At 72.6% G+C, this 115343-nt stretch carries 99 protein-coding genes and 3 pseudogenes (2 of these 102 only partly in view); 71 read left to right on the forward strand and 31 right to left on the reverse strand.

What is annotated here, in order from left to right:
* Positions 1 to 108, forward strand: partial view of a hypothetical protein gene (locus A4R25_RS14575; protein WP_043325899.1) — the 3' portion only. Its footprint begins 234 nt before the window's first position; 108 of the gene's 342 nt are visible here — the last part of the coding sequence; its start codon lies off the left edge, out of view; it ends in the stop codon at positions 106 to 108.
* 33 nt (positions 109 to 141) lie between these two features.
* On the opposite strand, the gene A4R25_RS14580 is transcribed toward A4R25_RS14575, so the two are convergent.
* The 4 genes from A4R25_RS14580 to A4R25_RS14595 form a co-directional block, all read right to left on the reverse strand.
* Entirely contained in the window at positions 142 to 528 is a 387-nt protein-coding gene (locus A4R25_RS14580) for a hypothetical protein (protein WP_064447049.1), read from the reverse strand.
* A gap of 259 nt (positions 529 to 787) precedes the next feature.
* Positions 788 to 1966 (reverse strand): DNA-processing protein DprA, encoded by a 1179-nt coding sequence (locus tag A4R25_RS14585; protein WP_082931018.1) that lies wholly within the window; start codon positions 1964 to 1966, stop codon positions 788 to 790.
* Positions 1963 to 3483 carry a YifB family Mg chelatase-like AAA ATPase gene (locus A4R25_RS14590; RefSeq protein WP_064447050.1) on the reverse strand — a complete coding sequence of 507 codons (1521 nt, stop codon included), beginning with the start codon at positions 3481 to 3483 and terminating at the stop codon, positions 1963 to 1965. Before A4R25_RS14590 ends, A4R25_RS14585 begins: the two co-directional genes overlap by 4 nt.
* A gap of 1 nt (position 3484) precedes the next feature.
* Complete coding sequence (locus A4R25_RS14595; protein ID WP_064447257.1) at positions 3485 to 3844, reverse strand: YraN family protein; 360 nt, start codon at positions 3842 to 3844, stop codon at positions 3485 to 3487.
* Positions 3845 to 4335: 491 nt separating this feature from the next.
* Between A4R25_RS14595 and A4R25_RS14600 the strand changes: the two genes are divergently transcribed.
* From A4R25_RS14600 to A4R25_RS31115, 3 genes are all read left to right on the forward strand, one after another.
* Positions 4336 to 7863, forward strand: a complete 3528-nt coding sequence (locus tag A4R25_RS14600; protein ID WP_157539067.1) for a LamG domain-containing protein — start codon at positions 4336 to 4338, stop codon at positions 7861 to 7863.
* Positions 7864 to 7970: 107 nt separating this feature from the next.
* On the forward strand, positions 7971 to 14948 hold the full coding sequence (locus A4R25_RS14605; protein WP_064447052.1) for an RHS repeat-associated core domain-containing protein: 6978 nt from the start codon (positions 7971 to 7973) through the stop codon (positions 14946 to 14948).
* Entirely contained in the window at positions 14945 to 15376 is a 432-nt protein-coding gene (locus A4R25_RS31115) for an SMI1/KNR4 family protein (protein WP_146074843.1), read from the forward strand. Before A4R25_RS14605 ends, A4R25_RS31115 begins: the two co-directional genes overlap by 4 nt.
* A 429-nt stretch (positions 15377 to 15805) precedes the next feature.
* Here A4R25_RS31115 and A4R25_RS32030 read toward each other — a convergent pair.
* Positions 15806 to 16003: pseudogene (locus A4R25_RS32030) on the reverse strand (GntR family transcriptional regulator); the annotation flags it as partial.
* On the opposite strand from A4R25_RS32030, the pseudogene A4R25_RS14610 reads away from it, so the two are divergent.
* The 9 genes and pseudogenes from A4R25_RS14610 to A4R25_RS14650 form a co-directional block, all read left to right on the forward strand.
* Positions 16001 to 16192, forward strand: a pseudogene (locus A4R25_RS14610) (NUDIX hydrolase); the annotation flags it as partial. The pseudogenes A4R25_RS32030 and A4R25_RS14610 overlap by 3 nt on opposite strands.
* 1283 nt (positions 16193 to 17475) lie before the next feature.
* Positions 17476 to 18540: a hypothetical protein gene (locus A4R25_RS14615; protein ID WP_064447053.1), complete on the forward strand. Its 1065-nt coding sequence runs from the start codon at positions 17476 to 17478 to the stop codon at positions 18538 to 18540.
* A gap of 333 nt (positions 18541 to 18873) precedes the next feature.
* The gene (rpsB, locus tag A4R25_RS14620) at positions 18874 to 19725 is read left to right on the forward strand and encodes a 30S ribosomal protein S2 (protein WP_043325892.1); all 852 of its coding nucleotides are present in this window, start codon (positions 18874 to 18876) and stop codon (positions 19723 to 19725) included.
* A gap of 130 nt (positions 19726 to 19855) precedes the next feature.
* On the forward strand, positions 19856 to 20683 hold the full coding sequence (gene tsf / locus A4R25_RS14625) for a translation elongation factor Ts (RefSeq protein WP_064447054.1): 828 nt from the start codon (positions 19856 to 19858) through the stop codon (positions 20681 to 20683).
* 191 nt (positions 20684 to 20874) lie between these two features.
* Positions 20875 to 21609: a UMP kinase gene (gene pyrH, locus A4R25_RS14630; protein WP_174533616.1), complete on the forward strand. Its 735-nt coding sequence runs from the start codon at positions 20875 to 20877 to the stop codon at positions 21607 to 21609.
* An 87-nt stretch (positions 21610 to 21696) separates the two neighbouring features.
* Complete coding sequence (frr, locus tag A4R25_RS14635; protein ID WP_043325889.1) at positions 21697 to 22254, forward strand: ribosome recycling factor; 558 nt, start codon at positions 21697 to 21699, stop codon at positions 22252 to 22254.
* Between the two features lie 251 nt (positions 22255 to 22505).
* Positions 22506 to 23810: a phosphatidate cytidylyltransferase gene (locus A4R25_RS14640; protein ID WP_064447055.1), complete on the forward strand. Its 1305-nt coding sequence runs from the start codon at positions 22506 to 22508 to the stop codon at positions 23808 to 23810.
* Between the two features lie 104 nt (positions 23811 to 23914).
* The gene (gene rlmN, locus A4R25_RS14645; protein ID WP_064447056.1) at positions 23915 to 25060 is read left to right on the forward strand and encodes a 23S rRNA (adenine(2503)-C(2))-methyltransferase RlmN; all 1146 of its coding nucleotides are present in this window, start codon (positions 23915 to 23917) and stop codon (positions 25058 to 25060) included.
* 22 nt (positions 25061 to 25082) lie between these two features.
* Positions 25083 to 26300: a DivIVA domain-containing protein gene (locus A4R25_RS14650; RefSeq protein ID WP_064447057.1), complete on the forward strand. Its 1218-nt coding sequence runs from the start codon at positions 25083 to 25085 to the stop codon at positions 26298 to 26300.
* Between the two features lie 69 nt (positions 26301 to 26369).
* On the opposite strand, the gene A4R25_RS30640 is transcribed toward A4R25_RS14650, so the two are convergent.
* Positions 26370 to 26594, reverse strand: coding sequence for a hypothetical protein (locus A4R25_RS30640; protein ID WP_082931019.1), 225 nt, complete (start codon positions 26592 to 26594; stop codon positions 26370 to 26372).
* 247 nt (positions 26595 to 26841) lie between these two features.
* On the opposite strand from A4R25_RS30640, the gene A4R25_RS14655 reads away from it, so the two are divergent.
* The gene (locus tag A4R25_RS14655) at positions 26842 to 28410 is read left to right on the forward strand and encodes a Rieske 2Fe-2S domain-containing protein (protein WP_064447058.1); all 1569 of its coding nucleotides are present in this window, start codon (positions 26842 to 26844) and stop codon (positions 28408 to 28410) included.
* Positions 28411 to 28517: 107 nt separating this feature from the next.
* Positions 28518 to 29156 carry a TMEM175 family protein gene (locus tag A4R25_RS14660; RefSeq protein ID WP_051611534.1) on the forward strand — a complete coding sequence of 213 codons (639 nt, stop codon included), beginning with the start codon at positions 28518 to 28520 and terminating at the stop codon, positions 29154 to 29156.
* Between the two features lie 56 nt (positions 29157 to 29212).
* Here A4R25_RS14660 and A4R25_RS14665 read toward each other — a convergent pair whose 3' ends face one another.
* A complete protein-coding gene (locus A4R25_RS14665; RefSeq protein WP_064447059.1) occupies positions 29213 to 30823 on the reverse strand; it encodes an NAD(P)/FAD-dependent oxidoreductase in 1611 nt (536 codons plus the stop codon).
* 66 nt (positions 30824 to 30889) lie between these two features.
* Here A4R25_RS14665 and A4R25_RS14670 point away from each other — a divergent pair, with 66 nt between their 5' ends.
* Positions 30890 to 31309, forward strand: a complete 420-nt coding sequence (locus tag A4R25_RS14670; RefSeq protein WP_064447060.1) for a hypothetical protein — start codon at positions 30890 to 30892, stop codon at positions 31307 to 31309.
* 104 nt (positions 31310 to 31413) lie between these two features.
* Complete coding sequence (locus A4R25_RS14675; protein ID WP_064447061.1) at positions 31414 to 32583, forward strand: alkaline phosphatase PhoX; 1170 nt, start codon at positions 31414 to 31416, stop codon at positions 32581 to 32583.
* Between the two features lie 9 nt (positions 32584 to 32592).
* On the opposite strand, the gene A4R25_RS14680 is transcribed toward A4R25_RS14675, so the two are convergent.
* Complete coding sequence (locus A4R25_RS14680) at positions 32593 to 33435, reverse strand: YhjD/YihY/BrkB family envelope integrity protein (protein WP_043325870.1); 843 nt, start codon at positions 33433 to 33435, stop codon at positions 32593 to 32595.
* 51 nt (positions 33436 to 33486) lie between these two features.
* On the opposite strand from A4R25_RS14680, the gene A4R25_RS14685 reads away from it, so the two are divergent.
* The 5 genes from A4R25_RS14685 (at position 33487) to ispG (ending at position 39122) form a co-directional block, all read left to right on the forward strand.
* The gene (locus A4R25_RS14685) at positions 33487 to 34032 is read left to right on the forward strand and encodes a GNAT family N-acetyltransferase (RefSeq protein ID WP_043325869.1); all 546 of its coding nucleotides are present in this window, start codon (positions 33487 to 33489) and stop codon (positions 34030 to 34032) included.
* Between the two features lie 62 nt (positions 34033 to 34094).
* Positions 34095 to 35324 carry a PP2C family protein-serine/threonine phosphatase gene (locus tag A4R25_RS14690; protein ID WP_051611199.1) on the forward strand — a complete coding sequence of 410 codons (1230 nt, stop codon included), beginning with the start codon at positions 34095 to 34097 and terminating at the stop codon, positions 35322 to 35324.
* Between the two features lie 154 nt (positions 35325 to 35478).
* The gene (gene dxr / locus A4R25_RS14695) at positions 35479 to 36693 is read left to right on the forward strand and encodes a 1-deoxy-D-xylulose-5-phosphate reductoisomerase (RefSeq protein ID WP_064447062.1); all 1215 of its coding nucleotides are present in this window, start codon (positions 35479 to 35481) and stop codon (positions 36691 to 36693) included.
* Positions 36690 to 37937, forward strand: coding sequence for an RIP metalloprotease (locus A4R25_RS14700; protein ID WP_030504229.1), 1248 nt, complete (start codon positions 36690 to 36692; stop codon positions 37935 to 37937). The genes dxr and A4R25_RS14700 overlap by 4 nt, the downstream gene beginning before the upstream one ends.
* Before the next feature lie 9 nt (positions 37938 to 37946).
* A complete protein-coding gene (gene ispG, locus A4R25_RS14705; RefSeq protein ID WP_030504228.1) occupies positions 37947 to 39122 on the forward strand; it encodes a flavodoxin-dependent (E)-4-hydroxy-3-methylbut-2-enyl-diphosphate synthase in 1176 nt (391 codons plus the stop codon).
* 57 nt (positions 39123 to 39179) lie between these two features.
* Here ispG and A4R25_RS14710 read toward each other — a convergent pair whose 3' ends face one another.
* Positions 39180 to 39854 (reverse strand): helix-turn-helix domain-containing protein, encoded by a 675-nt coding sequence (locus A4R25_RS14710; protein ID WP_043325864.1) that lies wholly within the window; start codon positions 39852 to 39854, stop codon positions 39180 to 39182.
* A 129-nt stretch (positions 39855 to 39983) separates the two neighbouring features.
* Between A4R25_RS14710 and A4R25_RS14715 the strand changes: the two genes are divergently transcribed.
* Positions 39984 to 40802, forward strand: a complete 819-nt coding sequence (locus tag A4R25_RS14715) for a class I SAM-dependent methyltransferase (protein ID WP_064447063.1) — start codon at positions 39984 to 39986, stop codon at positions 40800 to 40802.
* Between the two features lie 48 nt (positions 40803 to 40850).
* Here the strand turns inward: A4R25_RS14715 and A4R25_RS14720 are convergent, their stop codons facing one another.
* Positions 40851 to 41438 (reverse strand): PadR family transcriptional regulator, encoded by a 588-nt coding sequence (locus A4R25_RS14720; protein ID WP_030504225.1) that lies wholly within the window; start codon positions 41436 to 41438, stop codon positions 40851 to 40853.
* Positions 41439 to 41559: 121 nt separating this feature from the next.
* Here A4R25_RS14720 and A4R25_RS14725 point away from each other — a divergent pair, with 121 nt between their 5' ends.
* The 6 genes from A4R25_RS14725 (at position 41560) to A4R25_RS14750 (ending at position 50839) form a co-directional block, all read left to right on the forward strand.
* Positions 41560 to 42786, forward strand: coding sequence for an MFS transporter (locus tag A4R25_RS14725; protein ID WP_064447064.1), 1227 nt, complete (start codon positions 41560 to 41562; stop codon positions 42784 to 42786).
* Between the two features lie 76 nt (positions 42787 to 42862).
* Positions 42863 to 43702, forward strand: coding sequence for a DUF4081 domain-containing GNAT family N-acetyltransferase (locus A4R25_RS14730; RefSeq protein WP_043325861.1), 840 nt, complete (start codon positions 42863 to 42865; stop codon positions 43700 to 43702).
* A gap of 93 nt (positions 43703 to 43795) precedes the next feature.
* A complete protein-coding gene (locus A4R25_RS14735) occupies positions 43796 to 44512 on the forward strand; it encodes an ATP-binding cassette domain-containing protein (protein ID WP_043325859.1) in 717 nt (238 codons plus the stop codon).
* A complete protein-coding gene (locus tag A4R25_RS14740; protein ID WP_064447065.1) occupies positions 44509 to 46659 on the forward strand; it encodes a YhgE/Pip family protein in 2151 nt (716 codons plus the stop codon). Before A4R25_RS14735 ends, A4R25_RS14740 begins: the two co-directional genes overlap by 4 nt.
* Before the next feature lie 10 nt (positions 46660 to 46669).
* On the forward strand, positions 46670 to 47263 hold the full coding sequence (locus A4R25_RS14745; RefSeq protein ID WP_030504220.1) for a TetR/AcrR family transcriptional regulator: 594 nt from the start codon (positions 46670 to 46672) through the stop codon (positions 47261 to 47263).
* A 90-nt stretch (positions 47264 to 47353) separates the two neighbouring features.
* Positions 47354 to 50839: an ABC transporter ATP-binding protein gene (locus tag A4R25_RS14750; RefSeq protein WP_064447066.1), complete on the forward strand. Its 3486-nt coding sequence runs from the start codon at positions 47354 to 47356 to the stop codon at positions 50837 to 50839.
* Positions 50840 to 50921: 82 nt separating this feature from the next.
* Here A4R25_RS14750 and A4R25_RS14755 read toward each other — a convergent pair whose 3' ends face one another.
* From A4R25_RS14755 to A4R25_RS14770, 4 genes are all read right to left on the reverse strand, one after another.
* The gene (locus A4R25_RS14755) at positions 50922 to 51989 is read right to left on the reverse strand and encodes an NADH:flavin oxidoreductase/NADH oxidase (protein ID WP_064447067.1); all 1068 of its coding nucleotides are present in this window, start codon (positions 51987 to 51989) and stop codon (positions 50922 to 50924) included.
* A 72-nt stretch (positions 51990 to 52061) separates the two neighbouring features.
* Positions 52062 to 53342, reverse strand: a complete 1281-nt coding sequence (locus tag A4R25_RS14760; protein ID WP_197494912.1) for a dicarboxylate/amino acid:cation symporter — start codon at positions 53340 to 53342, stop codon at positions 52062 to 52064.
* Positions 53343 to 53477: 135 nt separating this feature from the next.
* Positions 53478 to 54146 (reverse strand): DUF998 domain-containing protein, encoded by a 669-nt coding sequence (locus tag A4R25_RS14765; RefSeq protein WP_064447069.1) that lies wholly within the window; start codon positions 54144 to 54146, stop codon positions 53478 to 53480.
* Positions 54139 to 55104: a glutathione S-transferase family protein gene (locus A4R25_RS14770; RefSeq protein ID WP_043325853.1), complete on the reverse strand. Its 966-nt coding sequence runs from the start codon at positions 55102 to 55104 to the stop codon at positions 54139 to 54141. Before A4R25_RS14770 ends, A4R25_RS14765 begins: the two co-directional genes overlap by 8 nt.
* 88 nt (positions 55105 to 55192) lie before the next feature.
* On the opposite strand from A4R25_RS14770, the gene pcaF reads away from it, so the two are divergent.
* The 6 genes from pcaF (at position 55193) to A4R25_RS14800 (ending at position 62323) form a co-directional block, all read left to right on the forward strand.
* Positions 55193 to 56398: a 3-oxoadipyl-CoA thiolase gene (gene pcaF / locus A4R25_RS14775; RefSeq protein WP_064447070.1), complete on the forward strand. Its 1206-nt coding sequence runs from the start codon at positions 55193 to 55195 to the stop codon at positions 56396 to 56398.
* Between the two features lie 115 nt (positions 56399 to 56513).
* Positions 56514 to 57332 (forward strand): SAM-dependent methyltransferase, encoded by an 819-nt coding sequence (locus tag A4R25_RS14780; protein WP_064447258.1) that lies wholly within the window; start codon positions 56514 to 56516, stop codon positions 57330 to 57332.
* Positions 57333 to 57336: 4 nt separating this feature from the next.
* Positions 57337 to 59487: a bifunctional diguanylate cyclase/phosphodiesterase gene (locus tag A4R25_RS14785; protein ID WP_043325850.1), complete on the forward strand. Its 2151-nt coding sequence runs from the start codon at positions 57337 to 57339 to the stop codon at positions 59485 to 59487.
* Positions 59488 to 59577: 90 nt separating this feature from the next.
* A complete protein-coding gene (locus tag A4R25_RS14790) occupies positions 59578 to 60078 on the forward strand; it encodes a DUF456 domain-containing protein (RefSeq protein ID WP_043325848.1) in 501 nt (166 codons plus the stop codon).
* Between the two features lie 262 nt (positions 60079 to 60340).
* Entirely contained in the window at positions 60341 to 61915 is a 1575-nt protein-coding gene (locus tag A4R25_RS14795) for an amino acid permease (RefSeq protein ID WP_043325847.1), read from the forward strand.
* Between the two features lie 30 nt (positions 61916 to 61945).
* Complete coding sequence (locus A4R25_RS14800; RefSeq protein WP_064447071.1) at positions 61946 to 62323, forward strand: nuclear transport factor 2 family protein; 378 nt, start codon at positions 61946 to 61948, stop codon at positions 62321 to 62323.
* 13 nt (positions 62324 to 62336) lie between these two features.
* On the opposite strand, the gene A4R25_RS14805 is transcribed toward A4R25_RS14800, so the two are convergent.
* Positions 62337 to 62537, reverse strand: coding sequence for a DUF397 domain-containing protein (locus tag A4R25_RS14805; protein ID WP_043325844.1), 201 nt, complete (start codon positions 62535 to 62537; stop codon positions 62337 to 62339).
* On the reverse strand, positions 62524 to 63273 hold the full coding sequence (locus A4R25_RS14810) for a helix-turn-helix transcriptional regulator (protein WP_051611197.1): 750 nt from the start codon (positions 63271 to 63273) through the stop codon (positions 62524 to 62526). The genes A4R25_RS14805 and A4R25_RS14810 overlap by 14 nt, the downstream gene beginning before the upstream one ends.
* Positions 63274 to 63725: 452 nt before the next feature.
* Between A4R25_RS14810 and A4R25_RS14815 the strand changes: the two genes are divergently transcribed.
* Together A4R25_RS14815 and A4R25_RS14820 are read left to right on the forward strand one after the other, a co-directional pair.
* Positions 63726 to 64019 (forward strand): hypothetical protein, encoded by a 294-nt coding sequence (locus A4R25_RS14815; protein ID WP_223201207.1) that lies wholly within the window; start codon positions 63726 to 63728, stop codon positions 64017 to 64019.
* The gene (locus A4R25_RS14820; protein ID WP_064447072.1) at positions 64019 to 64267 is read left to right on the forward strand and encodes a hypothetical protein; all 249 of its coding nucleotides are present in this window, start codon (positions 64019 to 64021) and stop codon (positions 64265 to 64267) included. Before A4R25_RS14815 ends, A4R25_RS14820 begins: the two co-directional genes overlap by 1 nt.
* A gap of 31 nt (positions 64268 to 64298) precedes the next feature.
* On the opposite strand, the gene A4R25_RS14825 is transcribed toward A4R25_RS14820, so the two are convergent.
* Entirely contained in the window at positions 64299 to 65471 is a 1173-nt protein-coding gene (locus tag A4R25_RS14825) for a sorbosone dehydrogenase family protein (RefSeq protein WP_064447073.1), read from the reverse strand.
* 86 nt (positions 65472 to 65557) lie between these two features.
* Here A4R25_RS14825 and A4R25_RS14830 point away from each other — a divergent pair, with 86 nt between their 5' ends.
* The 6 genes from A4R25_RS14830 (at position 65558) to A4R25_RS14855 (ending at position 75079) form a co-directional block, all read left to right on the forward strand.
* Complete coding sequence (locus tag A4R25_RS14830) at positions 65558 to 66922, forward strand: glutamine synthetase family protein (RefSeq protein WP_064447074.1); 1365 nt, start codon at positions 65558 to 65560, stop codon at positions 66920 to 66922.
* Positions 66923 to 67077: 155 nt separating this feature from the next.
* The gene (locus A4R25_RS14835; protein WP_373888007.1) at positions 67078 to 68424 is read left to right on the forward strand and encodes an aldehyde dehydrogenase; all 1347 of its coding nucleotides are present in this window, start codon (positions 67078 to 67080) and stop codon (positions 68422 to 68424) included.
* Between the two features lie 5 nt (positions 68425 to 68429).
* Positions 68430 to 69197: a 3-oxoacyl-ACP reductase gene (locus A4R25_RS14840; RefSeq protein ID WP_043330553.1), complete on the forward strand. Its 768-nt coding sequence runs from the start codon at positions 68430 to 68432 to the stop codon at positions 69195 to 69197.
* Positions 69194 to 69904, forward strand: a complete 711-nt coding sequence (locus tag A4R25_RS14845; RefSeq protein WP_043325834.1) for a gamma-glutamyl-gamma-aminobutyrate hydrolase family protein — start codon at positions 69194 to 69196, stop codon at positions 69902 to 69904. The genes A4R25_RS14840 and A4R25_RS14845 overlap by 4 nt, the downstream gene beginning before the upstream one ends.
* A gap of 204 nt (positions 69905 to 70108) precedes the next feature.
* On the forward strand, positions 70109 to 73777 hold the full coding sequence (locus tag A4R25_RS14850; RefSeq protein ID WP_064447076.1) for a SpoIIE family protein phosphatase: 3669 nt from the start codon (positions 70109 to 70111) through the stop codon (positions 73775 to 73777).
* A gap of 147 nt (positions 73778 to 73924) precedes the next feature.
* The gene (locus A4R25_RS14855; protein ID WP_197494906.1) at positions 73925 to 75079 is read left to right on the forward strand and encodes an aromatic acid exporter family protein; all 1155 of its coding nucleotides are present in this window, start codon (positions 73925 to 73927) and stop codon (positions 75077 to 75079) included.
* Between the two features lie 22 nt (positions 75080 to 75101).
* Here A4R25_RS14855 and A4R25_RS14860 read toward each other — a convergent pair whose 3' ends face one another.
* Positions 75102 to 75416 (reverse strand): STAS domain-containing protein, encoded by a 315-nt coding sequence (locus A4R25_RS14860; protein WP_043325832.1) that lies wholly within the window; start codon positions 75414 to 75416, stop codon positions 75102 to 75104.
* 94 nt (positions 75417 to 75510) lie between these two features.
* Here A4R25_RS14860 and map point away from each other — a divergent pair, with 94 nt between their 5' ends.
* Positions 75511 to 76368: a type I methionyl aminopeptidase gene (map, locus tag A4R25_RS14865; protein WP_043325831.1), complete on the forward strand. Its 858-nt coding sequence runs from the start codon at positions 75511 to 75513 to the stop codon at positions 76366 to 76368.
* Positions 76365 to 77081, forward strand: coding sequence for a VIT1/CCC1 transporter family protein (locus A4R25_RS14870; RefSeq protein WP_030503432.1), 717 nt, complete (start codon positions 76365 to 76367; stop codon positions 77079 to 77081). The genes map and A4R25_RS14870 overlap by 4 nt, the downstream gene beginning before the upstream one ends.
* 13 nt (positions 77082 to 77094) lie before the next feature.
* On the opposite strand, the gene A4R25_RS14875 is transcribed toward A4R25_RS14870, so the two are convergent.
* From A4R25_RS14875 to A4R25_RS14910, 8 genes are all read right to left on the reverse strand, one after another.
* Positions 77095 to 77826, reverse strand: a complete 732-nt coding sequence (locus A4R25_RS14875) for a hypothetical protein (RefSeq protein ID WP_064447078.1) — start codon at positions 77824 to 77826, stop codon at positions 77095 to 77097.
* The gene (locus tag A4R25_RS14880; RefSeq protein ID WP_064447259.1) at positions 77811 to 78344 is read right to left on the reverse strand and encodes a GNAT family N-acetyltransferase; all 534 of its coding nucleotides are present in this window, start codon (positions 78342 to 78344) and stop codon (positions 77811 to 77813) included. The genes A4R25_RS14875 and A4R25_RS14880 overlap by 16 nt, the downstream gene beginning before the upstream one ends.
* A 114-nt stretch (positions 78345 to 78458) precedes the next feature.
* On the reverse strand, positions 78459 to 78926 hold the full coding sequence (locus tag A4R25_RS14885) for a nitroreductase family deazaflavin-dependent oxidoreductase (RefSeq protein ID WP_043325828.1): 468 nt from the start codon (positions 78924 to 78926) through the stop codon (positions 78459 to 78461).
* Positions 78927 to 79079: 153 nt separating this feature from the next.
* Positions 79080 to 81758, reverse strand: coding sequence for an FtsX-like permease family protein (locus A4R25_RS14890; protein ID WP_064447079.1), 2679 nt, complete (start codon positions 81756 to 81758; stop codon positions 79080 to 79082).
* Positions 81755 to 82486, reverse strand: a complete 732-nt coding sequence (locus A4R25_RS14895) for an ABC transporter ATP-binding protein (RefSeq protein WP_043325826.1) — start codon at positions 82484 to 82486, stop codon at positions 81755 to 81757. Before A4R25_RS14895 ends, A4R25_RS14890 begins: the two co-directional genes overlap by 4 nt.
* A gap of 19 nt (positions 82487 to 82505) precedes the next feature.
* The gene (locus tag A4R25_RS14900; RefSeq protein ID WP_030503427.1) at positions 82506 to 83087 is read right to left on the reverse strand and encodes a PadR family transcriptional regulator; all 582 of its coding nucleotides are present in this window, start codon (positions 83085 to 83087) and stop codon (positions 82506 to 82508) included.
* Between the two features lie 69 nt (positions 83088 to 83156).
* Positions 83157 to 83600 (reverse strand): ferritin-like domain-containing protein, encoded by a 444-nt coding sequence (locus A4R25_RS14905; RefSeq protein WP_043325825.1) that lies wholly within the window; start codon positions 83598 to 83600, stop codon positions 83157 to 83159.
* Complete coding sequence (locus A4R25_RS14910) at positions 83597 to 84046, reverse strand: hypothetical protein (RefSeq protein WP_187693834.1); 450 nt, start codon at positions 84044 to 84046, stop codon at positions 83597 to 83599. The genes A4R25_RS14905 and A4R25_RS14910 overlap by 4 nt, the downstream gene beginning before the upstream one ends.
* Before the next feature lie 263 nt (positions 84047 to 84309).
* Here A4R25_RS14910 and rimP point away from each other — a divergent pair, with 263 nt between their 5' ends.
* From rimP to A4R25_RS14965, 12 genes and pseudogenes are all read left to right on the forward strand, one after another.
* On the forward strand, positions 84310 to 84966 hold the full coding sequence (gene rimP / locus A4R25_RS14915; RefSeq protein ID WP_043325821.1) for a ribosome maturation factor RimP: 657 nt from the start codon (positions 84310 to 84312) through the stop codon (positions 84964 to 84966).
* Positions 84963 to 86006, forward strand: a complete 1044-nt coding sequence (gene nusA, locus A4R25_RS14920; protein WP_030503423.1) for a transcription termination factor NusA — start codon at positions 84963 to 84965, stop codon at positions 86004 to 86006. Before rimP ends, nusA begins: the two co-directional genes overlap by 4 nt.
* Positions 86007 to 86021: 15 nt before the next feature.
* Positions 86022 to 86358, forward strand: a pseudogene (locus A4R25_RS30650) (YlxR family protein).
* A 93-nt stretch (positions 86359 to 86451) separates the two neighbouring features.
* Positions 86452 to 89457, forward strand: coding sequence for a translation initiation factor IF-2 (gene infB, locus A4R25_RS14925; RefSeq protein ID WP_064447081.1), 3006 nt, complete (start codon positions 86452 to 86454; stop codon positions 89455 to 89457).
* An 81-nt stretch (positions 89458 to 89538) separates the two neighbouring features.
* Positions 89539 to 90582: a TRM11 family methyltransferase gene (locus A4R25_RS14930; RefSeq protein ID WP_064447082.1), complete on the forward strand. Its 1044-nt coding sequence runs from the start codon at positions 89539 to 89541 to the stop codon at positions 90580 to 90582.
* Positions 90583 to 90623: 41 nt separating this feature from the next.
* The gene (locus A4R25_RS14935) at positions 90624 to 90917 is read left to right on the forward strand and encodes a DUF503 domain-containing protein (protein ID WP_043325814.1); all 294 of its coding nucleotides are present in this window, start codon (positions 90624 to 90626) and stop codon (positions 90915 to 90917) included.
* 181 nt (positions 90918 to 91098) lie between these two features.
* Complete coding sequence (rbfA, locus tag A4R25_RS14940) at positions 91099 to 91581, forward strand: 30S ribosome-binding factor RbfA (protein WP_043330546.1); 483 nt, start codon at positions 91099 to 91101, stop codon at positions 91579 to 91581.
* Entirely contained in the window at positions 91578 to 92624 is a 1047-nt protein-coding gene (locus A4R25_RS14945) for a bifunctional oligoribonuclease/PAP phosphatase NrnA (protein WP_064447083.1), read from the forward strand. Before rbfA ends, A4R25_RS14945 begins: the two co-directional genes overlap by 4 nt.
* A gap of 136 nt (positions 92625 to 92760) precedes the next feature.
* On the forward strand, positions 92761 to 93168 hold the full coding sequence (locus tag A4R25_RS14950; protein ID WP_043325811.1) for a hypothetical protein: 408 nt from the start codon (positions 92761 to 92763) through the stop codon (positions 93166 to 93168).
* Positions 93168 to 93377: a DUF6186 family protein gene (locus A4R25_RS14955; protein ID WP_176722875.1), complete on the forward strand. Its 210-nt coding sequence runs from the start codon at positions 93168 to 93170 to the stop codon at positions 93375 to 93377. Before A4R25_RS14950 ends, A4R25_RS14955 begins: the two co-directional genes overlap by 1 nt.
* Positions 93378 to 93852: 475 nt before the next feature.
* Positions 93853 to 94362 (forward strand): adenylate kinase, encoded by a 510-nt coding sequence (locus A4R25_RS14960; protein WP_064447084.1) that lies wholly within the window; start codon positions 93853 to 93855, stop codon positions 94360 to 94362.
* Positions 94363 to 94409: 47 nt separating this feature from the next.
* Positions 94410 to 95732: an MATE family efflux transporter gene (locus A4R25_RS14965; protein WP_064447085.1), complete on the forward strand. Its 1323-nt coding sequence runs from the start codon at positions 94410 to 94412 to the stop codon at positions 95730 to 95732.
* 6 nt (positions 95733 to 95738) lie between these two features.
* Here the strand turns inward: A4R25_RS14965 and A4R25_RS14970 are convergent, their stop codons facing one another.
* From A4R25_RS14970 to A4R25_RS14980, 3 genes are all read right to left on the reverse strand, one after another.
* Positions 95739 to 96680 (reverse strand): hypothetical protein, encoded by a 942-nt coding sequence (locus A4R25_RS14970; protein WP_064447086.1) that lies wholly within the window; start codon positions 96678 to 96680, stop codon positions 95739 to 95741.
* Positions 96681 to 96764: 84 nt separating this feature from the next.
* On the reverse strand, positions 96765 to 97058 hold the full coding sequence (locus A4R25_RS14975; RefSeq protein ID WP_064447087.1) for a hypothetical protein: 294 nt from the start codon (positions 97056 to 97058) through the stop codon (positions 96765 to 96767).
* 41 nt (positions 97059 to 97099) lie between these two features.
* Positions 97100 to 98095, reverse strand: coding sequence for a hypothetical protein (locus A4R25_RS14980; RefSeq protein ID WP_043325802.1), 996 nt, complete (start codon positions 98093 to 98095; stop codon positions 97100 to 97102).
* A 108-nt stretch (positions 98096 to 98203) separates the two neighbouring features.
* Here A4R25_RS14980 and truB point away from each other — a divergent pair, with 108 nt between their 5' ends.
* The 7 genes from truB to A4R25_RS15015 all read left to right on the forward strand — a co-directional run bounded on the left by truB (position 98204) and on the right by A4R25_RS15015 (position 105986).
* The gene (truB, locus tag A4R25_RS14985) at positions 98204 to 99088 is read left to right on the forward strand and encodes a tRNA pseudouridine(55) synthase TruB (protein ID WP_043330544.1); all 885 of its coding nucleotides are present in this window, start codon (positions 98204 to 98206) and stop codon (positions 99086 to 99088) included.
* A 32-nt stretch (positions 99089 to 99120) separates the two neighbouring features.
* On the forward strand, positions 99121 to 100047 hold the full coding sequence (locus tag A4R25_RS14990; protein WP_030503409.1) for a bifunctional riboflavin kinase/FAD synthetase: 927 nt from the start codon (positions 99121 to 99123) through the stop codon (positions 100045 to 100047).
* Positions 100048 to 100228: 181 nt separating this feature from the next.
* A complete protein-coding gene (gene rpsO / locus A4R25_RS14995) occupies positions 100229 to 100498 on the forward strand; it encodes a 30S ribosomal protein S15 (RefSeq protein WP_013284678.1) in 270 nt (89 codons plus the stop codon).
* 220 nt (positions 100499 to 100718) lie between these two features.
* Entirely contained in the window at positions 100719 to 103076 is a 2358-nt protein-coding gene (locus A4R25_RS15000) for a polyribonucleotide nucleotidyltransferase (protein ID WP_043325800.1), read from the forward strand.
* A gap of 153 nt (positions 103077 to 103229) precedes the next feature.
* Positions 103230 to 104570 carry a pitrilysin family protein gene (locus tag A4R25_RS15005; RefSeq protein WP_197494907.1) on the forward strand — a complete coding sequence of 447 codons (1341 nt, stop codon included), beginning with the start codon at positions 103230 to 103232 and terminating at the stop codon, positions 104568 to 104570.
* Positions 104571 to 104678: 108 nt separating this feature from the next.
* Positions 104679 to 105440 (forward strand): 4-hydroxy-tetrahydrodipicolinate reductase, encoded by a 762-nt coding sequence (dapB, locus tag A4R25_RS15010; RefSeq protein ID WP_064447088.1) that lies wholly within the window; start codon positions 104679 to 104681, stop codon positions 105438 to 105440.
* 75 nt (positions 105441 to 105515) lie between these two features.
* On the forward strand, positions 105516 to 105986 hold the full coding sequence (locus A4R25_RS15015; RefSeq protein ID WP_064447089.1) for a GNAT family N-acetyltransferase: 471 nt from the start codon (positions 105516 to 105518) through the stop codon (positions 105984 to 105986).
* A 191-nt stretch (positions 105987 to 106177) separates the two neighbouring features.
* Here the strand turns inward: A4R25_RS15015 and A4R25_RS15020 are convergent, their stop codons facing one another.
* A complete protein-coding gene (locus A4R25_RS15020) occupies positions 106178 to 106771 on the reverse strand; it encodes a GNAT family N-acetyltransferase (RefSeq protein WP_064447090.1) in 594 nt (197 codons plus the stop codon).
* Positions 106772 to 106806: 35 nt separating this feature from the next.
* On the opposite strand from A4R25_RS15020, the gene A4R25_RS15025 reads away from it, so the two are divergent.
* Entirely contained in the window at positions 106807 to 108111 is a 1305-nt protein-coding gene (locus A4R25_RS15025) for a glycosyltransferase family 87 protein (RefSeq protein WP_064447261.1), read from the forward strand.
* On the opposite strand, the gene A4R25_RS15030 is transcribed toward A4R25_RS15025, so the two are convergent.
* The gene (locus A4R25_RS15030; protein WP_064447091.1) at positions 108016 to 108561 is read right to left on the reverse strand and encodes a GNAT family N-acetyltransferase; all 546 of its coding nucleotides are present in this window, start codon (positions 108559 to 108561) and stop codon (positions 108016 to 108018) included. The two genes, A4R25_RS15025 and A4R25_RS15030, sit on opposite strands and share 96 nt — an antisense overlap.
* A gap of 79 nt (positions 108562 to 108640) precedes the next feature.
* Between A4R25_RS15030 and A4R25_RS15035 the strand changes: the two genes are divergently transcribed.
* The 6 genes from A4R25_RS15035 to A4R25_RS15060 form a co-directional block, all read left to right on the forward strand.
* Complete coding sequence (locus A4R25_RS15035; RefSeq protein WP_043325793.1) at positions 108641 to 109870, forward strand: winged helix-turn-helix domain-containing protein; 1230 nt, start codon at positions 108641 to 108643, stop codon at positions 109868 to 109870.
* Entirely contained in the window at positions 109860 to 110453 is a 594-nt protein-coding gene (locus A4R25_RS15040) for a DUF2752 domain-containing protein (RefSeq protein ID WP_064447092.1), read from the forward strand. Before A4R25_RS15035 ends, A4R25_RS15040 begins: the two co-directional genes overlap by 11 nt.
* A gap of 134 nt (positions 110454 to 110587) precedes the next feature.
* Positions 110588 to 111325 (forward strand): FAD-dependent thymidylate synthase, encoded by a 738-nt coding sequence (thyX, locus tag A4R25_RS15045; RefSeq protein ID WP_064447262.1) that lies wholly within the window; start codon positions 110588 to 110590, stop codon positions 111323 to 111325.
* A gap of 52 nt (positions 111326 to 111377) precedes the next feature.
* Positions 111378 to 112304, forward strand: coding sequence for a 4-hydroxy-tetrahydrodipicolinate synthase (dapA, locus tag A4R25_RS15050; RefSeq protein WP_043325790.1), 927 nt, complete (start codon positions 111378 to 111380; stop codon positions 112302 to 112304).
* A gap of 51 nt (positions 112305 to 112355) precedes the next feature.
* Positions 112356 to 114044: a ribonuclease J gene (locus A4R25_RS15055; RefSeq protein ID WP_043325788.1), complete on the forward strand. Its 1689-nt coding sequence runs from the start codon at positions 112356 to 112358 to the stop codon at positions 114042 to 114044.
* 174 nt (positions 114045 to 114218) lie between these two features.
* On the forward strand, positions 114219 to 115343 hold the 5' portion of the coding sequence (locus tag A4R25_RS15060; protein ID WP_064447093.1) for a S1 family peptidase. 426 nt of this gene lie beyond the right edge of the window; only the first 1125 of its 1551 coding nucleotides appear in the window; its start codon is at positions 114219 to 114221; its stop codon lies off the right edge, out of view.

The raw sequence follows: 115343 nt of genomic DNA on the forward strand, positions 1-115343 counted from the left end.
GAGGTGGCCGGGGCGCCGGCGGAGGCCGACCACATCCGCCGGCTGGCCCGGCTGGCCCGCCGCTGCGCGGAGCGCCGAGACACCGAGATCCGGTTCGAGGGCGACTGACGATCGCGCGTCCCGTCGCCGTGCCGTGCCGGCTCAGGCTTCGGCCGGCTGCCGCGTGGCCCGGATCCGGCGCGTGCCCCACACGATCAGCAGGACTCCGGCCACGAACAGCGCCGGACCGGCGACGAAGCCGATGTCCCGGATCATCAGGTCGATGTCGTGCTGCTTCTCCGCCTCGGCCTTCTGCGCCTCGTAGGAGCCGTCGCCCGCGCCGAACATGCACCGGTCCCGGGGCGTCATCACATCCTCGCCGCACATCGTCGGGCCGTTCGGGTCGTAGTCGCCGATGTCGCGGTGGGACAGGATCGCGAAGAACACCACGAAGAGGCTGACCACGACCAGCATGCCGCCGAACGCACGACGCCCCGACCCGGGTGGGCCGGCCGCCGGGTTGCGGCGCGAGGTCTCCTGCGTGCTCATCGGCCGCCTCCGCGCGCCGGCGGGATGGCCGACGCCGGCCCGGCGAGCCGCACCTCGGCGCCGGACTCCGACCATTGTGGACATGTGCGACGGTTCGCTGCCCCAGTCATCCTTCTCCCCGTGACGGCGCCCGGCGTCCGGCCGGGGCGCGATCGTTCCCGCAACGGCTTCCGCCGCGCGCGAAATGGTGATCCTAGAAGACCGGGGCCGGTCCCACGGCCCCGTCGCCGGGCGGTTGCGAGGGGGTACGCGCCGCCTGTCACGTCGGGCCGGCCGCTGGCGGGGCGAGCGCGTAGCCGCCGTCGCGACGAACCACCATCGTCAGTTCCTCCAGCAGGGACAGCTTGCGCATCGCGGTACGCAGGTCCACGCCGGCCCGGGCGGCGACGCTCTCCAGGTCGAGCGCCCGGCGACGGGGCAACGCCTCCAGCACCTGGGTGGCCTCCTCGTCGAGCCGGTCCCGTGGGCGCTCGGGCGCTCGGGCCGGCGGGGCCAGGTCGTAGCCGATCCGTCCCACCTCCTCCAGCACGTGCGCGAGGCCGGTGACCAGCCGCGCGTCCGGCCGCTCGCGCAGCACCTCGTGCCCGCCGACCGACATCGCGGAGGTGACCGGCCCGGGAACCACCATCGCGTGGCGGCGGAGGCCGAGCGCCCGGTTGAGCGTCTGGGTGGCGCCGCTGCGCGCCGCCGCCTCCACCAGCACCGTGCCGCGTGTCGCCGCCGCTATCACCCGGTTGCGGATGAGGAACCGGGGCCGCAGCGGCTCCGCGCCCGGCATCCACTCGCTCACCAGCAGGCCGGTCTCGGCGATCCGGTCGAACAACGCGGCGTTGCCCATCGGGTACGGGCGGTCCACCCCGCACGCCAGCACGGCGACGGTGCGCCCGCCCGCTGTCAACGCGCCGCGATGGGCGGCGGAGTCGATGCCGAACGCCCCGCCCGACACCACAGTCCACTCCCGGTCGGCCAGGCCGTAGCCCAGCTCGGTGGCGATGTGTGAGCCGTAGGGGGTGGCCGCCCGGGCGCCGACCACCGCCACCGAGTGCGCCAGCGTCTCGCCGAGCGGCCACGCCCCGCGTACCCAGAAGCAGAGCGGCGGGTCGGTCTCCACATCGACCCGGCGGGTGGCGCCGGGCAGCGCGAGTCGCCGGAGGTCACGGACCTGGACCGGCCACTCGTCGTCGTCCGGGGTGACCAGCCGGGCGCCCAGCCGCTCGCCACGGGCCAGCGCCTCGGCCGCGACCGCCCGGGCGTCACCTGCAGCGGCCCGCGTCGCCACGGCCGAGCGCAGGGTCCGCTCCGGCGCGCCACCGGACAGCAGCAGGTCCAGCGCGGCGACCGGGCCGATCCGCTGCACCAGGGCGTACACGGATCGGGTGCCGGGCTCGGCGAGCCAGGTGAGCGCGACCCGCGCCAGCTTGGTCTCTTCGGTGCTCACGCGGCCTCTCCCGTCCGCAGTTGGATGGCCTCCGCGACGTCGTCGTGGCCGGGGCGGTCCCGCCCGTCCAGGTCCGCGATGGTCCAGGCGAGCCGCAGTACGCGGTCGTAGCCGCGCGCGGACAGCGAACCGGTGTCGAGCCGGTGCCGCAGGTCCGTCGTGACCCGGGCGGGTAGGTGCCACGGCGGACGGCGCAGGTACGGGCCGGGGACGTCGGCGTTGACCCGGTGCCCGGTGGCCGCCCAGCGGTCGGCGGCGGCTCGTCGTGCGGCGGCGACCCGGGCGGCGACGGTGGCCGAGGACTCGTGCGCGGCATCGGTACGCAACAGTTCCGCCGCGCGTACCGCCTGCAGCCGGACCTGCACGTCCACCCGGTCGAGCAGCGGCCCCGACAACCGGCCCAGGTAGCGCCGCCGGGCCAGCGGTGTGCACTCGCAGTCGACGTCGCCGGACGGCTTCGCGCACGGGCAGGGGTTGGCGGCCAGCACCAGTTGCGTGCGGGCCGGGTACTCGGTCGCGCCGCGCGTGCGTGCCACACGTACCCGGCCGCTCTCCAGCGGCTGCCGCAACGCCTCCAGCGCGCCCTTGCCGAACTCGGGCGCCTCATCGAGGAACAGAACCCCGCGGTGGGCCAGCGACACCGCGCCGGGACGGGCCAGCCCGGAGCCGCCACCGACGAGGGCGGGCACCGTGGCGGTGTGGTGGGGCGCCTGGAACGGAGGACGGCGCAGCAGCCCGCCGCCGGGCGGCAGCAGGCCGGCGATCGAGTGCAGCGCGGTCACCTCCAGGGCGGCCTCGTCGTCCAGCTCGGGCAGCACCGACGGCAGCCGTTCGGCGAGCATGGTCTTGCCGGCGCCGGGCGGGCCGAGCAGCGCAAGGTGGTGACCGCCGGCGGCGGCGATCTCCAGCGCGCGCCGCCCGAGCGGCTGGCCGGCCACGTCGGCGAGATCCGGTCCGGGTGGGGTCCCGGCCGGGGCCGGAGCTGGCGGGGCGAGCAGTGGCGCGCCGGTGCGGACGTGGGCGACGAGCCGGTGCAGCGTGTCGACGGCGTGCACCCGTACGCCAGGGATGACCGCCGCCTCGGCGGCGTTGCCGGCGGGTACGACGACCCGGGTGTGCCCGGCGCGAGCGGCGGCGGCGACCATGGGCAGCGTGCCGCGCACCGGGCGCACCGCGCCGTCGAGGCCGAGTTCGCCGAGCACGACAGTGGCGTCCAGGGCGACGGGCGGCAGCTCACCCGAGCCGGCGAGCACGGCGACCGCGATGGCCAGGTCGAACGCCGAGCCGTACTTGGGCAGGGTGGCGGGCAGCAGGTTGAGCGTGATCCGCCGGTTCGGCCACTTCTGGCCGGAGTTGACGATCGCGGCACGGACCCGGTCGCGCGCCTCGTGCAGCGCGGTGTCGGGCAGACCGGAGATGATCACGGCGGGCAGGCCGGGGGCGAGGTCGGCCTCGACCTCGACGAGGTGCCCGGCGACTCCGGCCAGGCCCACGCTCAGCACTTTCGCGTACCCCATGTCAGAACGCGCCGCGCAGGTGCTCGACCCGGGCGGGGCCGGTGAGCGGGAGCCGGACGGACAGCACGTCGAAGCGGACCTCGTCCGCGGTGGTGCCGGTCTCGGCGAGCCACCGGGCGGCCAGGCCGCGCAGCCGGCGGGCCTTGGCCGGGACGACGGCCTCGGCGGGGGAGCCGAACTGCTCGGTGCGGCGGGTCTTGACCTCGCAGATGGCGAGGACCGGGCCCTCCCAGGCGATGATGTCGATCTCGCCCTCGGGGCAGCGCCAGTTGCGGGCGACCGGGCGCAGGCCCGTCTCGATCAGGTGCCGCAGCGCGCACCGCTCGCCGTACGCGCCGACGGCTCGGTTCCGGTTCGTCATGCCGGCCAGGATGCGCCGGGGCGGCCCGGGGCGGCGGGACGGATGCGGCTGCCCTGTGGACAAGCTGACGGTTGTGGACGGAGCCACGATCACCGGATCGATGTGGTAAGGCTGCCGGCCGTACATGCGAGACGCCAGTGGCGGACGGTGACGGCGGTGACGACCTCGGGAGCATGTGGGCGGTTTGCGCTAACCAGTTGTGACGTCTCTTTACAGGGCGTGTAGCTGATCTTTACTGTCGCATCGCTGAGGAGCAATGAACGGGGGCTGTAATGAACTTGAGCTTGATCTATAGAACGACCGTCGCGCTGAGCCACTCTCGCCGACCAGTCGTCGATCAACTCGCCCGCTGACGAGCCGCTCGCGCTGACACATCCCGACGTCGGGCGCCGGAGCGACCGCCGTCCGCTACAGGTTCTTGATTTCCACGCCTTGAGTCCCGTGCCCCGCACGGCCCTCTGACGTGCCAAAACGCAATGAGGAGTGTCTAGGTGAGAGCACCTGGATCGGTTTTCGCGTGGCGTCGTCGCGGTTTCGCCGCCGCAGTCGTCACGCTGGCCCTGATCGCGGTCGGCAGCCCGACCCTGCTGCCGTCGCCAGCGGTGGCCGAACCGCCGGCGTCCCCGGACGCACCCGTGCTGGGCGAGGTCGACGCGCTGGCGCAGGCCAGGAAGCTCAAGATGCAGGTCGAGGTCACCAGCCTCAAGAGCGAGAACTCACGTGTGCTCGCCACGCCCCAGGGCAACCTGGTGCTGGAGTCATACGTGGAGCCGCAGTGGACGAAGACTCGCAACAACAACTCGTGGCAACGGATCGATACCCGGCTCGAACGGCGAGCCGACGGTTCGCTGGGGCCCGTGGCGACGCTGGCCGACGTGTCGTTCAGCCAGGGCGGAAGCGCACCGGCGATTCGGCTGCCGGTGGCCGACGGGCAGGTGTCGCTGTCCTGGCCGGGGGAGCTCCCGGCCCCCTCGCTCGACGGCGACACCGCCGTCTACGCCTCGGTGCTGCCGGACGTGGACCTGCGGCTGCGGGCTTTGCGCGACGGGTTCACCTGGGCGCTCGTGGTGAAGTCCGCGCAGGCCGCGGCGAACCTGATGTTGAACGAGTTGCGCTTCTCGCTGCGGACGACGGGGTCGCTGACCAAGCGGTCCAAGGCCGGCGGCGGATTCGAGGTGGTCGACCCGACCGGTAGCCCGATGCTGTCCGCGGGCGGTGCGCTGATGTGGGATTCGACCGGGGTGGCGCCGAAGGCGCGTGCGGGGACGAGCCGGGCGGCAGCCGACTTCGCCGCCTGGGACCGGCGCGAGTCGTTGCGGGTCGCGCCGGACCACGCGCGCAAGGCGGAGATTCCGACCCGGGTGCAGGGCGACGACCTGGTCATCGTGCCGGACCAGGCGCTGCTGCGGGGCAAGAACACGGTCTACCCAGTGGTCATCGATCCGTGGAGCACAATCGAGAAGACCCGTTGGGGTTACTCGAGCACCAACAACGCGACCCGCAACGACGGTGTGGCCCGCGTCGGCCGGGACCCCGAGGGGTCCGGCACCTACCGGTCGTACTTCTCGTTCAAGCTCACGTCGCTGTCCGGCAAGACCATCCGCAGCGCCAAGTTCCTGACGGAGATGACGCACTCGTGGGACTGCGGCAACACCCCAGTGAACCTCTGGCGGACGGCCGACATGGCGACCACGGGCAAGCAGACCTGGTCCGGGCCGAGCTTCTCCAAGTGGTTGGAGAAGCGGTCCGGGCACGCGCACAAGCCATCCACCGGTGAGGGCTGCCCCGACGACCCCCAGCCGGACCAGCCGATGGAGTTCGCCAGCCCGAACGTCACCGCCGACATCAGCGCCAACCGGGGCCAGGAGATCTACACGCTGGCGCTGTCGACCCGCGAGTCCGACGGCACATCGGAGTCGACGAGCAACTGGTGGAAGAAGTTCGACCCTGTGCAGACCAAGCTGACGGTGGAGTACAACACCAACCCCAACACCCCGACGGCTGCACAACTGTCGACCCACGCCGGCTACACCGCTCCGGGGCAGGCGTGTGTGACCGGTACGTCACGGCCGGCAGTGCGCTCGGACTTCCCGTGGCTGAAGGCGACGGTCAGTGACCCGGACGGCAGCGGTGGTGGCAGCCTCTCCGGCGTCTTCACCCTCCAGAAGCTGGTGGGTGGCACCTGGACGAACGTGTCCGGCTGGCCCAAGACCGATTCCGGGGTCGCGCCCGGAGCCAAGGCCGAGTTGCAGCTGTCCGCGAAGACGGTCAACGGCGAGATCTACCGGTGGCAGGTGCAGACCAAGGACACCCTCGGCGGTTCCTCCACGGCGTCCCCGTGGTGCGAGTTCTCCGTCGACTACTCCGCACCCGAGGCGACCCCCGGGGTTGTCGCCGCCGACGGCCTCTACCTGGAGTCGCCGCCCCGGGGCACGAACCAGGACCTGCGGGGATCGGTCGGTTACACCGGGCGCTTCACCTTCTCGGCCAACGGCGCCGCCGACGTATACGACTACGTCTACCAGATGAACGGTGGTCCGGAGATGGTCGTCCGTGCCAGCAGTCTCGGCGGCACCGCCACCACGGTGGCGACGCCCACGCTGCGGCATGAGAACGTGCTGACCGTCCGCAGCCGCGACCAGGCCGGGAACTCGTCCGCCCCCTACGACTACGCCTTCCTGGCAGGCGACCCATCCGGTCCGGTCGCGCACTGGGCGATGGATGAGGGAACCGGTCTGATCCTGAACAACAAGGTCGAGGGCGCTCCGGTGGCGACCATGAGCCCGTCCCCGGCCTGGGCGGACTCGCGTGTGCTGGGTACGAGCCGGCGAAGCGGCAAGGACTGGGCGGTCAAGTTCGACGGCGACGATCAGGCCGCGACCACAGGCCCGGTCATCGACACCACCCGCAGCTTCTCCTTCGCTGCCTGGGTCCGCGCCGATGTGGTCGGTGGGGTGGTCATGGCGCAGGTCGGCACGAACAAGAGCCCGTTCGAACTCCAGTACCATCCGGCGAAGCAGCGATGGTGCTGGGTCAGCTACGCATCGGACACGGTGAACGCTCTGGCGACCCCGTCACCCGCGTGCGGTACCGAGCCGGTGCAACCGGGCGTGTGGGTACACCTCGCCGGTGTCTACGATGCCGGCTCGACCAACCAGCTCTCGTTGTACGTGAACGGGGTCCGCAAGGGCGTGGGCATGGCCAACGCCTCCGTCTGGTCCGCGTCCGGGCCACTGACGATCGGTGCTGCGCGCAACGGGGCACCGACCGGTTGGATCAACGGCGCCATCAGCGAGGCCCGGGTCTGGGACCGGGTCATCGACCCGGAGACGGACCTGTCCGAGATCGTGGCGCCCGTCCGGGTCGGCCAGTGGGACATGGACAGTGACGACCAGGACGAGCCGAGGGAATCGGGCGACTCCTCCGACTACCGGACACCACTGACTCTCGGTCCGGCGCCGGCCGCGAACTGGACCACGGAGGGCTTCAACGGATCGACTGCCCTGCGCTTCGACGGAATCTCGGGTGCCGCACAGACCAGCGGTCCGGTGCTGCGCACCGACCAGTCGTACACCGTCTCGGCGTGGGTGCGGTTCGCAGGCGGCGCGGGCGCCCGCACGGTGATCGCCCAGGACGGTGTGAACATCTCCAGTTCGTTCCTGAGCTGTCGTACCGACGCGAACGGGTCGAAGTGGTCGATCATGCTCCGCTCCGGCGACTTGACCTCCGCGCCTGGGTTCTACGTGACCGGCAGCACCTGCCTCGTCAACCAGTGGACGCACCTCACGGCCGTGCAGGATGCCACGAGCCGGACGATGAGCCTCTACGTGGACGGCAATTTGTTCAGTCAGCTCACCCCCACCTTCAACCCGTGGCATGGAACAGGCGGGCTGGCGGTCGGCCGAGGCAGGTGGGGGGCGCCCACCGACTACTTCAACGGTGACATCGACCGTGTCCAGGTATGGCAGGGCGCGCTGAGCGCCGCAGAGGTCCAGGCGGCGTTCGCCGCAACCGACTGACCCGGGTCTCCGGTCCCGTCCGCAACGCAGGTGCGGCAACCTCTCGTTCTTGAAGGGCAGAAATGAGAATCAATCGATCCGGCCGGCCGCAACCAGGCGGTGGGGGGATGCGGGTCAGCGTCGCGGTGCGACGGGGCGCCCGTCGTACCCTCGTCGCGGGGTTGGCCACGGTCCTCGCCGCCACGCTCGGTGGCCAGTTGCCGGCCCGCGCGGAGCGGCCGGAGCAGGCCCTCCACCTAGACCCGCAGCGGTACTCCTCCGCCCCGCTGCACAAGGCCGCGTCCAGCAAGCGGATTCCCGACAAGGACGCCGCGGCGGCCAAGGTGCGGCGCCCCGCACCGGTCTGGCCAACGGCGGGCTCCGCCGAGGTGTCACTGGCGGCGACCGCCGGCGTAGCGGCAAAACCGAGCCGGGCCGGGTCGCTGCCGGTCACGGTCCGGCCGGCTACCGCGTCCTCGGCCAACCGAAGCGCGGTGGCCGCGCCCGCCAAGGTCCGGGTCGAGGTCCTGCCGAAGGCCCAGGCCGAAGCGGCCGGCATCAACGGCCTACTGGTACGCCTCGGACGCACTGACGGGGTGCGGGCGGCCGGCCCGGTCGAGGTGGGTATCGACTACGCCGCCTTCGCGACCGCGTACGGCGGTGACTGGGCGTCGAGACTGCGGCTGGCGCAGCTGCCCGACTGTGCCCTGAGCACCCCCGCCGCAGCGGACTGCCGCAGCACGCCGTTGAACTCGCGTAACGACGTGCGGACCCGGACGGTCACCACGACCGTGTCGGTGCCCGAGGCCCAGGCCGCCGCGGTCTTCGCCCTGACCGCCGGCCCGTCCGGTGGAGCCGGCGACTTCGCCGCTTCCAGCCTCGCCTCCACGTCGTCGTGGAGCCACAGCGGTGCCACCGGCAGCTTCCAGTGGTCGTACCCGATGCGTGTCCCGCCGGGCCCCGGCGGACCGGAACCGACCCTCGGCCTCGGCTACTCCTCGCAGTCCGTGGACGGTCGGCACGCGGCGACCAACAACCAGCCGAGCCTGTTCGGGGAGGGCTTCGAGTTCTCTCCCGGTTTCGTGGAGCGGCGCTACAAGGCGTGCGCCGACGACATGGGTGGCAACGCGAACAACACGGTCAAGACCGGTGACCTGTGCTGGGGCCCGGAGAACGCCGTCATGTCGCTCAACGGCAGCACCGTCGAACTGCTCAAGGGCAGCGACGGCACCTGGCACCCCCGCAGCGAGAACGGAACCAAGGTCGAGCTGCTCACCTCGTCGGCGTACGCCAACGGCGACAACGACAACGAATACTGGAAGGTCACCGGCACCGACGGCACCCAGTACTGGTTCGGACGCCACCGGCTTCCCGGCTGGGCCACCGGCCGCCCGACGACCAACTCCGTGCTCACCGTCCCGGTGTACGGCAACAACCCAGGTGAGCCCTGCAACGCCGGCACCTTCGCCGCCTCCGACTGCAACGGGAAGCCGCAGGCCTGGCGGTGGAACCTCGACTACGTCCAGGACATCCACGGCAACACCATGTCCTACTGGTGGGCCAAGGAGACCAACTACTACGCCAAGAATCTGACGGGCACGACGCCCGTCGTCTACGACCGGGCCGGCTACCTGACCCGCATCGATTACGGCAGCGACAACCGGGACGACAACGAGTACGCCGCCACGTCGCCGTACATCGAGAATGTGCCGGGACGTATCGAGTTCACGAACGTGGACCGGTGTCTGCAGAACTGCACCACGAAGAATGCGACGAACTGGCCGGACACTCCCTGGGACCAGAGTTGCACCGCCTCGACCAACCCGTGTACCAACGGCTCTCCCACGTTCTGGTCCGCAAAGCGCACCACGGAGATCACCACCAAGGCGTGGAAGGCGTCCGCCTCGGCCTACCAGAAGGCGGACTCGTGGACCTTCCGCCACGCGTTCCTCGACCCCGGTGACGGCACGAGGGCCGGTCTCTGGCTCGAAGGCATCACCCACAAGGGTCTCAACGGTGGCACGATCACGACGCCGGAGGTGACCTTCTCCGGCATCCAGATGCCGAACCGGGTGGACGCCGGCGGCAGCGACTGGGCCCTGGCGATGAACTGGCACCGGGTCAACCTGATCACCCTGGAGACCGGCGGGCAGATCTTCGTCACCTACAAGCAGCCGCAATGCGTCCGCGGCAGCGTGATGCCCTCGAAGGACGCGCTGGACAAGAACAAACTGCTCTGTTATCCGGTCGAGTGGGCACCCAACGGCAGGGACAAGGTCACCGACTTCTTCCACAAGTACGTCGTGGAGGAGGTCCAGCAGATCGACCCCACCGGAGGGTCGAGGCCGCTGCGCACCGCGTACGAGTACCTCAACACCAACAACGAGGCGTTGTGGCACCACGACGACGACACCGGCATCACTCCGAACGACCGCCGTACCTGGTCGCAGTGGCGTGGCTTCCCCCGCGTGGTGACCTACGTCGGTGAGGGCCCCGCGCGGACCAAGACCGAAACCCTCTACTACCGAGGGATGTACGGCGACAAGCTCGCCAACGGCAGCACCCGCACGACGCAGGTCCAGGGTCTGGAAGGCGGGGCGGTAAACGACTACGACCACTTCAGCGGCTCGCCCCGCGAGACGATCACCTGGCTGGACGGAAACGTCCTGTCCGCAACCGTATACACGATGTGGCGCTCCGAGGCGACGGCCACCCGGGCGGGAAGCCCGGTCGCCGAATCCCGGTACACCCGGGTACGCACGGTGAGTTCCCGCACCGCCACGGACTCGGGTTGGCGGCGCAGCACGTCGACCACCGACTTCGACGACTACGGCATGCCGACCACCCAGGAGGACAGCCCCGACGGCGGCGCCACCGGGGACAAGCGGTGCAGCAAGACCGAGTACATCCGCAACGCCACCCGGTGGTTGCTCACGCCGGTCAAGCGAATCCACGGCTGGGTCGGAGCGTGCTCCACCACGCCCACCGACACCAACCAGATCCTCGGTGATGTCCGGTTCAGCTACGACGGGCAGGCGTACGGCACGGCGCCGGACAAGGGGCTGCTCACCGCGACCGAGAAGATCGTGGCCTTCGCCGGCGGCAACCGCACCTACCAGCAGGTGGGGACAGCCAAGTACGACCTTCGAGGCCGCACGACCGAGGTCACCGACATCGCCGGGAAGAAGACGACGACCGCGTACGTCCCGGCCACCGGTGGGCCGGTCACCCAGCGGACGACCACCAACCCGTTGCAGTGGACCACAACTGTGGACCTCGACCCGGCCACCGGCCTCGCGCTCAAGAGCACCGACGTCAACAACTACGTCACCGAGTACACCTACGATGCCCTGGGCCGCGCCCTCCAGGTGTGGTTGCCCAACCGGCAGCGGGCGAACAACCCCACCACGCCGTCGACCAGCTATGCCTACACGCTGTCGAAGACGGCGCCGTCGTACGTGGTGACCACCGCGGTGAACGCTCTCGGTGGTAGCGACACCTCGTACATGATCTTCGACGCGCTGGGCCGCCAGCGGCAGACGCAGGAACCGGCCCATCGCAGCGGCCGGATCATGACCGAGACGTTCTACGACGCGGCCGGTCGCATCTACAAGTCCAACTCGGCCTACTACGACTCCGGCGCGATCGACACCTCGATCATCAGATCGCGGCTCGACCAGGACGTGCCGAGCCAGACCCAGGCGATCTACGACAACGCCGGCCGACAGACTCACTCCCTGCTTCTCGGCTCGGTCGCGAGCGTCCAGGTCGAGAAGGCTAGAACCTCGACCACGTATCACGGTGACCACGTCACCGTGGAGCCTCCGGTCGGGCAGGCCGCCACCACGGTATGGACCGACCCGTACGGCCGGACGGAGAAGCTCTGGCAGTACCACGGGCGGACCGCCACCGGGACCTACGACGAGACCAGGTACACCTACCACCCGGTGGGGCAGTTGGCCACCGTCAAGGACCCGTCCGGCAACACCTGGTCCTACGCCTACGACATCCAGGGCCGGTTGATCTCGTCGAGCGACCCGGACGCCGGCACGTCCACCAGGAAGTACAACACCCTCGGGGAGTTGGAGAGGACTACCGACTCCCGCCCCGACACGCCTGACCTCTGGTACGCCTACGACGAGGTCGGACGGCTACGCACCACCCACGAGGGCAGCCTGACGGGGCAGAAGCGCACGGAGTTGACCTACGACTCGCCGGTCAAGGGCATCGCCACGTCGTCGTCGCGGTGGATCGGGTCCGAGGAGTACCGCTCCGAGGTCGTGACTGTCGACAAGATGTACAACACGACGCAGACCAAGCTCACCCTCCCGGCGTCGCAGGCCGGCTTCTGCGGTATCGGCAAGGTCACCTGTAGCTTCACGTCCAAGGCGACCTTCCTGGGCGATGGCTCACCCAACACGCTCACCATTCCGGCCGCGGGTGGCCTCGACCAGGAGGTGCTGAACTACAAGTACGACACCACGTACGCGATGCTGGACCGGTTGGCGACCGACTACATCGACGCCACCTACTACGTGGTCGACGCCGGCTACAGCGACCTGCACGAACTGAACACCATCACCCGCGCCACCGCGCTGACGGGTGCGAAGTCGGTCCAGAGCAAGACTCTGTACGACGAGACCACGGGCCGGGTCAGCAGCAGTTCGGTGACACGCTCAGTCGCCCCCTCGTATGTGCTGAACACGTTCTACGACTACGACGCCAGCGGCAACATCACCAAGATCGATGACAACACGGGCGCCCGTCCCCGCGACACCCAGTGCTTCACCTACGACCACCAGCGCCGGCTCACCGAGGCGTGGACTCCGGCTTCCTTCGACTGCACGGCAAAACCGCAGACCGAGACGCAACTGGGCGGCCCGGCACCGTACTGGCAGCAGTGGTCGTTCGGCGCGCCGAACGACCCGGAGGGCCGCATCGGCAATCGCCGCACCCAGATCGAGCGCGGGACCCCGACGGGGACGGTGACGACGTCCTACTCCTACCCGACGGCGGGCACGCCGCAGTCGCACCGGCTCAACGGGTGGAGCAGGACCGACAACACCGGCACGACCACCGGCTCGTACACCTACGACGAGGCCGGCAACACGAAGAGCCGGCCCGGCAAGTCCGGGCAGCAGACCCTCACCTGGGACGTCGAGGGGCACCTGGCCTCGGTGACCGACAGCACCGGCACCAGCTCCTACATCTACGACGCGAGCGGTAACCGGCTCATCGCCACCGATCCCACCGGAAGCACCCTGTTCCTCGGGGATCAGGAGATCCGCAAGAACGGCACCACCGGGCAGGTGACAGCCACTCGCTACTACTCGTTCGGCGGGGAGGTGGTCGCGCAGCGCACCGTCACCGGCATCACCTGGCTGGCCAGTGACCACCAGGGGACCTCACAGGTCAGCGTCGCCAACGACACGAACCAGACCATCACCCAGCGCCGTCAGACGCCGTACGGGTCGCCCCGGGGAGCGGCGGTCACCTGGCCCAACCAGCAGGGGTTCCTCGGTGGTTATCAGGACCCGACCGGCCTGACCCATCTCGGAGCCCGCGAGTACGACCCGACCATCGGCCGGTTCATCTCGGTCGACCCGATCAACGACCCGGGCAACCCGCAGCAGTTGTCCGCGTACACCTACGCGTCGAACAACCCGGTCACGTTCAGCGACCCGAGCGGTCTGATCATCCCCGAGTACCTCAACCCGAAGGGCAACAACCTCGACATTTGCGGCAGCCTCGGGGGCTACGCGTGCCAGAACTTCGTTGAAGGTACGAGCGGCCAGGGCCAGGGCGACACCCGCAACGACGGCAGTGGGGGGCCGACGAAGAAGACCGGCCGACAGAAGACGCACGAGTCCCTTGAGGCGTGTGGACTTTTCCTCATCGGTCTGGGCGCGGGATGTGACGGCGTCAACGCGGTCATTTACGCCACCGAAGGAAACTGGCGGGAGGCCGCGCTGTCCGGCGTCTCGGTCGTGCCCGGACTCGACTGGGCCTGCAAGCTCGGCAGGTGGTGCAAGAAGGTCATCGACTGGGGAGCCGACAAGGCCGGCGCAGTCGTGGCGCGCATCAGGTGGGGCAAGCCCCCGTCGATCAACCCGGCGGCAGAGGCCAAAGAGATGGCCTTGCTGAAGAAGGAGATCCGGGAGACTCCGCGGCCACCGGCACCGAAGACGCCCGAACCTCCGAAAAAGGAGCCCGTCGCGCCGGCCAAGGGCAAGACCGGCGGAAACAACGGCGGAGGCGCACCCAGCTCCAAGGGCGGCTGCCCGACACACAGCTTCTCGCCGGACACCCCGGTCCTCATGGCCGACGGATCGACGCAGCCGATCGCCGAGGTGCGGGAGGGCGACCAGGTCCTCGCCCACGACCCCGAGCGCGGCGCCACCAGCGCGCAGACGGTGGAGAAGCTGCACATCAACCAGGACGACGCCCTGACCGACCTGGTCGTCCGCGACGGCAAGGGCGTTGTGTCGACGATCGACACGACGCAGCACCACCCGTTCTGGAGCGTCACCCGCAATCAGTGGGTCGGCGCGGGTGAGCTCAAGGCCGCCGAAGGGCTGCTCGCGGCGGACGGGTCGACGGTGAACGTCGTCAAGGTCCGCAACTTCAGCGGCAGTGAGGTGATGCGCGACCTGACGGTCTCCGTCGTCCACACGTACTATGTAATCGCCGGCGATGTGCCGGTACTCGTTCACAACTGCAATAACGTAATTTCGAACGCGGACGGATACGACAACACTGGTGCACTAGGTGCGCACGGGAATGGTGCGGCCTTTAGTGGAATCTATGAGCCAAGCACGGGCAACTTTAGGGCTCATCTGAGCGTTGATCCGGACATGCCGAATCCGCCGGTGAATTCGGTTCGACGGCTTGGTGGGCATGGGCGGATCAATTTCGAGCATTTTGGCGGTTCACGGGAGACTGTCGGCTTCACGATGTTCATTGAGGAAGGCGGCTTCTCCGTAAGCTGGATGTCACGAAGCGTAAATGGCCGAAACCACGGCAACCCGCTAGCGCCTGTAGGCACCAGGCAGTCGATTATGGACGCAATCTCGGCAGCAACAGGAAGAAACGTGTGGTCCCGATGACAGACGAAACCAAAGTGCTCGTAGGCGGTCTTCGTGTTCCCGAGCTCCTGCTGAAAGCGATCCGTGAAGATCGGTGGGTGGCTCCAAACGATCCAGCCTTGCTGGCCTCGATTTTTGGTGAGGCTCCGCAGCAGCCGACTTTCTACAAAGTCAACGGTATGGTGCGCGAGAACGAATCATGGCACTCGGAGATGGAACCCGAAACGCGCGAGTGGTATGTGGGATCGAAGAGCCTGGAAAGTCCACCAGGAGATATTGATCCCGCAAGGTCGCTACTGATCGGTGACATGGGGCCAGATCAACCCTTTGCTTTGGACTACCGCACCTCAGATTCGGACCCATCGGTGGTCTACCTTAGGAGCGACAATGGGTGGGTCGAAATTGCGCCGAACATTCGGGCGCTGCTTAGCTTGCTGGGAGTCGTATGAATGCATTTTACCCGACTGCGGCCTGTAGGTGGTTGTTTGCAGGGTGAGTCGAGGTCCGTGGTTGTGCGCCCGGGTTGCCGTCAGCGTTGCCGTCAGACACTTGGCGCACATCTGAATACATGGATGAACTTCGGCAGACGGCGCTTGATGGCTGGGTGAGTGGGTTGTTCGGTGGGGCCGCGCTTGCGCGGCGTGGCGTCGATCGCCGGGCGCACCGACCGGGTCAGCCACTATCGGCGATCGTCATGGTCTCTGCACGTGGGTTGGTCGACTGCCGAGGTCTGGACGATCTTGTTGTGTGGGCGCGTGCGCGCGGGGCCGGGACGGCTGTAGCGCGTGCGCGTGCGTCCGGCGTAGCCGGGCGCGCTTGATCCTGTAGAGCAGTTTTGAGCCAGTCGGACCTTGGTCGAGGGCCTTGGTTCGGCTGGCTTACTGCTTGGGTGCGCGGTTGCGGTTGCTGCGGGGGCGCTTGGTGGGTGGCGCGGCCTGCTCGTCGTTGCTGGGGCGTCCGAGGTGTTCGGGTTGCTGGGCGAAGTTGCCCCGGTCGGCCTGGTATTTGATCACTTAGTCGATGAGGTCGTTGTGGGTGTCGGCGTGGCGCAGCAGGTCGTGCAGCGCTGCGTTGGCGAGGTGCGGCAAGAGTTCACCGTGACCTACCTTGCCCGAGTCACCGGCGGCACGCTGACCGTCAGCGACGAGTCCACCGAGGTCGGCTTCATCCACCCCACCGACTTCGACCACATCCCCATCCACCACACCGTCCGCCTCCGCCTCCACCACCACGCCCAGCGCGGCGACACCCCCTACCTCGGATAACGCCGGCCATCGATGCCTCGGCCGCCGGCGAGCGCGGACGTCTCCCCAGGTTGCCGTCACCGTCGCCGTCAACACCGATAGATTTCGATGCGGCGAGTTGGTGCCACACGCGAAAGGCCAGGTGAAACGCCATGAAAACGTAGCTCGCACTGCGTGACGGGCTGAAAATCCCACACGTACTATGTGCTCGCCGGTGATACGCCGGTTCTTGTTCACAACTGTGGTGGTAAGGCAACCGTTCGTTGGGACGCCGATATGGAACACGCCACGATTCGGGTAGAGGGTGGCGGCAAGTCGTTGGAGACTGAGCAAGTAATCCCAGGATGGGATGGGGTAGGAAGCCCAAATGGTCTCCCGACGACGGGTGCGCGAGCGGAGCCGCTGGGTTCAAATGTTATCGAGCGAACCTTCGATGTTCCTGATGTGGGGGCGGCCATGCAGGCCCAGCAACGGTCAATTGGAGCGGACCTCGGCCCGTATGATGCATTCACAATAGTTGCGTAACCTACTGCGTGTCGATTTCGCGAGCTGGTGGCGTGGATATACCGGCAGGAGCGCGAGGAATGGTTGCGCTCGAGAGAACTCTAGGCTAGAGGCTGCGTTGCTGGTTCAAGAGGAGCATCACGATGCCGTTGTTGCGGAGATCCTCTTGAGCGAGAGGGTTGGTCTGGCACACATACGCCTTGTCGGGGACGTTATTTCGACCAGGGCTCAACTAAGCATGCTCCTGCAGGGCAGGGCTGGTCTTCCATTCGACCAGCGAGCAGAAATTGTCGAAGAGGTTCTTCATCTAGAGGATGCCTACCGGGATGCGTGGCAAAAGGTGTCCTCCGACTCTTATGTGCAAAATCGAGCAGAGCATCTCGCCGCTCTTGGCGATGCGTTGAGAGTTGCTGCGGAGGGAATGGCAAGCATCATTCGGCGAATTGGCGGGAGCCCGTAGTGTAGCTATTGAGGCGTTCGGGATAGGCGTTCCGAGGTGCTGCAGGCGGCTGTGGCAACCACCTCGCGGGAGAGGGTTTAAATCCAGAACGGGATGCCTGGCTGCGCGGGTTTTGGTAATGCCTTGGCGGAGTCCATGCGATCGGCGGCCTGCCGCTCGGTGGTGCACCTCCTCGGGGTGGGTTCGACGGTGGCGCGTGCCAGCAGGCGTCGAACCCACCCGGCAACCGTTAGGTGTCCAGCTCACGAGATGCGACGACCCGATGACGCGAGATAGTCCGTCCGAGCTGGGGCGATGTCCCACCAGACCCGAATGGCGCGGCTGGAGCCGGTCGCATACCGTGCCCGTCGTGGACGGACGACGGAGCTATCCCGAGGATGAGCAGGGGTCGCGATGGGGCGACCGCGGATACGAGTCGGACTGGCGCGCCGCGGGTGAGCCCCGCTACCGCGACGACGACTACCGCATGCCGGAGCAGCGGGCCGGTGAGAGCCGGTACGCCGAGCCGGGCCGGTACTCCGCCGCCGACCCGCTGGTGGACGACACGAGCAGTTGGCGGTCGCAGCGGCCGGACGACCCGGAGGTCTCCGGTGAGCTGCCCGGGTCACGTGCCGGGCGGCGGGCGGCCCGCGAGTCCGCGGACGATTCGCTCGCCGCGGTGTCCCGCAGCGGTGTGGACGCGCTCGGCACCGCCGCGCACGGCAACCCGCTGAGCGCGGCGCCGGCGAGCCCGCTCGGCACCCCGGCCTCCGACGGCGCGTCCCGTACCGGCGGCGACCCGTACGGCCTGGCCGCTCACAACGCCGATCCGCGCGGTGGCGGCAACGCCCTGGCCCTCGGCGGCGCTGCCGGCCAGGCCGGTCCGGGGCCGCTCGGCGGCTACCCGATCGTGGACACCGGCCGGTCGGCCGAGCCGCCGGTGACCGGTGGGACGGACCCGTCGGCCGCGGCGCGGCTCAACCCCGGCGAGGCGACTCCGCTGCGGATCGGTGAGCGCCCGGCCGGTCCGGCCGAGCCGGCGGCGACCCCGAATCCGCTGGAGATGCCGACCGGCCCGATGCCGGCACTCATGCCCCGGCCGGACGGTCCGCCGCCCGGTGACGGGGTCTACCGGACCCGGCGTCCGGCGCTGGCGGTGCTGCTGGCGGTGATGGTGCTGGTGCTGGAGGTGCCGGCGGTACGGGTGTTGCTGCACGGCCTGTTCGGCGACCCGGTGTCGACGTCGCACGTGGTGGTGGGCATGTTCCTGACCGTCGGGCTGCCGATCTTCGGCACCGGCCTGTACGGGCTGCGTACCGGGGGGCTGGCGCTGGCCGACGGCAGCCGGGGCTGGCTGCGCCCGCCGACGGCGTACCTGACGGTCGGGCTGGTCCTCTTCCTCGCCGCAGCCCTCGCGGCGGGCTGAGCGGGGAAACGCCCATCCACCCCGAAGTGGCGGTGTCACAGGCAGGTTGACACCGCCACTTCGCCGTACCGGAGTCGATCAAGGCCGCGTCAGAGTCGATCGAGCCGGCCTCCCGCACCCGCAGGCCGTGCGGCGGACAGGGCGCGTACACTGGTCGACTGGCGACCGCCTCGTGCGGTCGACCTCGCGTGCCCTCTCCACGGTCTCCTCCGTGGGGCGACGGCCTCCCTGGTCCCGGTTCTTCACCCGGGCCCACCCCGGCCGCCGACCGGGCGCCAGGCGTCCGGCCGCCGGCCGGACGGACAACCAGGGACAATGTAGGAGTAACCCACCATGGCCGTCGTGACCATGCGTCAGCTGCTGGAAAGCGGTGTGCACTTCGGGCACCAGACCCGGCGCTGGAACCCGAAGATGAAGCGCTTCATCTTCACCGAGCGCAACGGTATCTACATCATCGACCTGCGCCAGACGCTCGACTACATCGAGAAGGCGTACGAGTTCGTCCGCACCACCGTCGCCGGTGGCGGCAGTATCCTGTTCGTCGGCACCAAGAAGCAGGCCCAGGAGGCCATCGCCGAGCAGGCGACCCGGGTCGGCCAGCCGTACGTCAACCACCGCTGGCTCGGTGGCATGCTGACCAACTTCCAGACCGTGTACAAGCGGCTGCAGCGGATGAAGGAGCTGGAGGCCCTGGGTGACCTGAGCGGCACCGCCGCCGGTTACACCAAGAAGGAGACGCTCCAGCTCTCCCGCGAGAAGATCAAGCTCACCAAGACCCTCGGTGGTCTGCGGGACATGCAGAAGCTCCCGGCCGCGGTCTGGATCGTCGACACCAAGAAGGAGCACATCGCCGTCGACGAGGCCCGCAAGCTGGGCATCCCGGTGATCGCCGTGCTCGACACCAACTGCGACCCGGACGAGGTCGACTTCCCGATCCCGGGCAACGACGACGCCATCCGCTCGGCCGAGCTGCTGACCAAGGTCGTCGCCGCCGCCGTCGCCGACGGTCTGATCGCCCGCTCCGGCCGTAACCGGGGCGCGGACGAGAAGCCCGAGGCCGGCCAGGTCGCCGCCGACGAGCCGCTGGCCGAGTGGGAGCGTGAGCTGCTCGAGGAGCCGAAGAAGGCCGACGAGCAGCCCGCCGCCGCCGCTGCCGAGCAGCCGGCGACCGCCGCCGCCGAGTGATCTCGCCGTCGCGTCCCCACCGTCGGCGATTCCCGGCGGTGGGGCGCGACGGGTACGCCGGGCGGCAGCACCGGCCCGGAACCGGGTAACCAGCACCCCAGACCACCTCACTGACACCGAAGAGAGAGTCATGTCCAACTTCACCGCCGCGGACGTCAAGAAGCTCCGCGACCTCACCGGCGCCGGCATGATGGACTCCAAGAAGGCGCTGACGGAGGCCGAGGGCGACTTCGACAAGGCCGTCGAGATCCTGCGCGTCAAGGGCGCCAAGGACGTCGGCAAGCGGGCCGGCCGCACCGCCGCCAACGGGCTCGTCGCCCACTCCGGCCAGGCGCTGCTCGAGCTCAACTGCGAGACGGACTTCGTCGCCAAGAACGACGCCTTCATCGCGCTGGCCCAGCAGCTCGTCGAGCACGGCGTGGCCAGCGGCGCCACCAACGCCGAGGAGCTGCTCGCCAGCAGCATCGACGGCAAGAGCGTGGCCGACCTGATTCAGGAGCAGTCCGCCAAGATCGGCGAGAAGCTGGTGCTCAACCGCTTCGCCAAGCTCGACGGCACCACCGCGGTCTACCTGCACCGCAAGAGCCAGGACCTGCCCCCGGCGGTCGGCGTGCTCGTGGAGTTCACCGGCAAGAACGACGAGGCGGCGGACGCCGACGCGCGCGCCGTGGCCATGCAGATCGCCGCGATGCGGCCGAAGTACCTCACCCGCGACGAGGTGCCGGCCGAGACCGTCGAGTCGGAGCGGCGCATCGCCGAGCAGACCGCCCGCGAGGAGAACAAGCCCGAGGCGGCGCTGCCGAAGATCGTCGAGGGCCGGGTGAACGCCTTCTTCAAGGACTTCGTCCTGCTGGAGCAGGCGTCGGTCGCCGACAACAAGAAGACCGTCAAGCAGGTGCTGGCCGACGCCGGCATCGAGGTGACCCGCTTCCTGCGGTTCGAGGTCGGCCAGGCCTGAGCCGCCGCGCCGGGCCTTCCGGGCCCGGGCACAGGGGAGAACGTCGACGAGGAGGCCGCCGGTGTACGTGACAGGCACCGCGGCCTCCTCGTCACATAGGGTCGGCAAGGGCACGTACGCGACGCCCGCGCTATGCGCGGGGAGAAGGGGCGGGGCGGATGACGCAGGTTGTGAGTGACCGGAGCCTGGCGATGGAGGATCCGACCGCGCCTCCTCCCGGTCGGTCCCGCCGGGTGGTGCTGAAGCTCTCCGGTGAGGTCTTCGGCGGCGGCGCGATCGGTGTCGACCCCGACGTCGTGCAGGGCATCGCCCGGCAGATCGCCACCGTCGTACGCCGTGGTGTGCAGGTCTCCGTGGTGGTCGGCGGCGGCAACTTCTTCCGCGGCGCCGAGCTGCAGAAGCGGGGCATGGACCGGGCCCGCGCGGACTACATGGGCATGCTCGGCACGGTCATGAACTGCCTGGCCCTCCAGGACTTCCTGGAGAAGGAGGGCATCGAGACCCGGGTGCAGACCGCGATCACCATGGCCCAGGTCGCCGAGCCGTACATCCCGCTGCGGGCGATCCGGCACCTGGAGAAGGGCCGCGTGGTCATCTTCGGCGCGGGCGCCGGCATGCCGTACTTCTCCACCGACACGGTGGCCGCCCAGCGGGCGCTGGAGATCCGCGCGGACGTGGTGCTGATGAGCAAGAACGGCGTGGACGCGGTGTACACCGCCGACCCCCGGATCGACCCGACCGCGAGCAAGCTCGACTCGATCACTTTCTCCGAGGTGCTGCGCCGTAACCTGCGGGTGGCCGACGCCGCCGCGTTCAGCCTCTGCATGGAGAACGGCCTGCCGATGCTGGTCTTCGGCGCCCAGGGCGACGACACCATCGTCCGGGCCGTCGCCGGTGAGAAGATCGGCACCCTGATCACCGCCTGACCGGCCCGCCGGATCGACAAGCGGTCCCTCTGCCACGGCGGCACCCGCACTACCCACGACGAGCGACAGAAGGAGGCGAGGAGACCGGTGATCGACGACACCCTCCTCGAGGCGGAGGAGAAGATGGAGCGTGCCATCGAGCACGCCAAGGAGGAGTTCGGCGGGATCCGTACCGGTCGCGCCAACGCCGCCATGTTCTCCCGGATCGTCATCGACTACTACGGCAGCCCGACCCCGCTGCCGCAGATGGCCTCCATCGCGGTGCCCGAGCCCCGCATGGTGATCATCAAGCCGTACGACAACTCGCAGCTGGGCGCCATGGAGAAGGCGATCCGCGACTCGGACCTCGGGGCCAACCCGAACAACGAGGGCAACCAGCTCCGCATCGTCCTGCCGCAGATGACCGAGGAGCGGCGCCGGGAGATGATCAAGGTCGCCCGGCAGAAGGGCGAGGAGGCCAAGGTCGCCGTCCGCAACATCCGCCGCAAGGCCAAGGAGGAGCTGGACCGCCTGGTCAAGGACGGCGAGGTCGGCGAGGACGAGGGCCGGCGCGCGGAGAAGGAGCTGGACGACCTGACCCAGCGTTTCGTCGCTACCGTCGACGAGCTGGTCAAGCACAAGGAGAACGAGCTGCTCGAGGTCTGAGCGCGCGCGTACCCCGCACGGCACCGCCGCCGTCGCCCGCACGGGCGGCGGCCCGGTGCCGTCGTCGTGCCCGGCGGCGCAGACCCTCGGGGCTCCGGCGGGTGCAGTAGGCTCGGCACGATTCCCGGCCACCACGGGGTGAACGGCGGGGGTCGCCCGGCCGTCGGTCGGTCAACAGAAGTCTCACGCCGGTAGGGGATGGTTTTGGTCTTGCGTCATGTGGTGGCTCTCGTACCGGCTGCCGGTGCGTGATGTCCCACCCCGACCCCTACGGCAGCACCGAGCCGCGTGGCTGGGACCGTCCGGCCCCCGCTCTGCCCTGGCCGGACACCGATCTGGAGCCGGGCCCCTGGCGGCCCGCTCCGGCGGCGCCCACCCACCCGACCGAGCCGGGCGGCTACGCCCGCCCCGGCGCCGCCCCGGACACGTACGCCGCCCCGGACACGTACGCCGGGCCGTACCCGAACAGCGGTCGGCGCCACGACGGACCGGGCCGGTACGACGGACCGCCGGCCGGCGACCGCGGCCGGCCCGACGGGCCGGAGCGCCGCGGCCCGTGGGGTGAGCCGGCCCGCGACGACGAGTACCCGACCGCGCAGATCGCGCCGGTGCGCGACGAGCCCACCGACCAGATCCCGGCGGTACGCGACGAGCCCGAGCCCGAGCCGCCGCCCGGTCGCCGGGGTCGGGGGCGACGGCGGGCGAGCGCCGAGCGTCCGCCGACCACCACGCCGACGACGTCCCGGGCGGGGCGCAACCTGCCGGCCGCGATCGGCGTCGGGGTGGCCCTCGGCGCCGCGGTGGTGGTGCCGCTGTTCTTCTTCATGCCGGCGTTCCTGGCCGTGCTGGCGGCCGCGGTCGGGATCGGCATCTGGGAGATGGCCCGCGCGGTACGCCGCAGCGGCGCCCACCCGCCGCTGGCGCCGCTGGTCGCCGGTGGCGTGATCACGGTGGGCCTGGCCTGGTTCGCCGGCCCGGACGCGCTCTGCCTCGGCCTGCTGGTCACGGTGCTCGGCACGATGATCTGGCGGCTGGGCGACGGGCCGGGCAACTACCAGCGCGACCTCACCGCGGCCACCCTGATCGCGGTGTACGTGCCGTTCCTCGCCGGGTTCGCGGCCATGCTCGCGGCGGCGCCGGGTGACGGGCACCTGCGGGTGCTGGTGACGCTCGTCGCGGTGGTGCTCTCCGACACCGGCGGGTACGCGGCCGGCGTGTCGTTCGGCAAGCATCCGATGGCGCCCACGATCAGCCCGAAGAAGTCCTGGGAGGGCTTCGCCGGCTCGGTGACCGCCGCGGCGGCGGGCAGCGCGGTGCTGCTGTGGGTGTTGTTCGACGTGGCGCCCTGGTGGGGCGCGCTGTTCGGGATGGCGATCTCGGTCTCCGCGGTGCTCGGCGACCTCGCCGAGTCGATGATCAAGCGGGATCTCGGCGTCAAGGACATGAGCAACCTGCTGCCCGGGCACGGCGGTCTGATGGACCGGCTCGACTCGATCCTGTTCGCGGTGCCGGTGGCCTACCTTCTGCTCGCCGTGTTCGTCCCGGTGGTGAGCTGAGGTATGCGTCACGGCGGAGACCCGCGGCGGGCCGGGCGGCCGGGGGCGATTCGACACGTACGGACGGGTGCGTCCGGGCGGGAGCGTGTCAGACTGGACGCGCCATGACGAGTCTCCCGCTGATCTCCGTAGACCCCGACGCCCGCGGCCGCCGACCCTCGATGCCTCCGCACCACCTCGCCGACCTGGACCTGTCCGGCCGGCAGGCGCTCGTCACCGAGCTGGGCGAGCCGGCGTTCCGCGCCAAGCAGGTCTCCAACCACTACTTCGGCCGCCTGGTGCGCGACCCGGAGCGGATGACCGACCTGCCGGCGGCGACCCGGGAGCGGCTGGCGGGTGAGCTGCTGCCCACCCTGCTCACCCCGGTACGCGAGCTGGCCTGCGACGACGGCGCGACCCGTAAGGCGCTCTGGCGGCTGCACGACGGCTCGCTCGTGGAGAGCGTGCTGATGGGCTACCCGGACCGGGTGACCGTCTGCATCTCCAGCCAGGCCGGCTGCGGCATGGCCTGCCCGTTCTGCGCGACCGGCCAGGCCGGGCTGACCCGCAACCTGTCCACCGCCGAGATCGTCGACCAGGCGGTCTACCTGGCCGGGGTGGCCGCCTCCGGCGCGGTGTCCGGCTCGCCGCCGCGGCTGTCGCACGTGGTGTTCATGGGCATGGGCGAGCCGCTGGCCAACTACTCGCGGGTGGTGGCGGCGATCCGCCGGCTGGTCGCTCCGGCGCCGGAGGGCCTGGGCCTGTCGCAGCGGCACATCACCGTCTCCACGGTCGGGCTGGTCCCGGCGATCCGGCGACTGGCCAGCGAAGACCTCTCCGTGACCCTTGCGTTGTCGCTGCATGCCCCCGATGATGAGCTGCGCGACGAACTCGTCCCGGTCAACCAGCGCTGGAAGGTGTCCGAGGTGCTGGACGCGGCGTGGGACTACGCGGCCACGACGGGGCGTCGCGTGTCCATCGAATACGCGATGATCAAGGACGTGAACGACCAGCCGTGGAGAGCAGATCTGCTCGGGCGGCTGTTGGCCGGCAAGCTGGCCCACGTGAACCTGATCCCGCTCAACCCGACTCCGGGCAGCCGCTGGGACGCCAGCCCGAAGCCGGTCGAGCGGGAGTTCGTCCGGCGGTTGCGCGACGCCGGGGTGTCGACCACCGTGCGGGACACCCGGGGACGCGAGATCGACGGGGCGTGTGGCCAGCTCGCCGCCGCCGGGGACACGGACGGCGACTCACGCGCGGCAACGGCGTAGCGGTACGAGACCAGGAGACATAGTGGCGAGTCAGGGTCAGCGTTTCCGGCGTAAGGCGCTCCGCCGGGGATACAAGGTCGACGAGGTCGACGCCTTCCTGGACCGGGTCGAGGCGACACTCGCCGGTCAGCCGGTCGGCGCGCCCGTGGCCTCCCAGGAGGTCCACGACGTCGTCTTCCGGGTCCGCTTCAACGGCTACGACGAGTGGCAGGTGGACCTGCACCTCGACCGGGTCGAGCGGCAGCTCGCCGAGCTGGAGGAGCGCGGTGGCGCCCCCGCCGGGCGCGGTGGCGACCCCCGGATTCCCGACCGGCTCGGCCCGCCGATGCGCGACGACAGGGGCATGTCGCCGGTGCCGCAGCCGCCGATGCCGCCCCGGCAGATGCCGGCCCAGCCCGGCCCGCCCGCCGACCGCTACGGCAGCCGCTACGACGAGCCGACCGGCGCGTTCGCCGGCGGGTACGACGGTCCGCGCGGTGGCTACGACGGCCCGCGTGGCCCGGGCGGCCCCGGCCCGATGGGCCCGGGCGCGCCGATCGGGCACGGCGGCCCGCCGCCGCGTGGCCTGCCGCCCGGCCCCGGCGGCTACGGCCAGGACAGCGGCCCCGGCGGGTACGGCCAGGACACCGGTCCGGGCGGCTACGGCCAGGACAGCGGCGGGTACGGCCAGGACAGCGTCCCCGGCGGGTACGGCCAGGACAGCGGCCCCGGCGGGTACGGCCAGGAGGAGCGCTTCGACGGCTTCGAGGCCGGCCGGCGCGGGCGTGCCGACATGACCGCCGAGATCCGCATGCCCGAGCGTGAGCTGCGTGGTCGTGGCCCGGGTGGCCCGCCCGCGCTGCCGCAGCAGGGCTACGGCGCGCCGGAGCCCGGTTACGGGCCGCCGGACCAGGGTTACGGCCCCGGCCCTTCGATGACCGGCCCGCCGCTGGTGACCCCGCCGGTCGCCGGTCCGCCGATGGTGGGCCCGCCGATGGCCGGCCCGCCCGGCAGCGACCTCTACCGGGTCGACCAGATCCGGCGCAGCTTCCAGGTCCGCCGGTTCGGCAGCGGGTACGACCCGGACCAGGTCGACCGGTTCTTCGACACGCTGCTCGGCGGCATGCAGGGCCGCAACCCGATGCCGGTGAACCCGAAGGACCTCGACACGCTGCGTTTCGGGCTGGTGCCCGGCGGCTACTTCGAGGCCGAGGTCGACGCCGCGCTCAAGGACGTGCAGGACATCCTGCTCGGCCGCTGACCCGCACCCGACGACGAAGGGCCCACCCCGCGAGGGGTGGGCCCTTCCGCGTACCGTTTGCGCCGCTCGTCAGGACCGCAGGCCGTTGCGGCGCAGCACGGCGTCGCCGATGACGATGGCGACCAGCAGCCCGGCGATCCCGAACAGCCAGATGTGCTCCACCCGGCCCTCCTCGATCCCGCAGAGCGCCATCAGAACCAAGACCAGCGCCGACAGCAACGCGCCGATCCGTCCGGACTTGCGGTGCCCGGGCTTGTGCTGATCTGGCGCGGTTACCGGCTCGTCTCCTGCCACTGTCGGTCCTTCCCTCGCGATCGGATCTCCGATCAGTCTGGCACGCCCTCAACCGGCCCCGGCGCAGGGTCCGGCCTCCGGTGCGCTTGATGACCCGGGCGGGCGACAGCGTGGTTGTCGCATGACCCGGGCCGTAGGTCCCGTCCGGGTCGGGGCGGTTGGGCACTACCGGCGTCGCGGGACGGCGAGCACACTGCCTCCGGTAGCGTCTTGACGTACACCTGATGCCTTTTTGAGGGGGACTGCGGTGCGAGTGACCGGTACGGGCCATGCCAGCATGCGGATCGACACGGCCGCGGGCAGCATCCTGTGCGACCCGTGGGTCAATCCCGCCTACTTCGCCTCGTGGTTCCCCTTCCCGGACAATTCCCTGCTCGACTGGGAGACCCTCGGCCAGGTCGACTACCTGTACGTTTCGCACCTGCACCGGGACCACTTCGACGCCAAGCACCTGCGCGACTTCGTGTCCGAGGACGCCACCGTCCTGCTTCCCGAGTTCCCCACCTCGGAGATGGAGGACGAGTTCCGGGAGCTGGGCTTCACCAAGTTCCTCAAGGCCCCGAACGAGCAGGTCGTGGAGCTGCCCGGCGGCCTGAAGATCATGATCCAGGCGCTGACCAGCCCGACCGACGGCCCGATCGGCGACTCCTCGCTCTGGGTCGAGTACGACGGCGTCCGGCTGCTCAACCAGAACGACGCCCGCCCGACCGACCTGAGCGTCTTCGCCGAGCTGGGCCACGTGCACGCGCACATGCTGCAGTTCTCCGGCGCGATCTGGTACCCGATGGTCTACGAGCTGCCGCAGGCGGCGAAGACCGCGTTCGGCAAGCAGAAGCGGGACCGGCAGTTCGACCGCACGTGGCGCTACATCGACGACCTGAAGGCCGACCACGTCTTCCCGATCGCCGGCCCGCCGTGCTTCCTCGACGACGAGCTGTGGCAGTTCAACGACATCTTCGGCGACGAGGGCAACATCTTCCCCGACCAGTCGGTGTTCCTGTCCGAGTACGCCAAGGTCGGCGGCACCAACGGCATCGTGCTGCTGCCGGGCAGCGTCTCGGAGATCACCACCGAGGGCGCGACCACCACGCACCCGGTGCCGGTGGAGGAGTTCTTCGCGAACAAGGTCGCCCACCTGGAGGAGATGCGGGAGCGCAAGCGCGGCGTCATCGAGGCCGAGAAGGCGTCCTGGCGGCACCCCGAGGTCGACGTGCTCGGTGAGATGAAGCGCCGGATCGAGCCGCTGCTGGACGAGTCGATCTACCTGGCCAAGGGCGTCGGCGGGCCGGTCCGCTTCGACCTGGTCGGCTACGACGGCTCCGAGGTCGAATCCATCGTGGTGGACTTCCCGGGCAAGGAGGTCCGGCCGTACGCGGACGAGAAGGTCCGCTACCGCTTCCGTACCGAGCGGGCGCTCATCGAGCACCTGCTGCACATCGGCGAGGTCGACTGGGTCAACTCGCTGTTCCTGTCGTGCCGCTTCTCGGCGGCCCGCATCGGCCAGTACAACGAGTTCGTCTACGCCTTCTTCAAGTGCCTCTCCGAGGAGCGCCTCCAGTACGCCGAGGGCTGGTACGACGAGCACGAGCGGGCCGTCGACGCCGAGGACATCACGCTCGACGGCTGGGTGGTGCAGCGGCGCTGCCCGCACCTGAAGGCGGACCTGAGCCGGTTCGGCATCGTCGACGGCGACCAGCTGACCTGCCAGCTGCACGGCTGGAAGTTCGACCTGGCCAGCGGCCGCTGCCTGACCAGCGTCGGGCACAAGATCCGGGCGCACCGCGCGGACGCGGAGACCTCGACGCCGGCCGTCTGACGGTTTCGCCCCGCACGCCGCCCCCGGCACGCGACCATCGGTCGTGAGGGGGCGGCGTGACGGGTGCGGACAGGGAACCGGTGTACCGGTTCGGGCGCGGCAGCGAGATGGCGCGGGACGCCTCGCGGGTGGAGGCGTTCAGCGACGCGGTGATCGCCATCGTGCTCACGCTGATGGCCGTCGAGCTGCTGGCGTTCGACCCGGACCTGCCGCAGGACGACGGGCTGGCCGCGGTGCTCGTGCAGGAGTGGCGGGCCTACCTGGCGTACGTGATCACCTTCGCCATCGTCGGCCAGGTCTGGCTGACCCACCACAACATGTGGCGCTACGTCCGCCGGGTCGACCAGATGCTGCTGGTGCTGAACCTGCTGCTGCTGATGTTCGTGGCGGCGATCCCGTTCACCGCCGACCTGCTCGCGGACAACCTGCGCGGCACCGTGCGCGACCAGCGGCTGACCGCCGCGCTGTACGTGGGCGTGGTGCTCGGCGAGGCGCTCTTCTTCAACCTGAGCTGGTGGTGGGCGCGCCGCCGCGGGCTGCTGCACGCGGATCTGGACCCGAGGCTGGCGAGCGCGGTGGCCCGCCGGTTCCGGCTCGGCCCGCTGCTCTACCTCGTCGCGTTCGCCATCGTGTTCATCGACCCGCTGCTGAGCCTGCTGGCGTACCTGCTGCTGGTCGGCGTCTACCTGGTGCGCGGTCCGGGCGATCTCCCGCCCGCCGGCCAGGAGGCGCCCGACACGCCGTGAGCGGTTGTTAAGAAGGGGCCCTTCCTCTACCGGAGGCGTTAATAAGGGGCCCTTCCTTACATGTCGGCGAGGATGCGGCGGGCCGCGTTGTGGCCGGCCGCGCCGATCACGCTGCCCGCCGGGTGGCAGCCGGCGCTGCCCGCGTACACGCCGTCCACACCCGTCGCGTACGGCATCCGGTCGGTGAACGACACCGTGTTGTCGACGTGGTGGATGTGCCCGCCGGTGATGCCGAAGTGCGCCTCGATGCCGGGCGGCGGCAGCGGCACCGCGTCCGCGACCAGGTCACCGGCGCCCGGGGCGTACCGTTCGCAGATCGCGAGCAGCCGCTCCACGTAGCCGGGCAGCGCCGCGTCCCAGGTGGTGCCGGCCAGCTCGTAGGGGACCGACTGGACGAACAGCGCCGACGAGTGGTGCCCCGCCTCGTCGGACAGCGACGGGTCGACTGTGGTGTGCAGGTACCACTCGATCGTCGGCTCGTCCGGCAGCCGCCCGGCCCGCACGTCCGCCCACATGCCGCGCAGCGCCGCCATCGGCGACTCGCCGCCGTCGCCGATGAGCGAGGCCGAGCCGGGCAGCAGGTGGATGGTCGACCCGAACGGGCTCGGCGCGTCCTCCGGCAGGCAGGAGAAGCGGGGCAGCCCGGTCAGCGCCAGGTTGAGCTTGAGCGTGGTGCCGGGGCGGCGGACCGCCGCCATCCGCGTGCTCAGCTCCGCCGGGAGCGCGCCGTCGGGCAGCAGCTCCATCAGCCGGTACGGGTCACAGCCGCCGAGCACCACCGGGGCGTCCACCTCCCGCCCGTCGGCGAGTGTCACTCCGGCGGCGGCGCCCCCGGTCAGCCGGATGGCGGTGACCGGCGCGTCGGCCACGATCCGCGCGCCCGCGCGCACGGCGGCCTCGGCGAACGTGCGCGACACCGTGCCCATGCCGCCCCGGGTGATCATCCAGGTGCCGTCCGCGCCGGGCAGCCGGCACATGTTGTGCACCAGGAAGTTGTGCCCGGTGCCGGGATCGTCCGGGCCGGCGTTGAGCCCGGACAGGCCGTCGGTGACCGCGTACATGCTGACCAGCAGCTCGGAGCGGAAGTCGAAGCGGGCCAGGTGGTCGGCGACCGAGCCGCGTACCAGGTCGACGAAGACCTGCCGCAGCGCGGGCCGCACGTAGCGCTCGGCGGTCTCCTCGACCGGCAGCGGCTCGGCCAGCCACGCCGGGGCGAGATCCTCCCGCAGCTGGGCCAGCTCGGCGTGCAGCGCGTCGTCGGCTGCCACGTCGGCGGGGGAGAACATCTCCGCGAGCTGCCGCCGGCTCGCCGCCACGTCGCTGCCCGCCAGCAGGTACGGCGAGCCGAGCCCGCCCGGCGTGGGCAGGAAGTAGTGCGGGTCGCGGCGCAGTACCGGGATGGTCACGTCGAGCGTGGCCAGCAGCTCCGGGGGCATCAGCCCGAGCAGGTACGACCCGGTGGAGTGACGCAGCCCCGGCACCTTCGGGAACGGGTTCTCGGTGCGGGTCGCGCCGCCGATCACCCCGGACGCCTCCAGCACCAGCACGTCCAGGCCGGCGCGGGCCAGCAGGATCGCCGAGACCAGGCCGTTGTGCCCGGCGCCGACCACCACGACGTCGGCGCGGGACGGCAGCTCACTCGCGTCGCTCCCGGTGCGTTCGCTCATGCCGCGACCCTAGCGGCGGCCGGGCACGGGCGGGAGGGTTCGCAGCGGGGCGCTACCGTTCCCGGCATGTCTCCGGCTGTCCAGATCGCGCTCGCGGTGGCGCTCGTCGTGGTGGTGTTCCTGCTCCTGCTCGTGCTGCGGCGCGACCGCCCCCGGGACCTGGTCGCCCCGGATCGCCCGGCCGGCGGCGGGCAGGCCGAGGTGCTCCGCCTGATCCACGCGGGGCGCCGGGTCGAGGCGGTCAAGGTGCTGCGTGAGCAGACCGGCCTGTCGCTGCTGGAGGCGAAGCAGGCGGTGGACGCGCTGGCGGCCGGCGGGTCCTGGTCGCCCGGCCCTCCGGTGCCCGGAAAGGGCGTCGACGACGCGGTGCGGGCCGAGGCCGCGCGGCTGCTGCACCGGGGCGAGAAGATCCAGGCGATCAAGGTGGTACGCGAGCACACGCACATGTCGCTCGCCGACGCGAAGCGGTACGTCGAGGGCCTCTGACGCCGGACGGCCGCCACCGGGCGTTCACCTTATAGTGGCAGTTGTCGATGCATTTCCGTCCTACCGTCGACGGGACACCCACCGCCTCCGGGAGGTAACCCCCGATGGATCGTCGTACCGTCCTGCGTGCCACAGCCGTCGGCGGCGCCGCCGCTTTCGCCGGTGGTCTCTGGGCCGCCGCGGCCGCACCGGCCCAGCCCGCCCAGCCCGGCCCCGGCCCGTACGGCGACCTGCTGTCCGCCGACGTCAACGGTCTCCAGTTGCCGGCCGGCTTCACCAGCAGGGTGATCGCGCGTTCCGGGCAGCGGGTCGCCGGCACCTCGTACACCTGGCACCCGGCGCCGGACGGCGGCGCCTGCTTCCCGTCCGGCGACGGCTGGATCTACGTCTCCAACTCGGAGGTGCCGCTCGTCGGCGGCGCGTCGGCGGTACGGTTCGCCGCCGACGGCGCGATCGCCGCCGCGTACCGGATCCTCGGCGGCACGAACGTCAACTGCGCCGGTGGGCCGACCCCGTGGGGGACGTGGCTGTCCTGCGAGGAGGTGCCGCTGGGCCGGGTCTTCGAGACCTGGCCGGAGGGCGGCCGGGCCGGCGAGGAGCGGACCCGGATGGGCCGCTTCAAGCACGAGGCGGCGGCCTGCGACCCGCGGCGGCGGGTGGTCTACCTGACCGAGGACGAGTCGGACGGCTGCTTCTACCGGTTCGTGCCGGACACCTGGGGCGACCTGCGCACCGGCCGGGTGCAGGTGCTCTGCGCCCCGGACGGCCAGGTCACCGGCCCGGTGACCTGGCGGGACCTGCCGGACCGGGACGGGTTCCCGGTGCCCACCCGCCACCAGGTGGGCGCCGCGCAGACGTTCGACGGCGGCGAGGGCTGCTGGTACGCCGACGACACCTGCTGGTTCACCACCAAGGGCGACAACCGGGTGTGGGCGTACGACGCGGTGAACCAGCGGCTCGACCTCGCGTACGACGACTCGCTGGTGCCGGCCGGCGCCGCGCCGCTGACCGGCGTCGACAACATCACCGGCACCGCCGGCGGCGACCTCTACGTGGCCGAGGACGGCGGCAACATGGAGATCAACGTGATCACGCCCGCCGGTGTGGTGACCCCGTTCGTGCGGCTGCTCGGGCAGTCCGAGTCGGAGATCACCGGGCCGGCGTTCTCGCCGGACGGCAGCCGCCTCTACTTCTCGTCTCAACGCGGCACCAGCGGCGCCCGGGCCGGCACCGGCGGCATCACGTACGAGGTGCGCGGCCCGTTCCGGCGCTGACGCCGCCCGTCAGGCGCGGGCCGCCTCCCGGGCGGCCCGCCACCGGCTCGCCGCCAGCGTCGCGGAATAGCCGGACAGCACGATCACGTGGAACAGGTACAGCCACAGCAGCACCGCCACGCCGCCGCCGATCTCGTCGAACCCGCCGAACGGCACACCCAGGTCCAGCGGCAGCGAGCAGAACAGCACGAAACCGTGCAGGAAACCGGACAGGTTCGCCGCCGTGAACGAGCCCAGGACGACGGTGGCGAGCCAGTCCGGGGAGGCCGGGCCGACCACCCGGAACACCCAGATCAGCACCGGCGTGAGCACCAGCCACACCGCCAGGAACGACAGCACGACGCCGAGCGCGCCGATCCAGCCGCCCTGGCGTACCAGCCGGGTGGTCAGCGGCAGCCCCAGCAGGATCGACAGCAGCAGCGCCGGGGCCGGCGCCAGCAGCGGGAGCAGCAGCAGCCGGCCCCGCCAACCGACCAGCGCACCGGACTCGGCGCGCGGCTCGGCCACCGAGACGAACGCGCGGCGCAGCCCTTCGCCGTACAGCGAGGCCGGCAGCAGCGAGGCCAGCGCCAGCAGCGGAGTCAGCCCCAGCCCGGCCTCGACCAGCGCGGCCGCCGCCCGGTGCGCGCCGATCTCGGTGGGCAGCGTCTCGATCGCGTACCCGGTCAGCCGCCGCACCCGGTCCGCCCCGGCGAGCAGCCCGGTCAGCCAGATCGCCAGCAGCGCCACCGGCACCACGGCGATCGCGCCGTAGAACGTGATCGCGGCGGCGTGCAGGGAGAGATCCCGGCCGCGGACCGGCCGGAACGCCGCAGCCGTGATCCGCTTCGCCCGATCCCACCCGTCGCCCATCGCCCTCTCGTTCCCCGTACGGCCCCGCGCCACGCATTACGATCCGGCGGCATGACGATCGCCACGACCGACCGGCTGGTGCTCCGGGACTGGACCGAGTCCCCGGACGACCTGGCCCGGATCTACGACATCTACTCCCGGGACGAGGTGATGCGCTGGCTGGGCGGCGGCAAGGGCCGGATGACCGACCCGTCCGAGGCGCGCGAGCGGGTCCGGTCCTGGCACGAACGCTGGGCGCCGTACGGCGGCCGCTGGGGCCTGTGGGCGATCGAGCCGCGCGCCGGCGGGCCGGTGGCCGGGAGCATCCTGCTCAAGCCGCTGCCGGGACGCGACGGCGTCACCCTGACCGACGACATCGAGGTCGGCTGGCACCTGCACCCCGACGCCCAGGGCAACGGCTACGCCACCGAGGCGGCCCGCGCGGTGCTGGAGCGCGAGTTCGCCACCGGCACCCCGAGGGTGTACGCGGTGGTGATGGCCGGGAACGACCCGTCGATGGCGGTGGCCCGGCGCCTCGGCATGACGCACGTGGGCGTGCGCACCGACTGGTACGGCGGTGCCGAGGTTGAAACGTTCGTCCTGGAACGTCCGGCCTGAGCCGTGCCGTTGGCAGTTCGCCCTCGGCCTCCTACGGTGGTGGGGATACGGGGGAGGCACTGATGGTCGACGGTGGCGACGCAGCGCGTTGGCTGCACCTCCACGCCGCCCGGGGCGGCCCGGACGACCTGTCGCTCCTGGTGAACCGGGTCGCGCCCGCCATCGGGGCCACCGACATCGTGATCTACCTGGCCGACTACACGCAGTCCTCGCTCGTACCCCTGGTCGGCGCGGGCGCGCCTCGGGACGAACTCACGATCGAGACGACGCTGGCCGGCCGGGCGTTCACCTGCCTCCAGGTGCAGCGCGCTCCCGACCGCCCGGACCGGCTCTGGGTGCCCCTGCTGCTCGGCTGCGAACGGCTGGGGGCACTGGAGATCGTGTCGTCGCGCGCCGGCGACCCCGCGCTGGACCGGCCGGCCTGGGAGGTGGCGGTCGCCGTCGCTCAGGTCCTGGTGAACCGCCGGCTCTACGGCGACGTCGTGGAACGGATTCGCCGCCGCCTGCCGATGCAGGTCGCCGCCGAGACCGTGTGGGGGCTGCTGCCGCCGCTGACCTTCGCAACGGACGAGCTGGTGATCACCGCCATCCTCGAACCGTGTTACGACGTCGGCGGGGACATCTTCGACTACGCGCTCAACGGTGACGTGCTCAGCGTCGGGCTCTTCGACACCTGCGGGCACGGGATCAAGGCGAGCGCGATGGCCTCGCTCGTGGTCAGCGCGTACCGCAACGCCCGGCGTACCGGTCTCGACCTGGTCGACACGGCGATCAGCATTGACAGGTGGGTCCGCTCCGAACACCCCGGCCTGTTCGCGACCGCGCTGCTCGCCGAACTCGACCGGCGGACCGGCGTGCTGCGGACCATAAACGCCGGCCACCCCGGCGCCATGCTGCTGCGGGACGGCAAGGCCGTCCGGGCACTGCCCGGACCGACCGCGCTGCCGCTCGGGCTGGGCAACCTGTCGATGCGGCGCCCGCGGGCGCACGAGGAGGCGCTGCACCCGGGCGACCGCATCCTCGCGTACACCGACGGCATCACCGACGCCCGGGGCGACGACGGGGAACGGTTCGGGCTGGACCGGCTCGTCGACTTCGTCGAGCGTGCCCTCAACGAGCGGCTGCCCAGCCCCGAGACGATGCGCCGGCTGGTGCGCGCCGTCCTCGCCTACCAGCAGGACCAGCTCGACGACGACGCCACCGCGCTGTTCCTGGAGTGGCAGCCCTCGCACCTGCCGTTGGCGCACCTGGAGCACCTCACCGCGCCAGACGGGACGATCGCGTCCCCGTAGCGTCGAGGAGGCGATCGAGGCGTGATCGACACCAGTTCGCCGAAGTGGTGGCATCGCGGCGCCTGGGATGCCACCACCTCGGCGAAGTGGAGTCGATCATGCCGCCGGGCACTCCGGGACGAACCGGGGTGAGGCGCTGGGGAACAATGGTCCGGTGACCACTCCCCGAGATCTCGTGCTGCTCGGTTCGACCGGCTCGATCGGCACCCAGGCCATCGACATCGTCAAGCGCAACCCGGACCGCTTCCGGGTGGTGGCCCTCGGCGCGGGTGGCGGCAACGTGGAGTTGCTCGCCGCGCAGGCGCTGGAGCTGGGCGTGGAGGTGGTCGGCGTGGCCCGCGCATCCGCCGCGCAGGACCTTCAGCTCGCGTTCTACGCCGAGGCGAGCAAGCGCGGGTGGGCCACCGGCGACTTCAAGCTGCCCAAGATCGTGGCCGGGCCGGACGCGATGACCGAGCTGGCGCAGTGGCCGTGCGACGTGGTGCTCAACGGGGTGGTCGGCTCGCTGGGCCTGCCGCCGACGCTGGCCGCGCTGCATGCCGGGCGTACCCTCGCCCTGGCCAACAAGGAGTCCCTCGTCGCCGGCGGCCCGCTGGTCAAGGCCGCCGTCTCGCGACCGGGGCAGATCGTCCCGGTCGATTCCGAGCACTCCGCGCTGGCGCAGTGCCTGCGCGGCGGCGCCCGGGGTGAGGTGCGGCGGCTGGTGGTCACCGCCAGCGGCGGCCCGTTCCGGGGGCGGCGGCGCGACGAGCTGACCGCCGTCACGCCGGAGCAGGCGCTGGCGCACCCGACCTGGAACATGGGCCCGGTCGTCACGATCAACTCTGCCACGATGGTCAACAAGGCGCTGGAGGTGATCGAGGCGCACGAGCTGTTCGACGTGCCGTACGCCGACATCGAGGTGATGGTCCACCCGCAGTCGGTGATCCACTCGATGGTCGAGTTCACCGACGGGTCCACGCTCGCCCAGGCCAGCCCGCCGGACATGCGGCTGCCCATCGCGCTGGGCATCGGCTGGCCGGACCGGGTGCCCGAGGCGGCCGCCGCGGTCGACTGGACCACTGCCCACACCTGGGAGTTCTTCCCGCTGGACGACGCGGCGTTCCCGGCGGTCGCGCTGGCCAAGGCGGCGGGTGAGGCCGGGCGCTGCCGCCCGGCGATCTACAACGCGGCGAACGAGGAGTGCGTGGCCGCGTTCGTCGCGGGCCGGCTGCCGTTCCTCGGGATCGTCGACACCCTCCAGCGGGTGCTGGAGGACGCACCCGATTTCGACGAACCAGGTACCGTCGAGGACGTGCTCGCCGCCGAGTCGTGGGCACGGGCGCACGCCCAGGAGATCATCGTCGGGTCGGTGGAAGGAGCTCGATGAGCTATCTGCTCGGGGTGGTGCTGTTCGCCCTGGCGATTCTCATCTCGGTGAGCCTGCACGAGGCGGGGCACATGCTGACCGCCAAGGCGTTCGGGATGAAGGTCACCCGCTACTTCGTCGGCTTCGGCCCGACGCTGTGGTCGTTCAAGCGGGGCGAGACCGAGTACGGCATCAAGGGCATTCCGCTCGGCGGCTTCTGCAAGATCGTCGGCATGACGCCGCAGGACGACGACGTCGAGCCCGGGGACGAGAAGCGCGCGATGTGGCGCTACCCGGTCTGGAAGCGGACGATCGTGATGTCCGCCGGCTCGATCACCCATTTCGCACTGGCCCTGATCGCGCTCTGGATCATCGCGATCACCGCCGGCCTGCCGAACCCGAAGTTCCCCTCCACCGAGGACGGCTTCAAGGCGGAGCCGGCCGTGATCGCGCTGGCCCCCTGCGTCGTGGTGGAGAACGCGGCCCGCGCCTGCCAGGCCGACGACCCGGCCAGCCCGGCCGAGAAGGCCCAGCTCAAGGACGGCGACCGGATCACCGCGGTGAACGGCCGGCCGGTCTCCACCTGGGGCGACATGCTCGACGTGGTCCGGGCCACCCCGCCCGGCGCGGCCACCGTCACCTTCGAGCGCGACGGCCGGTCGCAGGAGGCCCGGGTCGACCTGGCCGCGGTGCAGCGCCCGCCGCTGGACGACCCGAAGGGCGCCACCTCGTCGGTCTCCGCGCTCGGCGTGGCCCTGCGGCCGAGCACCCCGCCGCGGGTCGAGTACGGCCCGATCGCCGCGTTCGGCGCCACCGCCGACTTCACCGGCACCATGGCGGTGCAGACCGCGCACGCCATGCAGCGCATCCCGCAGAAGGTGCCCGCCCTGTGGAGCGCGATCACCGGCAGCGAGCGCGACATGGACACCCCGATCAGCGTGGTCGGCGCCACCCGGCTCGGCGGCGAGGCCGTGGAGAACAACGCCTGGCTGGTGTTCTTCATGCTCTTCGTGTCGCTGAACTTCTTCATCGGCGTGTTCAACCTGCTGCCGTTGCTCCCGCTGGACGGCGGGCACATCGCCATCGCCTGGTTCGAACGGGCGCGCTCCTGGCTGTACGCGCGCATCGGCCGCCGGGATCCCGGCCGGGTCGACTACCTCAAACTCATGCCGTTCACGTACGCGGTGATCCTGATCGGTGGCGCGTTCACGCTGCTGACAGTCACCGCCGATGTCATCAACCCCATCACGCTCTTCTCAAGGTGAGTGCCTGAAGTGACCGCTGTCAGTCTCGGTATGCCCCCCGTACCGCCGCCGCCGCTGGCCCCGCGCCGGGCCAGCCGCCAGATCATGGTCGGTTCGGTGCCGGTCGGCGGCGGCGCGCCGGTCTCGGTGCAGTCCATGACCACCACCCTCACCGCCGACGTCAACGCCACGCTCCAGCAGATCGCCGAGCTGACCGCGTCCGGCTGCCAGATCGTCCGGGTCGCCGTGCCGTCGCAGGACGACGTGGAGGCGCTGCCCGCGATCGCCAAGAAGTCGCAGATCCCGGTGATCGCCGACATCCACTTCCAGCCGAAGTACGTCTTCGCGGCGATCGACGCCGGCTGCGCCGCGGTGCGGGTGAACCCCGGCAACATCCGGCAGTTCGACGACAAGGTCAAGGAGATCGCGCGGGCCGCCGGCGACGCGGGTGTGCCGATCCGGATCGGCGTCAACGCGGGCTCGCTCGACAAGCGCCTGCTGGCCAAGTACGGCAAGGCCACCGCCGAGGCGCTGGTCGAGTCGGCGCTGTGGGAGTGCTCGCTGTTCGAGGAGCACGGCTTCCGGGACATCAAGATCTCGGTCAAGCACAACGACCCGGTGGTGATGATCCGGGCGTACCGGCTGCTGGCCGAGAAGTGCGACTACCCGCTGCACCTCGGCGTCACCGAGGCCGGTCCGGCGTTCCAGGGCACGATCAAGTCGGCGGTGGCGTTCGGCGCGCTGCTGGCCGAGGGGATCGGCGACACCATCCGGGTCTCGCTGTCCGCCCCGCCGGTCGAGGAGATCAAGGTCGGCGCCGCGATCCTGGAGTCGCTGGGCCTGCGCGAGCGCGGCCTGGAGATCGTCTCCTGCCCGTCCTGCGGGCGGGCGCAGGTCGACGTCTACAAGCTGGCCGAGGAGGTCACCGCCGGTCTGGAGGGCCTGCCGGTGCCGCTGCGCGTCGCGGTCATGGGCTGCGTGGTGAACGGTCCGGGTGAGGCCCGCGAGGCAGACCTGGGTGTGGCCTCCGGCAACGGCAAGGGCCAGATCTTCGTCAAGGGCAAGGTCGTCAAGACGGTGCCCGAGGCGCAGATCGTGGAGACGCTGATCGAGGAGGCGCTGCGGATCGCCGACGAGATGGGCGCCGAGATCCCCGAGGAGCTGCGCGACCTGGTGCCGGGCGGCGCCACCGTCACCGTGCACTGATCTGCTTTTCGCGTCGCCGTGCGGCCGTCCCCGTCGGGGCCGGCCGCACGCGCCGTCTCAGGGCCGGGGCACGGCGGCGAACGGGGAGAGAGTGAACCAGCCGGGCGCGGCACGCCGCAGCGCCTCCGGCCCGCTCACCTCCACCGCGCCGCCGCGCAGCGCCGCCGCCCACCCCAGGTCGCCCATCCAGACCTGGACCAGGGCACGCAGGTCCGCGGTGACGGTCACCGTCACGTCGTGCCCGGGGTCGATGTCGCAGACGTCGGCTTCGCCCGCGGCGATCACCAGCCACCAGTCGCGCTGCGCCGCCGGCACGTCCCGGAAGCGGAACCGCACGACGGTACGCCCCGGCGGGACCGCGTCGTGGTCGACGTGCCGGTGCATGTCCCACAGCAGCAGCTTCGGGTCCAGGTCGGCGTCGCCCAGCTCGCCGATCCAGCGCACGCCCCAGGCGCCGAGCGCCTCCAGCACGGGCCGCAGCTCCCGCCCGGCGGCGGTCGGGACGTAGCGCACGTCGGCGCCGTCGACCCGCCGTTCCACCACCCCGGCGCGGACGAGCTGGTGCAGCCGGCGCGACAGCAGCGTGGGCGACATCCGGGGCAGGCCCCGGCGCAGCTCGTTGAAGCGTTCCGAGCCGCTGACCAGCTCCCGGACCACGAGCAGCGTCCACCGCTCGTCGAGCAGTTCCATGGCCTTCGCCACGGGGCAGAACTGGTGGTAGGAGGCCCCCATGGCGGGCACGCTACGCCCGGCCCGGCGGCCCGGCCAGGCGCCTGTCGGGAGCGGTACAGATCTCGTACTGGGGGCCGTGTCGTCCGCTGCCTAGCGTCCTGTGCAGGGACGACAGCTGAGGAGCGACAGATGATCGAGGAACGGGAACAGGACGCGGCGGTGAAGGCCCGGCACCGCGCGATGTGGGCGCTGGGCGACTACTCCGCAGTGGCCGCGCAGGTGATCCCGCAGTTGGGGGCGACGCTGGTCCGGGCCGCCGGAGTGGGCCCGGGCATGCGGGTGCTGGACGTGGCGGCCGGGACCGGCAACGCGGCTCTGCCGGCGGCCCGGACCGGCGCGCAGGTGGTGGCCGGGGACCTCACCCCGGAGTTGCTGGCGATCGGGCGGGCGGCAGCCGAGCGGGAGGGCGTGAGGCTGATCTGGGAGGAGGCGGACGCGGAGGCGCTGCCGTACGCCGACGGCGCGTTCGACGCGGTGCTGTCCTGTGTGGGCGTGATGTTCGCGCCCCGGCACCGGGTCGCCGCCGACGAGTTGCTGCGGGTGTGCCGGCCGGGCGGGACGATCGGCCTGGTCAACTGGACCCCGGAGGGCTTCGTGGGCCAGTTGTTCGCGGCCATGCGGCCGTTCGCGCCGCCACCGCCGCCGGGCGCGCAGCCGCCCCCGCTCTGGGGCGACGAGAACCACGTCCGGGAGTTGTTCGGCGACCGGGTCGACGCGCTCACGCTGGGGCGCGACGCCGTGGTGGTGGACAGGTTCGCCACGCCGGAACAGTTCCGGGACTTCTTCGCGACCCACTACGGACCGACTGTGGCGGTCTACCGCGCGAACGCGGGCGATCCGGAGCGTACGGCCGGGCTCGACCACGCGCTGACCGACCTGGCCGCCCGGCACCTGGACGGCGGCGTGATGCGCTGGGAGTACCTGCTCGTCGCCGCGCGCCGGGCCTGACGGCACGCCGGTCGTGGTCCGGCCGGCGTGCCGTCGCGGCGGCGGCGCTCACTCGGACTCGGCGAGGATGGCGTAGAGCTTGCGCCGTGTCTCGTCGAGCACCTGCGCGGCGCGGGCGCGCTGGTCGTCGGTGCCGGTGGTCATCACCTGCCGCAGCGCCTGCATGGCCTGCGCGCCGGCGTCGCGGATGTCGTGCCAGCTGTTTACCGTCTGCTCGGCGAACTCCGCCCAGGGCGGGGTCTGCGCAGCGGCGGTCGCCTCGGCCTGGCCCTGTTCGGTGAGCGCGAACCGTTTGCGCCCGCCCTCGGAGTCGGCGGCGGTCGCGATGACGCCCTCGTCCTCCAGCAGTTGCAGCGTCGGGTAGATCGAGCCGGGGCTGGGCCGCCAGGCCCCGCCGGTGCGGGAGTCGATCTCCTGGATCATCTCGTAGCCGTGCATCGGACGTTCGGTGAGCAGGGCCAGCACGGCGCCGCGCACGTTGGGCCGCCGGCCTCGTCCGCGCCCGCCGCGGCCCCGCCCGTGGCCGTGCGGTCCGGGCGGGAAGGGCGGCGGGCCGGGGGGTACGGGCGGGAAGCCGAAGCCGCCCCGGCGGCGCATCTCGTCGTGCATGGCGTGCATGCGTCGGTGGAAACCCATCAGGGCTCTCCTTCTGTCGTCGTATCACTGATGCATCAACGATATATCGGCAATGCATCGCCGACAAGACGCGGATGGAACTCGGCTGCAAACCGTACGTTCGTACTGTTAGGCTGCCGGCGTGCGCCTGCTTCCCGAACCGGGCCCGTCCCGGACCCTCGCCCTCTCCACGCTCGTCAACACCGTCGGGCGGGGCACCTGGCTCACCGCCAGCGCGCTCTTCCTCACCCGCTCGGTCGGGCTCACGGTGGCCGAGGTCGGCGTGGCGCTCACCCTCACCGCGCTGGTCAGCCTGGTGGCGAGCACGCCGATGGGCTACCTGGCCGACCGCCTCGGCCCGCGCGGGCTCCAGATGGCCGCGCTGCTCGCCTCGGCCGGGTGCACCGCCGCGCTGGTAGCGGTGCGCTCGTTCCCCGGCTTCCTGGCCGTCGGCGTGCTGATGGCGCTCGCCGACGCGGGCACCCGGGGCGCCCGGGGCGCGCTGATCGCCGGCGCCGTCCCACCCGACCAGCGGGTCCGCACCCGCGCCTACCTGCGCGCGGTCACCAACGTCGGCATCTCGGTGGGCACCGTGCTGGCCGGGTTCGCGCTCGCCGCCGACACCCGCGGCGCGTACGTCACGCTGATCCTGCTCGACGCCGCGACCTACGTGCTGGCGGCGGCGGTGCTGCTGCGGCTCCCGCCGGTCCCGCCGGTGCCCGCCCCGGCGCACGGACCGCGGCTGATCGCGCTGCGGGACCGCCCGTTCCTCGCCTTCACCGTGCTGGACGGGCTGATGTCCATGCACTTCTCGCTGATCAACATCGCCCTGCCGCTCTGGATCGCCGGGCACACCACCGCGCCGAACTGGCTGATCTCCGTCTGCCTGCTCGTCAACACGGTGGTGGTGATCCTGTTCCAGGTCCGCGCCTCGCGGGGCACCGAGGACCTGACCGGCGCGGGCCGGGCCGCCCGCCGGGCCGGCGTCCTGCTCGCCGGCGCCTGCGCGCTGTTCGCCGCCGGTGGCGGCGTACCGGTCGCGGTGGCGGTGCCGCTGCTGCTGGCCGGCGCGCTGGTGCACGTGGTGGGGGAGTTGTGGCACGCGGCGGCCGGCTGGGGCATCTCGTTCGGGCTGGCCCCGGCGCACGCGCACGGCCAGTATCAGGGGGCGTACGGGATGGGCATGCAGCTCGGCTCGATGGTCGCCCCGGTGGTGGTGACCACGCTCGCGATCGGCTGGGGCGTGCCCGGCTGGCTGGTGCTCGGCGGGGTGTTCCTGCTGCTCGGCGCACTCGTGCCGCCGGTGGTGCGGTGGGCCGCCCGGACCCGGCCGCCCGTGCCCGAACCGGCACCCGTGACGGTCGGCTGAGCCGCCGCTCACCGGAGCGGTCCGGGGTGCCCGGTCGGCCCGCGCGCCCCGGCGCGGATCTGGCAGGCTGGTAACCGTGCTCACGATGCCGGTACGCCAACTCGGGGAGTCGGAGCGCCGCGCGGTCGAGCGGCTGCTCGACCTCGACCCGTACGCCGGCGCGCAGGTCGCCGAGCGGGTGGCGGCGCGCGGGCTGGCCTGGTGGCGGGCCGAGGCGCGGATCCTCGGCTACGGCTCCCGCCGCAACCTGGAGTCGATCTGCTGGCTGGGTGGCAACCTGACGCCGGTGCTCGCGTCCGAGCCGGCGGTGACCGCGTTCGCCGAGCAGTTGAGCGGGCAGGAGCGGCTCTGTTCCTCGATCGTGGGCCGCGCCGACGCCGTACTCGGGCTCTGGGACCGCCTCTCCGCGTACTGGGGGCCGGCCCGGGACGTACGCCCGAACCAGCCCTTGCTGGCGACTGACGCGCTGCCCGCCGTGGCGCCCGACCCGGACGTGCGGCGGGTGCGCGGCAGTGAGGTCGACCGGCTGTTCCCGGCCGCGGTGGCGATGTACACCGAGGAGGTCGGGGTGTCGCCGCTGGCCGAGGACGGCGGGCGCGGCTACCGGCGCCGGGTGACCGAGCTGGTGCGCGCCGGCCGCGCCTACGCCCGTTTCGTCGACGGGCGGGTGGTCTTCAAGGCGGAGCTGGCGGTGGTGACCCGCCGGACCGCGCAGGTGCAGGGCGTCTGGGTGGCGCCCGAGTGGCGGGGCCGGGGCATCGCCACCGCCGCGATGGCCGCTGTGGTGCGCGACGCGCTGGACCGGGTCGCGCCCACCGTGAGCCTCTACGTGAACGACTTCAACCTGCCCGCCCGCCGGGTCTACGAGCGCTGCGGCTTCCGCCCGGTCGGCACGCTCGCCACAGTGCTGTTCTGAGGATCACGTCCCGCCGGAGGTCCCGAACCGGACACCCGGCGCTAGGCTGGGCATGTTTTTATACTGACTAGTCAGTTCGGAATTCGGGGTCTGATGAACATCGTCGAGACCAGCGGCCTGGGGCTGCGGACCCGCCGCGGCTGGGTCTACCGGGACGTCGACCTCACCGCCGCGAGCGGTGAGCTGGTCGCGGTCACCGGCCCGCCCGGCAGCGGACGCACCTCGCTGCTGCTCACGCTGGCCGGGCGCTTCCCGCACAGCCACGGCGAGCTGCGCCGCCGGGGACCGGCCGCGCTCGGCCAGGTGGCCGGCGTGCACGAGCCCGACCCGACGCTCACCGTCGCCGAGCACATCACCGAACGGCTGCTGCTGCTCGGCCCGGTACCGCGCCGCCGTCGGCGCCTGGTGCCGGTGGCCGCGGTGCGGGCCCGCCGGGCCTACCGCCGCGACGCCTACGCCGCCGCCGTCGCCGGCGCCGGCCTCACCGACGCGCCACTCGACCCCGACCGGTACGGCAGAGACCTCACCCCCGTCGAACGGCAGGTGCTCGGCCTGGTGCTGGCCAGCCTCGGCGGCCCCAGCCTGATCGTCGCCGACGACGTGGACGCCGGCGCCGACCGCCCCGAGCGGGAGTGGATGTGGGGCGCGCTGGAACGCCTCGCCGATCAGGGGTACGCGGTGGTCGCCAGCGCCCGCGCGGTCGAACCCGGCGTCGCCGCCACCGTGCACCGCATCGGCGACCCGGCAGTGCCCGCCCCCGCCCTTCCCGCCGAGCCCGCTCCCGCCCGTCCCGCCGAGGTGCCCGCATGAGCGTCCTGCGACTTGCCCTGTTCGAGCTGCGCCGGATGACCCGGGGCCGGCTGCCGCGCGCCGCCCTGGCCGTGCTCACCATCGTTCCGCTGCTCTACGGCGCGCTCTACCTGTACGCGTTCTGGGATCCCTACGGGAAGATGGACCGGATCCCGGTCGCCCTGGTCAACGCCGACCGCCCGGCCACCGCCGGCGACGGCAGCGAGGTGCACGCCGGGCGCGACCTCACCGAGAAGCTGCTCGACCGCAAGGTGTTCGGCTGGACCGTCACCGACCAGGCCGACGCCGCGAAGGGGCTGCGCGACGGGCGCTACCACCTGGTCTTCTCCATTCCGGAGGACTTCTCCGCCTCGCTCGCCGCCGCCCCGGAACCGGACCGTCCGGCCCGGCAGGGTGAGCTGAAGGTCGTCAACGACGACGCCACCAACTACCTCTCCGGCCTGCTCGCCCGGTCGGCGTTCAGCGAGATCCGGGCCGCCGCCGCGCAGAGCACCGCCGCCACGTACTTCGACCGGATGCTGATCGGCTTCACCGACGCCAAGGCCGAGACCGGCCGCGCCGCCGACGGCGCCGGGAAGATCGCCGACGGGCTCGGCAGCTCCCAGCGGGGGGCCGATCAGCTCGCCGACGGGCTCGGTGACGCCTCGGACGGCGCCGGGCAGCTCACCGGTGGACTGAACCAGTCCGTCCAGGGCGCGGACAAGCTCGCCAAGGGCCTCGACCAGTTGCGTACCGGCGCCGCCCAGCTCGCCGACGGCGCCGGGCGCGCCGCCACCGAGACCAAGGCCGCGGCGGCGACGGTGAACGCCGCCGCCGACAAGTACGAGCCGGTGCTGCGCCGCAACGCCGACAAGATCGAGAAGGCGGCCACGCTCGTCGCCGACGGCGCGCAGCAGCTCGCCGCCGGGCTGGACGCGCTCCCCGGCAAGGCCGCCGAGGTGGTGGCGACCGCCGAGGAGATCCGTGACCGGCTCGACGCGGTCGCGAAGGAACACCCCGAACTGGCGGACGACCCGGACTTCGCCGCCGCCCGCAAGGCCGCCGACCGGGCCGTCACGCAGGCCCGCTCCGTGGTGGCCGCGCTCGACGAGACCGACATGGCCACGCTGCGCAAGCAGATGACCGACGTGGCGAAGACCGCCCGGGAGGTCGCCGCCGCCGCGCCGCACCTGGCCGACGACGTCGCCTCCGCCCGCGCCAAGGTCAACGAGCTGGCCGGCGGGCTCGCCACGCTGGCCCAGGGCAGCGCCAAGCTCCGCGACGGCCTCGGCGACGCGTCGACCGGCGCGACCGAGCTGCGCGGCGGCCTCTACCGGCTCGCCACCGGCGCCCGCCAGCTCGACGGCGGCCTGGCCCAGCTCGGCAGCGGCAGCAACCGGCTGGTCGACGGGCTGACCCGGCTGGAGGGCGGCGCCGGCGACCTCGCCGACGGGCTCGCCGCCGGGGAGCGGAAACTACCCGGGTACGACGACGCGACCACCCGCGCCGGCGTCCTCGGCGACCCGGTCGGCCTGATCCGCGACTCGCAGAACCCGGCCGGCTCGTACGGCGTGGGCTTCGCCCCGTACTTCCTGTCGCTGGCGCTCTGGGTCGGCGCGATGATCACGTACATGCTGTTGCGGCCGGTCAACCGGCGGCACGTGATGTCCGGCGCGCCCGGCTGGCGGGTCGTGCTCGCCGGGTGGCTCCCGGCCGCGGGCATCGGCCTGGCCCAGGTCACCGTGCTCTACACGGTGGTGACGCTGGCGCTCGGGCTCGACCCGCGGCACGGGGCGGCCACGTTCGGGCTGCTCGCGCTCACCTCGCTGGCGTTCACCGCGATCATGCAACTGCTCGGCGTGGCGCTCGGCCCGGCCGGGCGGCTGGCCGCGCTGGCGCTGCTGATGCTCCAGCTCACCTCGTCCGGCGGCACCTACCCGGTGCAGACGTCGCCCGGCTTCTTCCAGGCGATCCACCCCTGGCTGCCGATGACGTACGTGGTGGACGGCCTGCGGCACACCATCAACGGCGGCACCACCGCCCCGGTGGTCACCGGCGCGCTGGTGCTGCTCGCGTTCGGGCTGGGCGCCATGGCGCTCACCGTCGGCGCGGCCCGCCGCTCCCGCCGGCTGACCCCGGCCAAGCTGCACCCCGAACTGACCATGTGAGGATGAGCCGGTGACGGACGGACGGACACGCCGGCGCGAGGACACCCGCCAGCGCCTCTTCGTGGCGGCGGTGGACCTCATCGCCGAGCAGGGATTCTCGGCCACTACGGTGGACGACATCGCGGCCCGGGCCGGCGTGGCGAAGGGGACCGTCTACTACAACTTCGAGTCCAAGACCGTCCTGTTCGAGGAGCTGCTGCGGCACGGCATCGGCCTGCTCACCGCCGAGTTCCGGGCCGCCGTCGACGGGCTGCCGCCGCTGGAGGCGCTGGGCGCGCTGGTCCGCGCGCAACTGGAGTACATCCGCCGCTACCGCGCCTTCGCCCAGCTGCTGCTCTCGGAGATGTGGCGGACCAACCGGGAGTGGCAGCAGACGCTGCGGCTGCTGCGCGGCGAGGCCATCGCGGTGATCGCCGACACGGTGCAGGCCGGCGTGGACAGCGGCGACCTCCCGGCCGACCTGGACGTGCGTACCGCCAGCTCGGCGCTGTTCGGCGTCGGGCTGGTGGTGGCGGTGGACTGGCTCGTCTTCTCGCCGGACCGCTCGATCGACGAGGTGCAGGAGTCGCTGCTCGGCATCGTCCGGCGGGTCGCGCGGACCTGACCAGCGGTCGGTAATTCGGTTGATTCCGGGCCGCCGGAAGGGTGAGGGTGAGGTCACCGCCCCCACCGATCCGAGTCCGGAGGACCTTCCATGCGCCTGCTCCGAGATCTCTGGGCCACGGCGCCCCGGCGGATGGCGGCGGTCCTGCTGCTGATCGTGCTCGGGGCCGGTGGCCAGGCGGCCGCGTCCGCGCTGGCCGGGCCGGTGCTGGTGCACCGTTCGTCCGGCTGGTTCGTCGCGCTCGCGGTGGCGCTCGTCGCCGCTGTCGTCACCGACCTGCTGATCGGCCTGATCATGGCGCGGCTCACCGCCGACTGGTCGGCCGACGTGCGGCGGCGGCTCTGCCGGGTCGCGCTCGGCCAGGACCTGCCCACCCTGGAGACCACGCCGGTCGGCGAGTTGCTCGACCGGATCGACAACGACGTCTACCAGGTCGCCGCCGAGATGCGGAACACCGGCGTACGGCTGGCGCAGGGCCTCGCGGTCTGCGTCCTCGCGACGGTGAGCGCGCTGATCGTCTGGTGGCCCGCCGGTGTCGGCATGATCGTGCTCACCTCCCTGCTCGCGGTGACGCTGCGCCGCCCGACCGCCCGGATCGCCCCGGCCCGGATGGCCGAGGAGGAGGCGTGGTCCGACCTCGCGGCGGTGATGGAGGAGGCGGTGCACGGGCAGGACGACGTGCGCACCAGCCTCGCCCGGCCGTACGTGCTGCGCCTCTACGCCCGCCGCGCGGCCGAGGTGATCGCCCGGTGCGTCCGGGTGTTCCGGCTCTCCGCCCGGGTCACCGCGGCCGCCGCCGGCGCGGTCCGGGTCGGCATCGCCGGTGTGGTGCTGGGCGGCGCGTGGGCGCTCGCCACCGGCCGCGTCGACGCCGCCCGGCTGACCGGGATCTGGCTGCTGGCCATCGCGTTCGGCGCGACTGTCGAGCACATCGCCCGCTGGGTGCCGCACCTGCAGCAGGCGTTCGGCGCGTGGGGCCGGGTGCAACTGCTCGCCGGGTCGCCGCAGGAGCCGGAGGGCGGGGCCACCCCGGTCGACGGCGACCTGACCGTGCGCGGGCTCACCTACCGCTACCCGGTCGGCGGGGACGAGCGCGGGCCGGCGCTGCGCGACGTGCGCCTCGACTTCGTCCGGGGCCGCTCGTACGCGCTCGTCGGGCGTACCGGCTCGGGCAAGTCGACGCTGGCAAAGGTGCTCACCCGGGCGGTCGACGTGCCCCGCGGCACGGTGTTCCTCGGCGACACCGACCTGGTCGACCTGGACGTGGAGGAACTGCGCCGGTGGATTGCCGTGGTGCCGCAGCGCACCGAGATCCTGGCCGGCACGCTCGCCGAGAACGTGGCGCTGTTCGACCCGGAGCTGCTGGACGCCGCCGAGCGGGCGCTGGCCGAGCTGGGCCTGTCCGGCTGGATCGCCGAGCTGCCCGACGGCGTGCACACCCGGCTCGGCGACGGCGGCTACGTGCTCTCCGCCGGGCAGGAGCAGCTCGTCGCGTTCGCCCGCATCCTGGTCCGCGACCCGCACGTGGTGATCCTCGACGAGGCCACCGCGCGGCTCGACCCGGTCACCGAGAACCGGGTACGCGAGGCCACCGAACGGCTGCTCACCGACCGGATCGGCATCGTCATCGCGCACCGGCTCTCCTCGGTGCGCCGCTGCGACGAGGTGGTCGTGATGGCCGACGGCACCGTGCTGGAGGCCGGTCCGCTGCGCGAGTCGGCCCGCTTCGCCGAACTGCTCGCCACCAGCCACGCCGGGGCGTACGCCGGGGTGGGCGCCCGGCGCGGCGGCGTCGACCTGCTCGACGCCCCCGCCTGGGACGACGCGCCCGCGACGCCCACCGCGCCCGCGACGCGGCCGGCCGCCGTGCCGCGCGCCGACCCGCCACCCGCGCCGCCCGCGCCCCCCGCGCGGACCATGCGCGAGATCCTCCGGCTGGGCCTCAACGACCCGCGGTACGGCCTGATCTCGGTCGGCCTGTTCATCGTGATGACTGTGCTCGGGATGGACGGCGCGGTGCTGCCCTGGCTCTGGGCCGACCTGGTCGGCGGCGGCGACCCGTGGCTGCCGGCGCTGGGCATCGTGGCCGCGCTGCTCGTGGTGCTGCCGCTGCCGTACCTGACGAACCTGTGGTTCCCGCAGTGGTGGATCCGGCAGATGCTGCGGATCAGCGCCCGGCTGGTGCACGGACAGACCGGCGCGCGCCGGGTCAGCGGGCACACCCCGGCCGAGGTGGTGGCCCAGGGCGGCGACACCGACCGGGTGGTGCACCTCGCCGACAACCTGATGGACCAGTTCATCTCGCTGGTCATCGTGGTCACCATGACGCTGGTGACCGGCAGCTTCGTACCGGCGTTGTTCTTCGTCGGCACGATGGTGGTCTCCGGGCTGGCGGCGACGCTGTTCGGGCCGCGGCTGGAACGCACCGCGGCCGGCACGGTGAAGGCGCGCGCCGCGTTCGCCACCGCGCTGGTCTCCGCGCTGTCCGCCGCCCGTACGGTCAAGCTGGCCGGCGCCACCCGCCCGGTGCTGCGGCACCTCGCCCGGCTCGACGAGGTACGCAGCGAGCGGCAGCGGCGCGAGATCGCCATGCAGGTGTGGGCCCGGTCCACCCCGTCGGTGGCCAGCGGCCTGCTGCCGATCGGCGCGTGGGCGCTCTACCTGGCCGGCGGGCTGTCCGCGGGCGCCACGCTGGTGGCCGTCTCCACGCTCGGCGCGGCCCGCTGGTTCGCGTGGACCACCGCGTCACTGGTCTCGCAGTACCCGTCGGCGCGGGTGTGGACGAAGCGGACGGTGGCGATGACCGGCGAGGCCGTGTACGCGGCGCCGGTGCCCGGCCTGGATCTGGTCGCCGGGACCGCGCCCGCGCCCGAGCCGCCGCCCCGGCACCCGCTGCGCCGCCTGGAACTGGCCGGCTTCGGCGCGCTGCACTCCGACGGCACGCTGGCCGTGCGCGACGTCGACCTGGTGGTCGAGCGCGGGCAGCTGGTGCTGGTCGTCGGCCCGGTCGGGTCCGGCAAGTCGTCGCTGCTGCGCGCACTCGCCGGGATCGTGCACCACGTCGGCGAGCTGCGCTGGAACGGCGACCCGGTGACCGAGCCGGAGATGTTCCTGCGCCCCAACCAGGTCGGGTACGTGGGTCAGCTGCCCCGGGTGCTCTCCGGCACGGTGGCCGACAACATCGCGCTCGGGCACCAGGTGGACGCCGCCGGTGCGGTCTCGACCGCCCAGCTCGAACACGACCTGGCCGCCGCGGGAGGCGGGCTCGGGTTGCTGATCGGGCACAAGGGCACCCGGCTCTCCGGTGGGCAGCTCCAGCGGCTGGCGCTGGCCCGGGCGCTCGCGCCGCGTACCGAGCTGCTGGTGGCCGACGACGTGTCGTCGGCGCTGGACGTGAGCACGGAGCTGGCGTTGTGGGCGGCGCTGCGCGAGCACGGGGTGACTGTGGTCGGCTCGACCGCGAAGCGGGCCGCGCTGGTGCGGGCCGACCACGTGGTGGTGCTGATCGACGGCACGGTGGCCGACCAGGGCGCCTGGACCGACCTGGAACCCCGCTGGAACCACCTGGCCGGCTGACCGCGTTCTCCCGGTTGATCATGAAGTTGGCGGCGACAAAACGGACGCGGAACGCCGCCAACTTCATGATCGACGCGCACGGTCAGAAGGCTCGGGCGTACTGGTTGGGCCAGGCGGGGGTGGTGCCGAGCTTGGCGGCGGCGCGGCGCGGCCAGTACGGGTCGCGCAGCAGTTCCCGGCCCAGCAGCACCAGGTCCGCCTCGCCGCCGGCCACGATCTGCTCGGCCTGCTCGGGCTCGACGATCAGGCCCACCGCGCCGGTCGGCACCCCGGCGTCGCGGCGGATCCGGGCGGCCAGCGGCACCTGGTAGCCGGGTCCGACCGGGATGGACGCCCGGACCGCCGCGCCGCCGGAGGACGTGTCGACCAGGTCCACCCCGGCGGCGGCCAGCTCCCCGGCGAGCACAACGCTGTCCTCGACGGTCCAGCCGTCGTCGGTCCAGTCGGTGGCGGAGATCCGGGTCAGCACCGGCACCGACTCGCCGACGGCGGCGCGTACCGCGCGGGCCACCTCCAGGGTGAGCCGCATCCGGGCGGCCCGGTCGCCGCCCCAGCCGTCGGTGCGCCGGTTGGTCAGCGGGGACAGGAACTCGTGCAGCAGGTAGCCGTGCGCGGCGTGGATCTCCACGGCGGCGAACCCGGCGTCCAGCGCCCGCCCGGCGGCGGTGGCGAAGGCGTCCACCACTGCGGCGATGCCCGCCTCGTCCAGCGCGGTGGGCGTGCGGTACTCCGGCACGAACGGCTGGTCGCCCGGGCCCACCGGGGTCCAGCCGCCCTCGGCGTCCGGCACGCCGCCGCGCGCCGGCGCCCACGGCCGGTACGTGGACGCCTTGAACCCGGCGTGCGCGAGCTGCACGGCCGGCACCGCGCCGTGGTCGGCGACGAACGCGGTGATCGGCCGCCAGGCGTCGACGTGCGCGCCGGACCAGAGGCCGGTGTCCTGCGGGCTGATCCGGCCCTCGGGCACCACAGCTGTCGCCTCGGTGATCACGAGCCCGGCCCCGCCGACCGCGCGGGAGCCGAGGTGGACGCGGTGCCAGTCGGTGGGCAGGCCGTCGGGCCCGGCGCTGTACTGGCACATGGGCGCCAGCGCGATCCGGTTGGGCAGCGTGACGCCGCGCAGGGCGAGCGGGGTGAACAGGGCGCTCATTGTCGAAGATCCTCCGGTCATGGCTTCGGGTGCGCCTCCCGCTTTCGGAAGACGCACCCGAAGAAGTGTGGATCAGGCGGGTACGGGGTCGAGCCGCTCGGTCTCGACCGGCTCGATCAGGTCGCGCTTGCCGGCCGAGTCGTACGCGGCCCGGTCGAGCGTGCCCTCCCGGGCGGCCACGATGGTCGGCACCACCGCTTGACCGGCCACGTTCGTGGCGGTGCGGATCATGTCCAGGATCGGGTCGATGGCCAGCAGCAGGCCGGCCCCGGCCAGCGGCAGGCCCAGCGTGCTCAGGGTCAGCGTGAGCATGACGATCGCGCCGGTCAGGCCGGCGGTGGCGGCCGAGCCGACCACCGAGACGAACGCGATCAGCAGGTAGTCGGTGACGCCCAGGTCCACGCCGAACACCTGCGCCACGAAGATCGCGGCGAGCGCCGGGTAGATGGCGGCGCAGCCGTCCATCTTCGTGGTGGCGCCGAACGGCACGGCGAAGGAGGCGTACTCGCGGGGGACGCCGAGGCGCTCCACCGAGCGCTGGGTCACCGGCATGGTGCCCACCGAGGAGCGGGACACGAACGCCAGCTCGATGGCGGGCCAGGCGCCGGCGAAGAAGCGCAGCGGGTTGAGCTTGCCGGCCACCGCGAGCAGCACCGGGTAGACCACGAACAGCACCAGCGCGCAGCCGACGTAGACGGCCGTGGTGAACTTCGCGAGCGGGGCCAGCAGGTCCCAGCCGTACGAGGCGACGGCGTTGCCGATCAGGCCGAGCGTGCCGATCGGGGCGAGCCGGATGACCCACCAGAGCGCCTTCTGCACGATCGACAGCAGCGAGCGGTTGAGCGACACGAACGGCTCGGCGGCGTCGCCGACGAGCAGCGCGGCGGCACCCACCACCAGGGCGAGGAAGACCATCTGCAGGACGTTGCCCTCGACGAACGCGCCGACCGGGTTGGTCGGGACGATGCCGGTGAGGAAGTCGATCCAGGAGCCGGTGGTCTTCGGCGCGGTGGCGCCGGCCGGGTCCAGGTTGACGCCGCGGCCGGGGTCGGTGAGCAGGCCGAGGCCGATGCCGATGCTCACCGCGATGAGCGCGGTGACGGCGAACCAGAGCAGCGTCTTGACGGCGAGCCGGGCGGCGTTGGCGACGCCGCGCAGGCTGACCACGCTGACCACGATGGCGGTGAAGACAAGCGGCGGCACGGCCAGCTTGAGCAGCTGGACGAAGAGGCCGCCGACGGTGTCGAGCGTGCTGGTCAGCCAGGCGAGGTCGGCGGCGCGGGCGAGGAAACCGAGCGCCACACCGAGCACGAGGCCCAGCAGGATCTGGACGGAGAAGGGAATTCTGCGCAGGGCGGAAGCCATGAGGACGGTCCAAGGTCTGGAGAGGGAAGGCGGGCGTCAGGGCGTGGAGCTACGCCGGACAGACGCCGCTGGCCTGCCGTCGCAGATCGACGTACAGGCGCTCGGTGAGGCACCAGACATTGGTCATCGTCGCGACACGTTACTCCCGTCGCGGGTGGGAACGGAAGGACCGTCGCCGGTGAGGCTCCTTACAGCCAGGTATCCGGAGGTGACCAGTCCCCAGGCGGCGACCACGACCAGCAGCACCCGCTCCGACAGCCCGAGCAGCGTGCTGCGGCCGACCAGCAGCAGCGCCAGCGCGACCACGACGGCCACCGGCAGCGCCACCGCCGCGCCGACCGCGGCGATCCGCCGCAGCCCCTGGTCCGCCGCCCCGGAGAACAGCACCACGAGCATGGCCAGCACCACAGCGGCGGTCGCCGCGATGCTGGCCCCGCCGTGCACCAGGTCCGCCACCGTGGGCGCCTCGAACGGCGGCAACGGACAGCCCTCGCTGCACGTGACAGCGCCGGACAGCACAGTCGCGACCGCGCCGATGCCGAGCAGCCCGGCCGCCGCCCGCAACCCCGGCGGCAGCGCCCCGGCGAGCAGCAGCAGCGACGCGGCCACCGAGAAGATCCCGATCCGGTACGCCCCGGCGTACCCGCTGTCCGCGATGCCCGCCTCACTCACGTACGCGACGGGTCCGGGACCGGGACCGGCGACCACCGCAACAGTCACCGCAGCCGCGCCGGCGGCCAGGCAGACGGCGGCGAACGCGGCGGAGATCCGGCGGCCGGTGTCCTCAGCCACGTCCGTGCGGGGTGGTCCAGCCGGACAGGTCGGGGCCGAGCGGCACGATCCGGGTCGGGTTGATCATGTCGTGGGTGGCGTAGTAGTGCCGCTTGATGTGGTCGAAGTCCACCGTCTCGCCGAAGCCCGGCGTCTGGAACAGGTCCCGTGCGTACGCCCAGAGCACCGGCATCTCGGTCAGCTTGCGCAGGTTGCACTTGAAGTGCCCGTGGTACGCCACGTCGAAGCGCACCAGCGTGGTGAACAGCCGCACGTCCGCCTCGGTGATCGCGTCGCCCATCAGGTAGCGCCGGCCGGCCAGCCGCTCGCTCAGCGCGTCGAGGCGGGCGAACAGCGCGGTGAACGCCTCGTCGTACGCCTCCTGGGAGGTGGCGAACCCGCATCGGTAGACGCCGTTGTTGACGTCCCGGTGGATCTCCGCCATCAGCGCGTCCATCTCCGGGCGCAGCTCGACCGGGTACAGATCGGGTGCGTCCGGCGCGTGGAACCGCCGCCACTCGGTCGAGAAGTCGAGCGTGAGCTGCGGATAGTCGTTCGTGACCACCCGTCCGGTGAGCGTGTCCACGAGCGCCGGCACGGTCACCCGGCCGGTGTAGTCCGCGTCGGTGGACAGGTACGCCTCGGACAGGAAGCCGATGCCGAGCACCGGGTCGAAGCCGTCCGGGTCGAGCGCGAACCGCCAGCCCCGCTCGTCCCGGATCGGGTCGACGGTGCCCAGCGAGATCACCTCGTCCAGCCCGAGCAGGCCGCGCACGATCCGGGCCCGGTGCGCCCACGGGCAGGCCCGGCACCAGATCAGCCGGTAGCGGCCCGCCTCCAGCGGCCAGCGCCCCTGATCGTCCGGCCCGCCGCCCTCCGGGGAGGTGGAGTGCGGGGTGACCCGGCCGGTGAACCGGTTGGGCTGGCGGACGAACGCGCCGCCGCCGCTTGTCTCTGCGCTGAACTGGGCCCCGGACATGCGGCAAACCTATCCGCTCCGGTCACGGATATCCTGGCGCCGGGTACCCCCCACCGACCCCTTCCCACCCCCGAAGGACGTACGCGCGATGACAGTGGCCTATCTCGTTGCCGGAGTCCGCACCCCGATCGGCCGGTACGCCGGCGCCCTGGCCGGGGTCCGCCCCGACGACCTGGCCGCGCACGTCGTCCGCGAGCTGGTGGCCCGCCACCCGTCGGTCGACTGGGCGCGTACCGACGACGTGATCCTGGGCTGCGCCAACCAGGCCGGCGAGGACAACCGCAACGTGGCCCGGATGGCCGCGCTGCTCGCCGAGCTGCCGGAGGAGGTGCCGGGCAGCACCGTCAACCGGCTCTGCGGATCCGGCCTGGACGCGCTCGCCTCCGCCGCCCGCGCGATCGTCGCCGGTGAGGCCGACCTGGTGGTGGCCGGCGGCGTGGAGAGCATGAGCCGCGCGCCGTTCGTCATGCCGAAGGCGGCCACGCCGTACGCCCGCACCGCCGAGGTGTACGACACCACCATCGGCTGGCGGCTGGTCAACCCGCTGATGCGCAAGGGCTGGGGCGTCGACTCGATGCCGGAGACGGCGGAGAACGTGGCAGCCGAGTTCGGCGTGGACCGGGCCGCGCAGGACGCCTTCGCGTACCGGTCGCAGCAGCGGGCCGCCAAGGCGCAGGCCGACGGCCGGCTGGCCGAGGAGATCGTCCCGGTGACGGTGCCCGCCGGCAAGCGCGAGACGACGCTGGTCGAGGCCGACGAGCACCCGCGCGAGACGACGCTGGCGAAGCTCGCCTCGCTGCCCACCCCGTTCCGTGAGGGCGGCACGGTGACGGCCGGCAACTCCTCCGGCGTCAACGACGGCGCGGTCGCGCTGCTCGTCGCCTCCGCGGCCGCCGTCGAACGCTACGGCCTCACCCCGCTGGCCCGGGTACGCGGCGCGGCGGCGGCCGGCGTACCGCCGCGGATCATGGGGGTCGGCCCGGTGCCGGCCACCCGCAAGCTGCTCGACCGGACGGGCCTGTCGCTCGCCGACGTGGACGTGATCGAGCTGAACGAGGCGTTCGCCGCGCAGGCCGTGGCGGTGCTGCGCGAGCTGGGCCTGCCGGAGGACGCCGAGCACGTCAACCCGGGCGGCGGGGCGATCGCGCTGGGCCACCCGCTCGGCGCCAGCGGCGCCCGGCTGGCGCTGACCGCCGCGCTGGAACTGCGCCGCCGGGGCGGCCGCCGGGCGCTCGCCACCATGTGCGTCGGCGTCGGCCAGGGCATCTCGCTGCTGCTGGAGTCGGCCGACTGACGCCGGCCGGCAGCATCGCCCGTTGTGGATCTCCCATACCTGGCCGTACCGGCCTAGAGTGGTCTGCACCACACGACCCGCCAGCGACGGCGGCGACGACCTGGGGGACCGAGCGATGCAGACGCCGGACGGCGCGCCCACCGAGATCGACCTGAGTCGGCCGAGCGCCGCCCGGGTCTACGACTACTTCCTCGGTGGGGCCCACAACTTCGAGATCGACCGGCAGCTGGCCGAGCAGATCGCGGCCATGACACCGAACCTGGCCGCCACCATGCGCTCGGGCCGGGAGTTCCTGCGCCGGGCGGTACGGGTGCTGCTCGACGCCGGCATCGACCAGTTCCTCGACATCGGCTCCGGCATCCCCACCGTCGGCAACGTGCACGAGGTCGCCCAGGCCGCGAACCCGGACGCCCGCATCGTGTACGTCGACATCGACCCGGTCGCCGTGGCGCACAGCCACGAGCTGCTCGCCGGCAACGAGCGCGCCACCGCGGTCCTGGCCGACCTGCGTGAGCCGAAGCTGATCCTGGACCACGCCCGGTCCAGCGGGCTGATCGACTTCGACCGGCCGCTGGGCATCCTGCTCGCCGGCGTCGTGCACTTCGTCCCGGACGCCGACCGCCCGGCCGACATCCTGGCCACCCTGCGGGCGGCCGCCGCCCCGGGCAGCTACCTGGTCATCTCCCACTCCACGTTCGAGGACCAGCCGCAGGAGATGCTGGACGCGCAGCGGCTGTCCGCGCGTACCGCCACCGAGATCACGCTGCGCTCGCGGGCCGAGATCACCGGCTTCTTCGGCGACTGGACGATCCTCGAACCGGGCGTGGTGCACATGCCACTGTGGCGGCCCGAGTCACCGTCGGACGTGGACGAGCACCCGGAGCGGTTCGGCGCCTTCGGCGGCGTCGCCCGGCACGACCGCGCCCTCGGCTGATCCCATGCGCGCCCCGGACATCGACGGGGGAGACGTCAGCCGGCCCGGCGCCGTCGCGTACGCCGCCGAGTGGGCTCGTGCGGTGCGCCGCATCGGATTCGTGCCGCTGACCGCGGCCGAGACCGAGCGCCTGCTGGTGCCGCTCACCGAGCGGCTCGGCGAGGCCCTGCTCGCCCCCACCTTCTCCGCCCGCCCGGCGGAGGAGGTGGGACGGGCCCTGGTGCAGGCGCATCTCACCGAGCCCGGCGTGCTCGACTGGTCGGTGCAGGCGCTCGGTGACCGGTTCCTGCAGTGGGTGCTGCCCGGCCGGGCGGAGTCACCCGAACTGCGCGAGCGGGTCGCGCTGCTGCAGGGCGCGTTCGCCGCCGGGTTCGCCCGCGCGTTGCGCGACCGGGTGTTCAGCCAGCAGGAGCGGATCTCCCGTTCCGCCTGGCAGGCGCGGGACACCGTCGAGCAGGCGCTGCGGGACAGCGAGGCCCGCTTCCGGGCGGTCTTCACCGGCGCCGTCATCGGCATCGGCATCGCCGGTGTGGACGGGCAGATCATCGAGGTCAACCAGTCCTTCGCGGACATGCTCGGCTACACCGTCGCGGAGATGCGGCGGATGAACGTGTCGGCGCTGGCCTACGCCGACGACGCGGCCGGCATGTGGGAGCTGTACCAGGAGCTGATCGAGGGCAAGCGGGACAGCGCGCGGGTCGAGAAGCGCTACTACCGCAAGGACGGCAGCGTCGTCTGGACCGACCTCGCGGTCTCGCTGATCCGGCACGACGACGGCCGGCCCCGGTTCACCGTCGCCATGGTCGAGGACATCACCGAGCGGTACGAGCTGCAGCAGCGGCTGCGGTTCCAGGCGCTGCACGACCCGCTGACCGGCCTGCCCAACCGGACGCTGTTCTTCGAGACGCTCGGCACCGTCTTCGACGGGGCGGGCGACGACCAGCGCGTCGGGCTCTGCTTCATCGACCTGGACGGCTTCAAGGCGATAAACGACAGCCTCGGCCACGACCTGGGCGACCGGCTGCTCAAGGTGATCGCCCGCCGGCTCAGCGACTGCGTGGCCGGGCGCGGTCACCTGGTGGCCCGCATGGGCGGCGACGAGTTCGTCATCCTGGTCGACTCCGACGGCGGCATCGACGACGCGGTGGAGGTCGCCGAACTGGCGCTGGCCGCCGTCTCCGCGCCGGTGCACGTCGCCGACCAGCAGCTCGCCGTGTCGGCGAGCATCGGCATCGTGGAGTGCCCGGCGGCGGAAACCAGCGTCGGTGACCTGATGAAGGCCGCCGACACCACGCTGTACTGGGCCAAGGCGGAGGGCCGGGGACGCTGGGCGGTGTACGACCCGGAGCGCAGCGCCGCCGACATCGCCCGCTCGGCGCTGGCCGCGAACCTGCCCGCCGCGCTGGACCGGGACGAGTTCGTGCTGCACTACCAGCCGATCGTGTCGCTGCTGGACGGCACGATGGTGGCGGTCGAGGCGCTGGTGCGCTGGCAGCACCCCGAGCTGGGCCTGATCGGGCCGGACCGGTTCATCGGGCTGGCCGAGGAGACCGGCCTGATCGTCCGGCTCGGCGCGTGGGTGCTGCGTCAGGCGTGCCGCGACGCCGAGTCGTGGCGGCGCGCGTACCCGGAGACGTCGCTGGTGGTCAGCGTCAACCTGGCCGCCCGGCAGGCGGACGACCCGGCCATCGTGGAGACGGTCGCCGAGGCGTTGCAGCACACCGGCCTGCCGGCCGAGCTGTTGCAGCTGGAGCTGACCGAGAGCGCGGTCATGGGCAGCGCGGGTGAGCCGCTGCGGACCCTGCACCAGCTCGCCGACCTGGGGCTGCGGCTGGCCATCGACGACTTCGGCACCGGGTACTCGAACCTGGCGTACCTGCGGCGGCTGCCGATCCACTGCGTGAAGCTGGCGGGCCCGTTCGTCGAGGGGATAAAGGGTGACGGCGGGGACGCGGTCGCCGACCACCGGGACGAGCGGATCGTGGACGCGCTGGTCCGGCTGGCGCACGCGCTGGAGCTGTCGGTCACGGCCGAGGCGGTGGAGACCGAGGTGCAGGCCGAGCGGCTGCGGGCGCTGCGGTGCGACACCGGTCAGGGCCGCCTGTTCGGCGCCCCGATGCCCGCCGACGGCATCCGCGCCCGCCTGGGCGGGTAAGGAAGGGCCCCCTGTTAACGCCTCCGGTAGAGCAGGGGGCCCCGCTTAACACCTCCCGCTCACGCGGCGGCAGGCGAGGAAGGGAGAACGGTGAGCCTCACCGATTCGCAGGCCGTGGTGTCGGTGGTCGCCGCGCTGGCGATCATCGCCGGGCTGGCCGGAGTGGTAGTGCCCGGGCTGCCGGCGCTGCCGCTGTGCTGGGGCGGCGTACTGGTGTGGGCGCTGTTCGGCGGCGCCGGGCCGGGCCGCTGGGCGGTGCTCGCCGCCGCCACAGTGATCGCCGCCGGCGGCACCGTGCTCAAGTACCTGTGGCCCGGGCGGAACCTGAAGCGGACCGGCGTGCCCACGTCGTCGCTGCTGGTCGGCGGGCTGCTCGGGGTGGTCGGCTTCTTCGTGATCCCGGTGGTCGGGCTGCCGATCGGCTTCGTCGGCGGGATCTTCGGCGCGGAGCGGCTGCGGCTGGGCGACACCCGGCTCGCCTGGCCGGCCACCGTGCAGGCGCTGAAGGCGGCCGGGCTGTCCATGCTGCTGGAGTTCATGGCCGGCCTGATGATCGCCGCGCTCTGGGTCGCCGGGTTGCTGTTCGTCTAGAGGTGCGGCGGCGCGGGGCGTCCGGAGGGTACGGCCGATCGCCGTACTTCAGTGAGAGAGAGGTGGACGCCGCGCGCCGCCGCGGACCGGGCGTTGCCGAGCGCCCGGCGCCGGCCCGTCGGGTCGGGCCTGGTCACGCCCACAATGATGCCCCCGGTGGGATCCGGCGACAACGCAATTACCGGGGTACGTATTGACCACCTTGATCGGCCGGGAGCACACTGCGAGCACTCGCACGAGCATCGCCTCGAGGAGGTGTGCAGTGGCCACGACGCCCGCGCCGACCGCCGAGCAGCCGATGGACGACGACGCCCGACGACTCGCCGAACTCGGCTACAAACAGGAGTTGCGCCGCAAGTGGAGCGGCTTCTCCAACTTCGCGATCTCGTTCTCCATCATCTCGATCCTGGCCGGCTGCTTCACCACGTTCGGCCAGGCGTGGAACAACGGCGGCCCGGTGGCGATCTCCTGGGGCTGGCCGCTGATCTCGCTGTTCATCCTGATCATCGGCTTCTGCCTGGCCGAGCTGGTTTCCGCGTACCCGACGGCGGGCGGGATCTACTGGTGGGCGGCGACCATGGGCCGGCCGGTGCACGGCTGGTTCACCGGCTGGCTCAACCTGATCGGGCTGGTCGCGGTGACCGCCTCTGTCGACTACGGCTGCGCCACGTTCCTCAACCTGACGCTGTCGGCGCTGTTCGACGGCTGGGCCGGCACCGGGCACCAGACGTTCGGGCTGTTCGTGGTGATCCTCGCGCTGCACGGGCTGATCAACATCTACGGGCACCGGATCATCGACGTACTCCAGAACGTCTCGGTCTGGTGGCACGTGGCCGGCGCGGCCGCCGTGGTGCTGATCCTGGTCCTGGTCCCGGACAACCACCAGAGCTTCCAGTTCGTGTTCACCGAGCGGTTCAACAACTCCGGCTTCGGTGACGGCGACACCGGCGGGCTGGCGTTCTGGTTCTACGTGCTGCCGCTGGGCTTCCTGCTCACGCAGTACACGATCACCGGCTTCGACGCCTGCGCGCACGTCTCCGAGGAGACCCGCGGCGCGTCCAAGGCCGCCGCGCAGGGGCTGTGGCGGTCGATCTTCTACTCGGCGGTGGGCGGCTGGATCCTGCTGCTGGCGTTCCTGTTCGCCGCCACCGACGTGGACGCGATAAACGAGGCGGGCGGCTTCTCCGGGGCGATCTTCGAGACGGCGCTGACGCCGTTCTTCTTCAAGGCCGTCATCATCATCTCCACCATCGGGCAGTTCTTCTGCGGCATGAGCTGCGTGACGTCGATGTCGCGGATGGCGTACGCGTTCAGCCGCGACCGGGCCGTGCCCGGCTGGCGGCTGTGGTCGACTGTCGACCGCAACGGCACGCCTGTGAACGCCATCATCGGCGCGACGCTGGCCGGGCTGGTGCTCACGCTGCCCGCGCTCTACCAGCGCGGCGGCATCCCTGTCGCGTTCTACGCGGTGGTGTCGGTGGCGGTGATCGGGCTGTACCTGTCCTTCATCATCCCGATCTTCCTGCGGCTGCGGATGGGCGACCGGTTCACCCCGGGCCCGTGGACGCTCGGCCGCCGCTACAAGCTGCTCGGCTGGATCGCGGTGGTCGAGATCGCCGTGATCTCGATCTACTTCGTGCTGCCGATCGTCCCGGCGGGTGTACCAGGCAACCCCGACTTCAGCTGGACGGCTGTGAACTACGCGCCCATCGCGATCGGTGGCGTGCTGCTCGGCGTCGCCATCTGGTGGTACGCCTCGGCCCGCAAGTGGTTCACCGGCCCGCGCCGTACCGTCGAACAGGCCGATCCGGAGCCGGAGCCCGCCGAGCCGTCGTAGCTGTCGGTGGGGCCTGCCATGATCCGGCCCATGAATGCGGAAGCGGTGGTACGCGCGCTGTGGGATCGCATGCAGGCCCGCGACTGGGCCGGCGTCGGCGAGCTGCTGGCCGACGACGTGGTGGTGGAGTGGCCGGCCAGCGCCGAGCGGATCGTGGGTCGCGACAATTACGTGAAGATCAACGCCGAGTACCCGGAGGGCTGGTCGATCCGGGTACTGCGGGTGGTGGCGTCGGGCGAGACGGTGGTGTCCGAGGTGGAGGTGCCGCACGAGGGGATGGGCGTGCACCGGGTCGCCTCGTTCTGGACCGTGCGCGACGGGCGGATCGTCGAGGGCCGGGAGTACTGGACCAGCCTCGGCCATGACCCGTCCCCGCAGTGGCGAGCGGCCTGGGTCCAGCCGATGTGAAGTGGCCTGTTGGTCAGGCTGCGGGTCCGGTCTGCTTGGCCAGGGCGATGAATGACCGCCACGAGGACGGGGTGACGTGGAGGGTGCCGCCGTCGCGGTCCTTGCTGTCGCGTACGAGTACGACTCCCGGCAGGTTGTCGGCCACCTCCACGCAGTCACCACCGCTCGTGCCGCTGCGGGTGGACTTCTTCCAGATCGCGCTACTGAGGTCCATGCTGACTCTCTACTTCCTTTATCAGGGCGACCGACAGGGTCTGCGGCAAGGCTACGCTGCGGACGCCTTCCCACCGTGCCAGGAGCGTCGCCATCGCATCCTCGCCATCGACGACCAGACCCGCAAGCTGGTTCTCCAGGTGCCCCACCCAGCCGCCTTCCGCCGAGTGGGCCAGCGCCAGCGGCCCGGAAAGGCCGACGTGATGACCGGCATCGGCTGGAATAACGTGTAGTTGGACGTGCGGCAGTTCGGCCATGTGCAGCAGGTGCGCGAGCTGCTCGGCCATGATGGCGTCACGGCGGCGGAGCGCTGACTCATCAGTCACTGCGATGACGAGCGGGGGACGGTCGCGAAGCAAGATCTCCTGCCGCTCCAATCGTGCAGCTACCTGCTTCTCCACTTCCTCGTGGGGTCTCGTGCTGTCGAAGCGCAGCACCATCCGGGCATAGTTCGCCGTCTGAAGCAGGCCAGGGATCAGGGACGGATTGAAATACCGAAGCTGACGGGCCGAGCGCTCGGCCTCCAGCCAGGGACGGAACCACGAAGGCTGGCTCTCCCGTTCGGCCATCTTCAGCAGCGTTGTCAGCAGGTCGCCGGTCTTCAGCGCCTCATCTGCTCGCGCAAGGAACACGCGATCCAGCGGACGGGCCCCAGTCTCCACTGCCGAGACCATGGACGCGGAGTAGTGCAGAAGCCTGCCGAACTCCTCCTGACTGAGACCGGCGGCGGAGCGCATCCGGCGGAGCTGCGATCGGATGAGATCGGCTGTCGGTTCCTCCACAGTTCCTCCACAGTCCGTGCGTGAATTTCATTCGACATCCGCCGACCGGCCCGGTGCTTCACTCGTGCGCCGTGACCAGGCTTGATGCCTTCCGACCGTAGCGATGTCCTCACCAGACTGTCACGCATGCGGATTCGCTCGTCGCAGGCGAGCACGGGCGGATTCCAGCCCGGGGCCGCCCGGTCCCGACGATGCCGGGCGGCCCCCTCCATCAACGAGGAGGCCGATGTGCGTGTCCGATGGTTCCGGTGCCGTACCCGGGAGCTGCCCACCCTGCCGAAGCGAGACCCCGGCAGCAACCTGCCGGCGTGGATGCGCGAGCCGACCCGGGTGTTTCCCACGGTTCGCCCGGGCAGCCCGGGGCGTCTGACACCGGCGCAGGAGTGGCGGGCGAACGGGGGCCGCTGGTGACGGCTCTGGTCGGTGTGCTCAGCGCCATCGGGCACGTCGGGTATCAGCCGGACTGGACATGCGAGCGCTGCCGGGAGCCGTGGCCGTGTCCCACTCTGCGTCGCATTCCCCGCGACCAGCTCGAACCGGCGGCGCTCATCCGGATGATGGCGTTCCTCGTACGCGGCGCGATCCGGGATCTGCGTGGCCGCGTCGAGGGGCCGGAACCGCCCGAGATCGTCCGGCGGTTCTTCTGGTTCCTTCCGCTCACCGACGACGAGGCGCGTGCGATCGCCCGAAGGCTGCGGTGATGGGCCGGCGCGTGGTTCCGCACCTGCCTGTGCGCCCGCTCTGGCGGTGCCGCAACTGCGGGGCGGAGTGGCCCTGCCGGCCGGCCCGGCTGTCGCTGCTCGTCGAGTACCGGGAGGACCGTACCGCGTTGCTGCTCTATCTCGGCGGGCTGATGACCGAGGCGCGGGAACAACTCGCCCAACTGAATCCCGACCACGCGCCGGACCTGCACAGCCGATTCCTGGCCTGGGCGCGGGTTCGTGGCTGACGCGGCGCGGGCTGTCCGCGTACCCCGGGGGTCAGATCGTGGGGCGGCGGTGGGTGAGCGGGAAGCGCAGGATGCGGTCGTCGCCGGCCGCCGGGGTGCCGCGGCCGTCGCGGTTGCTGGTCGCGACCCAGAGCGCGCCGTCGGGGGCCACCTCGACGGTACGCAGGCGGCCGTACGTGCCGGCCAGCTCCGCCACCGGTACGCCGACGCGGCCGGCGGCGTCGACGGGCACCGCCCACAGCCGGGCGCCGCGCAGCGCGGCGACGTAGAGCGTGCCCCTGGCGAAAGCGGCGCCGCTCGGGGACGCCTGGGCGGGCGGCCAGACGACGACCGGGTCGCGGAACCGGGGGTCACCGGCGACGCCCTCGACGACCGGCCAGCCGTAGTTGCCGCCGGGCACGATCCGGTTCACCTCGTCCCAGGTGCTCTGCCCGAACTCGGTGGCGAACAGCCGGCCGTGCCGGTCCCAGGCGAGGCCCTGCACGTTGCGGTGGCCGTAGCTGTAGACGAGCGAGCCCGGGAACGGGTTGTCCGCGGGCGTCCGGCCGTCCGGGCGGAGCCGCAGGATCTTGCCGTTGCGGCTGGTCAGGTCCTGCGCGCGGGCGGCCACCCCGGCGTCGCCGATCCCGGCGTAGAGCATGCCGTCGGGGCCGAACGCGATCCGCCCGCCGGCGTGCACCGAGCTGCGGGCGATGCCGCTGACCAGCACCCGGGGCGCGCGGGACGAGCCGAGGCGGAACCGGACGATCCGCAGATCCGTGGCGGTGGTGTAGGCGGCGTAGACCCACCGGTCCCGGCGGTACGTGGGGGAGACCGCCAGCCCGAGCAGGCCCGTCTCCCCACCCGCGACCACGTCGGCGATCCGCGCCACCTCGCGGGCCGGGCGTCCGGGGCGTACGCGCAGGATCGTGCCCCGGTCCCGCTGTGCGACCAGGGCGCTGCCGTCGGGCAGGAAGCCCAGGCCCCACGGCGCCTCCAGGCCGGTGGCGACGACGTGCGGGCGGCTCAGGTCGTAGCCGGACCAGCCGGAGCGTCCGTCGAAGCCGCGCAGGTCGAGCATGACCGGTCGCGCGTCGGCGGTCGCCGGCCGGTCCGGCCCGGCAGCGGGTCGCCCCTCGGCGGGTCTGCGGTCGGCGTGCGCGTCGGTGGCGGCCAGCACGATCGCGAGGACGGCGGCGACGACCGCGACGGTACGACGGCGCATGTGCTCTCCCCGGTTTCGCACCCGGCCTCGCCGGGGCATTGACGGTGATCCGGTTTGCCAGTAGACCTTGGTGATGGAGGCCCCTGATGAAACCAACGCCGCTCTCGCTGGAACAGTTGCGGGTCGCCGTCACCGAGGGTGAGATCGACACGGTGGTGCTCGCCCTCACCGACATGCAGGGGCGCTTGCAGGGCAAGCGGTTCCACGCGCCCTACTTCCTCGACCAGGTGGTCACGCACGGCAGCGAGGGCTGCAACTACCTGCTCGCCGTGGACGTCGACATGAACACCGTCGACGGGTACGCGATGTCGAGCTGGGAACGCGGCTACGGCGACTTCGCCATGCGCCCCGACCTGGACACGTTGCGCCGGATGCCCTGGCAGCCCGGCTCCGCGCTGCTGCTGGCCGACCTGGAGTGGCTGGACGGCTCCGGCCCGGTGGTCGCCTCGCCCCGGCAGATCCTGCGCAAGCAGCTGGACCGGCTGGCCGCGCACGGGCTGACCGCGTACGCCGGCACCGAACTGGAGTTCGTGCTCTACCGCGACTCGTACGAGGAGGCGTGGCGGCGCGGCTACCGCGATCTCACGCCGGCCAACCAGTACAACGTGGACTACTCGCTGCTCGGCACCGCCCGGGTCGAGCCGCTGCTGCGCCGTATCCGCACCGAGATGGCCGGCGCCGGGCTCACCCCGGAGAGCGCGAAGGGCGAGTGCAACCTCGGCCAGCACGAGATCGCCTTCCGGTACGACGAGGCGGTGCGCTGCGCCGACCACCACGTCATCTACAAGAACGGCGCGAAGGAGATCGCCGCCCAGGAGGGCATGGCGATCACGTTCATGGCGAAGCCGAACGAGCGGGAGGGCAACTCCTGCCACATCCACTTCTCGCTGCGTGACGCCTCCGGCTCGTCGGCGATGCTGGGGGACGGGCCCGCGCACCTGAGCGTCACCGGTCAGCGGGTGCTGGCCGGGCTGCTCGCCACCATGCGCGAGTTCAGCCTGTTCTTCGCGCCCAACATCAACTCCTACAAGCGCTATCAGCCGGGCTCGTTCGCGCCGACCGCGCTGCGCTGGGGCACCGACAACCGCACCTGCGCGCTGCGGCTGGTCGGGCACGGGCAGGGGATGCGGGTGGAGAACCGGGTGCCGGGGGCCGACGTCAACCCGTACCTGGCGATCGCCGCACTGGTGGCCGGGGCCGTGCACGGCATCGAGAACGAGCTGGAGCTGGCGGACGAGTGCGCCGGCAACGCGTACGACGACCCGGACGCCGAGCGGGTGCCAACCACGCTGCGTGACGCGCTGGACCTGTGGCAGCGCTCCGAGGTGGCCCGGGAGGCGTTCGGCGACGAGGTGGCCGACCACTACGCCAACCAGGCGAAGGTCGAGCTGACCGCCTTCGACGCCGCGGTGACGGACTGGGAGCTGACCCGTGGCTTCGAACGCCTCTGACCCGCCGCCCTCCCTCGCCCCCGCGCCCGCCCTCGCGCCCCCGCTGTCGACGCCGATCTTGCACTTACAGCCCTCGACGCGGGCGTTGTGCGGCTTTCGCCGGGGCAGCAACTACAAGATCGCCGAGCTGAGGGGAGGGGGACCGCGTGGGTGAGGTGATCTCGCCTGTTGACGGGGCGGGGATCGGGGTCGTTCCGGGGTGCTCCGTTGAGGACGTGGATGCGGCTGTCGCGCGGGCTTCCGCGGCGTTCGAGACGTGGCGTCACGTGGCGCCGGGGGATCGGGGGCGGCTGCTGCGGCGGTTCGCGGCCCAAGTCGACGCGCACCTTGAGGAACTGGCTCTGCTGGAGGTGCGCAACGCCGGGCACACCATCGGCAACGCGCGCTGGGAGGCGGGCAACGTCCGCGACGTGCTCGACTACTACGCGGGCGCGCCGGAACGGCTGACCGGGCACCAGATCCCGGTGCCCGGGGGGCTCGACGTCACGTTCCACGAACCGCTGGGCGTGGTCGGCGTGATCGTGCCGTGGAACTTCCCGATGCCGATCGCCGGCTGGGGGTTCGCCCCGGCGCTCGCCGCCGGCAACACGGTCGTGCTGAAACCGGCCGAGCTGACCCCGCTGACCGCGCTGCGCCTCGCCGAGCTGGCCCGCGACGCCGGGCTGCCCGACGGCGTGTTCACAGTGCTGCCCGGTCAGGGCAGCGTGGTCGGCGAGCGGTTCGTCACCCACCCGGCGGTCCGCAAGATCTGCTTCACCGGCTCGACCGAGGTCGGCACGCGGATCATGGCCGGCTGCGCCGCCCAGGTGAAGCGGGTGACGCTGGAGCTGGGCGGCAAGTCGGCCAACATCGTCTTCGCCGACGCCGACCTGGAGAAGGCGGCGGCCACCGCGCCGTACGCGGTCTTCGACAACGCCGGCCAGGACTGCTGCGCCCGCTCCCGCATCCTGGTCCAGCGCCAGGTGTACGACAGGTTCCTGGAACTGCTCGAACCGGCCGTGCGGGCGGTGCGGGTGGAGGACCCGGCCCGGGACACGGCCGAGATGGGCCCGCTGATCTCCGCCGCGCACCGGGACCGCGTCGCCGGGTACGTCGACGGCGCGGACGTCGCGTTCACCGGCTCCTGCCCCGACGGCCCCGGCTTCTGGTACGCCCCGACGGTGCTGCTCGCCGGCTCCCCGGCCGACCGGCACTGGCGGGAGGAGGTCTTCGGCCCGGTCGTCTCGGTGCTGCCGTTCGACGACGAGGCGGACGCGATCCGGCTCGCCAACGACACCGAGTACGGCCTCTCCGGCTCGATCTGGACCCGGGACGTCGGGCGGGCGGTGCGGGTGGCCCGCGCGGTCGAGGCCGGCAACCTCAGCGTCAACTCGCACTCCTCGGTTCGCTACTGGACCCCGTTCGGCGGGATGAAGCGTTCCGGCCTGGGCCGGGAGCTGGGTCCGGACGCGCTGCACGCCTTCACCGACGTCAAGAACGTGTTCATCGGCACCGAGGAGTGATCACAGTGCAGGGACGGCTTTCCGACCGGGTGGCGGTCGTGACCGGCGCGGGCAGCGGCATCGGGCTGGCCACCGTGCGGCGCTTCGCCGCCGAGGGCGCCCGGGTGGTGTGCGTGGACATCGACGCCGACGCCGGTACCCGGGCCGCGCAGGAGGTGGACGGCGAGTTCGTCGCCGCCGACGTGGCCGACGAGACGGCGGTCCGCGACCTGTTCGACGGGGTGGTGCAGCGGCACGGCCGGGTGGACGTGTCGTTCCACAACGCGGGCATCTCGCCGCCGGACGACGACTCCATCCTGGAGACCGGCCTGGACGCCTGGGAACGGGTGCTGCGGGTGAACACCACAAGCGTCTACCTGTGCTGCAAGTACGTCATCCCGCACATGCGGCGGCAGGGCAAGGGCTCGATCATCAACACCGCGTCGTTCGTGGCGCTGATGGGCGCGGCGACGTCGCAGATCGCGTACACGGCGAGCAAGGGCGGGGTGCTGGCGATGACCCGGGAGCTGGGCGTGCAGTTCGCCCGCGAGGGCATCCGGGTCAACGCGCTGTGCCCCGGTCCGGTGGCCACGCCGCTGCTGCTGGAGCTGTTCGCCAAGGACCCGGAGCGGGCGGCCCGGCGGCTGGTGCACGTGCCGATGGGCCGGTTCGGCGATCCCACCGAGATCGCCGCCGCGGTGGCGTTCCTCGCCAGCGACGACGCCTCGTTCATGACCGCCGCGCAGTTCGTCGTCGACGGCGGGATCACCGGCGCCTACGTCACACCGCTATGAGGCCGGTCATCGGCATCACCGCGTACGTCGAGCCGGCCGGCTGGGCGGTGTGGCGGGACGTGCCGGCGACGCTCGTGCCGCACGCGTACGTCCGGGCGGTCACCGCGGCGGGCGGCCGGGCCGTGGTGCTGCCCCCGGACGACGCCGACGCGGACGTGCTGGGGATGCTGGACGGGCTGCTGCTGGCCGGCGGCGCGGACGTCGGCCCGGAGCGGTACGGGCAGCCGCCCGACCCGCGCACCGAGAGCCGGCCGGAGCGCGACGCCGGGGAGACGACGCTGCTGAGCGCCGCGCTCGCCGCCGACCTGCCGGTGCTGGGCGTGTGCCGGGGGATGCAGCTGCTCGCGGTGGCGTACGGCGGCCTGCTGCACCAGCACCTGCCGGACGTGGTCGGGCACGACGGGCACCGTCCCGCGCCGGGCGTGTACGGGTCGCACCCGGTGCGCTTCGCCGCCGGCAGCCGGACCGCCGAGGTGATGGCCGGGGTGGACCGGGTCAACTCGTACCACCATCAGGCGGTGGCCGACCCCGGCGGCCTGGCGGTGACCGGCTGGGCCGACGACGGGGTGATCGAGGCGGTGGAGGATCCGGCGCGGCGCTTCGTGCTCGGGGTGCAGTGGCATCCGGAGAACGAGCCGGACCCGCGACCGGTGGCCGCGCTGGTCCGGTCCGTGGTGTCGGCCAGATCACACACTCACATTTCGTAGGTGGGGACAGCTGAATCTCCGGCCTGGTCATCCCGGCCGGACCGCCCGAGTCGCCCCGGCCCGTCTGTTACGCCAGGATGAGGCGGAGGTAACCAGCGTCGAACGGTGCGGGTGCGTTACGTTGCTCGTCCGTCGGGGTAGTAGGCGGGGACGGTCGGCGTGACAGCGCCGACCGTCGTGATCATGGCCGGAGCGGGAGGCTGCATGGGCTCGGCCCAGGGGGGCGGGGACGACAGTCGTTCGTCCCCGGCGGCCGGCGAGGCGTCACTGTCGCCGCTGCTCGCCGCGGCGTTCGCGGCCGGCGGCGAGATGGGCGAGCGGCTGCGCGCCTTCGACTGGGCCGCCACCCCGCTCGGCAGCCCGGACCGCTGGCCCGCCGCGCTCTCCCACGCGATGAGCACCATGCTGTCGTCCCGCGCCCAGATGGTGGTGTTCTGGGGCGAGCAGCACCTGGCCTTCTACAACGACGCCTACCGGCCGACCATCGGCGACAAGCACCCCGCCGTGATCGGGCAGGCCGCGCACCGGCACTGGGCCGAGACCTGGGACGTGCTCGGCCCGCTGCTGGACGGGGTGCGCCGCACGGGCGTGCCCTACCGGGGTGAGAACCATCCCTTCGTGCTGAACCGGCACGGCTTCCTGGAGGACGTCTACTTCGACGTCTCGTACGACCCGATCCGCGACGTCGACGGCACCGTCAGCGGGATCTTCTGCTTCGTCAACGAGACCACCGGGCGGGTGCTCGGCGAGCGCCGGCTGCGGGCCCTGGCCGAGCTGGGCAACGAGCTGGGCGAAGTGCCGGACATGCGGGAACTGGGCCGGGCGGTCACCCGGGTGCTCGACGCCCACCGAGCCGACGTGCCGTTCAGCGCGCTGTGGTTCCCCGACGAGCGTGGCGATCTCGTGGCGGGCGGTTGTTCGGGCGTGGACCCCGCCGTTGTCGCCGGTCCGCCGCCCGGAGTGTCCGACGGCGAGCCGCTCACCGAGCCGCGCTGGATCGCCACCGCCGAGCTGCCCGGCGCGGTGCCGCCGGACGCCGCCGGCCAGGCGCTCCTGCTGCCGCTGACCGCGACGAACGAGGCGGCCGGGGTGCTGCTGCTCGGCGTGTCCCGCCGGCTGCCGTTCAGTGACGACTACCGCGACTTCGTCGGCCTGGTCGCCGCGCAGGTCAGCCGGGCGGTGGGCAAGCAGCGGGCGTACGAGCAGGAACGCGCCCGCGCCGCCGAGCTGGCCGCGCTCGACCGCGCCAAGACCAACTTCTTCGCCAACGTCAGCCACGAGTTCCGCACCCCGCTCACGCTGGTCCTCGGGCCGCTGGAGGAGATGCTCGCCGACCGGGAACTGCCGGATCGCTACCTCGACCGGCTCACCGTCATGCACCGCAACGGGTTGCGCCTGCTCAAGCTGGTCAACACGGTGCTCGACTTCTCCCGGCTGGAGTCCGGCCGGCTGGCCGCCCGCTACCAGCCCACCGACCTGTCCGACTTCACCTCCCGGCTGGCCAGCACGTTCCGCTCGGCCACCGAGCGGGCCGGGCTGCGCCTGGTGGTGGACTGCCCGCCGCTGCCCGCGCCGGTCTACGTCGACCGGGACATGTGGGAGAAGATCGTCCTCAACCTGGTGTCGAACGCGGTCAAGTTCACCTTCGACGGCGAGATCCGGGTCCGGGTACGCGCGACCGACCGGGCCGCCGTCCTGGAGGTGACCGACACCGGCGTCGGCATCGCGCCGGAGGAGCTGCCGCAGGTCTTCGAGCGTTTCCACCGGGTCGCCGGCGCCCGCTCGCGTACCCACGAGGGCACCGGCATCGGCCTGGCCCTGGTCCGCGAGCTGGTCGAGATGCACGGCGGCACCGTCACCGCGCACAGTGTCGTCGACCGGGGCACCACGTTCACCGTGACCATGCCGTTCGGGTACGCGCACCTGCCCGCCGACCGGGTGTCCGCCCTCTCGCCGGTGCCGCTGACCGAGCCGGAGCAGGCCCGCCTCTACGTCGCCGAGACGGCGCTCTGGACCGACGAGGTGGCCCGGCCCGTCGGGTTGCCCGAGCCGAACGGCACGCCGGGCGGCGCGGGCCGGATCCTGTTCGCCGACGACAACGCCGACCTGCGCGAGCACGTCGTCCGGCTGCTCTCCCCGGCGTACGAGGTGGTCGCCGTGCCGGACGGCGCGGAGGCGCTGCGGCTGGCCGTCGAGACCCCGTTCGACCTGGTGCTGACGGACGTGATGATGCCCCGGCTGGACGGCTTCGGGCTGGTCGCCGCGCTGCGCGCCAAACCGGCCACCCGGTACGTGCCGATCGTGCTGCTCTCCGCCCGGGCCGGCGCCGCCGAGGAGGTCGCCGGCCTGTCCGCGGGCGCCGACGACTACCTGACCAAGCCCTTCTCCAGCCAGGAACTGGTGGCCCGGGTCCGGGCCAACGTCGAGCTGGGCCAGTTGCGTGGGCAGATCATCCGCCGGCTCCGGGCGCTCGCCGACGCCGCCGTGGAGATCAACACCGCCCGGTCGACAGCCGAGGTGGTGCGGGTGGCCGCCCGGCACGCGCTGCGCCTGGCCGAGGCCGGACGGGTCCGCGTCACCACCACCGGGGCCCGTCACGAGGAGGACGCCGGCGGCGACCTGCCCGCCGACCCGACAGTGGTGCTGCCGCTCACCGGCACGTCCGGCGAGCAGCTCGGTGAGCTGCGGGTGTGGCGGCGCGAGGGCGGCGGCACCGAGCAGGCGGCGCTGACCGAACTGGCCCGGCTGGTCGGCGTCCGGCTGGAGAACGCCCAGCTCTACGAGGCCGAGCACCACATCGCCACCACGCTCCAGCACAGCCTGCTGCCGCGTACGCTGCCGCAGCTGCCCGGCGCGGTGGTCGCCAGCCGCTACCTGCCCGGCAGCGCCGACGTGGAGGTCGGCGGCGACTGGTACGACGTGATGGCCACCGCCGACGACGACCTGGTGCTGGTCATCGGTGACGTGGTGGGCAAGGGCGTGCGGGCCGCCGCGGCGATGGGCCAGCTCCGCAACGCGCTGCGGGCGTACGTCCTGGAGGGCTACGACCCGGGCGAGGCGCTGACCCGCCTCAACCGGCTGGTCCACTCCGCCGGCAGCGGCTCCTTCGCCACCGTCGTCTGCCTCGGCTTCTCCCCGCGCACCGGCCGGATCCGGTACGCCAGCGCCGGCCATCCCTCACCCCTGCTGATCCGAGGAGACGACGTGGCGTTCCTGCACGATCGGGCCCTCGGACCGCCGATCGGGGCGATCCCCGGCACCGTCTACCCGGCCGCCGAAGGCGAACTCGCGCCGGGCAACCGGCTACTGCTCTACACCGACGGCCTGATCGAGGACCGGTCCGCGGGCATCGACGCCGGGCTGGGCCAGTTGCGGTCGGACGCGACGGCCCGCGCCGAGCACGTGGCGGACCTGGTCGACGCCGTCATGGCGCGGGTGGCCGGGCGCTCCCGGCACGACGACGTGGCCGTCCTCGCGCTGGAGGCGGCCGAGTTGAACCGCTTCGCGCTGCGTCTGCCCGCCGACCCGACCCGGCTCAGCGTGCTGCGCAAGCGGCTGGAGGACTTCCTCGTCGCCCACCAGGTCGGCGAGACCGACCTGTTCGACCTGACCGTGGCGGTCTCCGAGGCGGCGGCGAACGCGATCGAGCACCCGGTCGACCCGGTGGACCCGACGATCGAGGTCGAGGTGACGATCGCCGACCGTACGGTCACCGCAACCGTCCGGGACACCGGGCGCTGGCGGGAGTCGAGCGGGTCGAGCTTCCGGGGACGCGGGCTGGCGCTGATCCAGGCGCTGGGGGAGATGAACGTGACCCGTACCGAGGAGGGCACCGAGCTGACGCTGCGCCGCCGGCTGGCCGACCGGGACTGAGGGCTGTTGTCGCGTAAAGCGGATCAAATGCGGCGAAGTCCCTAGGATCGCCTCATGGGGCGTGAGCCGTTCCGTCTTTCGCGGGACAGCGGGAACGACCCGGTTGGCGCGGCGTGGACGGCGATTCGCCGCACTGGCCGGGCGACCGTGGGAGAGCGACTGCGGCGGGTGCGGTTGAGCCTGCTCGTGGCGGTGCAGTGCGGGGTGGCCGCCGCAGTCGCGTGGTGGGTCGCGAAGGATCTGATCCACAACCCGCAACCGCTGTTCGCGCCCGCCGTCGCGGTCGGCACCATCGCCAGTTCGGTGAGTCAGCGCTTCCGCCGTACGCTGCTGCTCGTCGCCGGCGTGGCGGTGGGCATCGCGCTGGGCGACCTGCTGGTCTCCTGGGTGGGGCAGGGATACGTACAGATCGGCGTCATCGTTGCCGCCGCGATCCTCGTCGCCGTCCTGCTCAGCGACGAGGGCGCGTTCGTCACCCAGGTCGGCGGCAGCGCGTTGGTGATCGCCGTGCTCTTCCCGGCCCGGACCGATATCGCGCTGCCCCGCTTCCTCGACGGCGTCGTCGGTGGAGTGGTCGGCATCCTGGTCGCGGTCGTGGTGCTGCCCCTGCACCCGATCCACCGGATCCGGCGGGCCGGCCGGCCACTGCTCGACCAGATGGCCGCCGAGCTGGACCGCCTCGCCGACGCGGCCCTGGCCCGGGACGCCGAGCTGGCCCGTCAGGGTCTCGACAGGCTGCGCCGGCTCGACACCTCGGAGGTGGAGGCCGCAATGTCGGGCGCCGACGAGGTCGTCCGCATCTCGCCGCTGCGGTGGCACAACCAGAGCGCGTTGCAGGGATGGCGGCACGGCGCCATCCTCATGATCCGCTCCCTGCTGCACAGCCGCGACGTCGCGCTCAACCTCGAACGCGCTATCCGTGACGACGAGCCCGTTCCGCCGTCGCTCGCCGAGGCCGCGCGGTGCCTGGCCGAGGCCGCGCGCACCGTCGGTAAGGGCTGGTCCCCGTCCGCCAGCCGGCCCTCCCGTTCCCAGCGGGCCGCGATGTCGGCCCTCCGCCTGGTTCAGGAGGCGTTGCGCAGCGGCCCGCGCGTCAGCGGCATCAACGTGGCGAACGAACTCACCATCATCGCGGTGAACACGATCCGGGCGAGCGGGGTGCGCAAGCGCGACGCCGAGTCGCTGCGTCGTGATCTCGCCCCGGACACCGCCGGGGAGTCGGGAAAGCGGCACCCCGCGTCGGATCAGGGGCAGCCGAGACCGGACCTGCCCCTGCCGCCGGCGATGGGAGACGCCTTCTAGACCCGAAGGGCACCCGAGTCGGTCAGGTGGGGGAGAGCCAGTCCTGGTCGCCCAGGCCGGAGATGTCCAGCACGCGCCGGACCTGCGGGGACGGCAGCACGGTGAGTGCGTTCGGGAACCGCTGGGCGAGCCGGACCACCGCGTGGATGGCGGCCGAGTCGAAGAAGGTCACCGCCCGCAGGTCGAGCGTGAGCTGCTTGGCAGGCTCGCGGAGCGCGGTCTGGAACATGGTGTCGGCGGTCGCCATGTCGACCTCGCCGGTCACCTGGACGCGCACTTGGTCGCCGTCGACCTGCGCCGTCACGGAGAAGACGGGCGCCGCGCCCCCTTGATCCACGGAGCAACAATGGCACAGCGTTTGCGGTACGGCAACAACCTGCCCGGCCGGGCTGTGGCGGGGGGCACACCACCCCCGGCGATAGGCTTGGGCCATGACCGTCCGTGCGCCGCTGACCCCCGGCACGCTCTCCCCGTGGCGAGCGGTTCCCGCCCACATCCCGCGCCCGGAGTACGTGGGTAAGAAGCGCCCGCAGGAGTGGCGCGGCTCGCACGTGCAGACGCCGGAGACCATCGAGAAGATGCGCGTGGCCGGGCGCCTCGCCGCGCAGGCCACCCAGCTCGCCGGTGAGCACTGCAAGCCGGGGGTGACCACCGACGAGATCGACAGGGTGGTGCACGAGTTCCTCTGCGACCACGGCGCCTACCCGTCGACGCTCGGCTACCGGGGTTTCCCGAAGTCGTGCTGCACCAGCCTCAACGAGGTGATCTGCCACGGCATCCCCGACTCGACGGTGCTCCAGGACGGCGACATCATCAACGTCGACGTCACCGCGTACCTGAACGGCGTGCACGGCGACACCGACGCCACGTTCTGCGTGGGCGAGGTGAGCGAGGAGGCCCGCCTGCTTGTCGAGCGGACCCACACGGCGATGATGCGCGGCATCAAGGCCATCGCGCCGGGCCGGCAGATCAACGTCATCGGCCGCGTGATCGAGTCGTACGCGAAGCGTTTCGGCTACGGCGTGGTCCGCGACTTCACCGGGCACGGCATCGGCGAGGCGTTCCACAGTGGCCTCTACGTGCCGCACTACGACAGCCCGCGCCCCACCGACGTGATGGAGCCCGGCATGACGTTCACAGTCGAGCCGATGATCACGCTCGGCACCTACCAGTACGACATGTGGGACGACGGCTGGACCGTGGTCACCAAGGACCGCCGGTGGACGGCCCAGTTCGAACACACCATCGTCGTCACCGACGACGGCTACGAGATCCTGACGCTGCCGTGACCGACACCCCGGCGGCGCTGCGCGAGGCGCACCACGCGGACGTCTCCGGCGGCTGGCTGCGGCCGGCCGTCTTCGGCGCGATGGACGGACTGGTCACCAACATCGCGCTGATCGCCGGTGTGGGCGGCGGCGGGGTGTCCCCGCGCAACGTGGTGCTCACCGGCGCGGCCGGCCTGGTGGCGGGCGCCATCTCGATGGGTCTCGGCGAGTACACGAGCGTCCGGTCCGCGAACGAGCAGGTCGCCGCCGAGGTGGCCAAGGAGCGGCGCGAGCTGGAACGCCACCCCGAGGCCGAGGCCCGGGAGCTGGCCGACGCCTGGGTCGCCCGTGGACTGCCCCGCGAGCTGGCGACGCAGGTCGCCGAGGCGGTACGCGCCAACCCGGAGGAGGCGCTGCGGGTGCACGTACGGGAGGAGCTGGGCGTCGACCCCGACGACCAGCCGAGCCCGTGGGCCGCCGCGATCTCGTCGTTCGTCTGCTTCTCGATCGGCGCGCTGGTGCCGCTGCTGCCGTACCTGCTCGGTTTCACCAGCCTCTGGCTGGCGCTCGCCGTCGGCGGCGTCGGCCTCTTCGTCGCGGGTGCGATCGTGGCCCGGTTCACCAACCGTGCCTGGTGGCGTGCCGGTCTGCGGCAGCTGCTGCTCGGCGCGCTGGCGGCCGGCGCCACCTACCTGATCGGCGCGCTGATCGGCGTCGGCGGCGGCATCGGCTGAGGCTGGGCCGTCCTCAGCCGGACAACAGGTCGTCGATCGTGCCGTCGACCGGCCGGCCCCGGGCGGCCAGCTCCTCGGCCTGGCGGGTCAGCGCCGCGCCCACCTCGGTCATGTCCGCGCCGGCCAGCCCGGTACGCCGCACCGCGTCCCCGGCGTCGCGGAAGTAGGTGCGGCTGAACAGCCCCTGCACCGTCGCCGCGGCCAGCCGCGCCTCGCCGAGCATGAGCAGTGCCTGGTCCGTCTCGTACCACTCGGCCAGCCGCAACGCCCGGGCGTGCGCCGCGCTGCCCCGGTACCACGCCTGCCGCGCGGCGCCGGTGAACTCCGCCGGCCGGGCCCGCGCCAGTCGTGCCAGGTGCTCGTCGCGCAGCTTCGGCAGCCAGCCGGTCGGGTCGTGCAGGGCGCGGGTCGTCACGTACCGGTCCGCGGCCAGCGGCCACCGGGACGTGATCGTCGTCGCCCGGCTCAGGTAGTCGTCCGCCCCGGCCACCGTGAGGTCGACAAGCACCCCGTCCACCCGGCGGGTGGCCGGCGGCGGCCCGGCGCCGGGCCGGTAGGTGACGACCAGCAACCCGACCTCGCGGTCCCCGCCGCCGCCGTCGTCGTCGCCGTGCGCGAGCGGACCGTGTACGGCGACCGCCAGCACGTCGGCCGGGAACCGCCGCAGGACGGCGTCACCGACGCGCTCGGCCACCTGCCACCGCGGGTCGTCCAGACGCCGCTCGGCGTTCACGTCGACAGCCACGGTCCACCTCCGTCCGAGCGCTCGCCTGCGGCAACCCTAGCCAGATCGCGGACCAGCAGTTCCATCGAAGGACCCCACGGCAGCTCGGAGTGCCCGGCAACCCGCCAGCCGTTGCGCCGGTAGATGCCGTTCGCCAGGCTGCGCGGATCGGAGGCAAGGGTCGCCCAGATCTCCGGGCGCCCCTGAAGGAGCCGACGCATCAACTCCGCGCCGATGCCGTGAGACCGATGCCGCGGATGGACGATCCATTCCAGTACGGCGAACTTGTCGCGCTCCCGCACCTCGGCCGGGGGTTCCTCCTTCGCCCGCGACCACCAGGTGCCGGCCGCCATGGTCCACCCGTACGCCGCTCCGATCAGTTCTTCGCCCTCTCTCGCCAGGACGAGGCGGAATCCGGGCCGTGCCGCCTCGTCGGGCAGCCCGGTTCGGAACCGGGCGACCTGTGCCGGACCTTCGAGGTAGGGCGGCTCGGCGTAGACCAGCGCGTACAGGTCGGCGAGAACGTCGACGACAGACATCAGCTCGTCCGGACGGCATCGGTCGAAGGTGACGGACGGCGGAGGCGTCACCGCTGGACCCCGTCCATCGTCGCCGTGCTGCTCGCTGCGGTTCCGGCCACGGTGAGCCGTCGCTCAGGCGTTCGGGACCAGGCGGAAGACGCGGATCTCGCGGTTACCGGCGCGCTCGACGTACGTGCGGTACGCGGGCCACTCCTGCACCAGCCGCTGGAACAGCCGTTCCCGTTCCTCGCCGGTGACCTGCTCGGCGGTGACCGGGATCCGGCGGCCCTTGACGTCCACCTCGGCGGCCGGATTAGCCATCAGGTTGAACGTCCAGGACGGCTGGTGCTGCTGCCCCCAGTTCGAGCCGATCACCACGTAGGCGTCGCCGTCGGGGACGTACACCAGGGGGTTGCTGCGGGGCTTGCCGGAGCGGCGGCCGGTGGAGGTGAGCACCAGCGTGGGCACGAGCCCGAAGGCGACCACTCGGCCCTTCGTCATCCGGCCGACCAGCCGGTCGGCCGGGACGAGCAGGCGCATGGTGGCGCCGAACCAACGCTGGTGACCGAGACGGCGGGTGAGGGTTCCCAGGGCTGACATCCGACAAGTGTGCCGCCCGCACCGCGCCCCGTCACCCCCTCGGACGGTCAGTCCGCCCCAAGGTCGACTCCACTTCCCCGAGGTGGTGGCATCCACCCCACCGCGATGCCGCCACTCCGGGGAAATGGTGTGGATCATGCATGGGCGGCCGGCTCAGTCGAGCCGGCGTTCGATCGGCAGGCGGGACCTGGTGAACAGCGCCGCGCCGCCCATCGCCACCAGCGGCACCACGACCAGCGCGGCGAGTGTCACGCCGGGCACCGTCACCGGGTACGGCGGCTGCACCGGCCAGGAATCCGCGTACCGCTGGTTGAGCGCGGCCAGGACGACCACGGCGGAGCCGAGCCCGGCGACGATGCCCAGCGCGGAGCCGAGCACCGCGATGACCCCGGCCTGGCAGAGCGACAGCAGGCGGCGTACCCGGGGATCGGCGCCCACCGCCGCGAGCGTGGACAGGTCCCGGCGGCCCTCGGCCGCGGCGAGGCCGGTGGCGACAGCGGCGGCGCCCAGCGTGATCACCCCCGAGGCCACCGCCAGCAGGAGCAGCATCGGGCGCTGGTCCGACGGCGGATCGGCGGTCGCCACCTGCGCCGACATGGGCCCGATGTCGTACAGCTCGTCGGTCAGCATCTCCATCTGCCGATCGGTGGGCGAGCCGGCGGTGTCCAGCAGGTAGCCAAGCGGTACGGCGGACAGGCCGAGCGCGTCCGCGGCGGCGGGGGAGAGCACCAACCGGTCGACGCTGAGACCGCCGCGCAGCGCGTACGCGGGCAGGAGACGCCCGGTGGGCGGGCCGCCGGAGTTGTAGTTGACCTCCACCCGGACCTGCCCGTCCACCACCCGCCGGGCGTCGGTGACCACCACGCCACCTGCGGCGAGCGTCCGGCGCGCGGCGGCCAGCTCGTCGTCCGGCGCGCCGGTGAGCGCGGCCAGCGCGGCGCCGTCGTCCACGAGCGCCGGCAGGTAGACGTCGACCGGCTCCTGGAAGGGGCTCACGCAGCGCGGATCGCGCCGGGCCGCGTCGGGGACCGGGTCGGAGGAGGTGTACGGGCAGCGCTGCTCGGGCGGAACGAGCGCGTACGCCGCGCAGTCGTTCTTGTCCCGGACGTCGCCGGCGCACCCGGGGGTCGCAACCGACACCACTGTGGCGTCGGGCAGGACCGTGCGGGCCCGGGCGGCGACGACCTCGGCCGACGGCGGGCCCGCCGGGATCTCGCCGGAGTGGGTGAGCAGCACGTTGCCCGGCGGCAGGCCGGGCTGCCAGAGTTCCCGGGAGCGGGTCTCGTCACTCGCCACGTAGACGCCGAGCGCGACGCTTCCGGCGACGGCGGCCATCACCGCCGAGATGGCCGGCGCGGCCGACGACCGGTTGCGGCTGGCGTCGCGCAACGCGAGCCGGGGGGTGAGCGGCAGCAGCCGGCCGGCCCGGCCCAGCACGCCCACGAGCGTCGGGGTGCAGAACACCAGCCCCAGCTCGCCCAGGGCGACACCGGCCAGCACGCCGGTCTGCGAGGTGCGGCCGGCGGCGAACGCGGCGATCGCGGTCCCGGCGACGGTGAGCGCCACCCCGATCAGCAGCCAGCGGCGGCGCGGCCGGGACCCGTCGCGCCGGCCGGCGAGGCCGGTCGCCACGTCCTGCCGGGCCGCCGTCCAGGCCGGCGCCATCGCCGCCAGCACCCCGGCCAGCACCGCCGTCGCGGCGATCGCGACCAGCGCGGTCGGGAAGATCCGGTACGCCCCGAGGCGCTCCCCGAGCAGGTACTGCTCGACGAGCGGCCGGCCGGCGAACGCGGCGCCGATGCCGAGCAGCAGCCCGAGGGCGGCCCCGCCGGCGCCGAGCACCACCCCGTCGGCGAGCACGATCCGGCGCAGGTGGGAGGCGTCGCCACCGGCCACCGCGACGAGCGCGAGGTCGCGCCGCCGACGGCGGACGCTCACCGCGAAGGCCGGGCCGACCAGCAGCACCACCTCCAGCAGGCCCAGCCCGCCGACCACGCCGACGACGCCGGCCTCGTCGGCGTCCGGCACGCGCATACCGCGGGTGAGCTCCTCCCGCCCGGGCAGCGGGTCGCGGACGACGATCTGGATGCCCTGCGCGTTCAGCCGGTCGGCGAGCCCCGGGTCGAGCGGGCCGGGCAGGTCCACCAGCCAGGTGTCGCTGCCGGCCGCGGTCTCCGGGGTCACACCGGCCAGCGTGATCACCTCCCGGAGGTTGTCCGGGTACTCCACCACCCCGACCACCCGGTACGTGGCGCCGTCGATGGTGCGTACCGGGTTGCCGATGCGGGTGTCGAGCCGGCGCAGCGCGGCCGGGCTGACCGCGATCTCGTCCGGGCGCACCGGCGGCCGGCCGTCGAGGACCCGGGCCAGCGGCCGGGTGAGCGGGTCGGTCAGGTCCAGGGCGCGCGCGTCGAGCGACTCGACGTGCCGGCCGATCCGGGTCGAGAACGTCATCCACCAGCGCGTGCGGGCGACCCGGCTGCCGTCGGGCAGCAGCGCGCGCACCTCCTCGGCGGTCGCCGGACGGGTCCGGCCGACCCATTCGCCCTCGACCGGCCAGGCCGACTCGCCCCAGGCGTCCTGCCTCACCGCCGTCAGGCTTTCCCAGCGCAGCGCGACGTCGGCGCCGCCGAGCTGGCGTTCGATCCGCTCGGCGCGGGTCAGGTCGCCCATGTCGTAGCTGACCGCGGCGAAGCTGAGGCCGAGCACCGGCAGCGCGATCATCACCAGCACCAGCAGCGTGCGCCGCCGGGACCGCCGGGCCTCCCGGCGGGCGATCCGCAGCGCGGTCCGCCACGATCCGCGTACGGCGGCGAGGCGGCCGCCGGTCACCGGATGCTGCCGCTGAGCAGGTGGTCGACGCCGATCAGCGGGGCGGTCGAGTCGACCATCACACCGTCGCGCAGGAAGACCACCCGGTCCGCCCAGCCCGCGTGCCGGGCCTCGTGGGTGACCAGCACCCCGGCCGCCCCGGCGTCCACCCGGCGGCGCAGCAGGTGCAGCACCGCCTCACCGGTCTGCGAGTCCAGCGCGCCGGTCGGCTCGTCGGCGAGGACCAGGCGGCGTTCGCCGACGAGGGCCCGGGCGATCGCCACCCGCTGCTGCTGGCCGCCGGACATCTGGTCCGGGAAGCGGTCGGCCAGGTCCTCCAGGTCGACCTCGCGCAGCGCGTCGAGGGCCGACTGGCGGGCCGCCCGTACGCCGGCGCCGTCCAGTTCCAGGGGGAGCGCCACGTTCTCCACGGCGGTCAGGCTGCCGAGCAGGTTCAGATCCTGGAAGACGTACCCGATCCGGCGGCGGCGCAGCCGGGCCAGCTCCCGGGCGGACAGCCCGACCAGCGCCTCGCCCTCGACCACCACCTCGCCGCCGGTGGGCCGGTCCAGGCCGCCGGCGAGCGCCAGCAGCGTGGACTTGCCGGACCCGGAGGGGCCCATCACCGCCACCAGTTCCCCGGCCCGCACGGTCAGGCTCACGCCGCGCAGCGCGTGCACGGCGGCCTCACCGGCGCCGTGGGTACGGCGTACGTCCCGCAGTTCCAGCACCCCGTCGATCGGGTCCATCAGCGCCTCCCGTGCCGGTTCACCGGCGGGCTTCGTCGCCGGCCCGGTCCACCGCCTCGGGGTGGTCGACCGCCCGGATCGGCGCCGGGCGGTGCCGGACCAGGCTGGTCTCGCAGTGGTCGAGCCACCGCACCTCGGCCTCGGTCTGGAAGATCATCGCGTCCAGCACCAGCCGCCAGGGTAGATCCTCCGGCTTGTCGCTCGTGTACTTCAACCGGGTGAACTCCTGAAGCGCGCGCATGGTGGCGGTGCGCTGGGTCTGCACCACCGCCCGCACGTCGACGCCCGGCGTGGTCAGCGCCAGCGCCAGCTTGATCGACAACTCGTCGCGGGGACGGTCGGCGCGGCTGATCGGGGTGGCGAACCACATCGCCAGGTCCGCCCGTCCGGCGTCGGTGATCTCGTACGGCCGCTGCCCGCTCTCGTTCTCCGGCAGCGGGCGCACCAGTCCGTCGCGTTCCAGCCGGGCCAGCGTGGTGTAGACCTGCCCGATGTTCAGCGGCCAGGTCGACCCGGTGGACTCCTCGAACGCGGCACGGAGCTGATAGCCGTACATCTGGCCGCGTTCGAGCAGGGCGAGCAGGCCGTGACGGATGGACATGACCGCGAGTATGCATACCTGGTATGCGCAGCGCAACCGGGAAGCTTCGCCGGGTGACCGGCGTCGCGCTCAGGCGGGGCGGCCCGGGAACGGAACGGTGACCGGTGTCACGCCCGCCGTACGCCGCCAGCGGGTGGCCCGCAGCGCGCAGTCGGTGAGCGCGGCGAGCGCCGTGTTCCGCTCCACGCCGCTGGTGTGCGCGAGCGCGGCCCGCCAGTGCCCGGCGGTCCGCTCCTCGATCTCCACCGCCAGCCGCAGCGCTCCCGCCCGGTCGGTGACCGGATAGGGCAGCGCGTACCCGGCCCGGTCCGCGGGGACCTGGCCGGAGCCCTCGGCGAGCTGCAGGAGCAGCGCGTCGCGGCGGGACCGGTGCGCCGCCTCGGCGGCCCGGGCCGCCGTCCGCGCCGCGCCGGTGAGGTGCACGCCGATCACCCCGTACGCCCAGATCGCCGCGTACTCGGCGGCGAGCGCGTCGGCGAGGGCCTGGGCCGGGCCGGTCGTCGGGTTGTTCACTTCAGGGCCTCCACGTGGGTCGCCCGCGCGGCGGCGATCGAGCCGAGCAGCGCGGCCCGCTCGGCCGGCGCCTCGGCGCAGGCCTTCGCCGCGTTGGTCCGGCCCTCCTGCTCGGCCTGACGCAGCTCGGTGAGCACGGCGTCGGGCGCGGGCGCGCTCGCCGAGCCGGCGGCCGCCGGCGTGCCGGAGGGAGCCGGCCGGCCGATGACCCGGCGTAGCTCCTCGGCGTGCGCCTTGTGCGCGTCGGCGATCGGGGTGAGCCGTCCGGCGAGCGCCGGGGCGGCGGTGGCGGCTGCCCGGTAGCGGGCCTCCAGCGCCAGCGCCTCGGCGGCCAGCGGCTCCAGCGCATCAGGCGCCGGTGGCTGCCGGTCGCGGTCGAAAAGATCACAACCGGTCAGCGGCGCGGCCGCGCCGCCGAGCGCCACGAGCCCTCCGGCGCGCAGCAGCCAGCGCCGGGAATGCCCCGCTCTGACCTGGTCGGATGGTGTTCTGCCGGTCCCCACCTGACAGAGTCAACACCATTCGCGCCGCCCCGTGGGTCAGGGTCTCGGTGCGCCGCCGGGTCCGTCCGCGGCCGTTAGCGTTACGCTCTGCGCAACCACCGGGCGCGGACGCCCCGGTGGCGTGCCGGTATGGCGGGCCGACCGCCCGCACCGGCCCGGGACAACACGGCCCGCGGGTCGTGGCAACAGCAGGAGAGGTGCGCGGAATGACGCAGCGTGGCCGTGCCACCCGGCCGACGGGGCCCGCCGGGCGGCCCCGCCGGTCCGACGGCCCCCGCGGCGCGGAGCGCAGCGGCGCACCCCGTGGCGATCTGAACGCGCGCCGCAACCGGCTGCGCGAGGTGATCGAACCGGTCGTCGCCGCGGCCGGCTACGACCTGGAGGACCTTTCCGTCTCCCGCGCCGGACGGCGGCACGTGGTCCGGGTGATCGTGGACGCCGACGGCGGGATCAACCTGGACGCCGTGGCGGACATCTCCCGCGCGGTGTCGGCGGCCCTGGACGCGGCGGAGGAGTCCGGCGGCGACATCGTGGCCGGCGAGTACCAGCTGGAGGTCAGCTCGCCCGGCGTGGACCGCCCGCTCACCCTGCCCCGGCACTGGCGGCGCAACGTGGGCCGGCTGGTCAAGGTCACCGTCCGCGGCGACGCCGGGGACCGCCAGCTCACCGGCCGGATCACGGCCGCCGACGACGAGCGCGTGGAGCTGGAGACCGACGCCGGCCCCGTGGCACACCCGTACGCCGAGCTCGGGCCCGGCCGGGTCCAGGTGGAGTTCAGCCGCCTGGACGACCTGGCCGACGAGGACCTCGGCGACGACACAGACACCGACGACGACGAAGATCTGGAGGACGAGGAGAGGTGAACATCGACCTCGCGGCGCTGCGCGCCCTGGAGCGCGAGCGGGAGATCCCGTTCGACACGATCCTCGCGGCGATCGAGACCGCGCTGCTGACCGCCTACCGGCACACCGACGGCGCCGAGTCGCACGCCCGGGTGGAGATCGACCGCAAGAGCGGGGCCGCCTCGGTCTTCGCGCAGGAGCTCGACGCCGACGGCACCGTCACCCGGGAGTGGGACGACACCCCGCACGACTTCGGGCGGATCGCCGCCATGACCGCCAAGCAGGTGATCCTCCAGCGGCTGCGGGAGGCCACCGACGAGGTGCACTTCGGCGAGTACGTGGGCCGCGACGGTGACCTGGTCACCGGTGTGGTGCAGGCGCACGAGACGCGCCGGGAGAAGGGCATCGTCAGCGTCGACCTGGGCAAGCTGGAGGGTGTCCTGCCGCAGTCCGAGCAGGTCCCGGGCGAGCGGTACGAGCACGGCGAGCGGATCCGCTGCGTGGTCGTGCACGTCGCCAAGGGCATGCGCGGCCCGCAGATCACGCTGTCCCGGTCGCATCCGGCGCTCGTGAAGAAGCTGTTCGCGCTGGAGGTGCCGGAGATCGCCGACGGCACCGTGGAGATCGGCGCGATCGCCCGTGAGGCAGGTCACCGTACGAAGATCGCGGTCCGCTCCACCGCGTCCGGCGTCAACGCCAAGGGCGCCTGCATCGGCCCGATGGGGCAGCGGGTCCGCGCGGTGATGAGCGAGCTGCACGGCGAGAAGATCGACATCATCGACTGGTCGGACGACCCCGCGACGTTCGTCGGCAACGCGTTGTCGCCGGCCAAGGCGCTGCGGGTCGAGGTGGTCGATCTGGCCTCCCGTACCGCCCGGGTGACGGTCCCGGACTTCCAGCTCTCGCTCGCGATCGGCCGGGAAGGGCAGAACGCCCGCCTGGCGGCCCGCCTGACCGGTTGGCGCATCGACATCCGGTCCGACGCGGAGACCGCGGCCCCGCAGAGCCGGGGCGGAGCTGATCACGTCCCGGAGCCGGGCGGCGCGATCTCCGGCGGCTAGGGGTAGACTTACTCAGTGGCACGACGCGCGATTCCGGAGCGCACCTGTGTGGGCTGCCGGAAACGGGCGCCGGCCAGCGAGTTGTTGCGGGTTGTCGCGATCGGTGACGAGGCTGGTCACATCAGTCTCAGGCCCGATCCGGCCCGCAGACTGCCGGGTCGGGGAGCGAACATGCACCCTGATCCGGCCTGCTTCGCGCAGGCGGTGCGGCGTCGCGCCTTCGGGCGGGCACTGCGCCTCACCGGGGTTCCTGACCACGGTGCGCTTGCGGAGCACGTCGACGCGCAACCCCCGACGACCGGTCAAGCCCGACCGGTCGAGGGTCGCTAGCAAGGTAGGACGACCGACATGAGCACACGATGAAGTCCCTGAAATGACCAGGCTTCAAGTGCACGAGTGAGGTCGCTGCGGGTGCTGCCCGCACGACCTCGGAGTGAGGAGTGCAGTGGCAGGAAAGGCCCGCGTACACGAGCTTGCCAAGGAGCTCGGGGTCGAAAGCAAGACCGTTCTCGCCAAGCTCAAGGAAATGGGCGAGTTCGTGAAGTCCGCGTCCAGCACCGTCGAGGCGCCTGTCGCCCGGCGGCTGCGTAGCGCCTTCGTAGCCGGTTCGTCGGCGCCCGCCGGCCCGCCGGCTGCCGCGCCCAGCGGTCCGGCACCGACCCCGACGCCCACCCCGACCCCGGGTGCCCCCCGGGTCTCGGCCAAGCCGATGCCGCCCCGGCGTCCGGCTGCGCCGACCCCTGGACCGAAGCCCAAGGGCTCGGTCCCCGGCCCGCCGCAGCCGGCGACTCCGGTCGCCAAGCCGGCGAGCGCGCACGACATCGAAGTGGCGGCCGCCGAAGCGCGTGCCGCCGCGCTGAAGGCTGAGCAGGAGGCCGCGGTCAAGGCCGCGCAGGCCGCCCGCCAGCAGCAGCGCGAGACCGTACGCCGGGAGCCTCCGGCCGAGGGCGGTCCCCGTCCCGGCCCGCGTCCCGGCCCGAACGCCATGCCGCCGCGTCCGGGTTCCCCGGCCGCCGGTCGTCCCGGCGGTCCGGGCCAGGGTCAGGGCCCCGGTGCCCGGCCCGGCGGTCGTCCGCCGGCGCGCGGCGCCGGTAACAACCCGTTCGGAATCCAGGGCGGCCAGCAGCAGCGGCCCCCGGCCGCCGGTGCGGGCGGTCCCCGTCCCAGCCCGGCCGGCATGCCGCCGCGGCCCAGCCCGGCGTCGATGCCGCCGCGGCCGAGCCCGGCCTCGATGCCGAGCCAGCGTCCGACCACCGGCCGTCCCGGCGGCCCCGGTGGCGGTCGTGGCGGACCCGGTGGTGGCGCCGGTCGTCCCGGCGGCGGTGGCGGTGGCTACCGCGGCGGACCCGGTGGCGGCGGCGGTGGCGGTGGCTACCGCGGCGGTCCCGGTGGTGGCGGCGGTGGCGGTGGCTACCGCGGCGGTCCCGGCGGCGGTGGCGGTGCTCCCGGCGGTGGTTTCCGTCCGGGTGGTCCGGTCGGCGGCGGTGGCCGTCCCGGTGGCGGCGGTCGTGGCCGTGGCGGTGGCGCTGCGGGTGCCTTCGGGCGTCCGGGTGGTCGCCCGACCCGCGGTCGCAAGTCCAAGAAGCAGCGCAGACAGGAGTTCGACAACCTGTCGGCCCCGACCATGTCCTCGGGCGCGCCCCGCGGTCAGGGTCAGGTCGTCCGGTTGTCCCGTGGCGCCTCGCTGTCGGACTTCGCCGACAAGATCAACGCCAACCCGGGTTCGCTGGTCCAGGAGATGTTCAACCTGGGCGAGATGGTGACGGCGACCCAGTCGTGCTCCGACGAGACCCTGCAGTTGCTGGGTGAGCACCTCGGCTTCGACGTGCAGATCGTCAGCCCGGAGGACGAGGACCGCGAGCTGCTCGCGCAGTTCAACATCGACCTCGACGCCGAGGTCGCGGCGGACCGCCTGGTCAGCCGTGCGCCGGTCGTGACCGTCATGGGTCACGTCGACCACGGTAAGACCAAGCTGCTCGACGCGATCCGCAAGGCGAACGTGGTGGCCGGCGAGGCGGGTGGCATCACCCAGCACATCGGCGCCTACCAGGTCCACGTCCCGCACGAGGGCGAGGACCGCGCGGTGACGTTCATCGACACCCCGGGTCACGAGGCGTTCACCGCCATGCGTGCCCGTGGCGCCCAGGTCACGGACATCGTGATCCTGGTGGTGGCGGCGGACGACGGCGTGATGCCGCAGACCATCGAGGCGCTCAACCACGCCAAGGCGGCGGACGTGCCGATCGTGGTCGCGGTCAACAAGGTCGACAAGCCCGAGGCGAACCCGGACAAGGTCCGCCAGCAGCTGACCGAGTACGGCCTGGTCGCCGAGGAGTACGGCGGCGACACCATGTTCGTCAACGTGGCGGCCAAGCCCGGCATCGGCATCGAGGAACTGCTCGAGGCCGTGCTGCTGACCGCCGACGCGTCGCTGGAGCTGACCGCTCCGATCGACGGGCCGGCGCAGGGTGTCGCGATCGAGGCGCACCTGGACAAGGGCCGTGGCGCGGTGGCGACCGTGCTGGTGCAGAAGGGCACCCTGCGTGCCGGTGACTCGATCGTCGCCGGTGGGGCGCACGGCCGCGTGCGGGCCATGCTGGACGAGAACGGCAAGCCGGTCGACGAGGCCGGTCCGGCGCGTCCGGTCATGGTGCTGGGTCTGACCACGGTGCCGGGTGCGGGTGACACCTTCCTGGCCGCCGAGGACGACCGCACCGTGCGGCAGATCGCCGAGCAGCGGCAGGCGCGGAGGCGGGCGGCGTCGTTCGCCAACTCCCGTGGCCGGGCCACCCTCGAGACGCTCATGGAGCAGCTCAAGGAGGGCGAGAAGACCTCGCTCAACCTGGTGCTCAAGGGCGATGTCTCCGGTTCCGTGGAGGCGCTCGAGGACGCGCTGTTCAACCTCGACATCCCGGAGGAGGTCCAGCTTCGGATCATCCACCGGGGCGTGGGCGCGATCACCGAGAGCGACGTCATGCTCGCGAGCGCCTCGTCCGAGGCGGTCACGATCATCGGCTTCAACGTGCGGGCCTCGAACAAGGTCCGCGAGATGGCCGACCGCGAGGGCGTGGAGATCCGGTACTACACGGTCATCTACCAGGCCATCGAGGAGATCGACGCCGCGCTCAAGGGTCTGCTCAAGCCGGAGTACGAGGAGGTCGAGCTGGGCACCGCGGAGATCCGCGACGTCTTCCGCTCGTCCAAGATCGGCAACATCTCCGGCTGTATCGTCCGGTCCGGCCTCATCCGCCGCAACGCCAAGGCGCGGCTGCTGCGGGACGGTGCGGTCGTGGCGGACAACCTCACGATCAGCTCCTTGAAGCGGTTCAAGGACGACGCGACCGAGGTCCGCGAGGGCTTCGAGTGTGGTCTGACGCTGGGCGGCTACAACAACGTCCAGGTCGGCGACGTCATCGAGACGTTCGAGATGCGCGAGAAGCCGCGCGCCTGAGTTCCACACGTACGACCGGCCGGCGGCCGGGGCCTTCGGGCCCCGGCCGTCGCCGTTTCCCAGGCTGCGACAATCTGCGGCGTGATCCGGTACGCGCTGCTCCTCGCCCCCTCCGCCAACCGCGTCTACGCCGACGCGGCGGCCCGGCTGGCCCGCGCCGAACTGGCCGTGTTCGCCGGCTCCGGCGTGCTCGACGTGGTGCCGGGCGACGCCGAGGTCACCCGGATCGGCGGGGTGGAGTACCTGACGTTCACCGCCCCCGAACCCGGACTCGGCGAGCGGGACCTGGCCCACCTGGCGAACCTGTCGGCGGCGTACGCGCTGTTCGAGCGGGTCGGTGACGACCTGCTGCGGCCGGTGCCGCTGAGCCCGCTGGCCCGGTACGACTCCGACCTGATCACCATCCCCAAGTACGCCGGCAAGACCAACGAGCAGTTCACCCGGCTGCTGCTCAACGTCACAGTGCTCGCCTCCGCCGCCGCGCCGCGGATGCTGGACGGGCCGGTGGTGGTGCTGGACCCGCTCTGCGGCCGGGGCACCACGCTCAACCAGGCGCTGATGTACGGCTACGACGGCATCGGGGTCGAGCGCGACAGCAAGGACGTCGACGCGTACGCGACGTTCCTGCGTACCTGGCTGCGCCGAAAGCGGCTCAAGCACACCACCGAGTCGACGTCGGTGCGCCGGGACCGCAAGCTGGTGGCCCGCCGGTTCGAGGCGGTGCTCGCGCCGTCGCGGGACGAGCACCGGGCCGGGGCCACCCAGCGGGTCACCGTGCTGAACACCGACACCACCCGGGCCCGCGAGGCGCTGCGCCCCCGCTGCGCCGACGTGATCGTGACCGACGCGCCGTACGGGGTGGCGCACGGCAGCCGTACCGATCAGGGGTTGTCCCGCAGCCCGCTGGAGCTGCTCACCGCGGCCGTGCCGGTGTGGCGGGAGCTGCTGCGCCCCGGTGGCGCGCTCGGGCTGTCCTGGAACACCCACGTGGCGCCGCGGGCGCAGGCGGAGGCGGTGCTGGCCGACGCCGGGCTGCGCGTGCTCGACGGCCCCGGCTTCGGTGACTTCGCCCACCGGGTCGACCAGGCGATCGAGCGGGACGTGCTGGTGGCGGTCGCGCCTTAATCGCGTGCCGGGGTGCGCCACCCGGCGTACCGTTGCTCGCCGTGTATACCGGAACCGCACTGTTCGACCTGTTGCTCCCGGGTGACTCCCGGTCCCTGAAGGCCAAGCGGTCCTACGTCCGGCCGATCGTCGCCGCGCTGCGCAAGTTCGAGGTCTCCGCCGCCGAGGTGGGGGCGCTCGACCTGCACGGCCGGGCCGAGATCGGGGTGGCGGTGGTGGCCGCCGAGCCGGCCCACGTCCGCGAGGTGCTCGACTCCTGTGAGCGGCTGGTCGCCGCCCGCCCGGAGACCGAACTGCTGTCGGTGCGCCGTCGCCTGCACGGCGAGGACGACTGACGGCGCGTCGCGCGGTACTCCGCCCGTGCCGCGTGAGGTCCGGTGGGACGCGGGTAGTGTTCTTCAGCGTTGGGCGGTCGGACCCGGCGGCGCCCACGCGCCCGCCGTCTCCGGCCGACGGCCCGGGTCGCACGGTGACCCGGCGCCGTCATCGGTACAGGTGATCCCGGAGGTGGGGGACATGACGGATCAGGCAAAGGTTCGCCGGCACGCGGAGCGTATCCGGGAACTCGTCGCGTCGGTGGTGCGCAGCCAGATCAAGGACCCCCGGCTCGGCATGATCACGATCACCGACGCCCGGATCACCGCCGACCTGCGCGACGCCACCGTCTTCTACACGGTGCTCGGTGACGCGGCGGCCCAGGCGAGCACCGCCGCCGCGCTGGAGAGCGCCAAGGGCATGCTGCGCAGCACCGTCGGCAAGGCCCTCGGGCTGCGGCACTCGCCGACGCTGACCTTCGTCCTCGACGACGTGCAGGACCAGGTCAAGCACATCGACGACCTGCTCGCCGCAGCGCGTACCGCCGACGCCGAGGTGCAGCGGCTGGCCGCCAAGTCCTCGTACGCGGGCGACGCCCAGCCGTACCGGGTCGAGGACGACGAGGACGCCGCGGACGACGAGCCGGCCGCCGACGACGAGCCGCGCGAGGGCGACCGCCGGTGACCGAGGTCGCCGTCGCGGGTGGCCTGCCGGCCGGCCCGGCCGAATCGGAGTGGGCGGCGGCCGTCGCGGCGGTACGCGACCTTCCCGCCGACGCGCGGGTGCTGCTGATCTGCCACGTGAACCCGGACGGGGACGCGCTGGGCAGCATGCTCGGCTTCGGGCTGGGTCTGCGGCGGCTCGGCGTACGCGATCTCCAGGCGACCTTCCCCGGCCCGCCGGAGGTGCCCGAGCCGTTCCGCTGGATGCCCGGCGTGGAACTGCTGGTGCCGCAGGACGACACGTACCCCGATCCGGATCTGGTGATCTGCTTCGACGCGGCGAGCGAGTCGCGGCTGGGTGACCTGGTGGGCCGGCTGGACACGGCGGGCACGTCGCTGGTGCTCGACCACCACGCCTCGAACACCGGCTTCGGCCGGATCAACCTGGTCGACCCGCACGCCGCCGCCACCTCGGTGGTCGCGCTGGAGTTGCTGGACCGGCTCGGGGCGACGCTCGACGCGGAGGTGGCGACCGGGCTCTACGTCGCGCTGACCACCGACACCGGCTCGTTCCGCTTCGAGGCGACCACGCCTGCCGTGCACCGGATGGCGGCGCGTCTGCTGGCCACCGGCATCCGGCCCGGCGACATCTCCCGGCGGGTGTTCGACACCCGCCCGTTCGGCGCCGTCCGCCTGTTCGGCGAGGTGCTCGGCCGGGCCACGCTGGAACCGGCGGCCGCCGCCGGGCACGGGCTCGTCTGGACGTACGCGACCCGCGAGGACCTGGTCCGGCACGACCAGCCGGCGTACGTGCTGGAGGCGCTCATCGACTCGGTGCGGTGCACCGAGGAGGCGGACGTGAGCTGCGTGATCAAGCAGGCGGGCGAGGCCGAGTGGGCGGTGTCGCTGCGCAGCAAGGGCGCGGTGGACGTGAGCGCGGTGGCGGTGGCGCTGGGCGGTGGCGGGCACCGGTTCGCGGCCGGCTTCACCGGGCGGGGCGCGCTCGACGAGCTGGTCGGACGGATCCGGGCCGAACTCGCTACCGCAACGCTGGTAGCCCCCTAAAAGCGGAATTGTGCCGATATTTCTGCCGGGCCGAGGCGCGGCGATGATCGGAAGTGTGAGCTGATCGGCGGCTTTTCCAGGGATTACGAGGCGTGCCAGCCTTTCCGCCGTGCGTGACGCTGGGGACAATCGGGTGATGGATCATCCCCGTGAGCTCACCGTCGAGGCGCCCCGGGCCTGGGACCGGCCGGTCGTCTCCGTGCCGGTGCTGATCTGCTTGTCCCTGGTCGGCGGTCAACTTCCGTCCTTCTCGACCGCGGCCAACCTCTACATCCTCACCACCGGCGGAGGGTTGATCTGGGTCGGCCTGAGCAACCGGGTGCCCCGGCGTCCGGCGCCCCGCCGGCTGCCGTCGGTCGCGCTCTGGTGGCTGGTGCCGGTGACCGTCTTCGGGGTCTTCGAGGGGGCGACGTTCATGGCGGCGGCGGGTGACGACTTCCCCACCCTCTCCCGGCTGGCCGATCCGCTGCTGGAGGACAGTGTGATCCGTTCGGCGGCCTGGTTCGCGTGGCTGTCCACGTTCTGGGGACTGGTGCGCCGATGATGCGGGCACTGGCGATCGGCGGGTTTCTGGTCTCGCTCGTGCTGTTCGCGGTCGTCGAATGGGTGGCGCGCCGGGAGGGCTCGCGGGTCCCGTCGCTGGCCGACGTCTGCGCCTTCGTGATGCGGTACGAGGTGGGCCCGGTGCCGGTCGGGCGGATCGGCCTGTTCGGTTTCTGGTGGTGGCTGGGCTGGCACTTCCTGGCCCGCTGACGCGGCCGGCCGAGCCGGACGACGAGGTTGATCTTTCCGCATTTCGGGAACTGTGGGCAGCATCTGGAAAGTGAACGTTAATTTGGGTGAGGGCCGGCGCTTCGCGGCGCTGGTCACGGGCGGTGCTGCCGCACCCGGCCTCGCCTCCCTCCAGGGTCAGACCGACCCGGGCTCACGCTGCCAGGCGAGCCGCTCCGGTGATCCCGGACCGCAGCCGGGCGCCCGTAGGGCCGCCGTGTCCGGCGGACCGCACCCTGGAAGGACCTCAGATGCCCAGCAAGCGCAAGCCGCAGACCGAGACCACCACCGACGAGGCGCGCGAGCAGATGCGCCGCGCGCTGCAGACCTCGATGGACACCCGTCAGTGACGTACGCCGTCCGGCGGTGACGCCGGCCGGGCCGCACCCGTGGCCCGACGCCGACGTCACCGCCGCTCGGGACCGACCGCCGTGCCGGACGGCGCTACCGTCGCCCGGTGCGACGCATCCTGGTCGTCGGCGCCTCCGGCGCCGGCAAGAGCACGCTCGCCGGTGAACTGGCCCGGCGACTCGACCTTCCCCTGATCCACCTCGACCGGCACTACTGGCGCCCCGGCTGGACCGCACCGGCCCCGGCGGATTTCCGCGCCGAGGTGGCAGCGCTCGCCGCCCGCCCGGCCTGGGTGATGGACGGCAACTACGCGAGCACGCTCGACCTCCGGCTGCCCCGCGCCGACCTGCTGGTGCTCTGCGACACCTCCCGGCTGCGCTGCCTGGTCCGGATCGTCCGCCGCCGGTGGGCACATCGCGCCGCGCCCCGCGCCGACCTGCCCGAGGGCTGCCCGGAGCGGCTCGATCTCGACTTCCTGCCCTACGTCTGGCGTTACCCCCGCGACTCCCGGCCCCGGGTGCTGGCCGCGCTGGTCGAGCACGCCCCCGGGCTGCCGGTGCGCCGTCTGCGCGGGCGCCGTGACACGGCCCGGTTCCTGGCCGACGCAAGTAAGTAGCCCCCCGCCTTGCGGACCTTACCGCGAGCGTGCCAGGATCGGCGTCGATGAGCACGACTGCCGCCCCCGCCACCGCCGCCACACCCCGGCGGATCGCCACGCTCGCGCTGCCCGCCCTCGTGGTGCTGGCCGCCGAGCCGCTCTACGTCCTGGTCGACACCGCAGTGGTGGGTCACCTCGGGCGGGTGCCGCTGGCCGCGCTCGCCGTCGGCGGCACCGTCATGACGCTCACCGCCTGGGTCGGCACCGTCGTCGCGTACGGCACCACCGGGCGCTCGGCCCGCCGCTTCGGGGCGGGGGACCGGGCCGCCGCGGTGGCCGAGGGCGTGCAGGCGTCCTGGCTCGCGCTGGCCACCGGTGTGCTGGTGGCGGTCGCCATCGGCATCGGCGGGGGCGCGCTGGCGCGTACCCTCGTCGGCGGCCCCGGCGAGGTGGCCGACGCCGCCGCCGGATGGCTGCGGGTCGCGGCGCTCGGCGCGCCCGGTCTGCTGCTCGCCGCCGCCGGCAACGGCTGGCTGCGCGGCATCCAGGACACCCGCCGGCCGCTGCTGTTCGTGCTCGGCCCCAACCTGCTCTCCGCGGTGCTCTGCCCGCTGCTGGTCTATCCGGCCGGGCTCGGGCTGGTCGGCTCGGCGGTGGCGAACGCGATCGCGCAGACGATCTCCGGTGTCCTGTTCGCGGCCGCGCTGGTGCGCGAGCGGGTCTCGCTGCGGCCCCGGCCCCGGGTGATCGGTCAGCAGCTCGTGCTCAGCCGGGACCTGCTGGTGCGCGGTGTCGCGTTCCAGGCCAGCTTCCTGTCCGCGACCGCCGTCGCGGCCCGCTTCGGCGCCGCCGCGGTGGGCGCGCACCAGATCGCCCTGCAGCTGTGGTTCTTCACCGTGCTGGTGCTCGACGCGCTGGCCATCGCCGCGCAGTCGCTGGTCGGCGCCGCGCTGGGCGGCGGCGACGCGGCCGGCGCGCGGTTCCTGGCCCGCCGCGTCGCGCTGCTCGGCGGGCTGTGCGGCGTGGCCTTCGCGGTGCTGATCGCCGCCGGCGCCGGCGTCGTGCCGTCGTGGTTCAGCTCCGATCCGCAGGTACGCGAGCAGGCCATGACGGCCTGGCCCTGGTTCGTCGCGCTCCAGCCGATCGGCGGCGTGGTGTTCGCGCTCGACGGGGTGCTGATCGGCGCGGGCGACGTGCGCTACCTGCGCAACCTCACCATCGTGTGCGCGTTCGGCGGGTTCCTGCCGGCGATCTGGCTGGCGTACGGGCTGGAACTCGGGCTGGGCGGGATCTGGGCCGGGCTGACGCTGTTCGTGGTGCTGCGGCTGGCCGGCCTGCTGCTGCGGATGCGCTCGGGCTCGTGGGCGGTGGTCGGCGCGGTCCGCTGACGCCGGTCAGCAGGGCTGGAACGAACCGGGGCCGCCCATCCACGGCTCGACCACGAAGAAGCCCTCGTCCAGCCGGGCGCAGTCGACGTTGTTCGTGCTCGCCTGCGCGGAGACGAGCCAGAGGCCGCGCTTCGCCGCCGGCAACCCTTCGGGGTGGGGGACCTCCCAGACGACCCGGTCACGGATGGCGGCGATCCCGGCCCGGCCCGGTGTCGTTCGCGGGACGTCGAACGCGTACATCCAGACGTACTCTGTGGTGATCCGCAGGATCGGCCGGCCGTCGTCGCCGGTGACGGCCCGGTAGCGCATCTCACCCCGGACCCGGATCTCGTCCGCGCTGTCCTGCGAGCCGATCCGGGTGGCGTAGTTCACGAACGACAAGTCCTCGAAGTCGGTACGCAGCTGAGCGCGCGCGGCCGGCGCCAGCAGCGCCAGGAACGGCTCCGTGTCGCCGAGGATCATGGACAGGTCGAGCCGGGCCTGGACCAGCGCGGCCCGGACCTGGGTCAGCGCCGCGGCCACCTCGCGGGCGGTGAACGGGGGCCGCGCCGTGGCCTCCGGCAGGACGATCCCGGCCTCACCCACCGCGAAGTCCGCGCCGATGGTCCCCGCGAACAGGTCGCGCGGCTCGCCCACCCGGCTGAGCGGCACCGGCGACGGGCTGGCCTCGGCCGACGCCGCGGCGGCGGTGCCGGACCGCACCCGGTCCACGGTGACCCGGCCGAGCACGACAGTGCCGCCGATCAGCGCCAGCGCCAGCACCACCACGAAGGCGACGCGGCGCTTGCCGCGCTGCCGCGACCAGACCATGCGGAAGCGCTCGCCGCGGGTCAGCGGGACGTCCGCGTCCGCTCCGGTCATCCAGCTCGGCAGCTGGATCTCCGCGCCCCGGGAGGCGACGGCGTAGGGATCCGGCTCGGGCGGCGTGGTTCCGTCTTCGGTGCTCATGCGGCGTTCCAGAGGGGTGCAGGGGCAGGGGGCGCATGATCATCGCACCCGGCCGCCGATCCCGCTGTCCCGTTTCCGTGCCGGTCAGATCCGCCCCTGCCGGATCGCCCACCCGAGGTAGAGCGTGCCGACGACCAGCAGCGTCGCGGTCACCAGGACGAACACGAACGACCCGATCGCGGCCATCGTGGGGTGCCGCTCGCCGAACCGGGTCCGGCCCTGCCAGGCCCACATCCGGCGGCGCGCCGCCGCCAGCGCCGGCACACCGTCGACCAGGCCGGACAGGCGGCGGCCGAGCGTACGGCGGGGCGGCTCCGGATTGCGCATCCAGTCCGGCAGGTCGACCCGGGCGCGGTGCGGTGGCGGGGCGTCACTCATCGGGGGCTCCTGCCGCGGGGTGGCGTGGTGAGGTGGGCGGGTCAGCAGGTGTCCGGCAGGTCGACCGTCTTGTCCGGGTCGAAGACCGCGTCCGGGTCCGGGTCGGCCGGACCGGCGAGCGAGGGCCGGCCCAGCGCGAGCAGCCCCTTGTCCAGCGCGACGCAGTCGATGTTGGAGGCGTACGAGTCGGCCCGCTCGATCCACAGCCCGGCGGAGGCGGTGGTCACGTCGGCCGGGTGCGGCATGCTCCACTTCACCGTGTCGTGGACCACCACCACGCCGGCGCCCGGGGCGGGGCGGGTGGTGGAGAACGCGTACGCCCAGACGAAGTTCGTGGTCACCTCCAGGATGCGGATGCCGTCCCGGTCCTTCGTCGCCCGGTAGCTGATCCGGCCCTTGACCCGGGGCTCGTCGTCGGTGAGCCGGGCGCCGGGGGCGAGCCGGGTCGAGTAGGTGCCCGCCTCGCCGGTGGGGAAGTCGTCGCGTACGCCGGCCCGCGCGTCCGGGGCGAACTGGCGGACCAGCCGCTCCGGGTCCTTCGCGGTGAAGAACGTGCGGTCCAGCCGGGCGGTGATCAGCGCCTTGCGTACCTTGGCCAGCGTGTCTGCCACCTGCTTCTCGGTGAACGCGCCGGTCCGCTTGGCCCGGGGCAGCGCGATCCCGGCCGTGCCCTCGGGGAAGCCGGCTGCCGGGGTGCCGTCGAAGGGGCCGGCGGCCGGTGGCGGCGAGGCCGACGAGGACGCCTGCTCACCGACCGGCAGGCTCACCGTGGGGTGTTCGGCGGGCGGCTCCCGCCAGCGCTGGAAGCCCTGGTAGCCGAGGCCGCCGACGAGCCCGAAGAACGCGAGCAGCGCCAGCACGACCACGCCGCCGAGCAGCTTGCCGGAGTGCCCGCCGAGCGCGATCCGCAGGCGGTCGCCGCGGCCCGGCTCGACCTCGGGCGCGGGCTGGCGCAGCCACTCGGGTACCCGTCCCAGCGTGTCCTCCGACGGGCGATCGGTGGCGTGGGGATCGGGGACGGAACGGTGATCGGTCATCGGACTTCCCGGGCAGACGGGGCGGGGGCGCACGATCTTGACACCCCGCCGAAGCAGGGCGGTATCCCCCGCAGGGAGGATCGGCGCCGTCTGGCAGGCTTGGCGGTCGTGAGCACAGACGGTCTGATCGTGGTCGACAAGCCCGGCGGCATGACGTCGCACGACGTCGTGGCCCGGATCCGCCGGCTGGCCCGTACCCGCCGGGTGGGGCACGGCGGCACGCTGGACCCGATGGCCACCGGCGTGCTGGTGATCGGGGTGGGCCGGGCGACCCGGCTGCTCACGTACGTGATCGGCGCCGGCAAGAGCTACGCCGCGACGATCCGGCTGGGGCAGGCCACCGTCACCGACGACGCCGAGGGCGAGGTGGTCGCGACCACCCCGGCCGGCGCGGTCACCGACGACGGGGTACGCGCCGCGCTGGCCGCCCTCACCGGCGAGATCGACCAGGTGCCGAGCGCGGTCAGCGCCATCAAGATCAACGGCCAGCGGGCGTACAAGCGGGTCCGTGACGGCGAGACGGTCGAGCTGCCCGCCCGCCGGGTCACCGTCTCCCGGCTGGACGTGCGGGACATCCGCCGGGACGCCCCGGACGTGGTGGACGTGGACGTGGACGTGACCTGCTCGTCCGGCACGTACATCAGGGCGCTGGCCCGCGACGCGGGGGCCGCGCTCGGCGTCGGCGGCCACCTCACCGCGCTGCGCCGCACCGCGGTCGGCGGGTTCACGCTCGCCGAGGCGGCCACGCTCGACCAGCTGGAGCAGCGCGCGCCGGACGTGGTGAACCTGCCGCTGGACGCCGCCGCCGCGCGGTTCTTCCCGCGCCGGGACGCCACCGCCGACGAGACCCGGGTGCTCTCCCACGGCGGGCCGCTGACCCCGGCCGGGATCACCGGGCCGTACGCGGTCTTCGACCCGGCGGGCGGGCTGATCGCTATCGTCAGCGAGCGGGACGGTCGGGCCCGCGCGGAGATCGTGCTGGCCCCGGCCTGAACGGCGCGCGGGCGGACAGGGGGAGGAACGGCATGCAGCGGTGGCGGGGGTACGAGGCGGCGCCCGGCGGCTGGGGACGCTCAGTGGTCACCATCGGCGTCTTCGACGGCGTGCACCGGGGGCACCAGGCCACCATCGGGCACACCGTGGCGCGCGCCCGGGAGCTGGGCGTCAAGTCGGTGGTGGTGACGTTCGACCCGCACCCGGCCGAGGTGGTGCGCCCGGGCTCGCACCCGGCGGTGCTCACCGAGCCGGCGCGCAAGGCCGAGCTGATCGAGGCGCTCGGCGTGGACGTGCTCTGCGTGGTGCCGTTCACGGTCGAGTTCTCCCGGCTGCCACCCGAGGCGTTCGTGCACGACGTCCTGGTCGAGCACCTGCACGCCGCGCTCGTGGTGGTCGGCGACAACTTCCGGTTCGGGCACCGGGCGGCCGGGGACGTGCCGCTGCTGGAACGGCTCGGCCGCACCTTCGGCTTCGCCGTCGAGGGCGCGCCGCTGGTCGCCGAGGCGGGGACGGTCTTCTCCTCCACGTACATCAGGTCCTGCGTCGACGCGGGCGACGTGGGCGCGGCGGCGGCGGCGCTCGGCCGCCCGCACCGGGTCGAGGGCGTGGTGGTCCGCGGCGACCAGCGCGGACGTGAGCTGGGTTACCCCACCGCCAACCTGCTGACCCACAGGTACGCGGCGGTGCCCGCCGACGGCGTGTACGCGGCCCGCCTGGTGCGCCGCGACGGCGAACCGCTCGCCGCGGCCGTGTCGATCGGCACCAACCCGACGTTCTCCGGCCGGGAACGGCGGGTGGAGGCGTACGCGCTGGACTTCACCGGCGACCTGTACGGCGAGCGGCTGGCCCTGGACTTCGTGGCGCACCTGCGCGAGCAGCGGACGTACGACGCGATCGAGCCGCTGGTGGCCCAGATCGCCGAGGACGTGGAGCGCACCCGCCGGGCGGTGTCCTGACCCGCTCGGGCGACCTTGACCGGCCGTCCGGCCCGAGGGCTGGTAGGCTGGCGGAGACGTCGGCTGACCGACGGGGGCCTCGCGTGCCTGCACGACGCCGCGGGTGCGAGGAACCGGTCCGTTGCACCGGTCACCACGACCGCTCCGGACCTCATCGAATGACCCACGAAACAGGGAGAACATGGCGCTCGACCAGGAAGCCAAGGCCAAGATCCGCCAGGAGTACGCGACCGCCGAGGGCGACACCGGCTCGCCCGAGGTGCAGGTCGCGGTCCTGACCAAGCGGATCGCTGAGCTCACCGAGCACCTGAAGGTGCACAAGCACGACCACCACAGCCGCCGTGGGCTGCTGCTGCTGGTCGGCCGGCGCCGCCGGCTGCTGAACTACGTCCAGAAGAAGGACATCAACCGCTACCGGTCGCTCATCGAGCGGCTCGGCCTGCGCCGATGACCTGACGGGGGAGTGGCCGCCTGGCCGCTCCCCCGTTGCAGTACCACCGAAGAACCCGGCCGCGCGACACCCGAAGAGGGAGCCGGTCAGCACCGGTCTCCGGTAGTGGCCCCCGGGCATCCCGGCACGACGCCGGCCCACCCGGGCGCTTCGATCGAAGACCGGCCGCCTGAGCAGTTCCCGTGTCGTCGGCCGACGACGCGAAGGAGCACCACAGCACATGACCGAGACCAACCTCGGCACCGAATCCCGCACCGCGGTGATCGACAACGGGTCCTTCGGCACCCGTGAGATCACCTTCTCCACCGGCCGCCTGGCCCGCCAGGCCGCCGGCTCCGTCGTCGCCCAGCTCGGCGAGACGGTCGTCCTCTCCGCCACCACGGCCGGCAAGCAGCCGCGCGAGTCGTTCGACTTCTTCCCGCTGACCGTGGACGTCGAGGAGCGGATGTACGCCGCGGGCCGGATCCCCGGCTCGTTCTTCCGCCGTGAGGGCCGGCCCAGCGAGGACGCCATCCTCACCTGCCGGCTGATCGACCGGCCGCTGCGCCCGTCGTTCGTCAAGGGCCTGCGCAACGAGGTCCAGGTCGTCGAGACGGTGCTGGCGCTCGACCCGCAGCACCCGTACGACGTGGTGGCGATCAACGCCGCCTCGATGTCGACCAAGCTGTCCGGCCTGCCGTTCTCCGGCCCGATCGGCGCGACCCGGGTCGCGCACGTCGACGGCCAGTGGGTCGCCTTCCCGACCCTGGAGGAGCTGGAGCGGGCCACGTTCGACATGGTCGTGGCCGGCCGCACCCTGGCCGACGGCGAGGTCGCGATCATGATGGTCGAGGCCGAGGCCACCCCGAACGCGGTGACCCTGATCTCGGGCGGCGCGACCGCGCCGACCGAGGAGATCGTGGCCAGCGGCCTGGAGGCCGCCAAGCCGGCCATCCGCGAGCTGTGCCGGGCGCAGAGCGAGCTGGCCGAGGTGGCCGCCAAGCCGGTCGCCGAGTTCCCGATCTTCCTGGATTACCAGGACGACGCGTACGACGCGGTGGCCGAGGTGGCCCGCGCCGAGGTCGCCGAGGCGCTGAAGATCGCCGGCAAGGCCGACCGCGAGGAGGCCCTGGACCGGATCAAGGCCAAGGTCGCCGAGGAGCTGACCGGCCGCTTCGAGGGCCGCGAGAAGGAGCTGTCCGCCGCGTTCCGTTCGCTGACCAAGTCCGAGGTCCGCAACCGGGTGCTGCGCGAGCAGGTCCGCATCGACGGCCGCGGCCCGCGTGACATCCGCCCGCTGACCGCCGAGGTCGGCGTGCTGCCGCGGGTGCACGGCTCGGCGCTGTTCGAGCGCGGCGAGACCCAGATCCTGGGCGTCACCACGCTGAACATGCTGCGCATGGAGCAGATGGTGGACACGCTGTCCCCGGAGAACCGCAAGCGCTACATGCACAACTACAACTTCCCGCCGTACTCGACCGGTGAGACCGGCCGGGTCGGCTCGCCGAAGCGGCGCGAGATCGGCCACGGCGCGCTCGCCGAGCGGGCGCTGATCCCGGTGCTGCCCTCGCGCGAGGAGTTCCCGTACGCCATCCGGCAGGTCTCCGAGGCGCTCGGCTCCAACGGCTCCACCTCGATGGGTTCGGTCTGCGCCTCGACGCTGGGCCTGCTCTCCGCCGGTGTGCCGCTGAAGGCGCCGGTCGCCGGCATCGCCATGGGCCTCATCTCCGACGAGGTCGACGGCAAGACCCAGTACGTGACGCTGACCGACATCCTCGGCGCCGAGGACGCGTTCGGCGACATGGACTTCAAGGTCGCCGGCACCCGGGACTTCGTCACCGCGCTCCAGCTCGACACCAAGCTCGACGGCATCCCGTCGGACGTGCTGGCCGCCGCGCTGCAGCAGGCGCACGAGGCCCGGCAGACCATCCTCGACGTGATGCAGCGGGCCATCGAGGCGCCGGCCGAGATGTCGGACTACGCGCCGCGGGTCACCACCGTGAAGATCCCGGTCGACAAGATCGGCATGGTGATCGGCCCGAAGGGCCAGACCATCAACGCGATCCAGGACGAGACCGGCGCCGAGATCTCCATCGAGGACGACGGCACGATCTACGTCGGCGCCACAAACGGGCCGGCGGCCCAGGCCGCGGTGGACCGGATCAACGGCATCGCCAACCCGACGCTGCCCAAGGTCGGCGAGCGGTTCCTCGGCACCGTGGTGAAGACCGCCGCGTTCGGCGCCTTCATCTCGCTGCTGCCGGGCCGCGACGGCCTGCTGCACATCTCCAAGGTGGGCGACGGCAAGCGGGTCGAGAAGGTCGAGGACTTCCTCAACGTCGGCGACAAGGTCGAGGTGGAGATCGCGGACATCGACGCCCGCGGCAAGATCTACCTGGACAAGATCCGCCCGGAGGGCGCCGAGGCGCCGGCCGCCGCCGAGGGTGGCGACCGTCCGTCGGGCCGGGACCGCGGCGGCGACCGCGGCCCGCGTGACCGGGGTGACCGGGGTGGCGACCGGGAGCGCGGCGAGCGCCGCTCCGAGGGCGGCGAGGGCGGCGGCGAGTCCCGTCCGCGTCGCCGGACCCGGCACAGCTGATCCACCGCCGGCCCGGGTGACGTCCGCGTCACCCGGGCCGGACCACGGCTCCAGGTCGCCTGCGCGAGCTGGAGCCGTCGTACGTCCCGCCGTCCCTCGTCATCCGGAGAGCAGGTGCTCGTGAGTTCGTCAGCCGCCTCGACGGGACGGGGGGTGACGTCGACCGGGCCGGGTTCGGCCGCCCGCGCGGTCACCCGGACGCTCAGCGACGACCCGCTCGGCGGCACCGTCCGCCGTACCGTGCTGCCCAGCGGGTTGCGGGTGCTGACCGAGGCGATCCCGGCCATGCGCAGCGTGTCGTTCGGCATCTGGGTGGCGGTCGGGTCGCGCGACGAGACCGGCCCGCAGGCCGGCGCCGCGCACTTCCTGGAACACCTGCTGTTCAAGGGCACCAACAAGCGCAGCGCGCTGGAGATCTCGTCCCAGATCGAGGCGGTGGGCGGCGAGACCAACGCCTTCACCACGAAGGAATACACCTGCTACTACGCGCGGGTGCTGGACGAGGACCTGCCGCTGGCCATCGACGTCATGTGCGACCTGGTCGCCGACTCGGTGCTGACCCCGTCCGACGTGGAGACCGAGCGCGGCGTCATCCTCGAAGAGATCGCCATGCACGACGACGAGCCCGGCGACGAGGTGCACGACCTGTTCACCCGCGCCGTCTACGGCGACCACCCGCTGGGCCGCCTCATCTCCGGCACCGAGGAGACCGTCACGCCGATGAGCCGGCGGCAGATCCAGGGCTTCTACCGCCGCCGCTACACCCCGCCGCGGATCGTGATCGCCGCCGCCGGCAACCTCGACCACGCCGCGGTGGTCAAGCTGGTCCGGCAGGCGCTGCGCGGCACCCCGCTGGACACCGACCCGGCGGCGCCGGCGTCGCACCGCCCGTCCACCCCGGGGGTACGCACCAAGCCGGCCACCACGCTCGTCGAGCCGAAGGAGACCGAGCAGGCGCACGTCGTCCTCGGCTGCCCGGCCATCGACCGCACCGACGAGCGGCGCTTCGCCCTCGGCGTGCTCAACAACGTGCTCGGCGGCGGCATGTCCAGCCGGCTGTTCCAGGAGATCCGGGAACAGCGCGGCCTCGCGTACTCGGTCTACTCCTACGCCAGCCAGTACGCCGACAGCGGCGTGTTCGCCGTCTACGCCGGTTGCGCTCCGGGCAAGGTGGACGAGGTGCTGCACCTGACCCGCGCCGAGCTGGCCCGGGTCGCCGCCGAGGGGATCACCGAGGCGGAACTGGCCCGGGGCAAGGGGATGAGCAAGGGCTCGTTCGTGCTCGGGCTGGAGGACACCGGCTCGCGGATGAGCCGGCTCGCCAAGGGCGAGCTGCTCTACGGCAACCTGATGCCGGTGGACGACCTGCTGGCCCGGGTGGACGCGGTGACCCTCGACGACGTGAACACGCTCGCCGCCGAGCTGCTCGGCCGGCCGATGTCGCTGGCCGTGGTGGGCCCGTTCGACTCCGGCAGCTTCACCGTCGAGCGCTGAGCGGCGGCGGTCCGGTCGGCCGGGTGTCGGCCGCGCCGGTTCGCCGGATGCCGGGCGTCGGTGCGGTCCGCCGGACCGCGCCGTGCGGGCTGGGATAGGTTGTGGCCCGTGACTGAGCAGCAGAACACGGTGGCCCGGGTCGGTGTGCTGGGCGCCCGGGGCCGGATGGGCATGGAGGTCTGCAAGGCGGTCGACTCCGCCGCCGACCTGGAGCTGGTCGCGGCCGTCGACCAGGGCGACGATCTGGCCACTGTGGCGCAGGCGGGCGCCGGGGTGGTCGTCGATTTCACCACCCCGGACGCGGTCATGGACAACCTGCGCTGGTGCGTCGAGAACGGCGTGCACGCGGTGGTCGGCACCACCGGCTTCACCGAGCAGCGGCTCGACCAGGTACGCGAGTGGCTGGCCGGCCGTCCCGGCGTGGGCGTGGTGATCGCCCCCAACTTCGGCATCGGCGCGGTACTGATGATGCAGTTCGCCGCGCGCGCGGCCCGGCACTTCGAGTCGGTCGAGATCATCGAGCAGCACCACCCGCGCAAGCTGGACGCGCCGAGCGGCACCGCCACCCACACGGCTCGGCTGATCGCCGCGGCCCGCGCCGACGCCGGGCTCGGGCCGGTGCCGGACGCCACCCGCGACGAGGTGGCCGGCGCCCGCGGCGCCGACATCGACGGGGTACGCGTGCACGCGGTGCGCGCCACCGGCCTGGTCGCCCACCAGGAGGTGCTGTTCGGCACCACCGGTGAGACGCTGACCATCCGGCACGACTCGTACGACCGGGTGTCGTTCATGCCCGGCGTGCTGCTCGCGGTCCGCGAGGTGGGCCGCCGGCCCGGTCTCACGGTCGGCCTGGACGCCCTGCTCGACTGACTGCCGCGGTGTGCCCCCGGCCTGCTGCGGGAAACCGTTTTGCCTGGTCGGGGGCGTCGACCTAGGCTGCTTTCCATGATCGATTCCGGACAATCCGACCGCACCGGCCGCCGGGTGACGCTGCGCCCGGTGGACGACGACAACTGGCGGGCCGTGGCGGACGTCGCGCCGCACGACGACCAGCGCGCCTTCGTGGCCGCGCTCGCCGCCCGCTACCTGCTTCTCACCGAACGCTCGGACGTCTGGAACTCGCTGGCCGTCTACGCCGACGAGACTGTCGTCGGCCATGTCATGTGGGGCGTGGACGACGACGAGTCGCGCTGGATCGGTGGCATGGTGATCGACGCCGCCGAGCAGGGCCGGGGTCTGGGCCGAGCGACGGTGCGGACGCTCGCCGACTGGCTGGCCGAGGCGGGCCGGCCGATCCGCTTGAGCTACCACCCCGACAACAAGCCCGCCGCCGCCCTCTACACCGCCCTGGGCTTCCACCCCACCGGCGCGTTCGAGGACGACGAGCTGGTAGCCGAGCTCCTCCCCCCAGCCTGACCCTCACCCCCGAGCTTGCCCCCGGTCGATCATGAGGTTGGCGGCCTTTTCGATCTCCCCGACTGCCGCCAACTTCATGATCGACGCGGTGGGGGTGGGGTGGTGCGGTGAGGGGGTGGGGTGGCGGTCCTGCCCCGTGCCGGGACCGCCGGCCCACCCACGTGAGGGTGGACCGGCGGCCGGGCGGGAACTCATCGGTCGGCTGAAGGATTTTCGTCAGCGGATTCCGGGACCGCCACGTGGAAGCGGAGCTGGGGGACGAGCATGTCGTCCACGTCCAGCGCGCGGGTCGCGCCGTCCGGCTCCCAGCCGGTCGAGCCGAGGAAGTTGCGGGTCGCCGCGTCGGCGTCGAACGCCCACGCCACCGCCCGGGTCAGCCCGTCGGCGCGCCAGTGCTCGACGGCAGCGGCGAGCAGCCGGCTGCCGTGCCCGCGCCGCCCCCACCGGGGCTCCACCAGCAGGTCCGTCACCGCCGCGACGCCCGACGCGAGCGCGTCGGCCGGCTCACCGGGAGCCAGCGCCTCGGCGTCGGCCGGACCGGAGGCGATGAACCCCACCAGATAGGATTGCGCCGCCTCCTCGACGGCGACCAGCACCCGGTGCGCGCCCGAGGGGGGCTCCTGCACCGCCGCGCTCCACCGCCGGGCGAGGTACGCCTCGTCCAGGTTGTCGAGCACGTGCCGGGGCAGGATCCGGCGGTACGCGACCCGCCAGGTCGCGAGCTGGACGCGTGCGATCTCGCCGGCGTCCTCGGGACGCGCGGGCCGGACGTAGCCTGCAGCCATGGCACGTGAGCCTACGCAGGGCGAGGAGGGTGACGGTGGCGCAGGGTGCCGGGCGCACGATCACGCAGGCCGTCGCCGTGGCGGCGCTCGCCGCGGCGGTCACCGTGTTCCTGTCCGTGGCGGCGGTGCGGCACGGCTTCTTCGACCTGCAGGTCTACTACGGCGCGCTCACCTACTGGGCGCGTGACGGCGGGGAGATCTACGACTTCCTGCGCCCCGGCACCCAGTACGGCTTCACCTACCCGCCGTTCGCCGCGCTGGTGATGCTGCCGATGGCGTACCTGCCGTGGAACGCCGCGATCGTGGTGAGCGTGACGCTCACGGTGCTGGCGAGCGCCGTGGTGATCTGGCGGCTGCTGGACCCGGTGGCCCGCCGCTCCGGCTGGACCCGCTGGTTCGCCCTCGCCGTCGCGCTGTGCCTGGCCGCCGCGTACGAGCCGATGCGCGAGACGGTCAACTTCGGCCAGGTCAACATGCTGCTGCTGTTCCTGGTGGCGGTGGACCTGCTGTGGCTGCTGCCGGCCCGCAGCCGCTGGGCGGGCGTGGGCATCGGCCTGGCCACCGCGATCAAGCTGACGCCCGGCATCTTCATCGTCTACCTGCTGGTCACCGGCCGCTGGCGGGCCGCCGCCACATCGGTCGGCACGGCTGCCGTCGCCACGCTCGTGGCCGCCGGTCTCTTCCCGGACGCCTCCCGGGAGTTCTGGACCGAGGCGCTGTGGAACACCGACCGGGTCGGTGAACTGGCGTTCGTCTCCAACCAGTCGTTGCGCGGGGTGGTGGCCCGGCTCAACCCGCAGCACCCCAGCACGATCGCCTGGCTGGCGCTCGTACTCGTGACGCTCGTGGTGTGGGCGTGGCGGTCGCGGGCGGCGGTGGCCGCCGGCGACGAGGCCACCGGCCTGGCCCTGACCGGCGCCGTGATGTGCCTGGTCAGCCCGGTCACCTGGGTGCACCACCTGGTGTGGCTGCTGCCCGGGTTGATCCTGCTCGTGGACAACGGCATGGCGGCGCCCGCGCGCAGCCGGCGGCGCCGTCTGCTGCTGGCCGCCGCGTTGGTCGGGTACGCGCTGCTGTGCAGCCGGATCGTCTGGGCCTGGGAGAAGGACTTCACCGGCGTGGACGGCTTCCTCGGCAGCAACACGTACGTGTGGATCAGCCTGGCGTTGCTGCTGGGGCTGCCGATCCGGCGCTGGCTCACCCCGGACGGCGGTGGGCGTCCCGGCGGGGAGGTCCCGGCCGGGTCAGCCTCCGGCGGTGTAGCGCAGCTCGCGGAGCAGGAGCGGGGGGAGTCCGCCGGACAGCGGCACCGGATAGGTGGACTCCTCGCCGTCCGGTGAGTGCCCGGCCCGCTCGTAGAAGCGGCGCGCCCGGGCGTTGTCGGCGAGCACCCAGAGCCGGTACCCGGTCCAGCCCCGCTCGGCCAGGCCGTCCCGGGCCGCCGCGAGCAGCGTCCGGGCGACACCCGAACCCCAGTACGCGGGCTCCACGTAGATCGCCAACAGCTCACCGTGCGCCGGGTCCAGGTCGCCGCGGTCCTGGTTGTTCCGGTACGGCCCGAACGTGGTGAACCCGACGATCGTGCCGCCGTCCTCGGCGACGAGCGTGGTGAACGGGTGCTCCGGGTCGGCGGTGCCGAGGTCGCGGCGGCGCTGGGCCCAGGCGGCCGGGTTCAGCCGGGTCAGCACCTCCGTGGGCATGATCCCGGCGTAACCGGACTGCCATCCGTGGACGTGCACCCGGGCGATCGCCTCGGCGTCGTCCGGTTCCTCCCGGCGAATGGTGAGCATCTGTCCGTTCTATGCCCAGACGGGCGATCGGTCCAGCCGCCGCTCCCGGTGTCGTACCGCTGGATTAGGGTCGCCGGCGATGGCCGTACCGGAATCGCTCTCCCTCGCCCAGGCCCGCCGGATCGCCCTGGCCGCCCAGGGCTTCGCCGACCCGGCGCCTGCCGGCGTGCCCACCCGGCGGCACCTGCGCCGGGTGCTCGACCGGGTCGGGCTGATCCAGATGGACTCGGTGAACGTGCTCCAGCGGGCGCACTACCTGCCGCTCTACAGCCGGCTCGGGCCCTATCCGACCGCGCTGCTGGACACCGCCGCCTACCGCCGCCCGCGTGAGCTGTTCGAGTACTGGGCGCACGAGGCGTCGCTGGTGCCGGTCGGGCTGCACCCGGCGCTGCGCTGGCGGATGGCGAAGGCCCGCGACGAGGCGTGGGGCGGCATGCGCCGGATCGCCCAGGAGCAGCCCGGGCTGGTCGCCTGGGTCCGCGACGAGGTGGCCGCCCGGGGCCCGCTGACCGCGGCCGAGATCGAGCACGACGCGCCCCGGGAGACCGGCAACTGGGGCTGGAACTGGTCCGCCGTGAAGCGGGCGCTGGAGTTCCTGTTCTGGGCCGGCGAGGTCACCGCCGCCGAGCGCACCAACTCGTTCGCCCGCCGCTACGACCTGCCCGAGCGGGTGCTCCCGGCCGCCGTGCTGGACGCGCCCACCCCGACCGACGCCGAGGCGTACCGGACGCTCGTCTCGATCGCGGCCCGCTGCCTCGGCGTGGCCGCCGAGCCGGAGCTGCGCGACTACTTCCGGCTGCCGGTGGCCGGGGCACGGCAGGCGGTGGCCGACCTGGTCGAGGCGGGCGAGCTGACCCCGGTCACCGTGCAGGGCTGGCGGCACCCCGCCTATCTGCACGCCGACGCCCGGATGCCCCGCTGGGTACGCGGGAACACGCTGGTCAGCCCGTTCGACCCGCTGGTCTGGGAGCGGGCGCGCACGGAGCGGCTGTTCGGCTTCACCTACCGGATCGAGATCTACGTGCCCGCGCCGCAGCGGGTGTACGGCTACTACGTGCTGCCGTTCCGCCAGGGCGAGCGCTTCACCGCCCGGGTCGATCTCAAGGCCGACCGGAAGGCCGGCGTGCTGCTGGTGCCGGCCGCCTGGGTCGAGCCGGGCGCCGACCCGGGGGAGACCGCTGTGGCGCTCGCCGCCGAGCTGTACCGGCTGGCCGGGTGGCTCGGCCTGGACGCGGTCGCCCCGCCCGCCGCAGGCGACCTCGCGGGGCCGCTGGCCGCCGCGCTGGTGGGCGTGGCCGGTGTACGGTGAGCGCGTGACGAGCGTTGACCGGCCTGCCACCGAGCCCGACCCGCACGCCCACAGTGAGCCGCACGTCCACGCTGGGCCGCACGCTCCCGACGGGCCGTGGCAGGGGCCGTACCCGGTCGCGTACCAGCCGGTCGAGACCGACCGGTTCACCCGTATGGTCCTGCGCCTGCACGCCCGCGCCCCGCGCTGGGCGGTGCCGCTGGCCGCGCTCGGCTGCGTCGTCCTCGGCCTGGCGTACGCGATGATCAGCAACCCGACGCAGAGCGACCCGGACGCCCGTCCGACCTGCCTGCTCAAGCTCACCACCGGGCTCGACTGCCCGGGCTGCGGCGGCACCCGCGCGCTCTGGTACGTGCTGCACGGCGACCTGCCGGCCGCCGCCCGGCACCACTTTCTGTTCGTGTTCGCGCTGCCGTTCCTGACCTGGCTCTTCGTGACCTGGGCCGGCAACCGGGCGTTCGGCTGGAAGCTGCCCGAGCCGCGGTTCAGCCCCAAGGCGATCGGGTTGTTCCTGGCCGCCTGGGGGGTCTTCTCGGTGGCCCGCAACCTGCCGTGGGCGCCCTTCACCTCGCTCTACGTCTAGCCTCCCACCGAGGGACCGCGCTGACGCGAGGGCCGGGAGATCTTGGACACCCGGGCTGAGCTGGGCGGCAGGTCGGCCGCGCGCCCGATTTCCGCGCCGGGCGAGGGCCAACTACAGTCCCAGGAATGCCGGAGATGGTGCAGCCCCAGGTCAAGTTGATCGCGTGGACCCAGTTCCAGGCGCCCGAAGAGGTGCCCTGGTCCACCGACGCCGACGGCGGGCAGGCGCTCGCCGAGTTCGCCGGCCGGGCCTGCTACCAGAGCTGGAAGAAGCCGAACCCGGCCACCGCCACCAACGCGGGCTACCTGGCGCACATCCTGGAGGTCGGCCACCTGAGCGTGCTGGAGCACGGCTCGGTGAGCTTCTACTTCAGCGGCGTGTCGCGGTCGTTCACGCACGAGCTGATCCGGCACCGGCACTTCTCCTACTCGCAGCTCTCCCAGCGCTACGTGCCGGAGCGGGACGCGGCGATGGTCGAGCCGTCGGTGATCGCCGACGACCCGGAGCTGCACAAGAAGTTCGTCGAGGCCACCGACGCGGCGGTGCGGGCGTACACCGAGTTGCTGGAGGGGCTGGAGGCCCGCTTCACCGACGAGCCCAACCCGACGCTGCGCCGCAAGCAGGCGCGCCAGGCGGCGCGGGCGGTGCTGCCGAACGCGACCGAGACGCGGATCGTGGTGACCGGCAACTACCGCGCGTGGCGGCACTTCGTCAAGATGCGCGCCACCGAGCACGCCGACGTGGAGATCCGCGAGCTGGCGGTGGAGTGCCTGCGGCAGCTCAAGGGCGTCGCGCCGAACGTGTTCGCCGACTTCGAGATCTCCACCCTGCCCGACGGCACCGAGGTGGCGGCGTCCCCGTACGCCGAGTGACCTGTCGCCCTTCGCCGCCGGGTCACCGGTGGTCGTCCGCTAGGTTGTGAGCATGACGCACGACCACTCCGCCGCCCCGAGCCGGGGCGCGTCGCGCCCGTTCGGGCGAGTGATGACGGCCATGGTGACCCCGTTCACGCCGGACGGCGGGCTCGATCTCGCCGGCGCCGCCCGGCTGGCCGAGTACCTCGTGGACGAGCAGCGCAACGACGCGCTGGTCCTCAACGGCACCACCGGTGAGTCACCGACCACCACCGACGCGGAGAAGGAGTCGCTGATCCGCGCCGTGGCCGAGGCGGTCGGCGACCGGGCCCGCATCGTCGCCGGGGTGGGCACCAACGACACCCGGCACACAGTCGAGCTGGCCACCCAGGCCGAGAAGGCTGGCGCGCACGGCCTGCTGGTGGTGACGCCCTACTACAACAAGCCGCCGCAGGCCGGGCTGCTGCGTCACTTCACCACCGTCGCGGACGCCACCGGCCTGCCGGTCATGCTCTACGACATCCCGCACCGCTCCGGCGTGGAGATCGCCACCGAGACGCTGGTGAAGCTGGCCGAGCACGGCCGCATCGTGGCAGTGAAGGACGCCAAGAGCGACCTGACCGCCACCTCCTGGGTGCTGGCCCGCAGCGACCTCGCGTTCTACAGCGGCGAGGACGCGCTCACCCTGCCGATGCTGTCGATCGGCGCGGTCGGCGTGGTCGGCACCTCCACCCACTTCACCGGCGCGCCGACCAAGCAGATGATCGAGGCGTTCGAGGCGGGCGACAACGCCCGGGCGCTCGCGCTGCACCGGCAGTTGCTGCCGCTCTACACCGGCATCTTCCGCACCCAGGGCACGATCCTGGTCAAGGCGGGTCTCGCGGCCCAGGGCCGCCCGGCCGGCCCGGTGCGACCGCCGCTGGTGGACGCCACCGGCGACGAACTGGCCCAGCTGCGCGCCGACTGCGCGGCGGCGGGCCTGCCCCTGCCCGAATGAACAAACGACACGACGGACGCCGCGCGACGGCGTCGCAGAATGAGGTGACGCGTGACCGAGGCGCACATCGAGGGTGAGCTGCCCCCGCCGCTGCCCGAGGGCGGCCTGCGGATCATCCCGCTCGGCGGACTCGGCGCCATCGGCCGGAACATGACCGTCTTCGAGTACGACGGCAAGCTGCTCATCGTCGACTGCGGGGTGCTGTTCCCCGACGTCGAGCAGCCGGGCGTGGACCTGATCCTGCCCGACTTCGGCCCGATCCTGGACCGGCTGGCCGACGTGCAGGCGATCGTGCTCACGCACGGCCACGAGGACCACATCGGCGCGGTGCCGTACCTGCTCGCGCACAAGCCGGACATCCCGCTCGTCGGCTCCCAGTTCACGCTCGCGCTGGTCGAGGCGAAACTGGCCGAGCGGCGGATCCAGCCGTACACGCTGACCGTGCGGGAGGGCGGCCGGGAACGGCTGGGCCCGTTCGAGTGCGAGTTCTTCGCGGTGAACCACTCGATCCCGGACGCGCTGGCGGTGGCCATCCGTACGCCCGCCGGCCTGGTGCTGCACACCGGCGACTTCAAGATGGACCAGCTTCCGCTGGACGGGCGGATCACCGACCTGGCCGGGTTCGCCCGGCTCGGCGCCGAGGGCGTCGACCTGCTGCTGTCGGACTCGACGAACGCGGAGATCCCCGGCTTCGTCACGCCGGAGAAGGAGATCGGCCCGGTCCTCGACTCGATCTTCGCGAAGGCCAAGGGGCGGATCATCGTCGCCTCGTTCGCCTCGCACGTGCACCGGGTGCAGCAGGTCTTCGACTCGGCGGTCGAGCACGGCCGCAAGGTGGCGCTGATCGGGCGGTCCATGGTCCGCAACATGGGCATCGCCCGCGACCTGGGCCTGCTGAACATCCCGCCCGGCCTGGTGGTCGGGATCGAGGAGGCCACGAACCTGCCGCCCGAGCAGATCGTGCTGATGTCCACCGGTTCGCAGGGCGAGCCGATGAGCGCGCTGGGCCGGATGGCCAGCGGCGACCACCGGCACATCACCATCGCGCCCGGCGACACCGTGGTGCTGGCGTCCTCGCTGGTGCCCGGTAACGAGACCTCGGTCTACCGGGTGATCAACCGGCTGGCCCGTGCCGGTGCCGTGGTGGTGCACAAGGACGTGGCGAAGGTGCACGTCTCCGGCCACGCCCCGGCCGGCGAGCTGCTCTACCTGCTCAACGTCGTCCGCCCGAGCAACCTGATGCCGGTGCACGGCGAGTGGCGGCACCTGCGGGCGCACGCCCGGCTCGGCATCGAGTCCGGCGTCGCGCCGGACCGGGTCGTGCTCTGCGAGGACGGCGACGTGGTCGACCTGGTCGAGGGCCGCGCGAGCCTGGTCGGCCGGGTCAAGAGCCGGTACGTCTACGTCGACGGTCTCGCCGTCGGCGACGTCAGCGAGTCGCTGCTCACCGAGCGGCGGATCCTCGGCGACGGCGGTTTCATCGCCGCGACGGTCGTGGTCGACTCGGTCACCGGCAAGGTGGTCGCCGGGCCGACCGTCTCGGCGAAGGGCTTCTCCGAGGACCCGGCCGCCTTCAACGCGGTGGTTCCGCTGGTCACCGAGGCGCTGAACCGGGCCGCCGCGGACGGCATCACCGACCCGCACCAGCTCCAGCAGATCGTCCGCCGCACCGTCGGACGCTGGGTCAACGACGCGTACCGCCGTCGGCCGATGATCGTCCCGACAGTCGTCGAGGTCTGACCCGACCGCGCCGCGCGCCGGTCCACCGTCCACGGTGGGCCGGCGCCGTCGCTTTCCGGGTACGTCCCGACACGCCGCGTCGAAACCCTCCGCTCACCCTCATCCGATCGGCGTCCGTCTCCGTACTCCGGGACGGCCGGCGTGCCCCTGCGCCGGCCGGGAGGAGCGTGGCGGATGGACCGCAGACGGATGACAGCCATCGGCGTACTGGTGGCGGCGGCCGGGTTGACGGCGGCGGTGACCGTACCGTCGTTCGCCGGCGAGGAACCCCGGCGGGCCGCGCCGGCCACCGACGGCGTCGCCCCGGAGGTCCTGGACGCGATGGGCCGCGACCTCTCCCTCACCCGCGACCAGGCGGTGAAGCGGCTGCGCACCGAGCGGTGGGCGGCCGGCACGGTCACCCGGTTGCGTGCCGAACTCGGCGCCGGCTACGGGGGCAGCTGGCTCAGCGCGGACGGCGCGACGCTCACCGTGGCGGTGGCCGACGCGGCCGGTGAGGCGCGGGTCAAGGCGGCCGGCGCGGTCCCGAAGCGGGTCGCCCGGGGCGTCGCCGAGCTGGACGCGGTGAAGTCCCGGCTCGACGCGGCGGGCGGCGCGGCCAGCCCGGACATCGCCGGCTGGTACGTCGACGTGACCGACAACACGGTGGTGGTGGTCGCCCGTCCGGGCGCGGAGGCCGACGGCCGCCGGTTCGCCGCCGCCGCTGGGTCGAAGACCGCGATGGTCCGGGTACGCACCGCCGACGAGGCCCCGCGCCCGCTGTTCGACGTGCGGGGCGGCGACGCCTTCTTCATCAACAACGCCGGCCGCTGCTCGGTCGGCTTCTCGGTGGTGGGCGGATTCGTCACCGCCGGGCACTGCGGCCGGCCGGGGGACCGCACCACCGGATCCAACCGGGTCGCCCAGGGCACGTTCGCGGCCTCCTCGTTCCCCGGCGACGACTGGGCGTTCGTGCGGGTGAACGGCGACTGGACGCCGCAGGGCGTGGTGACCGACTTCAGCGACGGCCGCACGGTGGCGGTCAACGGCTCCACCGAGGCGCCGGTCGGGGCCTCGATCTGCCGGTCCGGCTCCACCACCGGCACCCGCTGCGGCCTGGTCCAGGCCAAGAACGCCACTGTCAACTATCCGGAGGGGACGGTCACCGGGCTGACCCGGACGAACGTCTGCGCCGAGCCGGGCGACTCCGGCGGCGCGTGGCTCTCCGGCGACCAGGCGCAGGGCGTCACCTCCGGCGGCTCCGGCGACTGCACCCGGGGCGGGGTCACGTTCTTCCAGCCGGTCAACGAGATCCTCCAG

The organism is Micromonospora sp. NBRC 110037, from assembly GCF_001652995.1.
Classification (GTDB): domain Bacteria; phylum Actinomycetota; class Actinomycetes; order Mycobacteriales; family Micromonosporaceae; genus Micromonospora; species Micromonospora chalcea.

Excerpts from the sequence above, each read along its gene's own strand:
- A4R25_RS14820 (WP_064447072.1), top strand. The coding sequence starts at position 64,019 with ATGGGCCGGCGCGTGGTTCCGCACCTGCCTGTGCGCCCGCTCTGGCGG.
- A4R25_RS14590 (WP_064447050.1), bottom strand. The coding sequence starts at position 3,483 with ATGGGGTACGCGAAAGTGCTGAGCGTGGGCCTGGCCGGAGTCGCCGGG.
- A4R25_RS14735 (WP_043325859.1), top strand. The coding sequence starts at position 43,796 with ATGAACATCGTCGAGACCAGCGGCCTGGGGCTGCGGACCCGCCGCGGC.
- A4R25_RS14720 (WP_030504225.1), bottom strand. The coding sequence starts at position 41,438 with ATGGGTTTCCACCGACGCATGCACGCCATGCACGACGAGATGCGCCGC.
- A4R25_RS14885 (WP_043325828.1), bottom strand. The coding sequence starts at position 78,926 with ATGTCAGCCCTGGGAACCCTCACCCGCCGTCTCGGTCACCAGCGTTGG.
- A4R25_RS15035 (WP_043325793.1), top strand. The coding sequence starts at position 108,641 with ATGGCCGTACCGGAATCGCTCTCCCTCGCCCAGGCCCGCCGGATCGCC.
- A4R25_RS14895 (WP_043325826.1), bottom strand. The coding sequence starts at position 82,486 with ATGGACCCGATCGACGGGGTGCTGGAACTGCGGGACGTACGCCGTACC.
- A4R25_RS14605 (WP_064447052.1), top strand. The coding sequence starts at position 7,971 with ATGCGGGTCAGCGTCGCGGTGCGACGGGGCGCCCGTCGTACCCTCGTC.
- A4R25_RS14715 (WP_064447063.1), top strand. The coding sequence starts at position 39,984 with ATGATCGAGGAACGGGAACAGGACGCGGCGGTGAAGGCCCGGCACCGC.
- A4R25_RS14660 (WP_051611534.1), top strand. The coding sequence starts at position 28,518 with ATGGCGCGGGACGCCTCGCGGGTGGAGGCGTTCAGCGACGCGGTGATC.
- A4R25_RS15030 (WP_064447091.1), bottom strand. The coding sequence starts at position 108,561 with ATGCTCACCATTCGCCGGGAGGAACCGGACGACGCCGAGGCGATCGCC.
- map (WP_043325831.1), top strand. The coding sequence starts at position 75,511 with ATGACCGTCCGTGCGCCGCTGACCCCCGGCACGCTCTCCCCGTGGCGA.
- A4R25_RS14670 (WP_064447060.1), top strand. The coding sequence starts at position 30,890 with ATGTCTCCGGCTGTCCAGATCGCGCTCGCGGTGGCGCTCGTCGTGGTG.
- A4R25_RS14580 (WP_064447049.1), bottom strand. The coding sequence starts at position 528 with ATGAGCACGCAGGAGACCTCGCGCCGCAACCCGGCGGCCGGCCCACCC.
- A4R25_RS14950 (WP_043325811.1), top strand. The coding sequence starts at position 92,761 with ATGGATCATCCCCGTGAGCTCACCGTCGAGGCGCCCCGGGCCTGGGAC.
- rpsO (WP_013284678.1), top strand. The coding sequence starts at position 100,229 with ATGGCGCTCGACCAGGAAGCCAAGGCCAAGATCCGCCAGGAGTACGCG.
- A4R25_RS15020 (WP_064447090.1), bottom strand. The coding sequence starts at position 106,771 with ATGGCTGCAGGCTACGTCCGGCCCGCGCGTCCCGAGGACGCCGGCGAG.
- A4R25_RS14785 (WP_043325850.1), top strand. The coding sequence starts at position 57,337 with ATGCGCGCCCCGGACATCGACGGGGGAGACGTCAGCCGGCCCGGCGCC.
- A4R25_RS14800 (WP_064447071.1), top strand. The coding sequence starts at position 61,946 with ATGAATGCGGAAGCGGTGGTACGCGCGCTGTGGGATCGCATGCAGGCC.
- A4R25_RS14700 (WP_030504229.1), top strand. The coding sequence starts at position 36,690 with ATGAGCTATCTGCTCGGGGTGGTGCTGTTCGCCCTGGCGATTCTCATC.
- tsf (WP_064447054.1), top strand. The coding sequence starts at position 19,856 with ATGTCCAACTTCACCGCCGCGGACGTCAAGAAGCTCCGCGACCTCACC.
- A4R25_RS14990 (WP_030503409.1), top strand. The coding sequence starts at position 99,121 with ATGCAGCGGTGGCGGGGGTACGAGGCGGCGCCCGGCGGCTGGGGACGC.
- A4R25_RS14780 (WP_064447258.1), top strand. The coding sequence starts at position 56,514 with ATGCAGACGCCGGACGGCGCGCCCACCGAGATCGACCTGAGTCGGCCG.
- A4R25_RS14955 (WP_176722875.1), top strand. The coding sequence starts at position 93,168 with ATGCGGGCACTGGCGATCGGCGGGTTTCTGGTCTCGCTCGTGCTGTTC.
- A4R25_RS15015 (WP_064447089.1), top strand. The coding sequence starts at position 105,516 with ATGATCGATTCCGGACAATCCGACCGCACCGGCCGCCGGGTGACGCTG.
- A4R25_RS14710 (WP_043325864.1), bottom strand. The coding sequence starts at position 39,854 with ATGGGGGCCTCCTACCACCAGTTCTGCCCCGTGGCGAAGGCCATGGAA.
- A4R25_RS14965 (WP_064447085.1), top strand. The coding sequence starts at position 94,410 with ATGAGCACGACTGCCGCCCCCGCCACCGCCGCCACACCCCGGCGGATC.
- A4R25_RS14595 (WP_064447257.1), bottom strand. The coding sequence starts at position 3,844 with ATGACGAACCGGAACCGAGCCGTCGGCGCGTACGGCGAGCGGTGCGCG.
- A4R25_RS14740 (WP_064447065.1), top strand. The coding sequence starts at position 44,509 with ATGAGCGTCCTGCGACTTGCCCTGTTCGAGCTGCGCCGGATGACCCGG.
- A4R25_RS14900 (WP_030503427.1), bottom strand. The coding sequence starts at position 83,087 with ATGTCCATCCGTCACGGCCTGCTCGCCCTGCTCGAACGCGGCCAGATG.
- A4R25_RS14770 (WP_043325853.1), bottom strand. The coding sequence starts at position 55,104 with ATGTCCGGGGCCCAGTTCAGCGCAGAGACAAGCGGCGGCGGCGCGTTC.
- A4R25_RS14805 (WP_043325844.1), bottom strand. The coding sequence starts at position 62,537 with ATGGACCTCAGTAGCGCGATCTGGAAGAAGTCCACCCGCAGCGGCACG.
- A4R25_RS14680 (WP_043325870.1), bottom strand. The coding sequence starts at position 33,435 with ATGGGCGACGGGTGGGATCGGGCGAAGCGGATCACGGCTGCGGCGTTC.
- A4R25_RS14975 (WP_064447087.1), bottom strand. The coding sequence starts at position 97,058 with ATGAGTGACGCCCCGCCACCGCACCGCGCCCGGGTCGACCTGCCGGAC.
- A4R25_RS14690 (WP_051611199.1), top strand. The coding sequence starts at position 34,095 with ATGGTCGACGGTGGCGACGCAGCGCGTTGGCTGCACCTCCACGCCGCC.
- pyrH (WP_174533616.1), top strand. The coding sequence starts at position 20,875 with ATGGAGGATCCGACCGCGCCTCCTCCCGGTCGGTCCCGCCGGGTGGTG.
- rpsB (WP_043325892.1), top strand. The coding sequence starts at position 18,874 with ATGGCCGTCGTGACCATGCGTCAGCTGCTGGAAAGCGGTGTGCACTTC.
- A4R25_RS15000 (WP_043325800.1), top strand. The coding sequence starts at position 100,719 with ATGACCGAGACCAACCTCGGCACCGAATCCCGCACCGCGGTGATCGAC.
- A4R25_RS14685 (WP_043325869.1), top strand. The coding sequence starts at position 33,487 with ATGACGATCGCCACGACCGACCGGCTGGTGCTCCGGGACTGGACCGAG.
- A4R25_RS14845 (WP_043325834.1), top strand. The coding sequence starts at position 69,194 with ATGAGGCCGGTCATCGGCATCACCGCGTACGTCGAGCCGGCCGGCTGG.
- A4R25_RS14850 (WP_064447076.1), top strand. The coding sequence starts at position 70,109 with ATGGGCTCGGCCCAGGGGGGCGGGGACGACAGTCGTTCGTCCCCGGCG.
- pcaF (WP_064447070.1), top strand. The coding sequence starts at position 55,193 with ATGACAGTGGCCTATCTCGTTGCCGGAGTCCGCACCCCGATCGGCCGG.
- thyX (WP_064447262.1), top strand. The coding sequence starts at position 110,588 with ATGGTGCAGCCCCAGGTCAAGTTGATCGCGTGGACCCAGTTCCAGGCG.
- A4R25_RS14825 (WP_064447073.1), bottom strand. The coding sequence starts at position 65,471 with ATGCGCCGTCGTACCGTCGCGGTCGTCGCCGCCGTCCTCGCGATCGTG.
- rimP (WP_043325821.1), top strand. The coding sequence starts at position 84,310 with ATGACGCAGCGTGGCCGTGCCACCCGGCCGACGGGGCCCGCCGGGCGG.
- A4R25_RS14665 (WP_064447059.1), bottom strand. The coding sequence starts at position 30,823 with ATGAGCGAACGCACCGGGAGCGACGCGAGTGAGCTGCCGTCCCGCGCC.
- A4R25_RS14810 (WP_051611197.1), bottom strand. The coding sequence starts at position 63,273 with ATGCGCTCCGCCGCCGGTCTCAGTCAGGAGGAGTTCGGCAGGCTTCTG.
- dapA (WP_043325790.1), top strand. The coding sequence starts at position 111,378 with ATGACGCACGACCACTCCGCCGCCCCGAGCCGGGGCGCGTCGCGCCCG.
- rlmN (WP_064447056.1), top strand. The coding sequence starts at position 23,915 with ATGACGAGTCTCCCGCTGATCTCCGTAGACCCCGACGCCCGCGGCCGC.
- A4R25_RS14640 (WP_064447055.1), top strand. The coding sequence starts at position 22,506 with ATGTCCCACCCCGACCCCTACGGCAGCACCGAGCCGCGTGGCTGGGAC.
- A4R25_RS31115 (WP_146074843.1), top strand. The coding sequence starts at position 14,945 with ATGACAGACGAAACCAAAGTGCTCGTAGGCGGTCTTCGTGTTCCCGAG.
- A4R25_RS14970 (WP_064447086.1), bottom strand. The coding sequence starts at position 96,680 with ATGAGCACCGAAGACGGAACCACGCCGCCCGAGCCGGATCCCTACGCC.
- A4R25_RS14830 (WP_064447074.1), top strand. The coding sequence starts at position 65,558 with ATGAAACCAACGCCGCTCTCGCTGGAACAGTTGCGGGTCGCCGTCACC.
- A4R25_RS14675 (WP_064447061.1), top strand. The coding sequence starts at position 31,414 with ATGGATCGTCGTACCGTCCTGCGTGCCACAGCCGTCGGCGGCGCCGCC.
- A4R25_RS14755 (WP_064447067.1), bottom strand. The coding sequence starts at position 51,989 with ATGAGCGCCCTGTTCACCCCGCTCGCCCTGCGCGGCGTCACGCTGCCC.
- A4R25_RS14980 (WP_043325802.1), bottom strand. The coding sequence starts at position 98,095 with ATGACCGATCACCGTTCCGTCCCCGATCCCCACGCCACCGATCGCCCG.
- A4R25_RS14750 (WP_064447066.1), top strand. The coding sequence starts at position 47,354 with ATGCGCCTGCTCCGAGATCTCTGGGCCACGGCGCCCCGGCGGATGGCG.
- rbfA (WP_043330546.1), top strand. The coding sequence starts at position 91,099 with ATGACGGATCAGGCAAAGGTTCGCCGGCACGCGGAGCGTATCCGGGAA.
- A4R25_RS14880 (WP_064447259.1), bottom strand. The coding sequence starts at position 78,344 with ATGTCTGTCGTCGACGTTCTCGCCGACCTGTACGCGCTGGTCTACGCC.